This is a genomic window from Methylobacterium sp. AC433 (assembly GCF_979253015.1).
In genome coordinates this window covers 113,094-225,161 of the sequence record NZ_CEEDBN010000006.1, presented here as the reverse complement: position 1 = coordinate 225,161, position 112,068 = coordinate 113,094, and the positions used below count along the sequence as shown (strand labels likewise).

General features: G+C 69.9%; 105 protein-coding genes (2 of these 105 running past the window's edge). 38 read left to right on the top strand and 67 right to left on the bottom strand.

Annotation, left to right across the window (positions count from 1 at the left end; genetic code table 11):
• From larC to AC0IWM_RS11950, 3 genes are all read right to left on the bottom strand, one after another.
• Window positions 1–155: the start of a nickel pincer cofactor biosynthesis protein LarC gene (gene larC, locus AC0IWM_RS11960; RefSeq protein WP_471755198.1), read on the bottom strand. 1,144 nt of this gene lie to the left of the window's left edge; the window shows 155 of its 1,299 coding nt (coding positions 1–155); it begins with the start codon at window positions 153–155; the stop codon falls past the left edge of the window.
• Between the two features lie 110 nt (window positions 156–265).
• A complete protein-coding gene (locus tag AC0IWM_RS11955) occupies window positions 266–718 on the bottom strand; it encodes a response regulator (protein ID WP_471755196.1) in 453 nt (150 codons plus the stop codon).
• Window positions 715–1,806 (bottom strand): sensor histidine kinase, encoded by a 1,092-nt coding sequence (locus AC0IWM_RS11950; protein WP_471755194.1) that lies wholly within the window; start codon window positions 1,804–1,806, stop codon window positions 715–717. Before AC0IWM_RS11950 ends, AC0IWM_RS11955 begins: the two co-directional genes overlap by 4 nt.
• Window positions 1,807–2,118: 312 nt before the next feature.
• Between AC0IWM_RS11950 and AC0IWM_RS11945 the strand changes: the two genes are divergently transcribed.
• Together AC0IWM_RS11945 and AC0IWM_RS11940 are read left to right on the top strand one after the other, a co-directional pair.
• Complete coding sequence (locus AC0IWM_RS11945; RefSeq protein WP_471755192.1) at window positions 2,119–4,542, top strand: hybrid sensor histidine kinase/response regulator; 2,424 nt, start codon at window positions 2,119–2,121, stop codon at window positions 4,540–4,542.
• A 155-nt stretch (window positions 4,543–4,697) separates the two neighbouring features.
• Entirely contained in the window at window positions 4,698–4,901 is a 204-nt protein-coding gene (locus AC0IWM_RS11940; protein ID WP_471755190.1) for a ribosome modulation factor, read from the top strand.
• A gap of 42 nt (window positions 4,902–4,943) precedes the next feature.
• Here the strand turns inward: AC0IWM_RS11940 and AC0IWM_RS11935 are convergent, their stop codons facing one another.
• A complete protein-coding gene (locus tag AC0IWM_RS11935) occupies window positions 4,944–5,732 on the bottom strand; it encodes a Crp/Fnr family transcriptional regulator (RefSeq protein WP_471755188.1) in 789 nt (262 codons plus the stop codon).
• 1,052 nt (window positions 5,733–6,784) lie between these two features.
• Between AC0IWM_RS11935 and AC0IWM_RS11930 the strand changes: the two genes are divergently transcribed.
• A complete protein-coding gene (locus AC0IWM_RS11930) occupies window positions 6,785–7,261 on the top strand; it encodes a cupin domain-containing protein (protein WP_471755186.1) in 477 nt (158 codons plus the stop codon).
• Between the two features lie 10 nt (window positions 7,262–7,271).
• On the opposite strand, the gene AC0IWM_RS11925 is transcribed toward AC0IWM_RS11930, so the two are convergent.
• From AC0IWM_RS11925 to AC0IWM_RS11910, 4 genes are all read right to left on the bottom strand, one after another.
• Window positions 7,272–10,727: an SbcC/MukB-like Walker B domain-containing protein gene (locus tag AC0IWM_RS11925; protein WP_471755184.1), complete on the bottom strand. Its 3,456-nt coding sequence runs from the start codon at window positions 10,725–10,727 to the stop codon at window positions 7,272–7,274.
• Between the two features lie 201 nt (window positions 10,728–10,928).
• The gene (locus AC0IWM_RS11920) at window positions 10,929–11,564 is read right to left on the bottom strand and encodes a DUF4194 domain-containing protein (protein ID WP_471755182.1); all 636 of its coding nucleotides are present in this window, start codon (window positions 11,562–11,564) and stop codon (window positions 10,929–10,931) included.
• A 100-nt stretch (window positions 11,565–11,664) separates the two neighbouring features.
• A complete protein-coding gene (locus AC0IWM_RS11915) occupies window positions 11,665–11,934 on the bottom strand; it encodes a hypothetical protein (RefSeq protein WP_056467786.1) in 270 nt (89 codons plus the stop codon).
• Window positions 11,935–12,121: 187 nt separating this feature from the next.
• Window positions 12,122–13,510, bottom strand: a complete 1,389-nt coding sequence (locus AC0IWM_RS11910) for a Wadjet anti-phage system protein JetA family protein (RefSeq protein ID WP_471755180.1) — start codon at window positions 13,508–13,510, stop codon at window positions 12,122–12,124.
• Window positions 13,511–13,662: 152 nt separating this feature from the next.
• Between AC0IWM_RS11910 and AC0IWM_RS11905 the strand changes: the two genes are divergently transcribed.
• Window positions 13,663–14,307 (top strand): PRC-barrel domain-containing protein, encoded by a 645-nt coding sequence (locus tag AC0IWM_RS11905; RefSeq protein ID WP_471755178.1) that lies wholly within the window; start codon window positions 13,663–13,665, stop codon window positions 14,305–14,307.
• Window positions 14,308–14,330: 23 nt separating this feature from the next.
• Window positions 14,331–14,570, top strand: a complete 240-nt coding sequence (locus AC0IWM_RS11900) for a hypothetical protein (RefSeq protein WP_471755176.1) — start codon at window positions 14,331–14,333, stop codon at window positions 14,568–14,570.
• 60 nt (window positions 14,571–14,630) lie between these two features.
• On the opposite strand, the gene AC0IWM_RS11895 is transcribed toward AC0IWM_RS11900, so the two are convergent.
• Genes AC0IWM_RS11895 through AC0IWM_RS11885 form a run of 3 tightly spaced genes read right to left on the bottom strand, consistent with a single transcriptional unit; the run spans window position 14,631 to window position 16,844 of the window.
• A complete protein-coding gene (locus tag AC0IWM_RS11895) occupies window positions 14,631–15,455 on the bottom strand; it encodes an ABC transporter substrate-binding protein (RefSeq protein WP_471755174.1) in 825 nt (274 codons plus the stop codon).
• Window positions 15,428–16,144: an ATP-binding cassette domain-containing protein gene (locus AC0IWM_RS11890; RefSeq protein WP_471755172.1), complete on the bottom strand. Its 717-nt coding sequence runs from the start codon at window positions 16,142–16,144 to the stop codon at window positions 15,428–15,430. Before AC0IWM_RS11890 ends, AC0IWM_RS11895 begins: the two co-directional genes overlap by 28 nt.
• Before the next feature lie 4 nt (window positions 16,145–16,148).
• Entirely contained in the window at window positions 16,149–16,844 is a 696-nt protein-coding gene (locus AC0IWM_RS11885) for an ABC transporter permease (RefSeq protein WP_471755170.1), read from the bottom strand.
• A gap of 73 nt (window positions 16,845–16,917) precedes the next feature.
• Here AC0IWM_RS11885 and AC0IWM_RS11880 point away from each other — a divergent pair, with 73 nt between their 5' ends.
• Complete coding sequence (locus tag AC0IWM_RS11880) at window positions 16,918–17,910, top strand: substrate-binding domain-containing protein (protein WP_471755168.1); 993 nt, start codon at window positions 16,918–16,920, stop codon at window positions 17,908–17,910.
• On the opposite strand, the gene AC0IWM_RS11875 is transcribed toward AC0IWM_RS11880, so the two are convergent.
• Genes AC0IWM_RS11875 through AC0IWM_RS11860 form a run of 4 tightly spaced genes read right to left on the bottom strand, consistent with a single transcriptional unit; the run spans window position 17,886 to window position 22,820 of the window.
• Window positions 17,886–19,142 (bottom strand): molybdopterin molybdotransferase MoeA, encoded by a 1,257-nt coding sequence (locus AC0IWM_RS11875; RefSeq protein WP_471755166.1) that lies wholly within the window; start codon window positions 19,140–19,142, stop codon window positions 17,886–17,888. The two genes, AC0IWM_RS11880 and AC0IWM_RS11875, sit on opposite strands and share 25 nt — an antisense overlap.
• A complete protein-coding gene (mobB, locus tag AC0IWM_RS11870; protein WP_471755164.1) occupies window positions 19,130–19,675 on the bottom strand; it encodes a molybdopterin-guanine dinucleotide biosynthesis protein B in 546 nt (181 codons plus the stop codon). The genes AC0IWM_RS11875 and mobB overlap by 13 nt, the downstream gene beginning before the upstream one ends.
• Window positions 19,672–21,654, bottom strand: a complete 1,983-nt coding sequence (locus AC0IWM_RS11865) for a molybdopterin biosynthesis protein (protein ID WP_471755162.1) — start codon at window positions 21,652–21,654, stop codon at window positions 19,672–19,674. The genes mobB and AC0IWM_RS11865 overlap by 4 nt, the downstream gene beginning before the upstream one ends.
• Before the next feature lie 8 nt (window positions 21,655–21,662).
• Complete coding sequence (locus tag AC0IWM_RS11860) at window positions 21,663–22,820, bottom strand: molybdopterin-binding protein (RefSeq protein ID WP_471755160.1); 1,158 nt, start codon at window positions 22,818–22,820, stop codon at window positions 21,663–21,665.
• A gap of 209 nt (window positions 22,821–23,029) precedes the next feature.
• On the opposite strand from AC0IWM_RS11860, the gene AC0IWM_RS11855 reads away from it, so the two are divergent.
• Window positions 23,030–24,325 carry a c-type cytochrome gene (locus AC0IWM_RS11855; RefSeq protein WP_471755158.1) on the top strand — a complete coding sequence of 432 codons (1,296 nt, stop codon included), beginning with the start codon at window positions 23,030–23,032 and terminating at the stop codon, window positions 24,323–24,325.
• Window positions 24,326–24,332: 7 nt separating this feature from the next.
• Here AC0IWM_RS11855 and AC0IWM_RS11850 read toward each other — a convergent pair whose 3' ends face one another.
• Together AC0IWM_RS11850 and AC0IWM_RS11845 are read right to left on the bottom strand one after the other, a co-directional pair.
• Window positions 24,333–24,812 carry a GNAT family N-acetyltransferase gene (locus AC0IWM_RS11850; protein ID WP_471755156.1) on the bottom strand — a complete coding sequence of 160 codons (480 nt, stop codon included), beginning with the start codon at window positions 24,810–24,812 and terminating at the stop codon, window positions 24,333–24,335.
• A 41-nt stretch (window positions 24,813–24,853) separates the two neighbouring features.
• Window positions 24,854–26,851 carry a 4Fe-4S binding protein gene (locus AC0IWM_RS11845; protein ID WP_471755154.1) on the bottom strand — a complete coding sequence of 666 codons (1,998 nt, stop codon included), beginning with the start codon at window positions 26,849–26,851 and terminating at the stop codon, window positions 24,854–24,856.
• Between the two features lie 286 nt (window positions 26,852–27,137).
• Here AC0IWM_RS11845 and AC0IWM_RS11840 point away from each other — a divergent pair, with 286 nt between their 5' ends.
• The 13 genes from AC0IWM_RS11840 (at window position 27,138) to AC0IWM_RS11780 (ending at window position 38,272) form a co-directional block, all read left to right on the top strand.
• Window positions 27,138–27,878, top strand: a complete 741-nt coding sequence (locus AC0IWM_RS11840) for a biotin/lipoate--protein ligase family protein (protein ID WP_471755262.1) — start codon at window positions 27,138–27,140, stop codon at window positions 27,876–27,878.
• Window positions 27,875–28,450: a DUF6505 family protein gene (locus AC0IWM_RS11835; protein ID WP_471755152.1), complete on the top strand. Its 576-nt coding sequence runs from the start codon at window positions 27,875–27,877 to the stop codon at window positions 28,448–28,450. The genes AC0IWM_RS11840 and AC0IWM_RS11835 overlap by 4 nt, the downstream gene beginning before the upstream one ends.
• Before the next feature lie 35 nt (window positions 28,451–28,485).
• The gene (locus AC0IWM_RS11830) at window positions 28,486–29,496 is read left to right on the top strand and encodes a DUF6352 family protein (RefSeq protein WP_471755150.1); all 1,011 of its coding nucleotides are present in this window, start codon (window positions 28,486–28,488) and stop codon (window positions 29,494–29,496) included.
• 74 nt (window positions 29,497–29,570) lie between these two features.
• The gene (locus tag AC0IWM_RS11825) at window positions 29,571–30,071 is read left to right on the top strand and encodes a DUF3305 domain-containing protein (protein ID WP_471755148.1); all 501 of its coding nucleotides are present in this window, start codon (window positions 29,571–29,573) and stop codon (window positions 30,069–30,071) included.
• Window positions 30,068–30,742 carry a DUF3306 domain-containing protein gene (locus AC0IWM_RS11820; protein WP_471755146.1) on the top strand — a complete coding sequence of 225 codons (675 nt, stop codon included), beginning with the start codon at window positions 30,068–30,070 and terminating at the stop codon, window positions 30,740–30,742. Before AC0IWM_RS11825 ends, AC0IWM_RS11820 begins: the two co-directional genes overlap by 4 nt.
• Window positions 30,743–30,848: 106 nt before the next feature.
• Window positions 30,849–31,514, top strand: coding sequence for a TorD/DmsD family molecular chaperone (locus AC0IWM_RS11815; protein WP_471755144.1), 666 nt, complete (start codon window positions 30,849–30,851; stop codon window positions 31,512–31,514).
• A 67-nt stretch (window positions 31,515–31,581) separates the two neighbouring features.
• Window positions 31,582–31,821: a formate dehydrogenase gene (locus tag AC0IWM_RS11810; protein WP_055955978.1), complete on the top strand. Its 240-nt coding sequence runs from the start codon at window positions 31,582–31,584 to the stop codon at window positions 31,819–31,821.
• Between the two features lie 7 nt (window positions 31,822–31,828).
• Entirely contained in the window at window positions 31,829–34,771 is a 2,943-nt protein-coding gene (locus AC0IWM_RS11805; protein ID WP_471755142.1) for a formate dehydrogenase subunit alpha, read from the top strand.
• 16 nt (window positions 34,772–34,787) lie between these two features.
• Window positions 34,788–35,384 carry a formate dehydrogenase FDH3 subunit beta gene (gene fdh3B / locus AC0IWM_RS11800; RefSeq protein WP_055955987.1) on the top strand — a complete coding sequence of 199 codons (597 nt, stop codon included), beginning with the start codon at window positions 34,788–34,790 and terminating at the stop codon, window positions 35,382–35,384.
• 71 nt (window positions 35,385–35,455) lie between these two features.
• Window positions 35,456–36,496 (top strand): formate dehydrogenase subunit gamma, encoded by a 1,041-nt coding sequence (locus AC0IWM_RS11795; protein WP_471755140.1) that lies wholly within the window; start codon window positions 35,456–35,458, stop codon window positions 36,494–36,496.
• A gap of 48 nt (window positions 36,497–36,544) precedes the next feature.
• Entirely contained in the window at window positions 36,545–36,784 is a 240-nt protein-coding gene (locus AC0IWM_RS11790) for a hypothetical protein (protein ID WP_056467730.1), read from the top strand.
• 52 nt (window positions 36,785–36,836) lie between these two features.
• Window positions 36,837–37,415 carry a hypothetical protein gene (locus AC0IWM_RS11785; RefSeq protein WP_471755138.1) on the top strand — a complete coding sequence of 193 codons (579 nt, stop codon included), beginning with the start codon at window positions 36,837–36,839 and terminating at the stop codon, window positions 37,413–37,415.
• A 2-nt stretch (window positions 37,416–37,417) separates the two neighbouring features.
• Window positions 37,418–38,272, top strand: coding sequence for a shikimate 5-dehydrogenase (locus AC0IWM_RS11780; protein ID WP_471755260.1), 855 nt, complete (start codon window positions 37,418–37,420; stop codon window positions 38,270–38,272).
• 21 nt (window positions 38,273–38,293) lie between these two features.
• Here AC0IWM_RS11780 and AC0IWM_RS11775 read toward each other — a convergent pair whose 3' ends face one another.
• The 5 genes from AC0IWM_RS11775 to AC0IWM_RS11755 all read right to left on the bottom strand — a co-directional run bounded on the left by AC0IWM_RS11775 (window position 38,294) and on the right by AC0IWM_RS11755 (window position 43,790).
• The gene (locus AC0IWM_RS11775; RefSeq protein ID WP_471755136.1) at window positions 38,294–39,178 is read right to left on the bottom strand and encodes a 2-hydroxy-3-oxopropionate reductase; all 885 of its coding nucleotides are present in this window, start codon (window positions 39,176–39,178) and stop codon (window positions 38,294–38,296) included.
• Between the two features lie 22 nt (window positions 39,179–39,200).
• Complete coding sequence (locus tag AC0IWM_RS11770) at window positions 39,201–39,965, bottom strand: HpcH/HpaI aldolase family protein (RefSeq protein ID WP_471755134.1); 765 nt, start codon at window positions 39,963–39,965, stop codon at window positions 39,201–39,203.
• Window positions 39,966–40,008: 43 nt separating this feature from the next.
• A complete protein-coding gene (gudD, locus tag AC0IWM_RS11765) occupies window positions 40,009–41,370 on the bottom strand; it encodes a glucarate dehydratase (protein WP_471755132.1) in 1,362 nt (453 codons plus the stop codon).
• Window positions 41,371–41,505: 135 nt separating this feature from the next.
• Window positions 41,506–42,390: a LysR family transcriptional regulator gene (locus AC0IWM_RS11760; RefSeq protein ID WP_471755130.1), complete on the bottom strand. Its 885-nt coding sequence runs from the start codon at window positions 42,388–42,390 to the stop codon at window positions 41,506–41,508.
• A 77-nt stretch (window positions 42,391–42,467) separates the two neighbouring features.
• A complete protein-coding gene (locus AC0IWM_RS11755; protein ID WP_471755128.1) occupies window positions 42,468–43,790 on the bottom strand; it encodes an MFS transporter in 1,323 nt (440 codons plus the stop codon).
• A gap of 640 nt (window positions 43,791–44,430) precedes the next feature.
• Here AC0IWM_RS11755 and AC0IWM_RS11750 point away from each other — a divergent pair.
• Window positions 44,431–44,790: a c-type cytochrome gene (locus AC0IWM_RS11750; protein WP_447676386.1), complete on the top strand. Its 360-nt coding sequence runs from the start codon at window positions 44,431–44,433 to the stop codon at window positions 44,788–44,790.
• A gap of 106 nt (window positions 44,791–44,896) precedes the next feature.
• On the opposite strand, the gene pufC is transcribed toward AC0IWM_RS11750, so the two are convergent.
• From pufC to AC0IWM_RS11690, 12 genes are all read right to left on the bottom strand, one after another.
• Window positions 44,897–46,006, bottom strand: a complete 1,110-nt coding sequence (pufC, locus tag AC0IWM_RS11745) for a photosynthetic reaction center cytochrome PufC (protein ID WP_471755126.1) — start codon at window positions 46,004–46,006, stop codon at window positions 44,897–44,899.
• Window positions 46,003–46,995 (bottom strand): photosynthetic reaction center subunit M, encoded by a 993-nt coding sequence (gene pufM, locus AC0IWM_RS11740; RefSeq protein ID WP_471755124.1) that lies wholly within the window; start codon window positions 46,993–46,995, stop codon window positions 46,003–46,005. Before pufM ends, pufC begins: the two co-directional genes overlap by 4 nt.
• 27 nt (window positions 46,996–47,022) lie before the next feature.
• Entirely contained in the window at window positions 47,023–47,847 is an 825-nt protein-coding gene (gene pufL, locus AC0IWM_RS11735) for a photosynthetic reaction center subunit L (protein WP_471755122.1), read from the bottom strand.
• A gap of 111 nt (window positions 47,848–47,958) precedes the next feature.
• Window positions 47,959–48,147 (bottom strand): light-harvesting antenna LH1, alpha subunit, encoded by a 189-nt coding sequence (gene pufA / locus AC0IWM_RS11730; protein ID WP_018043293.1) that lies wholly within the window; start codon window positions 48,145–48,147, stop codon window positions 47,959–47,961.
• Window positions 48,148–48,161: 14 nt separating this feature from the next.
• On the bottom strand, window positions 48,162–48,383 hold the full coding sequence (gene pufB, locus AC0IWM_RS11725; RefSeq protein WP_055956020.1) for a light-harvesting antenna LH1, beta subunit: 222 nt from the start codon (window positions 48,381–48,383) through the stop codon (window positions 48,162–48,164).
• Window positions 48,384–48,584: 201 nt separating this feature from the next.
• Window positions 48,585–48,800, bottom strand: a complete 216-nt coding sequence (locus AC0IWM_RS11720; protein ID WP_056467693.1) for a hypothetical protein — start codon at window positions 48,798–48,800, stop codon at window positions 48,585–48,587.
• A 134-nt stretch (window positions 48,801–48,934) separates the two neighbouring features.
• Window positions 48,935–50,401, bottom strand: a complete 1,467-nt coding sequence (gene bchZ, locus AC0IWM_RS11715) for a chlorophyllide a reductase subunit Z (protein WP_471755120.1) — start codon at window positions 50,399–50,401, stop codon at window positions 48,935–48,937.
• A complete protein-coding gene (bchY, locus tag AC0IWM_RS11710; protein ID WP_471755118.1) occupies window positions 50,401–51,981 on the bottom strand; it encodes a chlorophyllide a reductase subunit Y in 1,581 nt (526 codons plus the stop codon). Before bchY ends, bchZ begins: the two co-directional genes overlap by 1 nt.
• Before the next feature lie 6 nt (window positions 51,982–51,987).
• Window positions 51,988–52,989: a chlorophyllide a reductase iron protein subunit X gene (locus tag AC0IWM_RS11705; protein WP_471755116.1), complete on the bottom strand. Its 1,002-nt coding sequence runs from the start codon at window positions 52,987–52,989 to the stop codon at window positions 51,988–51,990.
• The gene (gene bchC / locus AC0IWM_RS11700) at window positions 52,986–53,921 is read right to left on the bottom strand and encodes a chlorophyll synthesis pathway protein BchC (protein ID WP_471755114.1); all 936 of its coding nucleotides are present in this window, start codon (window positions 53,919–53,921) and stop codon (window positions 52,986–52,988) included. The genes AC0IWM_RS11705 and bchC overlap by 4 nt, the downstream gene beginning before the upstream one ends.
• Before the next feature lie 112 nt (window positions 53,922–54,033).
• The gene (locus tag AC0IWM_RS11695; protein ID WP_471755258.1) at window positions 54,034–55,155 is read right to left on the bottom strand and encodes a methyltransferase; all 1,122 of its coding nucleotides are present in this window, start codon (window positions 55,153–55,155) and stop codon (window positions 54,034–54,036) included.
• A gap of 31 nt (window positions 55,156–55,186) precedes the next feature.
• On the bottom strand, window positions 55,187–56,056 hold the full coding sequence (locus tag AC0IWM_RS11690; protein ID WP_471755112.1) for a polyprenyl synthetase family protein: 870 nt from the start codon (window positions 56,054–56,056) through the stop codon (window positions 55,187–55,189).
• A 94-nt stretch (window positions 56,057–56,150) separates the two neighbouring features.
• Between AC0IWM_RS11690 and crtD the strand changes: the two genes are divergently transcribed.
• Window positions 56,151–57,674 (top strand): 1-hydroxycarotenoid 3,4-desaturase CrtD, encoded by a 1,524-nt coding sequence (gene crtD / locus AC0IWM_RS11685; RefSeq protein WP_471755110.1) that lies wholly within the window; start codon window positions 56,151–56,153, stop codon window positions 57,672–57,674.
• On the top strand, window positions 57,632–58,531 hold the full coding sequence (locus tag AC0IWM_RS11680; RefSeq protein WP_471755108.1) for a carotenoid 1,2-hydratase: 900 nt from the start codon (window positions 57,632–57,634) through the stop codon (window positions 58,529–58,531). The genes crtD and AC0IWM_RS11680 overlap by 43 nt, the downstream gene beginning before the upstream one ends.
• 6 nt (window positions 58,532–58,537) lie before the next feature.
• Here AC0IWM_RS11680 and AC0IWM_RS11675 read toward each other — a convergent pair whose 3' ends face one another.
• The 3 genes from AC0IWM_RS11675 to AC0IWM_RS11665 are packed head-to-tail and all read right to left on the bottom strand — an operon-like array spanning window position 58,538 to window position 61,339.
• The gene (locus AC0IWM_RS11675; RefSeq protein WP_181259591.1) at window positions 58,538–58,699 is read right to left on the bottom strand and encodes a hypothetical protein; all 162 of its coding nucleotides are present in this window, start codon (window positions 58,697–58,699) and stop codon (window positions 58,538–58,540) included.
• Window positions 58,696–59,832: a phytoene/squalene synthase family protein gene (locus AC0IWM_RS11670; protein WP_471755106.1), complete on the bottom strand. Its 1,137-nt coding sequence runs from the start codon at window positions 59,830–59,832 to the stop codon at window positions 58,696–58,698. Before AC0IWM_RS11670 ends, AC0IWM_RS11675 begins: the two co-directional genes overlap by 4 nt.
• Complete coding sequence (locus AC0IWM_RS11665; RefSeq protein ID WP_471755104.1) at window positions 59,813–61,339, bottom strand: phytoene desaturase; 1,527 nt, start codon at window positions 61,337–61,339, stop codon at window positions 59,813–59,815. The genes AC0IWM_RS11670 and AC0IWM_RS11665 overlap by 20 nt, the downstream gene beginning before the upstream one ends.
• A gap of 289 nt (window positions 61,340–61,628) precedes the next feature.
• Between AC0IWM_RS11665 and AC0IWM_RS11660 the strand changes: the two genes are divergently transcribed.
• Complete coding sequence (locus tag AC0IWM_RS11660) at window positions 61,629–62,336, top strand: hypothetical protein (RefSeq protein WP_471755102.1); 708 nt, start codon at window positions 61,629–61,631, stop codon at window positions 62,334–62,336.
• 126 nt (window positions 62,337–62,462) lie between these two features.
• On the opposite strand, the gene AC0IWM_RS11655 is transcribed toward AC0IWM_RS11660, so the two are convergent.
• The gene (locus tag AC0IWM_RS11655) at window positions 62,463–63,095 is read right to left on the bottom strand and encodes a LysE family translocator (protein ID WP_471755100.1); all 633 of its coding nucleotides are present in this window, start codon (window positions 63,093–63,095) and stop codon (window positions 62,463–62,465) included.
• A gap of 211 nt (window positions 63,096–63,306) precedes the next feature.
• Here AC0IWM_RS11655 and AC0IWM_RS11650 point away from each other — a divergent pair, with 211 nt between their 5' ends.
• Complete coding sequence (locus AC0IWM_RS11650) at window positions 63,307–63,429, top strand: hypothetical protein (RefSeq protein ID WP_471755098.1); 123 nt, start codon at window positions 63,307–63,309, stop codon at window positions 63,427–63,429.
• Here the strand turns inward: AC0IWM_RS11650 and AC0IWM_RS11645 are convergent.
• From AC0IWM_RS11645 to bchF, 18 genes are all read right to left on the bottom strand, one after another.
• Window positions 63,426–64,016, bottom strand: coding sequence for a GNAT family N-acetyltransferase (locus AC0IWM_RS11645; RefSeq protein WP_471755096.1), 591 nt, complete (start codon window positions 64,014–64,016; stop codon window positions 63,426–63,428). The genes AC0IWM_RS11650 and AC0IWM_RS11645 overlap by 4 nt on opposite strands.
• A 98-nt stretch (window positions 64,017–64,114) precedes the next feature.
• Complete coding sequence (bchO, locus tag AC0IWM_RS11640; RefSeq protein WP_471755094.1) at window positions 64,115–65,023, bottom strand: alpha/beta fold hydrolase BchO; 909 nt, start codon at window positions 65,021–65,023, stop codon at window positions 64,115–64,117.
• Between the two features lie 10 nt (window positions 65,024–65,033).
• Complete coding sequence (locus tag AC0IWM_RS11635; protein ID WP_471755092.1) at window positions 65,034–66,731, bottom strand: magnesium chelatase subunit D; 1,698 nt, start codon at window positions 66,729–66,731, stop codon at window positions 65,034–65,036.
• Window positions 66,728–67,699, bottom strand: a complete 972-nt coding sequence (bchI, locus tag AC0IWM_RS11630; RefSeq protein WP_471755256.1) for a magnesium chelatase ATPase subunit I — start codon at window positions 67,697–67,699, stop codon at window positions 66,728–66,730. Before bchI ends, AC0IWM_RS11635 begins: the two co-directional genes overlap by 4 nt.
• A gap of 363 nt (window positions 67,700–68,062) precedes the next feature.
• Complete coding sequence (gene hemA, locus AC0IWM_RS11625; protein WP_471755090.1) at window positions 68,063–69,280, bottom strand: 5-aminolevulinate synthase; 1,218 nt, start codon at window positions 69,278–69,280, stop codon at window positions 68,063–68,065.
• A gap of 104 nt (window positions 69,281–69,384) precedes the next feature.
• Complete coding sequence (gene puhE / locus AC0IWM_RS11620; protein ID WP_471755088.1) at window positions 69,385–70,236, bottom strand: putative photosynthetic complex assembly protein PuhE; 852 nt, start codon at window positions 70,234–70,236, stop codon at window positions 69,385–69,387.
• A gap of 1 nt (window position 70,237) precedes the next feature.
• The gene (gene acsF / locus AC0IWM_RS11615; RefSeq protein WP_471755254.1) at window positions 70,238–71,293 is read right to left on the bottom strand and encodes a magnesium-protoporphyrin IX monomethyl ester (oxidative) cyclase; all 1,056 of its coding nucleotides are present in this window, start codon (window positions 71,291–71,293) and stop codon (window positions 70,238–70,240) included.
• A 29-nt stretch (window positions 71,294–71,322) separates the two neighbouring features.
• The gene (locus AC0IWM_RS11610; RefSeq protein WP_056467648.1) at window positions 71,323–71,622 is read right to left on the bottom strand and encodes a hypothetical protein; all 300 of its coding nucleotides are present in this window, start codon (window positions 71,620–71,622) and stop codon (window positions 71,323–71,325) included.
• Window positions 71,622–72,206: a photosynthetic complex assembly protein PuhC gene (gene puhC, locus AC0IWM_RS11605; RefSeq protein ID WP_471755086.1), complete on the bottom strand. Its 585-nt coding sequence runs from the start codon at window positions 72,204–72,206 to the stop codon at window positions 71,622–71,624. Before puhC ends, AC0IWM_RS11610 begins: the two co-directional genes overlap by 1 nt.
• Window positions 72,207–72,210: 4 nt before the next feature.
• On the bottom strand, window positions 72,211–72,897 hold the full coding sequence (gene puhB, locus AC0IWM_RS11600; RefSeq protein WP_471755084.1) for a photosynthetic complex putative assembly protein PuhB: 687 nt from the start codon (window positions 72,895–72,897) through the stop codon (window positions 72,211–72,213).
• Entirely contained in the window at window positions 72,894–73,670 is a 777-nt protein-coding gene (gene puhA / locus AC0IWM_RS11595) for a photosynthetic reaction center subunit H (protein WP_471755082.1), read from the bottom strand. Before puhA ends, puhB begins: the two co-directional genes overlap by 4 nt.
• 12 nt (window positions 73,671–73,682) lie before the next feature.
• Window positions 73,683–75,101: an MFS transporter gene (locus AC0IWM_RS11590; RefSeq protein ID WP_471755080.1), complete on the bottom strand. Its 1,419-nt coding sequence runs from the start codon at window positions 75,099–75,101 to the stop codon at window positions 73,683–73,685.
• Window positions 75,098–75,799 (bottom strand): magnesium protoporphyrin IX methyltransferase, encoded by a 702-nt coding sequence (gene bchM / locus AC0IWM_RS11585; protein WP_471755078.1) that lies wholly within the window; start codon window positions 75,797–75,799, stop codon window positions 75,098–75,100. Before bchM ends, AC0IWM_RS11590 begins: the two co-directional genes overlap by 4 nt.
• 14 nt (window positions 75,800–75,813) lie before the next feature.
• Window positions 75,814–76,707, bottom strand: coding sequence for a ferredoxin:protochlorophyllide reductase (ATP-dependent) iron-sulfur ATP-binding protein (gene bchL, locus AC0IWM_RS11580; protein WP_471755076.1), 894 nt, complete (start codon window positions 76,705–76,707; stop codon window positions 75,814–75,816).
• A complete protein-coding gene (locus AC0IWM_RS11575; protein WP_471755074.1) occupies window positions 76,704–80,414 on the bottom strand; it encodes a magnesium chelatase subunit H in 3,711 nt (1,236 codons plus the stop codon). The genes bchL and AC0IWM_RS11575 overlap by 4 nt, the downstream gene beginning before the upstream one ends.
• Window positions 80,389–81,966, bottom strand: coding sequence for a ferredoxin:protochlorophyllide reductase (ATP-dependent) subunit B (bchB, locus tag AC0IWM_RS11570; RefSeq protein ID WP_471755072.1), 1,578 nt, complete (start codon window positions 81,964–81,966; stop codon window positions 80,389–80,391). Before bchB ends, AC0IWM_RS11575 begins: the two co-directional genes overlap by 26 nt.
• 4 nt (window positions 81,967–81,970) lie before the next feature.
• Window positions 81,971–83,263: a ferredoxin:protochlorophyllide reductase (ATP-dependent) subunit N gene (locus AC0IWM_RS11565; protein WP_471755070.1), complete on the bottom strand. Its 1,293-nt coding sequence runs from the start codon at window positions 83,261–83,263 to the stop codon at window positions 81,971–81,973.
• Window positions 83,260–83,763 (bottom strand): 2-vinyl bacteriochlorophyllide hydratase, encoded by a 504-nt coding sequence (gene bchF, locus AC0IWM_RS11560; protein WP_471755068.1) that lies wholly within the window; start codon window positions 83,761–83,763, stop codon window positions 83,260–83,262. Before bchF ends, AC0IWM_RS11565 begins: the two co-directional genes overlap by 4 nt.
• A 428-nt stretch (window positions 83,764–84,191) precedes the next feature.
• On the opposite strand from bchF, the gene AC0IWM_RS11555 reads away from it, so the two are divergent.
• The 9 genes from AC0IWM_RS11555 (at window position 84,192) to AC0IWM_RS11515 (ending at window position 93,679) form a co-directional block, all read left to right on the top strand.
• Window positions 84,192–84,956, top strand: a complete 765-nt coding sequence (locus tag AC0IWM_RS11555; protein WP_471755066.1) for a cobalamin B12-binding domain-containing protein — start codon at window positions 84,192–84,194, stop codon at window positions 84,954–84,956.
• Between the two features lie 71 nt (window positions 84,957–85,027).
• Window positions 85,028–86,473 (top strand): transcriptional regulator PpsR, encoded by a 1,446-nt coding sequence (gene ppsR, locus AC0IWM_RS11550; protein WP_471755064.1) that lies wholly within the window; start codon window positions 85,028–85,030, stop codon window positions 86,471–86,473.
• A gap of 134 nt (window positions 86,474–86,607) precedes the next feature.
• On the top strand, window positions 86,608–87,492 hold the full coding sequence (chlG, locus tag AC0IWM_RS11545; RefSeq protein ID WP_471755062.1) for a chlorophyll synthase ChlG: 885 nt from the start codon (window positions 86,608–86,610) through the stop codon (window positions 87,490–87,492).
• Complete coding sequence (locus AC0IWM_RS11540; RefSeq protein ID WP_471755060.1) at window positions 87,492–88,835, top strand: BCD family MFS transporter; 1,344 nt, start codon at window positions 87,492–87,494, stop codon at window positions 88,833–88,835. Before chlG ends, AC0IWM_RS11540 begins: the two co-directional genes overlap by 1 nt.
• Before the next feature lie 4 nt (window positions 88,836–88,839).
• Window positions 88,840–90,036, top strand: a complete 1,197-nt coding sequence (locus tag AC0IWM_RS11535) for a geranylgeranyl diphosphate reductase (RefSeq protein WP_471755058.1) — start codon at window positions 88,840–88,842, stop codon at window positions 90,034–90,036.
• A complete protein-coding gene (locus tag AC0IWM_RS11530) occupies window positions 90,033–90,530 on the top strand; it encodes a TspO/MBR family protein (protein ID WP_471755057.1) in 498 nt (165 codons plus the stop codon). Before AC0IWM_RS11535 ends, AC0IWM_RS11530 begins: the two co-directional genes overlap by 4 nt.
• Before the next feature lie 3 nt (window positions 90,531–90,533).
• Window positions 90,534–90,851, top strand: a complete 318-nt coding sequence (locus tag AC0IWM_RS11525) for a hypothetical protein (protein WP_471755055.1) — start codon at window positions 90,534–90,536, stop codon at window positions 90,849–90,851.
• A gap of 33 nt (window positions 90,852–90,884) precedes the next feature.
• On the top strand, window positions 90,885–92,465 hold the full coding sequence (locus AC0IWM_RS11520; RefSeq protein WP_471755053.1) for a c-type cytochrome: 1,581 nt from the start codon (window positions 90,885–90,887) through the stop codon (window positions 92,463–92,465).
• Window positions 92,466–92,803: 338 nt separating this feature from the next.
• Window positions 92,804–93,679, top strand: a complete 876-nt coding sequence (locus AC0IWM_RS11515; RefSeq protein ID WP_471755051.1) for a heparin lyase I family protein — start codon at window positions 92,804–92,806, stop codon at window positions 93,677–93,679.
• A gap of 70 nt (window positions 93,680–93,749) precedes the next feature.
• Here AC0IWM_RS11515 and map read toward each other — a convergent pair whose 3' ends face one another.
• Entirely contained in the window at window positions 93,750–94,499 is a 750-nt protein-coding gene (gene map / locus AC0IWM_RS11510) for a type I methionyl aminopeptidase (RefSeq protein ID WP_471755049.1), read from the bottom strand.
• A gap of 159 nt (window positions 94,500–94,658) precedes the next feature.
• On the opposite strand from map, the gene hrpB reads away from it, so the two are divergent.
• Window positions 94,659–97,160, top strand: coding sequence for an ATP-dependent helicase HrpB (hrpB, locus tag AC0IWM_RS11505; RefSeq protein WP_471755252.1), 2,502 nt, complete (start codon window positions 94,659–94,661; stop codon window positions 97,158–97,160).
• Window positions 97,157–97,600: a DUF805 domain-containing protein gene (locus tag AC0IWM_RS11500; RefSeq protein WP_471755047.1), complete on the top strand. Its 444-nt coding sequence runs from the start codon at window positions 97,157–97,159 to the stop codon at window positions 97,598–97,600. The genes hrpB and AC0IWM_RS11500 overlap by 4 nt, the downstream gene beginning before the upstream one ends.
• A 4-nt stretch (window positions 97,601–97,604) precedes the next feature.
• Here AC0IWM_RS11500 and lpxB read toward each other — a convergent pair whose 3' ends face one another.
• From lpxB to fabZ, 4 genes are read right to left on the bottom strand one after another with little or no spacing between them, the layout of a single operon-like run.
• Window positions 97,605–98,777 carry a lipid-A-disaccharide synthase gene (gene lpxB, locus AC0IWM_RS11495; protein ID WP_471755045.1) on the bottom strand — a complete coding sequence of 391 codons (1,173 nt, stop codon included), beginning with the start codon at window positions 98,775–98,777 and terminating at the stop codon, window positions 97,605–97,607.
• Window positions 98,774–99,688, bottom strand: coding sequence for an LpxI family protein (locus AC0IWM_RS11490; protein ID WP_471755043.1), 915 nt, complete (start codon window positions 99,686–99,688; stop codon window positions 98,774–98,776). The genes lpxB and AC0IWM_RS11490 overlap by 4 nt, the downstream gene beginning before the upstream one ends.
• The gene (lpxA, locus tag AC0IWM_RS11485; RefSeq protein WP_471755041.1) at window positions 99,685–100,497 is read right to left on the bottom strand and encodes an acyl-ACP--UDP-N-acetylglucosamine O-acyltransferase; all 813 of its coding nucleotides are present in this window, start codon (window positions 100,495–100,497) and stop codon (window positions 99,685–99,687) included. Before lpxA ends, AC0IWM_RS11490 begins: the two co-directional genes overlap by 4 nt.
• On the bottom strand, window positions 100,494–100,949 hold the full coding sequence (gene fabZ, locus AC0IWM_RS11480; protein ID WP_431739876.1) for a 3-hydroxyacyl-ACP dehydratase FabZ: 456 nt from the start codon (window positions 100,947–100,949) through the stop codon (window positions 100,494–100,496). The genes lpxA and fabZ overlap by 4 nt, the downstream gene beginning before the upstream one ends.
• Window positions 100,950–101,275: 326 nt before the next feature.
• Here fabZ and AC0IWM_RS11475 point away from each other — a divergent pair, with 326 nt between their 5' ends.
• A complete protein-coding gene (locus tag AC0IWM_RS11475; protein ID WP_471755039.1) occupies window positions 101,276–102,685 on the top strand; it encodes a helix-turn-helix domain-containing protein in 1,410 nt (469 codons plus the stop codon).
• A 3-nt stretch (window positions 102,686–102,688) separates the two neighbouring features.
• Here AC0IWM_RS11475 and lpxD read toward each other — a convergent pair whose 3' ends face one another.
• From lpxD to AC0IWM_RS11450, 5 genes are all read right to left on the bottom strand, one after another.
• On the bottom strand, window positions 102,689–103,747 hold the full coding sequence (gene lpxD, locus AC0IWM_RS11470) for a UDP-3-O-(3-hydroxymyristoyl)glucosamine N-acyltransferase (protein ID WP_471755037.1): 1,059 nt from the start codon (window positions 103,745–103,747) through the stop codon (window positions 102,689–102,691).
• 45 nt (window positions 103,748–103,792) lie between these two features.
• Window positions 103,793–106,354 carry an outer membrane protein assembly factor BamA gene (gene bamA, locus AC0IWM_RS11465; RefSeq protein WP_471755035.1) on the bottom strand — a complete coding sequence of 854 codons (2,562 nt, stop codon included), beginning with the start codon at window positions 106,352–106,354 and terminating at the stop codon, window positions 103,793–103,795.
• Window positions 106,355–106,677: 323 nt separating this feature from the next.
• Window positions 106,678–107,838: an RIP metalloprotease RseP gene (rseP, locus tag AC0IWM_RS11460; RefSeq protein ID WP_471755033.1), complete on the bottom strand. Its 1,161-nt coding sequence runs from the start codon at window positions 107,836–107,838 to the stop codon at window positions 106,678–106,680.
• Window positions 107,839–108,022: 184 nt separating this feature from the next.
• Window positions 108,023–109,603: a DHA2 family efflux MFS transporter permease subunit gene (locus tag AC0IWM_RS11455; protein ID WP_471755031.1), complete on the bottom strand. Its 1,581-nt coding sequence runs from the start codon at window positions 109,601–109,603 to the stop codon at window positions 108,023–108,025.
• Window positions 109,604–109,618: 15 nt separating this feature from the next.
• Window positions 109,619–110,854, bottom strand: a complete 1,236-nt coding sequence (locus tag AC0IWM_RS11450; RefSeq protein ID WP_471755029.1) for an HlyD family secretion protein — start codon at window positions 110,852–110,854, stop codon at window positions 109,619–109,621.
• Between the two features lie 127 nt (window positions 110,855–110,981).
• On the opposite strand from AC0IWM_RS11450, the gene AC0IWM_RS11445 reads away from it, so the two are divergent.
• Window positions 110,982–111,626: a TetR/AcrR family transcriptional regulator gene (locus tag AC0IWM_RS11445; RefSeq protein ID WP_471755027.1), complete on the top strand. Its 645-nt coding sequence runs from the start codon at window positions 110,982–110,984 to the stop codon at window positions 111,624–111,626.
• Between the two features lie 41 nt (window positions 111,627–111,667).
• Here the strand turns inward: AC0IWM_RS11445 and dxr are convergent, their stop codons facing one another.
• Window positions 111,668–112,068, bottom strand: partial view of a 1-deoxy-D-xylulose-5-phosphate reductoisomerase gene (gene dxr, locus AC0IWM_RS11440; protein ID WP_471755025.1) — the end only. The gene runs 763 nt beyond the window's last position; only the last 401 of its 1,164 coding nucleotides appear in the window; the start codon falls outside the window, past its right edge; its stop codon occupies window positions 111,668–111,670.

Here is a 112,068-nt window from a genome sequence, read left to right as displayed (position 1 = left end):
CCGTCGTTGTGGCGGACGAGCTCGCAGGACACCTCCGGCAGGGCGGCGCGGATGCTGTCCAGCACCCCGGCTTCCCGATCGGGAAAGGCATCGAGGAGCGCGGCGGCGAACATGTCGCCGGCGATGCCGCCGAGGGCGTCGAGGTGGATCTGCATGCGCGTTCGCGTTCGTCGTCCCGTCACCGCAGAGGGCGAACGCGACATCGTCCGGAAAGGTCCGGCGGCAAGCGCCCGGGCGTGGGGACCGAAGGCCGCAGCGGCCGCGCTCAGTCCGCCCGCATCTGCTGCGGGCCGCCGGTCTTGGCTCCGGGCGAGCAGCCGCAGGCCAGGGGCCGGCCGCCGGCCTTGGTCGGCAGGGTCTCGCAGCTGACGAGGTGCCGGAGCAGCCGCTCCATCTGGGCGATCTGGTAGGGCTTCTGCATCACCGGCACGGCACCATAGGCCGGCTCGATGCCGGCGAGACCGTAGCCGGTGGCGAAGATGAACGGGATCCTGCGCTCGAAGAGCACGTCGGCCACGGGGTAGCTGCAGGTCTCGCCGAGGTTCACGTCGAGGATCGCCATGTCGATGTCGGCACAGCGCGCCAGGGCCACCGCCTTGTCGAGCCGCATGGCGATCTCGACCTCGCAGCCGAGGTCGAGCAGCATGTCCTCGCCGAGCATGGCGACCAGGCTCTCGTCCTCGACCAGCAGAACGCGTCGTCCCCCGAGGTCGATCATCGTGCGGCCCGCCCCGTCACCAAGTCCTGGCCGTGCCAGCCGAGGGCCGTCAGCGGGACGCACAGGTGGCAGGTCACGCCGGTCGGCGCGAAGGCGAGGGTCGCGGTGCCGTCGAACTCCATCGGCAGCTGCCGCTCGATCAGGCGGCTGCCGAAACCCTTCCGCGTCGGCTCGGCGACGGGCGGGCCACCTTTCTCCGTCCAGACGAGGTCGAGCCGCTCGCCCGCACCGGTCGGCTCCAGGGTCCAGGACACGCCGACCCGTCCCTCGGGGACCGAGAGCGCGCCGTACTTGGCCGCGTTCGTCATGAGTTCGTGCAACGCCATCGCCAGGGTCACGGCGACCTTCGGGTGCAGGCGCGTATCGGGGCCGACGAGATCGAAGCGGCCGGTATCCACCTCCGCCAGGGCATGCGGCGCCAGGGCCCCCTCGATCACGCTGCGCAGGTTCGCGCTCTCCCAGTTCTGCGCGGTCAGGACGTTGTGGGTGTTCGACAGGGCGACCATGCGGGCGTCGAAGGTCTGGCGCGCCACCGTGTCGGTCTTGCCCCGGAACGTCTGCGCCGCGATCGACTGGACCGTGGCCAGGGTGTTCTTGACCCGGTGGTTCAGCTCGTTGGTGAGCAGGCGCTGGCGCTCGGCCGCCGCCCTCTCCTCGGTGATGTCGCGGACCTCGATGATCGTACCGATGATCCGGGCCTCGTCGTCGCGGATCGGGCTGGCCGTGAAGCCGACCGGATAGAAATGCCCGTCCTTGTGGACGAACACCTCCTCGCCGCGCTCCTGATTGTTCTCCGGGAAGGCCCGGTCGATCGCGCATTCGGCCAGCGGAAAGGGCCGCCCGTCCGGATAGGTGTGGTGGACGATGTCGTGCAGCGGGCAGTCGCGGGCGAGCACCTCGCTCAGGCTGAAACCGGTGAGGAGTTCCGCCGCCCGGTTCATGTAGACGCAGTGCTGGCGGTCATCCATCAGGAAGATCGCCACCGAGGCGTTGTTCAGGACCGCGTTGAGCCGTCGTTCGGTCTCGTGAAGCTGCGAGCCGCGTCGCAGGGTGGGCAGGGTGGTGGTGGTCGTATCGAACGTCTGCATCGGTCCAAGGCTCGGCACGAACGATCGTTTCTCGGAAATGGACAGCGCGGGAGCTGGCCGTGAGCGGTTCAGCGGCGGTGCGTGTCGCGGACCGCAGGGCGGGGACCTCACCCTGCAGGCATAGGTCAACGGTCAGCGCCTACCGCAATCCACGGTTTGGGCATTGGTTCCGATTCCGCCGCGATCGTCCCGGACGGTGCGTCATCGACGGGCTGCCGGGTGTCGGCTAGGGAGGCGTCAGGCACCGCGAATCGTGTCGGGGAGCGGTGGTCCCCGGCTCGAACGGCTCCGCTCTGGGTGAAACGGGGGCTCATGGACGACGCGCTCGAACGGCTTCGTCTGAAGGAACAGGCACTCGAAGCGGAGATCGCGGCATTGCGGGCGCAGCGCGCCGCCATGGTCCGCTCACCCGAGCCGGGCCAACGAACCTCGGCCGCGAGCGCCGACCTCCTGTTCACGGCGGCGGAGAAGACCCGCATGCCGATGATCATCACCGACCCGAACCTGCCCGATAACCCGATCGTCTTCGCCAACCGGGCGTTTCAGGACCTGTGCGGCTACGGGGCCGAGGAGCTGCTCGGGCGCAACTGCCGCTTCCTCCAGGGCAGCGGCACCGATCCGGCCGAGGTCGCGCGGGTCCGCGACGCCATCGCGGCGCGGCGCGACGTGGTGGTGGAGATCGTCAATTATCACCGTGACGGTGGCGCGTTCCGCAACGAGCTCCACGTCAGCCCGGTCCACGACCCGGACGGGCGGCTGATCTACTTCTTCGGCAGCCAGCTCGACGTCACCCGGTTCCGCACCGAGGAGGGCAAGCTCGCCGAGAGCGAGGCGCGCTACCGGACGCTGTTCGACGCCATCGATGCCGGGTTCTGCATCGTCGAGATGCGGTTCGATGCCGGTGGCCGTCCGGTCGACTACCGCTTCCTGGAGGTGAACCCGGCCTTCGAGCGCCAGGCGGGCCTCGGCGACGTGGTGGGCTGCTGGGTCAGCCAGGTCATCCCGGACCTCGAGCCGCGCTGGCTCGAGACCTACGGCGAGGTCGCCCTCACGGGTCGCCCGGCGCGGTTCGAGAGCGGCGCGGTCGCCCTCGGGCGCTGGTTCGACGTCCACGCCCTGCGGGTCGGCGAGCCGGTCCAGCACCGCGTGGCGATCCTGTTCAACGACATCACCGACCGGCGCGAGGCCGAGACGCTGCTGCGGACGACGGCGCGGGACCGGACGGCCGAGCGCGACCTCGTCTGGCGTGCCAGCCGCGACCTTCTGGTGGTCTGCGGGTTCGACGGCATCTACCGGGCCGTGAACCCGGCCTGGTCCGAGATGCTGGGCTGGCCGACGGACCTCCTCGCCGGATCGCGCTTCGACGACTACCTCCACCCGGACGACGTTCCGGCCGCGACCGCCGCGTTCACGCGCCTGACCGAGGGCGGCGTCCTCGACAACCTGGACGTCCGCATGCGGACGGCGGACGGGGACCTGCGCTGGGTGTCGTGGAACGCGATTCCGCAGGGCGACCACTTCTATGCCGCCGGGCGCGACGTCACCGAGCGCAAGGCCCTGGAGGAGCAGCTGCGCCAATCGCAGAAGCTCGAGGCGGTGGGCCAGCTCACTGGCGGCGTCGCCCACGACTTCAACAATCTCCTCACGGTCATCAAGTCGTCCACCGACCTTCTCAAGCGGCCCGACCTGCCGGAGGAACGCCGCCAACGCTACATCGGGGCGATCTCCGACACGGTCTCGCGCGCCGCCAAGCTCACCGGCCAGCTCCTCGCCTTCGCGCGCCGACAGGCCCTGAGCCCGGAGGTCTTCGACGCGGCGCGCGGCGTCGCCTCGGTGGCGGACATGGTCGGCACCCTCACGGGCGCCCGGATCCGGGTGGAGACCGAGGTCGATCCGGGGCTCGCCGCCGACGGCACGCCGCTGACCTGCCTCGTCGATGCCGATCCGAGCCAGTTCGACACCGCCCTCGTCAACATGGTCGTGAATGCGCGTGATGCCATGGACGGCGAGGGCCGCCTCCGGATCCGGGTGAGCCGGGCGCTCGCGATCCCGGCCGTGCGGGCGCATCCGCGGGTGCGCGGCGATTTCGTCGCGGTCTCGGTCTCGGACACGGGGTCGGGCATCCCACCCGAGGTCATGGAGCGGATCTTCGAGCCGTTCTTCACCACCAAGGGCGTCGGCCAGGGCACCGGCCTCGGCCTGTCCCAGGTCTTCGGCTTCGCCAAGCAGTCCGGCGGCGAGGTCGTGGTGGAGAGCGCCGTGGGACACGGCACGACCTTCACCCTGTTCCTGCCCCGCGTCCGGGGCGCGGTGCCGTCGCAGGCGGTCCTGCCGGAGCCGGCCTCCCTGGCCGATGGCCACGGGACCCGGGTGCTGGTGGTCGAGGACAATCTCGAGGTCGGCGCCTTCGCAACCCAGGCGCTTCAGGAACTCGGCTACGTCACCCGCTGGGTCACCGATGCCGAGCAGGCCCTTCAGGTGCTGGAACCGGCGGAGCGCGCCTTCGACGTGGTGTTCTCGGACGTGGTGATGCCGGGCATGAACGGGATCGATCTCGGACAGGCGATCCGGAGCCGCCATCCCGGGCTGCCGGTGGTCCTCGCTTCCGGCTACAGCCACGTCATCGCCGAGCGGGGCACGCACGGGTTCGAGCTGCTGCGCAAGCCCTACTCGGTGGAGGACCTCTCCCGCGTCCTGCGCCGGGCGGTGGCCCAGGGCCAGCGCGGCGACGCTTGAGGGCGCCGGCCGGATCGCGGCCCTGCGACCCCGCCGGGATGAACCCGGGCGCCGGGATGAACCCGGGCGCCGGCCTCCGGGTTGACCCGCGACACGGCGGCGTGACGGACCGGTCCTCGGCCCCGTGGCGCCGCGCAACCATCGGGACACCAGACATGAGCGACGGCGCCACCGCGAGCGACAGCCCCTTCATCAAGGGCCGGAATGCCCGCCTCTACGGCAAGCAGCGCGAGAGCTGCCCCTATGCCGAGGGAAGCGAGGACCGCGCGGCCTGGATCCAGGCCTTCGACGAAGCGTCGGATGACCGCCCGGAAACCGAGACCGGGACCATCGACCCCCAGGCCGCCGCGAAGCCCTGACCCGCTTCGACGGGCCGGGGCGGCCACGTGCCCCGGCTCGAATCAGCCGTTGAGGATGCGCCGCTCGGCCTGGAGGTAGCTCGGGCTGAATTCCGCCAGTTCGCTGAGGCGCTGCCAGTCGAGGATGGTCAGCCGCCTGCCGGAGAGCGCGATGAGGCGCTGCTTCCGCAGGGCCTGAAGCGACCGGTTGACGTGCACGTTCGACAATCCGACCGTCACGGCGATGTCGGTCTGCGTCACCGGCAGGTCGTAGGTCATGCCCCGCACCAGTCCGACACTGCTGAGGCGCAGGTGCAGTTCGCAGAACAGGTGCGCGATGCGCTCGATCGCCGTCCGGCAGCCGATGTTGACGATCCACTCGCGCAGGGTCGCCTCGTTGATCAGGATGCACATCCGAAGCGCCTGGCGGACGGCCGGATGTTGCCGCACGACCGCCTGCAGCGCTTCCGAGGGCACCCGTGCGACCCGGCAGGGCGAGAGCGTGCTGATAGTGTGATCCATCCGGTTGATCAGCCCGGTCTCCAGCCTGCAGTGATCGCCCGGCAGGAGATAGGCGGTGATCTGGCGCGCCCCGTTCTGACGGAACTGGTTGTGGCAGGCGAACCCCCTGAGGACGATCAGGACCCCGTCCGCCGCCTCGCCCACGCGCAGGATGTCGGTGTGGGCGGGGTAATCCTTGGCGCTCGCCACGAGGCGCGAGACCGCCTTGCGCGCCTCCGCCGAGAGGTCCTGGAAGGCTTCGAGCTTCTGCAGCAGGGCCGAGGCCGGCACTTCCGCCGCCGGGAAGACGGGGCGATCCCCGGCCGCCGGATTTCTGAGGGCCTGCACCATCTCACCAATTCCGGATCGCGGTTTCGTCGAAGGCGCTGACGATCTCCGCGGGCCTCGCGGATTTCGCCGGCCCCGGGGCGCCGGAGGCCCTTTGCCTCACGGGGCCGTCCCGCCGGTCCGACGCGTGAATCACGAAGGAAACTCTGCGGCGGCGCAGGCTGCGCGTCGCCCGCGCGCGGCCGGCGTCCCTGAGCCGCGCTTCGAGTCCGGCGCGTTCGCCCGACCCTGGCGGCGTTTCATCCGAATCGGCGGCGACGGCCTCGTCGGCCGGCAAGACCGGCCCGCGTGGCGGTCCATCCCTATCCATGAAACGCCTCCCCGATGTCAGAAATCGACCAATTCCAGAGATATCGAACTCCAGATAAGACCCGAAACATCAATCGACGCAAGTGCAGCTTTCGATTCCGATTTGTACGAATTCACGCCTTGACCTGATGTTCGATTCCCGACAATTCATCTTCGAACCCGATTGGCGAGCGCGTCCCAACCTAGACTTGTCGATCGCTCGCTCGCCTGGCGGGCTGGCGCCACCGAGACCGCCCCACGTCGTTCGGCCCTCATCGATGGTGCCCGGCCGCGTCGGAGCGCGATCCTCCGTGACCACGGAAACGCCGGCCATGCGGTCTGGGAACCCGAAGCTTCCGCACGCCAGGCGGCGTCGCTCGCGCGCCGCCCTCTCCGCACCACGGGCTCGGTTCGCGGATTACCCAGACGGAAACCCGCGCACGCCCCGGCGGACGGTCTCGGCGACGGGCGGATTCGCTCATCGGAATCCGTCTCGCCCCGCCGGGCCTCGAAAAGGCCGTGACCTCGACACGTGCTCGTGGTCGACCGACGCGCAATCGGCCCCTCCGCAGCGGGCCTCCCGGCCTTCGGATCACCGGGCGGATAATCCGTCGACCGGCCGCGAAACGCGCACTTTGGTTTATAAAATTCCAATTCAAGAGATTGATAACCGTTCTATACAGATAATCCGACCTATCCGCGGCACAAACTTGCGATTTCCAGCCGTATCCGCGACCCTGATTCGAGCGTGATACCGAGGATTTGGAATGGAAATCGCCCGTTTACTTCACACCTTCGCGGGTCCGTTGATGGCCCTCGCGGGAACGATGCCGTCCTGGCGCCGACCTTCCGCGCCGCCGCCGCCGCTGCTCGCGGGCCCGGTGGAGCGGACGCATGATTTCCCGGCCGTCCAGCCGAAAGAATCGCCCTACTGGCCGGAGCGGTCTCACATCCTTTCGGGCAAGCCGGAACAGACCGCGACCTACATCTACAAAAGTCCCGACGGATTGTTCGCGGCTGGAATCTGGACCTCTCAGCCGGGCAAGTTCCGCATCGACTTCGGGCGGGCGGAGTTCATCCAAATCATCGAGGGCGTGGTCACGGTCACCGACGCGGAAGGCGTGTCGAAGACTTACCGGGCCGGCGACGCCTTCGTGACGCCCGCGGGCTTCTCCGGCACCTGGGACGTGGTCGAGCCGATCAAGAAGCACTTCACCTGGTACGGCCCCGAGCCGGTCTGGTAGCGCGGGCGCCCTACTCCGCGGCGTCGATGATCCGGAAGCCCTCGATGCCCTGGCGCTCGGGATTGATCGCCGCCAGCGCCCGCTTGGCGGCCTCCAGCGGGTGCTCCGCCTCGATCCTCACGGAGGTCAGGTCGGGACTCTTGTAGACGGTGACGATGGTGTCCATCACCTCGGTCAGCGTCGTGCGCTTGTCCTCCGGCGCCGCGATGAGGAGTTGCAGGCCCCACGCCTGGTAGAGATCCACCAGGGCCTGGCTGTTGCGCACGTCGAGCTTCGAGAACGCCTCGTCCAGTAGGCAGAGGCCCAGGCCCGGATTCTCGTCTCCAGGCCGATCGCCCGGATAGTAGGCCGAGGCGAGCGAGGCGGCGATGGCGACATAGAACGGCGCCTGCGCCTCGCCCCCGGACCCGCGCAGCGCGCGGTTCGACATCGTGGTGCGGTTGCCGGCCCGGTCGCGCATGCCGATCTCGTAGACGAAGTAGTTGCGGTAATCGGCGAGCCGCGCCGCGCTCTCCTCCCCGGCGATCAGGGCCGTGATCTCGTCGATGGCGGCGGAGAGCGGGCCGTCGGGGATCGCGCCGCCCTCGTCCGGCAGGATCGCCTGGGCGGCGTCTGGCGAGCGCGCGACCTCGGTCGCCAGGGCGTGGACGGCGGCGTAGCGACGGTCGACCTCCGCCTCGAAGGCGTAGGTCTGCCCGGTGAAGGTCTGGCTCGACAGGCGCTCGTTCAGGGCATCGAGGCGCGCGCGGACGCGTTCGAACTTGTCGGCGAGCCGGGTCAACAAGTCCTCGATCATCAGGCGGCGCATCTCATTCTCCGCCCGCCGCGCCTGGTCGCGGTAGCGGCGCAACTCGTGTCCCGCCACTTCGTCATGGGCACGCTGCGCCCAACCGTAGCCGAAGGAGGCCGGCGCATCGCCGGAACCGAGCGGATTCTCGATGCGCCACTGGACGCAGTACTCGGCGAGATCCCGCTCCGCGGCACGTCCCTGGGTCCGGGCCGTCTCCGCCGCCTCGCGAGCCCGCGCGCGGGCCGTGTTGGCGAGACTTACCAATGCCTTCGCATCGAGGTCCGACTGCTCGGCGCGCAACCCGGCCAGCGCCTGCGGGTCGAAGGCGCCCGGGCGGACGAGGCGGATGCGCATGCTGTCGCCGCCGGTCCAGCGCTGGTAAGCGGTCCGGCGCGCCTGCAGCGCCGCGCGGGCCGCCTCACGGCTCGATGCCACCTTGGCCTTCAGGCCTGCCTCCTCGCCGAGGAGCAGGTCGCGCTTCGGCTCCAGCACCTGGACGAGTTCGGTGAGGTAGGCCGAGCGCTCCTTGGCGAGCTCGACGAGTTCGGCTTCCAAGACGCCGGTCTCGGCGCGCTCGACGCTCTCCCGCTCGGTGGTCAGGCTGCGGCGCCGGCCCTCGATGGCGTCCGCCTCGGCGCGGAGTTCCGCGAGATCGAGGCTGGTCTCGGAGAGCCGGCGCGTCAGGGCGGCGGCGATCCGGGAGGCTTCGCGCAGGACGTCCGCTTCCGCCCGCGCCCGGCGCGCCTCGGCCGCCGCCTGTTCCCAATCCTGGCGGCTCTCCGCCGTGGGTCCGCGATGCCCGCGCGTCATCATCAGCTGGACGGGCCGAACCACCGAATAGGCCATCCCCGAAGTCGAGCGCCCGCTCGGGGCCACGGCGCGGCTCATATGAGCGAGCGCCGCATCGTTTGGAGCGAGGTCGTAGCCGCCGAGGCGTGCGCCGAGGAACGCCTGGGCATGGGGATCCGCCGTCTCTATCAGAGCGAGGGGACCCTCGTCGTCGCGCCCGCCGCGGCGCCGTGCCGTATCCGTCGTCTTCACGAGCAGGCAGCGATAGAACTGGCTCTTGCGCGCTTCGAGGTGAGCGAAGGCCTCGTTGAGCCGGTCGGGCTGCACCACCAGCGCCTCCCGTGCTCCGCCGAGGAGGCCTTCCAGGGCCTGACCCCACTTCGGATCGGTGATCTCGGCAAGTTCGCAGATCGGCATCGCGACGATGCCGCGGCCCGCCAGTTCCTCGCGAAACGCCGCTACGTCGGCGGACAGGCGTGGCGCCGAACTCCGACCTGCGCTGGGCGCCGGCGCGCGCGACTGCGCCTCGTTCTCCAGGGACCGGGCGCGCAGGGCCGCATCTTCCGCTGCCCGTTCGAGGGGCGTCGCGATCTGCGGCATTCCCGCAAGTCCGCCGATGAGCGCCGCGAGGGGACCGTCCGAGCGCAGGGTTTCTTCCGGATTGGCCTCCCGCCGCAGACCGGACCGGGCGCAGGCTTCCACCAGGCGGGCGGCCTCGGGCGAAACCTTGCGGATCTCGCCGATGATCACCGTAAGTTTGCCGGCGTCGAGAACGATGCCGACCAGTTCGCCGACCCGGGCGGCGAGGTCGCGTCGATCGCGGGCCAGCATCGCGAGACCGGCATTGGAGGCGGCGAGCCGGCCCTCGGCGGCGGTGCCCGCCAGGAGCGCCTTCTTGCCGGCGATCTCGCCGTCGATCTCACGGACGAAGCCCTGGCTCGTGGCGACGCTCTCCCGGGCGATCCGCAGGCGCTCGGCAACGTCCCTGAGGGCTTGGCGCGCGGTGACATTGTCGAGGATTCGACGCCGCAGGTCGGCATCTGCGGCGCGCAACTCGCCGAGGGCCGAGGCGAGGCTCGCCTCCGCCCAGGTTTCGTAGCGCCCCAGGATGCGGGCAAGCTGGGACAGGCGCCGCTCGAGCTCCTCGATGGTCTCGAGGAGGCGTCGCCAAGTTTCCACCGATTGGCGGATGCGCGCGACATCGAGGGGCTCGGGCTCGAGCACGAAGGAGCGGACGAAGGCCGAGGAGTCGAAGATCGGCTTGAAGGCGACCGCGTTGGAGAAGGTGCGCAGGAAATGGCGCGGCTCCGGCACCGCGGCCCCCTCGCGCAGCATGCCGAGCAGCTCGGCGGTGAAGCGCTCGCCCGACGCCCGGTACTCGTCGAAGGTCTCGCCGCGGGTCCGCAGATCCTTGGCGATCTCGGCCCAGGGCGCGACGAAGCTTCCGCCCGGCGCCTCGCGGACGTAGTCGGCGATCTCGAAGCGGTGTCCGACATGGACGAAGCGCGACAGCGTGGTCTCCCGGCTGTCCTCCGCTCGGGCCGCCAAGGCGAGCCCGGCCGAGACGACCCGGCCCGTGGTTTCGTTCTCGAAGACCAGGACGATCAGGGTCTCACAGGCCTCGCGAGTGGGACGCCCGCCCTCTGCTGGGTCGCTGATCCAGCCGAGGCAATAGTCCCGCACCGTGCGGGCGCTGCGCCCGGAGGCCGAGGCGTTCAGGGCAAGCCGACTCGCGTTGTTACCGGCGAGCACCGTGCCGACCGCGTCGAAGATCGTCGACTTGCCGGCGCCCGTGGGTCCCACCAGCGCAGCGGCACCCCGGATCCGGATCTGCTCGCGGCGGATCAAGTACCAGTTCGAGAGAACGATGTCGGTGAGGCGGTACACGGCCGGTGCTGGGGGTCCCGAAGCGAATGTAATCGCCTCGGAATGGACGCTGTGCGCCGCCGATGCAAGCCGCGGCCCGACCCGGCCTGGGGACGTATCACCCGAGTCTCCATGGGGTGGCGCAGTCCGGCGGCCACGGGCCGGTGCTGGCGACGGCAGTGGCTTTCCCCGGCACGTCCGCCCTGGAAGGGGCCTGATCCGTCAGGCCTCGGTGTCGCCGCGCGCGGCGCCCCAGGCCCGGACCTGATCCATCCAGGCATCCGGCGACAGCACCGCGATCCCCGGGAGCACCATCAGGGGCGTGATCTTCTCGACCTTGTCGCGTTCACCCAGGCGCAGGCCACCCTTGCGGGAGAACAGGCGCAGGATCTCGGTGAGGCGCGCCTCCTCCGGCGGATCGCTGCGCGTGGCGGTACGGATCGATTCGACGATGTCGTCCGTGGTGCATTCGACGACGCCGTCGGTTGTGACCCGATGGGCGCGCAGGCCCTCCTCGTAAGCGAGGCGGAGGGCGAGCAACACCAGCGTTTCGTCCTTGCGGAGGCGCTCCGCCTGGGCATCGTGGCGGACGCCTTCGGGTGGGACCCGCAGGCACACCATCTGGTCGCGGTGCATCACTTCGAAGCCGTAGCCGAGGCACGCGAAATAGGCCTGGAAGAAGGGTGCGTAGTGCCGGGCCAACTCGTAGGAACGCCCGATGCCCGGCGTTCCGCCATAGATGCACTGGCTCTTCAGCATCACCTGAAGGGCGCGCGTGAGTTCTTCTTCCGAAGGTGCACGCGCGCCGGGCGGTGGCGGCTCCTCGCCGTCGAGGATGGCGCGAAAGGCTTCGAGCATGACGGACTCCGCGGACACGGAAGGCGCCCGCGCCGGTCGGTGTCTCTAGCCCCTCCCCGCGTGTCGCGCCAAGGGCGGGACGCGCGTCCGTGTGCGCCGCTCAGGCAGCGACGGCCGGTGTCGCCCGGAACAGCGAGAGACAGGCTGTGTCGCGATGCATGCTGAGGATCGAGGCGCGGTCCAGGGAGGGGTTGGCCGCGAGGACGCGTTGCACCTCGGCCACGATGGTTTCGTACCGGGCTGAATCGTAGTTCGGCTCCAGCGGACTCACCGCGATGTAGGTCTCGACCACGAGAACCCGCTCGCAGCGCTCGCGACCGACTTCAGCAGCGATCCAGGCCGATTTGATGAGGCATTTGGCGGTGGTCATGGGCGAACGCTCCCGCAGACTTTCGTCTCTCCGGTTTCGCATCTTGCGCGCGAAATCCGGTGGAGCATGAACCCGTCCCGGAATTTTGCCAAGGGCCAGGATTAAAACACTCCGAGTCGTCGACACTTGAACGAAACCGAAGAAATTCGGAATCGAGCGCCCCCGGGCTCGACGGCGCAAGGCACCATCAACGCCGGAGCGAGGGTGCCCTTTCAAGCAGGAAATCCGGGCAGTCGAGCCAGCCGTTCGAGACCCGTCCCTCCACGCGGGAAAGCCGGTACCGGGCACGCAAGGTCCCATCGAACAGGACGTCGATCTCGCGCAGGCGCTGGAAGACGACAAAGTCGTCGACGTCGGCGATGTGGATCTGCGATCCGCGAATGGCACGCTCACGCCCGAGGTGGGTCTCGATGAAGGTGACGACGCGCTCCGGAGTCACGGCGACACGCTCGCGGAAGGCATCCTTGGCAGCGATGAAGGCTTCCACGATCGGGTCGAGGGCGATCTCCGGCAGGGGCTCGGATTCGATTGCCGCCCGGCGCAGGCGCGGAGCGTAGCAATGCAGCTCCCCGATCGGCGGCCGAAAGAGTGAGACCTGCGGGTCGGGAATCCCGTCGAGGTCATCGTCGGCGCCGGCTACCGCGCGCAGGGCCGCGGCGGTTCTCTCGATCCGGTCGGAATCGCGGTGGTCGAGGTAGCGCAAGGTGGCGGCGATCCGGCGCTCGAGCCGGGCGACGATGTCGGCGACGGCGTCGAGGTGACGGTCGAGCCCCTCGAAGATCGCCAGGATCTCGGCAAGGTCGCCCCGGACGGCCCGCTCGGCGCTCTCTCGGTCGGGCGCTCGCCCCTCGCGCAGGCCCGCATCGGTGAGCGCCCGCAGGGTCAGGGGATCGCGCAGGGCTCGGCCAGCCTCGCGCACGATGCCGGACCGGAAGCGAAACGGATTGAAGCGGGTGTGCAGCGTCCGGTAATCGCTGACGAGGTGCCGGGCCACGAACTCCTCGAAGTACAGGCGTAGGGCGGCTCCCTGATCCGCCTCGCGCAGGATGCGCTCCTCGCTCTTGCGCATCGACCCGGCGAGACTGCGCAGGTGGCTCAGGAAGGTCCGCGCCGACTTGGCGGCGTTGACCAGCGCCTCGGAACGCTCGGTCGGATTGGCAATGGCGCTTTCGAGGCTGCCCAGCACGTCGAGCACGGCACCGCCGTAAGAGCGCCGCTCACCTCTGTCGAGGCGCGCCAGTTCTTCGATCACCATCCGCGCTTCGGGGTCGAATTCGACGACCGGGACGTAGCGCTCGCGCCGCTCGACCAGCCAGCCGGCGTCGAGAAGGCGGCGATAGACCACCGAGCGTCGCTCGGCCGGCTCGACCGGCGCCGCGCCCTCGTCGTCGACCTCCCGGTCGACAAAATCGGCGGCGAAGTCGCCGATCGCGGTCAGGAGTTCGCTCTTGCGCAGGGGCTCGGCGGTATCCCCGAAGACGCGACCGTGCAGGTGTAGCAGCAGAGCTGCGTTGAAGGCCCGGCTCGGCGAGGCGAGCGGCTTGAAGATGTCGTCGGAGAGATGCGTGAACAGCATGATAGGCCCGGCAGAGATGAGCCTCGACCGGCGCGGAGAGTCAAATCGCTGGAGGAAGGACGCGTGCGTCTCCTTGAACTCGGGCCGCCGTCGCCGCGTTGATCAGTGGTCGTTCGCGTCCCGCGAAGCCGTCCGTTTTCGTGGAGTCTGCGATGCCAACCCACCACCGGAGCGCCCTGCTCCTTGCCTTGTCCGTCCTCGCGGCCCCTACCCTGTCCGGAGGCCGTGCGCACGCGCAGCCGGCCGCGGAACAGCCCGGGGCGGGCTTCCTGCAGGCACGTCCCGGAGCGATGCGCGGCTCGAAGATCATCGGCCTGCCGGTGGTCGGCATGGATCACGTACGGGTCGGCTCGATCGAGGACGTGCTGATCGGCGACGACGGCAAGGTTCAGGCGGTGGTGATCGGGGTCGGCGGCTTCCTCGGCATCGGCGAGAAGTTGGTGGCTGTTCCCTACGACGCCGTCGCCTGGAACATGAAGGATGTCCCGCTCACGGGCGGTCCGACCTCGGTGACGACGCCCGAGACGAAACCAGGCCCGCAGGCCGCCGCCGAGGTCAAGCCGGAGACCATGCCCGGGGCCGACACCACGCGCGAAGTGCTCGGCGCCGTGCAGGACAAGCATACCGATCGCGTCACGTCCGCTACCGGCACCATCGATGAAACCAAGAAGCCGGCGGCCGGTCGCGCCACGGCCCTGGCCGGCGGCGTGCCGTTAGAGGCGGAGATCCGCCTGACCAAGGCCCAGATCAACGCCGCGCCGGCCTTCCAATACGGCGCGGCCCGCAAGGCCGAGTAGTAGCACAGAGGGAGGCCTCACCGATGAACCGCGTCATGACGCCGAGTGCCTTCCTCTGGATGGCGACCCTCGGCACGGCCCTCGCACAAGCGACCAACCCGGCGCCACCGATCCCGGAACGCGGGCCGGCCGGCTCGAACTCCTCGGCCGCGAATGCGGCGGCTACGGATTTCAACTGGGTCTGGCTCAGCCTCGTGATCGCGGTGATTGCCCTCGCCCTCTTGTACGTCGCGCGTCGGCGGCAATCGGGAAACATCCGCTGAGAGCCGTCGGCGGCGGCGCGGTCTGGCATCCACGCGGCCGTCGGTTCGATGGGTGATTGCCTACTGGTCAGCGCTCGGGAAGAAGAGCTGCTTGCCCTCGATCTTGTAGCTCGCGATGGCTGCCTGGCCATCGCGGGAGACCAGCCAATCGATGAAGACTTGGCCCTCCTTTGCCTTCACGCTCGGGTGCTTGGCCGGGTTCACCAGCATCACGCCGTAGGGGTTGAAAAGGCGCTTGTCGCCTTCCACGAGGATGGTGAGATCGCCGCGATTCTTGAACGAGAGCCAGGTTCCGCGATCGGCCAGGAGGTAGGCTCCCAGAGCGGAGGCCGTGTTGAGGGCCGGGCCCATTCCCTGGCCGATGTCCCGGTACCAATCACCCTTGACCGCACCCAGATCGACGCCCGCCTCCTTCCAGGTCCGCAACTCTGCGCTATGGGTGCCGGAGCGGTCACCGCGCGAAACGAATGGAACCCGAGCGGTGGCGAGCTTGCCGAAGGCCGCGACCACGTCGCCGCCGCGTACGCCGGCCGGGTCGGATTTCGGGCCGATGAGGACGAAGTCGTTGTACATCACGTCCCAACGCTTGGTGGCGAAGCCCTCGGCCAGGAACTTCTCCTCGGCCGCGCGGTCATGGACCAGCACCGCGTCGGCATCACCCCGCCGGGCCGCATCGAGGGCCTGCCCAGTGCCGAGGGCAACGACCTTCACGGTGATACCCGACTTCGCTTCGAACAGCGGCAGCAGGTGCTTGAACAGGCCGGATTGCTCGGTCGACGTGGTGGAAGCGACGACGATCGAGGCCGGGTCAGCCTGGACGGCGGAGGCGGCGCCGAGCGCGAAGAGGAGGCCGAAGGTCAGGAGGCCGCGGCGAAGGATGTCCAAGGGAGTTCTCCGGTGATGTAGGCCCGCGTCTCGGGAGCCTGGGGCGAGGTGAGGAGGGCTCTGGTCGGACCCTGCTCGACGGCGCGTCCGCGCGCGAGCACGACGGCCTCGGCGGCGAGCCGCGTGACCTGACCGAGATTGTGGGAGACGAGTACGACCTTGGTACCCCGGCGCGCGATGTCGAGGATCAGGCCCTCGACCAGATCGGTCGCACCGGGATCGAGATTCGCCGTGGGCTCGTCGGCCAGCAGGAGATCGGGCTCGACTGCCCAGGCGCGCGCCAGCGCCAGGCGCTGCTGTTCACCGCCGGAGAGGCGCGTCGCTGGCGCTTCCGCACGATCGCCGAGGCCGACGCGGGCCAGGGCCGCACGGGCGCGGCCCGTTCGCTCGGAGCGCGACAGGCCGAGGGGTTCTAGCGCGATCGCGACGTTGGCGAGGGCGCTCGCGCGCAGCAGGGCCGGTCGCTGAAAGACGAAGGCGCGGCGAACGGGACCGTCGCCGACGATCCGCACGGACCCGGCATCGGGCCTGAGCAGGCCATCGATGACCCGCAGGGTCGCGCTCTTGCCGGCGCCGTTCGGGCCGATCAGTGCGGTGATGCCGGCCGCGGAGATGTCGGCGCTGAGTCCATCGAGGATGGTGGTGCCGTTGCGGGCGAGCGCGAGGTCGCTGAGTTCGATCGCGGGCATCCGGTCAGCCGTAGGCACGCGCGGCGTGCGAGCGCAGGAGCGCCGCCACCGCGTTGACCAGGATCACGAGGGCGATCAGCACCAAACCCAATGCGAGCGCGAGGCTCAGGTCACCCTTCTGGGTCTCCAGGGAAATCGCCGTCGTCATCGTGCGGGTGTGCCCGTCGATGTTTCCGCCGACGACGAGGACGGCACCGATCTCCGAGATCGCGCGTCCGAAGGCGGCGAGCGCCGTCGTCACCAGGGAGAAGCGGGTGTCGTGAATGAGCGCGAGCGCTCGGCGCGGCGCCGAGAGCCCGAGCGAGCGCAGCTGCTCGCCGAGATGCGCCTCGGAATCCGCCACCACCTGCCGCGTGAGGGCCGCGACGAGGGGCGTCGCCAGCACGACCTGAGCCGCCACCATGGCGCCCGGGGTGAACAGCAATCCGAGTGAGCCGAGTGGGCCGGAGCGCGACAGCATGAGGTAGAGCACGAGCCCGACGATGACCGGAGGCAGGCCCATGAAGGCGTTGAGGAGACCGACCAGCACCGGCCGGCCCGGAAAGTCGGCCACCGCCAGGAACGCGCCGACCGGAATCCCGATGCAGAGCCCAAACCCGACCGCCGTGAGGCTGACGCGCAGGGAGAGCCACGCGATCGCGAGGACATCGCGGTCGAGGGTCGCCAGACGCAAGATCGTTTCCTGGAAGGTCTGAAACATCGGGACCGGGCTGTGCGGAGCCTTGCGGGATGATACGGGGTCACCTGAAAGATCAATAGGAAAGTACTTGCCGATGCGCGCGTCGATGCTCCTGGCGCTGCAAGCCGACGGCGACTGGAACGGCCTCGCTCTGCGACCCACCTTCGCCCTGCTCGACGCCCTGGCCCGCTCGAACTCCCTGCTCGCCGCCGCGCGACGCGTGGGGATTTCCTATCGCTCAACCTGGAGTCGGGTCACCGCCCTGGAGACGGCGCTGGGACAGCGGGTGGCGGTCAAGACCAAGGGGCACGGCACCGTCCTCACTCCCTACGGCCGCGCCTTGCACGCCACCTTGGCAGAGATGTACGACCGGCTCGGCCCCGTCCTTGCCGCCGAAGCGGAGCGAACGGCCGAAGCGCTGCGGGGCCTGGACGTCCGGTCGACGGCGCCGTTGCGGCTCGCGGCGAGCCACGATCCGCTGCTCCTCCGCATCACCGACGCGAATCCCGGCATCGAACTTGCGATCGCCGGGAGCCTCGATGCCCTCGCGCATCTCCGCGCCGGGACGACGGAGGCCGCCGGCTTCCATTACGGTTCGGAAGGCCCGGCACCGCCGCCGTTCGATGCTCTCTTCCGCGACCCGGATCTGACCGTGAGGCCGCTGTTCCGGCGCCAGCAGGGGCTGATGCTGCCGCAGGGCAACCCGCACGGCGTGACCAGCGTCCAGGACATCGCCCGCCTCGGCCTGCGCTTCGTCAACCGCCAGCGCGGGGCCGGCACCCGCATCTGGTTCGAGCGGCTCTGCGCAGAGGCCGGCCTCGAGACGGGAGCCATCAGGGGCGCCCAGACCGAGGAATTCACCCACCAAGCCGTCGCGGCGCTGATCGCCACCGGCGCGGCGGATGTCGGGATGGGGACGCCCGCGGTCGCCGAGCGCTTCGGCCTCGCCTTCCACCCGTTGGGCTGGGAGACCTACTACCTCGCGGCCCGAACCACCGTGAACGAAACGGTGCTGGCGGGACTGGCGGAAGCCGCCGGCGACGCGGCTGGAGCCACCCTTGGCTACCAGAGCACGGCGTGCGGATAGAAGGTGAGGATGTCCCCCCGCGCCACGGCCGTCACCCCGTCGCCGAGTTCGACGAGCCCGTCGCTCTCCGTCAGCGACGAGAGCACGCCGGCGCCCTCGCGGGGATACTTCACCGCCTCCAGGACGGCATCGGAGCCGAGGGCGACGCTGACGCGAACGAATTCGCGCCGGCCCGCCTTCTTGCGATAGGCGAAGGCGGCTCGGACGGGCTGGCCGAGGGGCGCGACGTCCATGCCTCCTCCGAGGCGCGCGAGGAGCGGGCGCACCACGAAGAGCAGCGTGACGTAGACGGCGCCGGGATTGCCCGGCAGCCCGACGAACGGCGTCCCGTCGACGACGCCCATCGCCACCGGACGGCCGGGCTTGATCGCCAGACGCCAGAACATCAGGGCGCCGACCGCCTCGACCGCAGCCTTGACGTGGTCCTCCTCCCCGGTCGAAACGCCGCCCGAGGTCAGGATCAGGTCATGGTCGCGTGCGGCCTGCCGCAGACGCGCGGCCAGCGCGTCCGGCTCGTCGCGCAGGATCCCGAGATCCGCGACCTCGGCACCGAGGCGGGTGAGCAGCGTCGCGAGCATCACCCGGTTCGAATCGTGGATCGCACCGGAGGACAGCGGCGCACCGGGCTCGGCGAGTTCGTCGCCCGTTGAGAACAGGGCCACGCGCAGGCGCGTGCGCACGGCGATCCGGTCGTGCCCCGAGGCTGCCGCGAGGGCGAGGTCCTGCGGCCGCAGGCGCCGCCCGGCCGGGATCGCGCAGGCGCCGCGGGCAATGTCTTCGCCGGAATCCCGGGCATTGGCGCCGCGCTTCAGCCCGGGGGGCAGCGCGACCACGTCGCCTTCGCGGCGCACATCCTCCTGCATGAACACCGTGTCGGCCCCGGGTGGCATCGGAGCGCCGGTGAAGATCCGGATCGCCCCGCCATCGGTCGCGATCGCCCCGGCGGCGGCGGCGCCCGCCGGAAGCCGGCCTCGGACCGGAAGCCGCGTCTCGCCCTCGGGAACGAGATCGCGATGGCGGATCGCGTAGCCGTCGACGGCCGAATTCGGGAACGGGGGCACGTCATGCAGCGCCAGGACCGTTTCGGCAGCGATCCGCCCATCGGCCTGGACAAGGGGCAGCCATTCGGTGCCGGCGAGAACGGGCAGGCGCTCGCCGATCAGCGCCACGGCGTCCTCGACGCGCATCAGGGCACCGCCGAAGGCGAAGCAATCGTCGGTCAGCTGGGCCATGGCCCCTCCACATGCGCCAGCGCCGTGTCCAACGGCTCCGCCAGGGCGAGGACCAGATCGGCAATTTTCGCGACGGCGTCGAGTTCGACCACAGGTACGGCGGCATCCGCGAAGGCCCGGTCGCTCGCCACGGCGACGATGCGGGAGTCGTCGGGGTAGATGGGCGGCTTGCCGTTGGCGACGCGATGGACCTCCAGCTTGGCGTGGGCCTCGCGCTTGAAGCCCTCCACGATCACGAGGTCACAGGGCGAGAGCCGGCGAAGAAGGTCTCCGAGCCGCGCTTCCGGCGCGTCGCCGACCTCATGGATCTGAACCCAGCGCCGCGACGAGGACACGATGATTTCGGAGGCCCCCGCCTCGCGGTGAACGTAGGAATCCTTGCCCGGATGGTCCACGTCGAAGGCGTGGTGCGCGTGCTTGATCGTCGCCACCTTCACGCCGCGGGCGACCAGCAGCGGGATCAGACTGGACAGGAGCGTGGTCTTGCCTGCTCCACTCCACCCGGCGAGGCCGATGACCCGAGCGGGATTCACGATGCCTCCGCGGGCGAGAACCCGGCTTCGCTGAGGCCTGCGCGCGTCTCGGGCTCGCGCAGGCAGGCGAGGAAGGCGCCGAGGGCCGGCCGGTCACTGTGCTCGGCCCGATAGGCGAAATCGTAGCGCTCGTCGGCGAGGGGCAGGAAACCGAGGCCGTAGGCCCGCGCCACGGTGGCGATGGCGACGCCCCAGTCAGCCCGTCCCTGCGCCACCGCCGCCGCAACGGCGTTGTGGGAGCGCGGCTGGTTCCAGAAGCCTGGCGGGCGGGCACCCTTGAGGAGGCCGTCGACGAGGGCGCGGGTGCCCGAACCGGTGTTGCGGTTGACCAGGACGGTCTCGGGTTCCGCCAGGGCCGCCGCCACGGCCTCCTCCGCTGAGCGGCCCTCGAACAGGGGATGGCGGGACCGGAAGACGACACCCTGAAGGCGCCCCCATCCCTCGGCCAGCACCATGCCGGGCGACAGGAACGGGCGGTTGTAGATTCCCGTCTCGGGATCGAGCAGATGCATCGCCGCGAGGTCGCACTCGCCCCGGGCCAGGGCGGCGAGGCCACCGGCGGAGCCGACCCAGATGGGCCGCGCGCGAATGCCCCGCTCCGCCAGCCGACCGATCACCCGATCCAGGCCGACGCAGTGGCTGCCGATGATCGTGAGGTCCGGCGGCCGGACGCCGGCGCCGAGGCGGGTGACGGACACCGTCTCACCGGCCTCCATGCCGGCACGGGCGGCAGGGATCGCGAAGAAGCCGTCGGCCTGCGAGAAGGCCGTCACTGAGCCGGAGCCCTTGGGCAGCGGCAAGGCGCGCAGGCCCGCCTCCGTCTCCGCCAGGGCGGTCATCACGAATTCCGTGCGACCGCGCTCGGAGGGAACCCGCTGGGGCAGGATCGCCGCGACGCTGGTCTCCTCCCGCGGCGGCAGACCGGCCATCGCCCGCACCAGCGGCACCACGACATCGTGGAACGTGAACATCGCCGAGGTCGGAAAGCCCGGCAGCACGACGATCGGGGTTCCCTCCGCCACCGCGAGGCAGAGCGGCTTGCCGGGCTTGAGGGCGACGCCGTGCACGAGAATGCCAGGCTCACCGAGACGCTGGAGGATGCGGTGCGAGACGTCCCCGGCGCCCTTCGAGGTGCCGCCCGACAGGACGACGATGTCGCTCCCGGCGATGGCATCGCGAAGCGCGGCCTCGAGGGCCGGTTCCTGATCGCGAACGATGCCGAGCGGCCTCGCCGTGCCGCCGTTCTCGGTCACCGTGGCGGCCACGATCGGCCCATTGGAATCGTAGATCGCCCCCGCCATCAGCGCTTCGCCTGGAGCGACAAGTTCGTCGCCGGTGGAGAGCACCGCCACGCGCGGGCGGCGGACGACGTCGATGGCGGCGAGACCGCAGGCGGCCAGCATGCCGATCTCCCGCGCGGTGATCAGCATCCCCTTGCGCAGAACGGTCTCGCCCGCGGCCATGTCGGACCCGGCATAACCGATGAATTGGCCCGGCCGCGCTGGCTGAGCGAGGTCGATCGCGGGGCCGTCCGGCCGAAATTCGGTCTGCTCGACCATCACGACGGCGTCGGCGCCCCGCGGGACGACCCCGCCCGTGGCGATCGGCGTCGCGGTGCCGGGCGTAACGGCCAAGGCCGGCGCGACCCCGCAGGCGAGGATCTCGCGATTGAGGGTCAGGCGGCGCGGCTGCGCCTCTCCGGCGCCCTCGGTGTCGGCGGCGCGCAGCGCGAAGCCATCGACCAGAGCGCGGTCGAAGGGCGGCACGTCGATGGACGAGGCGACGTCGCGGGCCAGGACGCGTCCGAGGGCATCCGTGAGCGCGACGGTCTCAGCGGGCAGGGCTCGGTGCGGCACGGCCGCCCGGAAGCGCTCGACCGCCTCCTCACGACTGACGACGGTGAGGAACTGTTCCTGGCGGGCGGCTTGGGCCAGACGGTGGAGGAAGGCGCTCTCGTCAGAGGCGATGGCGGTGGGCATGGCGGCGCTCAAAGGGGCAGGCCCGAGACGATGCTGCCGGCCGGGTATCCTTCGGAATCCGGTCCGACGAGGATCGCCGCATCGGCCTGGATCAGGCTGGTGAGTGCCAAGTCGCTGCTGCCGAGCGGCAGCAGCCCGTCGGGCATCCTTCGGGCATAGACGACCTCGCTCAGTCCGATGGTGGAGACGACCTTGCGCAGGAGCGGCGCGGAGATGCCGGCGACCGGCACGGCTCCCGACAGCGTCGCGATCAGAGCGCGGCCGAGGGTCAGGAACGCGCTCAGCGCCGCATCGGGTCGCCCCGGCAGCAGCAGGACCGCCCGTCCTCCGACCTCGCCGAAGCCCGTGGTCTCTCCCGGCTTCAGCGCGATTCCGTGTGCCTTCAGGGTTCCGGCCAGCGATAGTCCGGCGGCAGCGTGATCATCTCGGCCGAACCCGGTCCCGCCGATTACCAGGACGGCGTCGCCGTCCTGCATCCGGAGCACGTCCGCGAGCGCCTCCGGGCTCCGAGCAGCCGCAATCTCGGCGACCGTCGCGCCCGCCTCGACGATGAGGTCTGCGAGAAGCGACGACAGGGTGTCATGCTCCGATCCTCCGGCGACGATCAAAGTCAGCCGCGGACGGCGCAGGGGCAGGCTTCCGATCCCGGCCGCCTGGACGGCCAGGCGATGCAGGGGCGTGATCCGCTGGCCGGTCGCCACGAGAAGGGCGCCGGAGGCGGCCTCCGCGCCGGCGGCACGGACACCCTCACCGACCGGCGCATCGGCCACGATGGACGCGCCCTCGATCGCCTCGGGCGGCAAGATCGTATCGGCGCCGTCCGGCAAGCGGTCCCCGGCCTCAATCCAGGGCGACTTAGGCTGAGCAAGGATCGGGGCATAGGGCGAGGCGCCGACGACATCGGCCCCACGCACGGCCCAGCCGTCCCGCAGGGCGATCGGGAAATCCGGCATGGCACGCGGCGCATGGCAATCGTCCGCACAGATCCCGCCGACGACCTCGCCGAGGGGAACCGCCTCGGGAGCGACCGGTGCCACCCGTTCCATCAGCGAACGGACGGCCTCCGCCAGAGGCATCAGGGCCGAGGACGCGGTACGATGTGGGCCGGTTTCCGGTGCGGGCGAGCCGGACTCCGTCTCGATGGCGCTGCGGGCGGGAGCGATCATGTCCCGAGCGATGCGCCATCGACGAGCGATGATCAAGCACCTCCCGAGCATCGAGCATACCGCGTCACCGGGTCCCGTCCTCGTGCAGGGACATCGACGAGGCGGATCGTCTAGATTCGGATGCCGGGCCGATCTGCCGGCGCGTCGTGGCGGGAATAGCGTTGCGGAAAATCATCAAAGCCTTGGTGTTGCGGATGCCTGCCCTGCGGATGCCTGCCCTGCGGACACTCGCCCTCTGCTCACTCGCCCTCGGCGTGTCCGGGTCTGCGGCTCATGCGCAGATGCGCGGGCATGGCGGCCCGGTCCGAGCCCTGGCCGTCGCTCCCGGGGGCGGCCTCGCGATTTCCGGCGGCTTCGATCAGGCCGCGATCCTCTGGGCAATCGACACGGGGACGGCGCTCACCGTCCTGCGTTTCCATGACGGAGCGGTCAACGCCGTCGCGGCTCTCGCCGATGGCGGGTTCGTCACGGCCTCGGAGGATGGCCGCATCGCCGTCTGGCGCGCCGGTCGGCCCGAGCCCGAGCGGATCTTCGCCGAGCATGCAGGGCCGGTGGCGGGCCTGGCCATCTCTCCCGACGGGATGCTGGTAGCCTCGGCCTCGTGGGATGGAACCGCGCGCATCCGGCCGATCGCCGGTGGTCCGGTGCGGGCGCTCGAAGGACACCAGGGCAACGTCAACGCGATCGCCTTCCTGCCGGACGGGCGGCCGGTCACCGCCGGCTACGACGCGACGCTGCGGATCTGGCCGTCTGCCGAAGATCGGCAGGGCGTTCCGGTGGTCCTCACGCTGCCCACCATTCTGAACGCCCTGGCGGTGACCCCGGACGGAGAGGTCGCCGTCGCCGGCGGAGACGCGATCGTACGCCTGCTTCGCTCGGACGGAACGGTCCGAGCGGCCGTCGAGGTCGGGCCGAACCCGGTGATCGCCCTCGCGCCCTCCCCCGACGGCACCCGGATCGCGGCGGCGACAGCCGGCGGCGCAGTCGCCGTCATCGATCGCGCGGCAGGCACGATCCTGCACCGCCTCGTCGGTCCGGGCCTCCCGGTCTGGTCCATCGCCTGGCGACCGGACGGACGCGAACTCCTCACCGGGGGCAGCGACCGGCTGGTTCGGCGGTGGAATGCACTGACCGGCGAGCCAATCGGCCCCCTGGCGATGCCACGCCCGGCCGATGCGCTGGCCGCGTATCACGGAGATCGCGGCGCCGAGGTGTTCCGGGCCTGCGTCGCCTGCCACGCCCTCACCCCCGAGGACGGGCCCCGAGCCGGTCCGACGCTCGCCGGCATCATAGGCCGGCGGATCGCGACCGCACCGGGCTACCGCTACTCCAACGCCCTGAAGGGCATGGACCTCGTCTGGGACGCGCGCACCATCGCGCAGCTCTTCGAGGTCGGCCCCGCCCGCTACACCCCCGGAACGCGCATGCCGGAACAGACGATCACCCGGGCGGAAGATCGCGAGGCGCTGGTCAAGTTCCTGGAGAGCGCCACGGCGACGCGCTGAGGCGGCCTCACAAATCCCGGATCATGTAACGCGCCTCGCTACCGTAGGTTGCGAGTTTCGCGGCCATCGCGGGGTCGGCCTCGCATATCTCGAAGCCCTGGCCCTGCCAGAACGGCACCGTCCGGTTGACCGCGACCAGAGCGAGGCGCCGGAGACCGGCCCCTCGTGCCCGCTCGACCAGCATCGCGAGGCCGGCGCGGGCATGTCCGGATCTGGAAAGGGCCGGCTCGATCCCGAAATCGTGCAGGTAGGCGCCCCCCTCCGCCATAGGCACCGGCGCCAACGATTCGTTCAAAGGCGGGATCTGTCCCGGTGGCCAGGGATACGCCACGGCGTAGCCCCCGACGTCTCCGGCCTGATGGCTGAGGATCAGGCAGAGGCCGGCGCCCAGCGCCAGCCGCTCGGCGAAATGCGCCGACTCCTCCGGATGGTCCGGGAACAAACGGTCGGCCAGGGCGACGACTCGATCGAGGTCGCGAGGCGCCATGCTTCGCCACGTCCAGGCGTTCACGGCCGCGATCCGCTCAGCTAGATCGCCTCGCCGCGAGCGGCTCGCTCACGCAGGTAGTCTTCCGTGGTGCGCGGACGATCGCGCTCCGGTCCGGCATGGGGATCGAAGCCCTGATTCACCGCGACCTCGACACGACAGTCTTCGCACATCATGAGCGCCTGAACGCGCGCTTCGCCCGCCTCGCCACGGAACATCCAGTGCCGGTCGCGCAACTTTTCCACCACCCGTTCGATGGTGCTGCGCGTGCCGAAGGGCTTGGCGCAGGCGAGGCAGGCGAAGGGCTCCTCCTCCTTCACCACCCGGCGCGGCGCCGCCCAAGCCTCGAAATCGACCCCGGGCTCCAGCGCGATGACGTTCTCGGGACAGGTATTGGCGCACAGGCCGCACTGGACGCAGAGACTCTCCTCGAAGGCGAGCAACGGCCGGTCGGCGCTGTCCGAGAGCGCATGAGTCGGGCAAGCACCGACGCAGGCGAGGCAGAGGGTGCAATCTTCGGTGCGGAAGTCCAGACCGCCGAACGGTGCTCCGGCGGCGAGCGCTATCCGCGCCACCGGCTCCGGCGCGGCCGCATGCATCTCGTTGAAAGCGAAGCGTAGAACCTCGCGCTTGCCGCCGATGGGCATGAACCGTGACGGCGCGCGGGCCGTCCGTCCGGCGGAGACCGCTGCCAGAGCAGCTCCCAGTATGTCGGGATCATCCGTCTCGATCAGCGAGACGACGGGATCGGCCGCAGCACCGCCGTAGCCGAGGCCGCGCCCCAGGGTGTCTCCGAGGGTCGCCGCCCGGCGCAGGCTGTGGAGATCGTGCTTTGGACGGTCGCGGGCGAGGATCCGGACGCCCGCAGCGCCATGGGCGAAGAGCGCCGCGAAGGATTCCGGGCCAAGCTGGGTGATTTCGTTCACCCGCACGGGCAGGACCCGGGCCGGCAGCCCGTCGCCATGGCGGGCCAGCGCATCGATCAGGGGTTCGCCATGCGCGCCATCGTGGAAGAGCACGACCGCGTCGCGTCCCCCAGCCGCCTCATAGGCCAGCATCAGCGCACGCAGGCGGCGCATCAGCGCATCGGCCGGCGGCAAGGCGTAGGCAGCGGCCCCGGTCGGGCAGACCGAGGCGCAGTTTCCACAGCCGGCGCAGATGTAGGGGTCGATCGTCACCGTATCCACGGCCGAGGTGATCGCCCCGGTGGGACAGACTTCGAGACAGCGGGTGCAGCCGGTGATGCGCGACCGCGAATGCGCGCAGAGCTCGGCGTGAAAATCCACGAAGCGGGTCTTGTCGAAGGTGCCAACGAGGTGTGACGCCTCCGTGATCAGGCGCTCGACCGCCGCAGGTTCGCGCGGATCGGCCCGCATGTAGCCGAGCCGGACCTCGTGGGCGGGAAACAGGGCGGTGCCTGCGCTCACGTCGATGACGATGTCGCAGGTCGACGTGGCGCCGTTGCGGCTCGGACCGAACAGGAGGTGCGACCGGGAGGACGGCGCCGGCAACGCATAGTCGTCGATCCGTAGCTCGAAGGCGCCGAGGCGGCCCTTGGCACCGGCGACGGTGCCCTGCACGATCGGAAAGTCGTTGCGCAGCGGCGGCTCGACGGACTCGGGCCGGGTCAGCAGAACCGTCACGTCGAGGTGCTCGGCGAGCCGGCGTCCGACCTCGATGGCGGTCGCGTCGCGACCGTAGATCAGCGCGACGCCGTGGCTCTCGATCGGCACCGTCACGGCATCCGGGACGGGCTCGGCGGAGGCTGCGAGCAGGGCCGCTATCTTGGGACCGGCCTCGCGTGCCTGCGACGACCAGCCTGCCGTCTCGCGAATCTTGGCATAGGCGACACGGTCTTCTGCGCCGAATTCGGACGCGACCTCTTCGAAGAGCGGAGACTGCAGCGTGCAGGACACCGTCACGGGCCCGCGCGCCTGCAGAGCATTGCGAAACAGGTCGAGCTCTCGGCCACAGAGTTGGTCGGCAAGCTTCAGGGAGCCAGCGCAACCGCGCGCGATCGCATCGGCATCGAGCGGCATCGTCTTCTCGCAGGAGCAGGCGAATACTATACGGTCTGACACGGACGGACCCTGGATCGAGCGAAAGGAGGATTGCGACGGCGGACGCGCGTGCGTGGCGTAGCCCCTTCGCGTCGTCGTTCGTATGCCATATACTCAAATGGTTCAAAACTACGATCCGGCATCACCGCGCAGCGACGTCGCGTCCCGCGCGCATCTTGCGACTTGTGACGCCGTCGTCGGCAGGACATGTCGTGGACGGGCGTCCGCGACCCAGAATCCAACGTCGAGCTCCGTCCGCCATCCGATGACAGTCCGCCACGCCACGACCGCGACAAACCTGATCCTGCCTCCGGCCTTCACCGCCCGGGTGGTTTCGTCGGCTGCCGGTGCGTTCCGTGAAGCGGTGACGCTGGCGAAGCACGATGGGACCGACGCTGCCGGGACACTCCTTCTCGCCGAGCGCGCGGACGTGCTCGACGTCGCAGTGATCCTGGCGCCGGAGGAACCGCTGTCCTCGGCTCGGCGCGCCTTCCTCGCGGCCATGACGGCGCTGGCCGATGCGGTCGGTGCCCACGGGCCACCCGAGATGCCGCTGACTTTCGGCTGGCCCGATGTCCTGATCTTCGACGGTGCGCGGCTCGGCGGCGGGCGTCTGGGCTGGCCCGAAGGCTGCAACGAGCATTCTGTCCCGGACTGGCTCGTCTTCTCCGCGATGCTGCTCCTCTCGAAGGCGGAGGTCGGCGATCCGGGGCTCACCCCGGCCTCGACCGCGCTCGACGAAGAAGGATTTCCGGCCGACATCCGCGACGCACTGGTGGAGAGTTTCGCGCGCAATCTCAGCCGCACGTTCTCAGTTTGGACCGAGGACGGCTTCGAGGGAATCGCGGCGCGCTACCTGGCGCACCTTCCCACCCCGGTGGGTGTGCCGGTGCGCATCGACAGGGCTGGCGACGTCGTCCTCGGCGAGTCCGAGCACTGGCCGTTGGCATCCCTGCTGCGCGAGTCCGCATGGCTCGATCCGGAGACGGGAACGGTTCGGCTATGACGGCACTCAAGCTGCCGCGTACCCTGCGGCTCGACCCTTCGGACACCTTCGTCTTCGCGCATCCGGCCGAGCCCGGCGAGTGGGCGGTGACGGGATCGTTCCTGTTCTGGGACCAGGACCTGACCGTGCTCGAAGGCAAGGCCCGCTCCGCCTTCCGCTCAGGGTTCGTCGGGGTCAGCTCCCTGGGCTTCTCGACCCTCGTAGTGGTGAGCGAGGCCACCGAGGCCGAGCGCGATGCAGCGGTAGAGGTCCTTGCCCACCACATCCACGAACGTCTCGGCGCACCGAACCGCGAAACCGCGCGGGCGGCGGCCCGCGAAGAAATCGATTTCGCCGCCTCGCTCTGCTTTGTGCCGGTCGGGAGCGTCGTGGCGATGCACCGGACGCAGAAAGCGGGCGAGATTTCGGAAGCGTTCCGGACGCTCCACCAGCGGACTGGCGGAACGCCGGGTGCCGATCGCCTGCACGCCCAGACCCGCGCCTTCCGCTTCGTGGAGACAGATGACGAGGAGCACGAGGAGCGGGCCGACCTCATCGGCCTCGCGCGGTCTCCGACAGCTTCGGGAGCCTGATCGATGGCCCATTTCGCAACCGGAGAGGCCCCGCGATGACCGAATTCTGGGTCTCCAGCGGCCACCACCTGACGCAGCGCACGGCGGGCGGCGGGCTGGCGGTCACCGATGAACTGATCCTCGCCTACCTCGCTCGTCCCGAGCTGGTGCCGCCGGAGGAGGCCTGCGCGGCGGAGCGCAGGCTCTACGCCGACCTGATCTCCGCCCCGCGCCGCGCGGTGCCGTCCGAGGCCGTGGCGGCCATCGCAGACTCGGATGCACGGGAGAACTGGGAGGTGCTCCTCGCCTTCCGCGACCGTCTGCTCGACGCACGCTCGATCGAGGCGGCCTATCTCGGGATGGTCCGCCAGGGCCTGCAGGGAATCCCCTCCCTGTTCCTCAATCAGCTCGTGCACCTGATCCTGCGCAACGCCCTCGACGGCTGCGACGACCCGTTCGTGCTGCGGGCCGCCGAGTTGATGTTCCGGCCCCAGCGGATCAGCCGTCTCGATGGGGCCGTTCTCTTGGCCGATGCCGAGGTGATCGAGGCGCGAGAAGGCGGTACGCCGCTCTCGCCGCTGGTTGCCATGCTGGGCAAGGACGCGGCGAACGAGCTCGACATCCTCAACGAGGACAACGCTTGGAGCTATTGGAGCCGGTCCGACGCCTTCTCGATGGCCCTGAACCTCGGTTCCAGCACGCGCAGCCGCGAAGGCCTCGCCCGGGTGATCGAGGTCTTCGTCGGGCACCTTCTGAACGTCGAGGTTCGGGTCGTGCCGCTCGACCGGATGGAGGATCCCGATTGGCGCTGGTTCGTCGGCCTCGACGCTGAGGCGACCCGGATCGGCAACGCCCTGTGGCGAGGCGAGACGGTCTCGGGCGATGACCAGGAGCGCGTGATCGCGATCTTCAGCCTGACCTTCGCGGACCGGAGCCGCCTGGACGACTCGATCGGTGACCGGCCCGTCTACCTGTTGCTGGCCGCGAACGAGGCGAAGCTCGTCGCGATGAAGCCGCAGAACCTGATCGTCGGACTCCCTTTCAGGAAGACCGAGGCGCCCTGCTGATGCCGAACGATTTATCATGCGTTGATGCAATGAACGCCGGGCAGGTGTCCCGCGGACCCATGCAGGATCGGGCCATGCCCCAGAAACACTTCGAGGTCGGCATCCTCGTGGCACGTCGGCGCCTGCGTGGCCCCTGGGCGACGCATGCTTGGCTTCCCGTCGCCGCGCTTCCAGCTGCGCCCCCTGTGGCGAACTGGACGACGCTATCGGAGACGGAGGAGGAAACGGTTTTCTATGCAGGCGCCTATGAGGTCCTGCTGCACCCTGCGGAAACGTCCCATTACCGCGACAATCTCGTCTCGGGTCGACCCTCTCTGTGGGTCGCCCTCCGGAAGCTCGGCGAAGACGCCTACGAGATCGCGACCGTGACGGCGGACCCCTACGAGGGTGAGGCGATGGCCGAGGGCATCGGTGAGATCGCGGAGACCGTGCCGATGCCGACGGAATGCCAGGGGATCCTGCTCGCCTTCTTCGAGGCCTTCCACGTCGAACGGAAATTCGAGAAGCGCAAGCGCGACCGCGCCGACCCGGAAGCGCTGGCACGCGGTGGTCAGGGCAAAGGGCGCGGCGAATGAGCGAAGGGATCCTGTCGCGCTGGGCGCGGCGCAAGCGAGAGGTTCGTCGCCAGGAACGCGTGCAGGCTGTGCCGGGGATGGTGACGCCCCATTCCCCGCCCGAACCTCAGGCGGCCATCGAAGCGCAGTCCACGCAGGAATCGACGACGCAGGCCGAAAGCCTGGCGGAAGCGATCGCCCGATTGCCCAGGATCGAGGATCTGACCGCGGAGACCGAACTCGCGCCCTTCCTCCGAGCCGGTATTCCGGCGGTTCTGCGAAAGGCCGCCCTTCGGAGGATGTGGTCGGTTGATCCGGCCATTCGCGACTTCGTCAGCGAAGCACGGGAATACGCCTATGACTGGAACACGCCCGGCGGCGTTCCTGGACTCGGTCCGATGCTGCCCACGGACGACATCAAGGCAATGGTCGAGCGCATCATGACCGGCCATCCCCCGCAGCCCGCCCCGGCCCCCCCCGCGAGCCCGGAGGATGATCGCGAAACGGAGCTCGTTGTCGCGCCGGTCGCGGAAGTGGATCCGAGCGCGCCTCAAGTGCTCGCGGTACAGGTCGAGCCAAACCCGCACGTTGTGGAGGATGGCTGTCATCCGTCCGAAAAAGCCACACGCGCATTTCAATCGCCACCGATTGTATCGCGCCTGCGACGCCATGGCGGCGCGATGCCAAGCTAATCCCGAGAAACGCGATTGCCGTTGCGCGAAACGCTTTTTATTATCAATCCAAACTGGGCTGTCTCTCAGGTAGAGCGGTGTGAGGCCGGAAGGGTCGAGGAGTCGAATGCGTTCCGGTGCGTCGTTTTCAGAGCCTTCGGCCGAAGCGGGTCTCGGCGTGGCGGACTGGATCGACCCGGCCGAGGCAACGAACTTGGCCGTGGATGAGGTCGATTACCTTCGCGCCCAGCAATATGATCTTCTCGCGGTCCTCCTCGGACGTTCTCCGACGTCACAGCTCCTCGATGCGCTGGCAGGTCTCGAGGGCGGGGATAGCGTGCTGGGACGGGAGGTAGGCGCTCTTGCCTCCGCGGCCAGAACGAATTCTGCGGATGTCATCGAGCGGGAATACTTTTCCCTGTTTGTCGGTGTCGGACGCGGAGAGCTTCTACCCTACGCTTCCTACTATCTGACCGGCTTCCTGAACGAGCGCCCCCTCGCCCGGGTTCGCGAGGATCTTTCAGCGCTTGGCATCGAGCGAGAGCCAGCGACGACCGAACCCGAGGATCACCTCGCGATTCTCTTCGATGTGATGGCGGGCCTCACGGCCGGACGGTTCGAGGCGGAGCCCGGCGCGGCGCGCGCGTTCTTCATCCGGCACATCGCGCAGTGGGGCGAGCGCTTCTTCGCCGATCTGGAGCACGCCAGGTCGGCACGCTTCTACCGTCCGGTGGGTGCGCTGGGACGCACCTTCCTCGAGATCGAGGCGGCGGCTTTCGCGATGGATGCCTGAAGCATCCATCCCTTTGAATCATCGCGTTCCGTCCATTCGGGCGAGAGTCGCTTGAGGAGTTTGAGCGATGGGACAGGATCAGAAGGACCAGCTAGGCCGTCGCCAGTTCTTCCGTGCGCTCGGCGGCGGCACGGTGGCGGCCGCGGCCGGCATGGCCTCACCGATCTCGGTCACCGAGGCGCAGGCCTATGACCCCGGCACGGACGAAACCCGGTCGCGCTACCGCCTCACGGACGAGGTGAAGGCGTTCTACCGGACGAACGGCTACGAGACCCTCCAGAACAGCACGAACGCCGGAAAGAAGTGAGCCTGCGATGCTGACCAAGCGCAAGAGCGGCGAGGCGAGCCGTACCAAGCATCAGGCCGTCGCCGCCGGCCTCGCGGCCGGAATGCTCGACCGGCGCGGCTTCCTGAAGAAGTCCGGCCTGACCGCCGGCGCCCTCGCGGCGGCCGGCACGATCCAACTGGGGTCGGTTCGTCAGGCGCGCGCGGCCGGGTCTTCGGCCACGTCGCCGGACGTGCAGATCAAGAAGAACGTCTGCACTCATTGCTCAGTCGGCTGTACCGTCACCGCCGAGGTGGTGAACGGCGTCTGGGTCGGTCAGGAGCCGTCCTACGCAAGCCCGATCAACCGCGGCACCCACTGCGCCAAGGGCGCGGCCATCCGTGAGCTGGTCTCGTCCGATCGCCGCCTCAAGTACCCGATGAAGCTCGTCGGCGGGCAGTGGCAGCGCGTCTCCTGGGAGCAGGCGATCGAGGAGATCGGCGACAAGCTCGGCGCCATCCGCGAGAAGAACGGCGCGGATTCGGTCTACTGGCTCGGCTCGGCCAAGTTCACCAACGAGGCGGCCTACCTGATGCGCAAGTTCGGTGCCTTCTGGGGCACCAACTCCGTCGATCACCAGGCGCGCATCTGCCACTCCACCACGGTGGCGGGCGTCGCCAACACCTGGGGTTATGGTGCCCAGACCAATTCCTACAACGACATCCGCAACGCCAAGACGATGATCATCCTGGGCGGCAACCCCGCCGAGGCACACCCGATCTCCATGCAGCACGTGCTGTCCGGCAAGGAGATCAACCGCGCGAACATGATCGTCATCGATCCGCGCTTCACCCGCACCGCCGCCCACGCCACCGAGTACGTGCGCATCCGCTCCGGCACCGACATCCCGGTGGTCTGGGGCATCCTCTGGCACGTCTTCCAGAATGGCTGGGAGGACAAGGAGTTCATCAGCCAGCGCGTCTACGCCATGGACGATGTCCGCAAGGAGGTCGCCAAATGGACGCCCGAGGAGGTCGAGCGCGTCTCCGGCGTGCCCGGCGAGCAGCTGCGCCGGGTGGCTGAGAAGTTCGCCAAGGAGAAGCCCGCGACCCTGATCTGGTGCATGGGCGCGACCCAGCACACGGTCGGCACCGCCAACGTGCGCGCCCTCTGCATCCTGTGTCTCGCCACCGGTAACGTGGGCAAGCCCGGCACCGGCGCGAACATCTTCCGCGGCCACACCAACGTGCAGGGCGCGACCGATCTCGGCCTCGATGTCACGTCGCTGCCGCTCTACTACGGTCTCGTCGAGGGTGGCTGGCGCCATTGGGCCCGCGTCTGGGAGGTGCCCTACGAGTGGCTGCAGTCCCGCTTCGACGAGGTTCCCGCCGCCGCCGGCCGCAAGGCCCGCTCGCGCAAGGAAAACATGGAGGCGCCCGGCATCACCTCGACGCGCTGGTTCGACGCCGTGAACCTGCCGCCGGAGCAGATCGACCAGCGCAGCCCGATCAAGGCGTTCATGGTCTTCGGCCACGGCGGCAACACGGTGACCCGCCTGCCCGAGGCGATAGAGGGCATGAACAAGCTCGAGCTGCTGGTGGTCGCCGACCCGCACCCGACCACCTTCGCCGCCCTCGATGCCCGGCAGGACAACACCTACCTGCTGCCGATTTGTACCTCCCTCGAGATGGACGGGTCCCGCACGGCCTCGAACCGCTCGCTGCAGTGGGGCGAGCAGATCGTGAAGCCGGCCTTCGAGTCGAAGAACGACTACGAGGTGCTCTACCTCCTGGCCAAGAAGCTCGGCTTCGCCGAGACGCTGTTCAAGAACATCAAGGTCGAGAACAACGTCCCGTCCGCCGAGGACCTGCTGCGGGAGATCAATCGTGGCGGCTGGTCGACCGGCTATTGCGGCCAGAGCCCCGAGCGGCTGAAGGCGCATATGCGCAACCAGCACAAGTTCGATCTGATCACCCTTCGGGCGCCTAAGGACGACCCGGAGGTGGGCGGCGACTATTACGGCCTGCCCTGGCCGTGCTGGGGCAAGCCCGAGTTGCGCCATCCCGGATCGGCGATCCTCTACAACACGTCGCTGCACGTGAAGGACGGCGGCAGCACCTTCCGGGCCCGCTTCGGCACCGAGCGTAACGGCCAGACGCTGCTGGCCGAGGACAGCTTCACCAAGGATTCGGACCTCACCGACGGCTACCCCGAATTCACCTTCGGGGTGTTCAAGAAGCTCGGCTGGGACAAGGACCTGACGGCGGACGAGCTCGCCACGATCTTGAAGATCGGCGGCGACAAACCCGACACCGTGAGCTGGGCCACCGACCTGTCGGGCGGTATCCAGCGGGTCTGCCTCGACCATGGCGTGATCCCGTTCGGCAATGGCAAGGCTCGGGCGAATGCCTGGAACCTGCCAGACCCGGTGCCGGTGCACCGCGAGCCGGTCTACTCGCCCCGTCCCGATCTCGTGGCCAAATACCCGACCCGGCCCGACGAGCGGCAGTTTCGCATGCCGAATATCGGCTTCTCGGTGCAGAAGGCGGCCGTCGAGCGCAACGTGGCGCGCGACTTCCCCATCATCCTCACCTCGGGCCGCCTGGTCGAATATGAGGGCGGTGGCGAGGAAACACGCTCGAACCCGTGGCTCGCCGAGTTGCAGCAGGACATGTTCGTCGAGATCAACACGGGCGATGCCGCCGAGCGCGGCATCAAGGACGGGTCCTGGGTCTGGGTCACGGGCGCCGAGAACAGCTCGAAGGCCAAGATGAAGGCGCTCGTGACCGACCGCGTCGGCAAGGGCGTCGCGTTCATGCCCTTCCACTTCTCGGGTTGGTACGAAGGCAAGGACATGCGCGACTACTACCCGAAGGGCACCGACCCGGTGGTGCTCGGCGAGAGCGTCAACTCGGTCACCACCTACGGCTTCGATCCTGTGACGGGCATGCAGGAGACGAAGTGTACCCTATGCCAGATCAAGGCCGCGTGAGAGGAGCGCATCGACCATGGCCCGCATGAAGTTCCTCTGTGACGCCGACCGTTGCATCGAGTGCAACGCCTGCGTCACCGCCTGCAAGAACGAACACGAGGTGCCTTGGGGCATCAATCGTCGCCGCGTGGTGACCCTCAACGACGGCAAGCCCGGCGAGCGCTCGGTCTCGATGGCGTGCATGCACTGCACCGACGCCCCCTGCGCCGCGGTCTGTCCGGTGAACTGCTTCTACACCACGGCCGATGCCGTGGTGCTGCATTCCAAGGACATCTGCATCGGCTGCGGCTACTGCTTCTATGCCTGCCCCTTCGGTGCACCCCAGTATCCGCGCGTCGGAAACTTCGGCTCGCGCGGCAAGATGGACAAGTGCACCTACTGTTCGGGCGGTCCTGAGCCGGACCTGTCGGTGGCCGAGTACGAGAAGTACGGTTCGAACCGCCTCGCCGAGGGCAAGCTGCCGCTCTGCGCCGAGATGTGCTCGACCAAGGCCCTGCTCGCCGGCGACGGCGAGATGATCGCCGAGATCTACAAGCAGCGCGTGATCAAGCGCGGCTACGGCTCCGGCGCCTGGGGCTGGAAGACGGCCTACCGCGAGACCGTGGCGATCTGATCGCCTCCTCGCCCCTGGAGCCGGCGGCCGTCCGGCGGCTCCAAGACGACACGCCATCGAAAGGAACGCCGATGCGGCGGGCAGTCACGCTCTTCAGCACCCTCTTCGTCGCGACGACGCTCCTGGCCGCGCCGGCAGCGTTCGAACCGGCGCAGGCCCAGAACCCGATGACGCAGGACGGGCAGAACCCCATGGGCGCCAAGCCCACGGCGGATTCGGTGAACGAAGAATTTCTCTTCAAGAACGCGGACAAGATCACCGGTCGGATCAGCATTCCGGACCGGAAGGCCGCCAACCTGATCCAGCCGCAGGGTCGCGAGTATCAGTCGTTCCGCGAGCATTACCTTCCGTGGATCGGTGCCGCCTTCATCCTCGGCATGATAGCCGCGCTGGGCGCGTTCTTCCTCTGGCGCGGGCGCATCCTCACGGAGCACAGCCAGGAATCCGGCCGGAAGATCCTGCGCTTCAACACCTTCGAGCGCTTCACCCACTGGATGACGGCCGTGTGCTTCATCGTCCTCTCGCTCTCGGGCCTGAACTACATCTTCGGCAAGCGTCTGCTGATGCCGCTGATCGGCCCCGAGGCATTCGGCGCCCTGGCGCAGTGGGCGAAGTACAGCCACGTCTATCTCGCCTGGCCGTTCATGTTCGGCGTGGTGATGATGTTCGTGGTCTGGATCAAGGACAACATCCCCAACCGGCTGGACTGGGCCTGGATCAAGGCCGGCGGCGGCTTCATCGGCAAGAAGCACCCTCATGCGGCCCGCTTCAACGCGGGTCAGAAGGGCGTCTTCTGGATGGTCGCCGGGTTCGGCGTCGCCATGAGCGTGACCGGCCTGATGATGCTGTTTCCCTTCGCTCTGCTGGACATCAACGGCATGCAGGTCATGCAGGTGATCCACTCGCTGATCGGCATTGCCTTCATCGCGGGCATCCTGGCCCACATCTACATCGGTACGCTCGGCATGAAGGGCGCCTACGATGCCATGGGCAGCGGCAAGGTGGACCTTGCCTGGGCGCGCGCGCATCACGATCTTTGGGTGGAGCAGGAGCAGGCGAAGACTGCGAGTGGGCCACAGCTGTCCGGGCGCCATCCCGCTGCTGCCGAGTGACCATTCCAGCTACCTGAGGATGCCGGGACGGCAACGAGGAACCCAATCATGAAAGCCTTCATCCTCGCCGTCATCGCGGCCATCGGGCTCGGCGTCGTCGCCATGTACGCGCTGACGAGCAATCAGAAGTTCGCCTACCAGGCCTTCGCGACATCCGGCGCCCGCGTGTCGGAGCCGGGCACGAACTTGGTCGGCGAGAAATGGAACGGCGATCCGCGGACCAACGACACCAGCGAGTCGGCTCACGGCAAGGCGACCGGCGAGCCGTCACATCCGAAGCGGTCCTGATCCTCCTACGATCTCGCACCGAACCAAGAGCCCGGACTTCAGGGGACCGCAGATGATCCGACACCTGCCCATCGCCGCGCTGCTGCTGTCGAGTTCCGTGCTGGCGCCCGCGGCCTACGCCCAGGACGCGGCGCCCGCGCAGGTTTCGCAGGGGCCGGCGAACCTGTGCAAAGAATTGGTCGCCTTCGTGCAGAAGCCCGAGGAGAAGAAGCAGGAGGCCGCGACGCCTCCGAAGCAGGCGACAGCCGTATCGAATGCCTCGGGCAAAAGCGACGGACAACCGTCGGCGGCCGGTGGTGATCCGCAGCAGAAATCCGGTCTGAGCGGACCGGCAAACGCCGATACGAAGGCTCCGACCAGTGACACACGGGCGCCCGTCAGCGACGGAAAGGCTGTCCTTGTGCAGGCCAATGCTGCCGCCAAGTCGCCGCCACCGCCGGGTGCCACCGCTCCGAGCCCTAAACCCGATCCGGCTGTCATGGCGCAACTCGATGCGGCGGCTGGAGCGAACGACCAAGTCGCTTGCCGCGCGGCGGCTCGTGCCATGCGGGTGGCCGGCGTCATTATGCCCCCGCCCCTCCTCGCCCTCGCGGCCCTGAACCCGAAATTCTTCGCGAAGCTCGAGCCCTGAGCGTGGTCGACGACGCGGATCGCAGGGTCGAAGCCCTCCCCCGGCGTCCGCCGATCGGACGCGACACAACCCTGTGTATGTCATTGTCGGCGCGACCGGGGCATTTCGGCTCCCGGTTCCACAATCGGCTCTACGCACTTCTCGGGCTCGACTACGTCTACAAGGCCTTTGCCACCAACGAGCTGCCGGGAGCGGTCGCCGGAATCCGCGCCCTCGGCATCCGCGGTTGCGCGGTCTCGATGCCGTTCAAGGAAGCGGTGATCCCCCTCCTCGACGCCCTTGATCCCTCCGCGCAGGCGATCGACAGCGTCAACACCATCGTGAACGATGGCGGCCAGCTCACCGGTTCGAACACCGACTACGTCGCCGTGCGTAGCCTGCTGGCGCAGCATGGCATCGATCCAGCGACGCGCTTCCTCCTGCGCGGGTCCGGCGGCATGGCCAAAGCGGTCGTGGCAGCCCTGCGCGACGCCGACTTTCGGGACGGGACGATCGTCGCGCGCAACCGCGCGGCGGGTGCTGCCCTGGCGGAACGATACGGATTCGCCCACGCGACCGAGCTTGGCGACCGGATGGCGCCGCTCCTCATCAACGTGACACCGCTCGGGATGGAAGGCCCGGATGCCGCGACTCTCGCATTCCCGGAACCGATGATCGTCGCCGCTTCGATCGCTTTCGATGTCGTCGCCCTACCCTCGCGGACACCGTTCCTGATCGCCGCGGAGCGTCTGGGAAAGTCCTGCATCACGGGGCACGCGGTGCTCGTGCGACAGGGCCTCGAGCAGTTCATCCGCTACACCGGCGTGACGCCGACGCCTGCGCAGGTGGCCGACGCGGCGGCCTTCGCCCGGACCTGACCGGGCGAAGGCTCAGGGTGGTCAGCACTCCGCCACCGGATGGTTGCCCATGATTTCGAGGGCGCGCACGAGGGCGGAATGGTCCTTGTCGCCGGCGCCGTTGGCGGCACAGACCGAGAAGAGCTGCTGGGCCAGCGCCGTTCCGGGCAAGGCGAGGCCGAGGGACTTGGCGCCTTCCAGGGCGAGGTTCAGATCCTTCTGATGCAGGGCGATGCGGAAGCCTGGATCGAAGGTCCGCTTGATCATGCGCTCGCCGTGCAGTTCGAGGATGCGCGAGGTGGCGAGGCCGCCGGTGATCGCCTGACGGACTTTGGCCGGATCGGCTCCGGCCTTCGAGGCGAAGAGCAGCCCCTCGGCCACCGCCTCGATCGTCAGCGCAACGATGATCTGGTTCGCGACCTTGGCGACCTGGCCCGCGCCGGTGTCGCCCACGTGCGTCACCGTCTTGCCCATCAGGTCGAAGAGCGGCTTCACCCGCTCGAAGGCGTCCGCCTTGCCTCCGACCATGATCGAGAGCGCGGCATTCTTCGCACCGACCTCGCCGCCCGAGACTGGCGCATCGAGGTATTCCACGCCTCTCTCGGCGAGGCGCGCCGCGAAGTCACGGGTCGCGATGGGCGAGATCGAGCTCATGTCGACCACCACCGCCCCGCGCTTGACGCCCTCGGCGACGCCGTCCCCGCCGAACAGCACGGCCTCGACGTCGGGTGTGTCGGGCAGCATCAGGATGACGACGTCAGAGCGCTCCGCGACCTCGGCGGCGGTCGCACAGGCGTTACCGCCGGCCGAGACCAAGGCCTCGGGTACCTGCCGGCGAGTCTTGAGGGCGAGGCTGTGTCCGCCAGCGATGAGGTGGCCGGCCATGGGCGCGCCCATGATCCCGAGGCCGATGAATCCGACGTTCATATCTGTCTCCCAGGTGCTTGCGTCAGCGGAAGCGTGTGGCGAGCGCTTCGGATGTGCGGGCGAGCAGACCCATATCCGAACCGACGGCGGTGAAGCGGGTGCCCGCCTCGATGTAGCGATGGGCGAGTTCCTCGTTGGCGGTGAGGATGCCGGCATGCTTGCCGCTGCCGCGGATGCGGGCGATGGTTTCCTGCACCACATTGACGACGTCGGCATGGTTCTGCTGGCCGAGGTAGCCGAGGCTGGTGGAGAGGTCGCCGGGTCCGATGAAGACACCGTCGACGCCCTCGACACCCGCGATCTCCTCCAGGTTGTCCAGGGCGCGGCGCGATTCGATCTGCACCGCGACGAAGATCTCCGCCTCGCAGCGAGCATGGTAATCGGGGATGCGGCCGAAGCGGGCGGCCCGGGGTGCCTGCGAGAAACCGCGCACGCCGCGCGGGGCATAGCGCGTCGCGGCGACGGCGCGGCGCGCCTGGTCGGCATCGTCGATGTTGGGGATCATCAGCGACTGCACGCCGGTGTCGAGAATGCGCTTGATGGTGATGGGCTCGTCGCTCGGCACCCGGACCATCGCGTGGGCCCGGCTCTCCATCATCGACTGCACCTGCGCATAGACGTCGCGCAGGTCGTTGGCCGAGTGCTCCATATCGAGGAGCAGCCAGTCGAACCCGGAACCGGCGACGACCTCGGTCGAGATCGGGCTGGCGAGGCTGCACCACAGGCCGATCTGCTGCTCTCCGGCGTTCAGGGCCGACTTGAACCGGTTGGTGAGGATGTCGGTCATCGTCGCGTCTCCAAGATTTTTGCGGTCCGCGTGGACGGAAGGATCATCTGACGAGGCAGGGGCGCTTGTTGTCGAAGGTCCAGTCGGGAATCAGGAACTGCATCGCCGCGGCGTCGTCGCGGGCGCCGAGGCCGTGGCGCTGGTAGAGCGCATGCGCGGCCTCCACCTCGGCCCAATCGAGTTCGATCCCGAGGCCTGGACGCGCGGGCACCTTCACGAGGCCGCCCTTGATCTGCAGGGGCTCCTTCGTCAGGCGCTGGCCGTCCTGCCAGATCCAGTGAGTGTCGATGGCGGTGACCCGGCCGGGCGCGGCGGCGGCCACGTGCGTGAACATCGCCAGCGACACGTCGAAGTGGTTGTTCGAATGCGACCCCCAGGTCAGCCCGTGGTCGCGGCATAGCTGGGCGACGCGGACCGATCCGGCGAGAGTCCAGAAATGCGGATCGGCCAGCGGAATGTCGACCGAGCCAAGTTGGATGGCGTGGTTCATCTGCCGCCAGTCGGTAGCGATCATATTCGTCGCGGTGGGCAGGCCGGTGGCACGCCGGAACTCGGCCATGATCTCGCGGCCGGAAAATCCATCCTCGGCGCCACAGGGGTCCTCCGCGTAGGCGAGCACGTCGCCTCGGCCCTTACACAACGCGATCGCCTCCCTCAGCGACCAGGCGCCGTTCGGATCGAGGGTGACGCGTGCTTTCGGAAAGCGCTCGTGGATCGCGGTCACCGCCGCGATCTCCTCTTCGCCGGACAGGACGCCGCCCTTCAGCTTGAAATCGTTGAAGCCGTAGATCTCGTAAGCGGCCTCCGCGAGGCGTGCCACCGCGTCGGGAGTCAGGGCCTCTTCGTCGCGCAGGCGGAACCAGCCATCGCGGTGCTCCGGCTCCCGGTAGGGAAGCTCGGTGCGGCGGCGGTCGCCGATGTAGAAAAGGTAGCCCAGCATCTCGACGGCGTCGCGCTGCTGGCCCTCACCGAGAAGGGCAGCCACCGGTACGTCGAGAAATTGCCCGAGCAGATCGAGGAAAGCGGATTCGACAGCCGTGACGGCGTGGATGGTCACGCGCAGATCGAAGGTCTGGAGACCCCGGCCACCGGCATCGCGATCGGCGAAACGCGTACGCATCGCGTTGAGCACCGCCTGCCAATCGCCGATCGGCCGGCCGATAATGAGGTCGCGGGCATCCTCGAGCGTCTGGCGAATGCGCTCGCCGCCGGGCACTTCGCCCAGGCCCGTGGCGCCGGTGGAATCGGAGAGAATGACGAGATTGCGCGTGAAGAACGGGCCGTGGGCGCCGCTCAGGTTGAGCAGCATGCTGTCGCGACCGGCGACCGGCACCACCTTCATGGCGGTCACGGTCGGAGGGCGGGAGGCGCCTTGCGGTGATGGGGCTGTCGAATCGAAGGCCATGAGCGTTCTCCCGAACCAACTGCCGCGGCGTCTGCGCACCGTCTGGCGTCCAGAGTTCTAGAAATCCCGACGATGCCGGTCCAAGCCAAAGGGTGGATCGATCGATGCCGACATCGCATCGATCGCCGGTCCGTCTCAGCTCAGCTCCCCCAGGAGCGCGCGCAGATGAGTCAGGAGCGGGACGTCGCTATCCCGCTTCCAGGCCAAGTGAAGCTCGGCCGGTCGGGGGACCGCAAGGGCGAGAGGCCGAAAGTCGATGCCCTCGAAGCGCAGGCGCTCGGCCGCCGCCGGGACCAGGGCGATCCCGATACCGGCGCGCACCAGGGCCAGGATCGAGTGGATCTGGGTGAGTTGCTGGACGACGTGCGGTTGCAGGCCGGCTCCGGCGAAGAGACCGATCAGCAGATCGTGGAAGTAACTCGCCTCATGTGGCGCGTAGCCCACGAGGGACTCGCTGCGAAGATCTTCGAGTCCGAGGGTCGTTCGGTCGGCCAGAGCATGATCCGCCGGCAGCGCGACGACCAGCGGCTCGGCAAGCGCCTGCTCGGCTTCGAGTTCGGGATGGTTGATGGGCGGGCGGATGAAGCCTGCATCGATCTGCCCCGAGAGGATCGCCTCGATCTGATCCTTGGTCACCATCTCGCGCAGTGAGAGGGTCACCTCCGGCATCGCGCTTCGGCAGGCGATGACGAGGCGCGGCAGGAAATCGTAGGCCGAGGCCGCGGTGAACCCGAGCTTGAGGACGCCTGCTCGTCCGGCAGCGACCTGACGCGTCACATAGGTCGCCGTTTCTGCGAGTCTCAGGATTCGCAGCGCTTCGGGCAGGAAGCTGCGTCCGGCGGCGGTGAGCCGTACCGAACGGCTTGTCCGATCGAGAAGCTGGACATCGAGAACCCGTTCCAGAACCTGGATCTGCCGCGACAGCGGCGGCTGGGTCATGTTCAACCGAGCGGCGGCCCGGCCGAAATGCAGCTCCTCCGCGACGGCGGCGAAGCAGCGGAGTTGGCCGAAATCGAGCATCACGCCTCGCAGCGACGATGCGGCCGCCGGGTTCCCCACGGCCGCGGTTCCATGCCGGTCCGAAGAAAAGGCGCCGTCTAGCGCAGTTCCACGCGTCTGATCTCACCGACGATGACGAGATAGCAGAACACCGCAACGAGTGCGTTCAGGCCGACGAAGACCAGGGCGCCGTTGAACGACCCGGTCTGCTGGACGATGTAGCCGATGGCGATCGGCGTGGTGATGCCGGCGGTGTTCCCGAAGGTGTTGAAGAGGCCACCGTTCAGACCGCCGGTGGAGCGTGGCGACGTGTCGGAGACCACCGCCCAGCCGAGAGCCCCGATGCCCTTGCCGAAGAAGGCCAGAGCCATCAGGCCGATCACCACCGCATCTGCCTGGACGTAGTTGCAGCCGATGATGCTCATCGAGAGCAGCATACCGCCGACGATCGGGATTTTCCGTGAGGCGGTCAGCGAGTAGCCGCGCTTGAGCAGCAAATCGGAGAGCCAGCCCCCCAGGATGCCGCCGATGAAGCCGCAGAGCGCCGGCAGCACCGCGGCGAAGCCGGCCTGCAGGATCGACAGGCCGCGTTCCTTCACGAGGTAGACCGGGAACCACGTGAGGAAGAAGTATGTCAGCGTGGTGATGCAGTACTGACCGATATAGATGCCCAAGAACATGCGGTTCGAGAGAAGCTGCTTGATCGTCCTGCCTGTATTCGCCTGCGCACCGGCCCCATGCCCGTCCATGTCGAGCAGGGCCCCACCCTCTTCGATGTAGTCGCGCTCGGCTTGGTTGATCGCCGGGTGCTCCTTCGGCCCATGGATCACCTGGGTCCAGAGCAGAGCGAAGGCGATGCCGAGGGCACCCATCAGCGTGAAGACATGGTGCCAGCCGTAATGGTGCACCACCCAGCCCATCAGGGGCGTGAACAGCACCGTCGCAAAGTATTGCGACGAGTTGAAGAAGGCCGAAGCGGTGCCGCGCTCGGAGGTGGGAAACCACGCCGCCGTGATGCGCGCGTTGGCCGGAAACACGGGGGCTTCGGCCAGGCCGACGAGAAAGCGCAGGCTGAACAGCACGGCGACCGCGGCGAAGCCGGTGAAGAAGCCCACTGCCCCCTGCATCAGGGTGAAGGTCGACCACAGGAAGATGGCGGCGGCATAGACCCACTTGGCGCCGTAGCGGTCGAGGAGCCATCCGCCGGGCAGCTGGGCGAGAACGTAGGACCAGGCGAAGGCCGAGAACACATAACCCATGGAGACGGCGTCGAGGCCGAGATCCTTGGCGAGCGACGGACCGGCAATCGAGAGCGTCGCGCGGTCGGCATAGTTGATGGTGGTGGCGATAAACAGCATCATGACGATGAGGAGCCGTACACGGCTCCGCTTCGCCGCGGTCATGACCAGACCGGCGCCCATGGCGTCTCTCCCTGAGAGCGGACCACCCGGTCTTCGCCTCGGTGGACATCGGTCATTCTCGTCGGCGCCCTGGCGGGACCTCGGCGACCGTTTGCAAGACGAAGGCTACGGCGCGTTTCTGCCGCCCGTCCAACTCAAAGACTGGATGGATCGATACCGGAACGGCATGGATGGCGTACGGTGCCGGCGCCGCTCTACGGGAGACCGGGTCCCGTGCCGTCGGGGTTTCGAAGCGCCGTCCGGTTCCTCCGCGAGGCCTTTCGGGCCCGCGGATCCTCGGTGAAGAATACCTCCAGCACGCGCTCCAGCTCGCGGTTCGGCCTCTTCATACCGGTGATGAAGCGCGAGATCCGCGGCTGATTGATGCCGAGTTCCCAGGCAAGGCGCGCTTGGCTCCATCCAGAGCGATCGAGAAACTGACAGACATCGGACGGCTGGATCGGCATCGCTCCACCCAATGCGATCGATTGCGCACTATTTGTTTAGGGTAGGGATCGAGCCCATCGGCGACCATACGAAGGTCCGAATTAATCCGATCCAATCTCATCACGTTGCCGTGAACGCCGTGTTCGTTCGGATTACTTTCGGGTGTCGCGCTTTACGTATGTCAGGTCACCAAAGTGATCTGAGAGGAAACTCCATGCGGTATACGATCTTCGGTGCCCTGTTCGCCGCCCTGCTCCCGATGGCAGCGCACGCAGAGGGCGATGCCGCAGCGGGCGAGAAGGCGTTCGCGCCCTGCAAGGCCTGCCATGCATTCGGCAAGAATGGTGTCGGGCCCAACCTGACGGGCGTCGTCGGGCGCAAGGCAGCCTCCGAGGAAGGCTACACCTATTCGGCCGCCCTCAAGGGGTCCGGAATCACCTGGGACGAGGCCAACCTGCACGAGTGGCTCAAGAACCCGAAGGCCAAGGTGCCTGGGACCAAAATGGTCTTCGCCGGCTATCCCGACGACAAGAAAATCGACGACGTGATCGCCTACCTGGCGACCAAGAAGTAAGACGGAAGAGGTCTTCGCCGACCTTCACCATCCTGAACGTCAGAATATCGAAACGCCGCTGGGTTGGTCCCAGCGGCGTTTCTCGCTCTATATGCAACGGCTCTGTCTATTGCGGTGCAGGCACCGGTTGCTGCATCGGAGCTATGGTTTCGGGCGCTTTGGGGTCAGCCGCACTCGCGGTTTCGGTGGATTTCGCGAGTTCCGGATAGGCATCGATCACGTGAGCCCCGTTCAGCGGCTTGCTGACACCGTTGTGGCAGGTGGTGCAATTGACCTTCGGAACGTCGCCGAGGGCGCCGAGGCGGTTCGGCGGGAAGGTCGACAGCAGCGGCTCGAGATAGTTGCCGTTGATGTCCCGCACCATCCGGATGCCATGCCAGGCGGTGGTCCGCTGCGGCGTGCTCTGCGACCAGTTCGAGATCGCCCGGGTGTTGTGGCAGAAGGTACAGTTCACCCCGAGGCCTTCCGACATATGGATCATCAATCCGTAGGTCTTCTCGGCATCCTGGATCGGCTTGCCCTTCGTCGTCGGCAGCGCCGTCGTCGCATTCACCCGGATCGCGTTGTTGTCGATGTTCTTGTCTGCGAGATACTCGGTGAGGGTATCGTAGGGCAACGAAGCCAGGCCGACCGAGGGTGCGGCCATGTTCTGCCCGTTGTTGCGGGCGATGAAGCCGCCGGGCCGGTTGGGACCCGGCTGGGTGAACCAGATGTTGGCCGGCACCGGCTGCCCGCGGTGACAGGTGTAGCAGGTGACACCGGCGCCGCCGACGTGGTTTTCCTTCCAGGAACTGTTGATGTGCTGCGTCATCTGCAGCATCCGGCGCGCGACCTTCTTCTGATAGAGACTGTCGTCGGCCATGTTCTCGGTGTTGTGGCAATAGGTACAACCCTGCTCGGGGCTGACCCATTCGGTCATCGAAGCCATCAGCCGATTGAATTCATTGACGCTGACGTTCTTGAGAACCTGGACGTTCTCGTAGGTCGTGCCGGCGAGTTCCTCGCCGGGCTCGGCCGGATCGGCGGGAGCCGGCGCGAGGTTGGCCGCCTTGGTTTCCTCGACGCCTTCGCGGGTATGGACCTGCGCCATCGCGGTGCCGCGAAAGCCGTTCTGATGGACCGCCAGCGGCGGTCGATCCCAGTCGGTCAACCCCACCATCGCCACCGTGAGGAAGAAGGCGATGGAGGCTCCGAGGACGGTGAAGAAGGTCTTCATGGAGCTCCCCCGGGAATGGTGGTGGGCGACACGCTCAACGGATCGATGACGGGCGGATAGACCTGCGGATAGGACGGGGCGACGCCGTGCTTGACCGCCCAGAGGTACCAGTTGTCGACGACGGTGCCGGTGAGCAGGATGCCGATGCCGCCGGTGAGCGTCGTCAGGACCGCGAACCACCAGGCCCAGCGGTGGACCGATTCCATGGTGGCGTTGAAGCCCATGGTCCAGCGCCAGAACAGGGCGGCGCGCTCGGTGGCGGTCCCGCGGTCGACGATCTGGTCGATCTCACGCTCGCCACCGAAGCGGCTCACCGCAAGGATGGTCCCGCCATGCATCGCGAAGAGCAGGGTCGACCCGTAGAGGAAGACGATCGAGAGCATGTGGAAGGGATTGTAGAACAGGTTGCCGTAGCGCAGTGAGAAGGCGGCGGTCCAGTCGAGGTGCGGGAAGATGCCGAAGGGCACTGCCTCGCTCCAGGACCCCATCAGCACCGGCCGGATGAAGCCGAGGACCAGGAACAGCCAGATCGCAGAGGCGAAGGCCCAGGGCACGTGATAGCCGAGGCCGAGCGCCTTGGCCCGGCGGAACAGGCGCAGCCACCAGAGCAGTACCGAGGCGGTGAGGAAGAAACCGGCGATCAGCCACCACCCGCCCTCGGCCAGGGGCGGCAGGACCCGCAGGCCGTATTGCGGTCGCGGCGGTTCGAGGGCCAGCCAGGGAAGCTGGCGCACGAACTGGATCGGATCCCAATTCACGCTCGCCCACATGTTGAGGCCGATGATCTCGAAGGCGATCAGGCCGCAGGCGAAGGAGAGTGCCCCGAGATAGCCGATATAGATCGGTCCGACCTGGGCGTTGCCGATGAGGCCGAACAGGTAGGAGTTGAACGGGGTGCCCCAGCGCCTGTTCGAGTCGACCGGGATGCCGAGGTCCGGCGAGATCGGGCGGACCTGAACTTCGGAGAAGATGTTCTGGTAGTAGGCCATGGTGTCACGAGCCTCCCATTTTCGAGATCAGCGCCAGACCGGGAGATTGAGCCACCAGCCCCACCACTCGGGCCAGCCACGGGTCCAGATCGGACCGCTGATGACGATGCAGACCGCACTCCAGAACCCGGCCGACAAGGCCAGGAACAGGCCGAGCCGGTGGATGCCCAAGGTTCCGATCGAGTAGCCGATGGTGTCGCGGAAGAAGGTGTCCTCGTGCTCGGGGGTCTTCACCACCTCGCCCTTGCCAGGATTGGTGGAGGACAGGATCAATGAGCCGTGGAGCGAGAGCGCCAGCGTTGTCGTGAAGAAGAACGTCACCGCCAGCATATGCGCTGGATTGTAGTGGAAGTGCAGATACTGGTAGCCGGTGTTCGAAACCCAATCGAGATGGGAGAGGATGCCGTAGGGAAAGCCGTGCCCCCAGGCACCCATCAGCAGCGGCCGGATCACCACCAGCGTGACATAGGCGAAGATCGCGACCGAGAAGGCGAAGGGCACGTGGTAGCCGATGCCCAGCTTACGACAGATCTCGACCTCCCGCAGGGCCCAGGAGGCGAAGGCGCCCACCGCACAGAAGGTGATGATCTGCCAGAGGCCGCCCTCCTGGAGAGGCGCCAGAGCGAGCCCGTATTTGAGGTCGGGGGGCGCGATGTTAATCTGCCAGATGTTCCAGGTCGGCCCGAGCGCCGCGCCGTAGATGATCAGGGCCGTGCCCAGCACCGAGAAGAATAGCGTCGTGACGCCGAAGAAGCCGACATAGAACGGCCCGACCCAGAAATCGAACAGATCTCCGCCGACCAGCGTGCCGCCGCGGACGCGGTATTTTCGTTCGAAACTCAGCATCGCCATCGCGACCTCCCAGGCCCATCACCAGACTTGTCGGCGATGGTCGACGGGTGGCTCGTGGCCAGCCCGCCGATCATCCGTTTTCGAGGTACTCTGCTTTCGATGCCGGCCTGATCAGGCGGGCATCGTCGGGAGAACCAGCGTCTGCGCATTGGCCGCGCGCGGCGCCTTGGGGCCTTCCAGCCAGTTGAACCGGTCGGTGCTGAGCAAGATGAAGTGGATCAGCAGCGCCAGAATGAACAGGAAGGTGAAGAGCGCCACCAGGGTGCGGCGCGGATCGAAGAGAAGCCAGACCTTGTGCATGATGAGGGTCCTTCTCAGGAGAGCAGGGAGACGACGCCCTGGGCCGCCGTCTCGAGGGCGGCGTAGCCCTTCGGTCCGGGCAGCCACGGGCGCCACAGCCACACGAGGATGTGGGCGACCACGGCGATCGCCGTGAAGATGATGAAGCTCGTCAAGAAGATCGCGTGGAACTCCTTGGCTTCCGGTTCCGTCAGCCCGGACAGGCTGCTCGGTTTCTCGACAATGCCATTGGCCATCGGTTCAAACCTCCGCTTTGACTAGCCGCGCCCGTGGGACGGGAGACGGCGGGGTGCGCCTGCGGCCGCGCGGCGCGGCTTCGGCGGTCCTTCCCGCCTGTTCGGACGGGAGGTCGATTGGGGGCGGGCATAGTGCCTCGACCCGAGGGCAAATCAGGTCAGGGGGGCGCCGCAGCGGAACTACGGATCCTCCCTGGGGGGTCACCCCATGAAGACGAAGGGGATCGCCGAGACGGCCATGGCCCGCGCCTCCGCGAAGACCGAGCGTCGCTGCTGCGGCAATGTGCTCTTGGCTTGCGGAATCACGCGCTGCGCGAGCGCGGCGACCAAGAAGAAGGGATAGGTGGAGGCCAGGATGATCCGAAACTGGACCTCGTCCTGATGCAGGCGCGACACCGGATTCAGCGAACGTTGCATGGGATGGGTCTCCTCCTGGCGTTCCGCGGCGGGACGCATCCGGTTCGGGACGCGCGGGGTCGGCATCGACCAGCTGGACGGCGCCGCGCCGTACCAGCCGGAAAGGGAATGGGGATTGAGGCCGGAAGGCGCGCTCATGCGGCGGCTCCCAGGCTGGCTTCGGCGCGGGCGCGCTCGACATGGCCGATGACGACACGCGTTCCGCCCTCGACCCGGGCGACGTGCTCGGCCGCGTCGCGCAGGCGCTTGGCCGCCGAGATCCGCACCAGCACGGGATGGGCCTCGACGAGCTCGTCGAGACGGGCGCGGGCGGCCTCGTCCCAGGGCAGCTCGCGGTGGAGGCGCGCCGGAGTCGCCTCGACCTTGTCCATGTCGCGCGCGAGCGGCAGGATGTGGAAGAGCATGTCGAAGAGCGCGTTGCAGACCTCCTGGACGAGGTAGGTCGCGCCGGCGAAGCCCATGAAGGGTGTGCCGGTGTGCCGCCGGATGATCGCTCCGGGGAAGGAGGCCGGCACGAACACGGCGCGGGCGCCCGCTTCGGCCGCGTACATCCGCTCGTTGAAGGACCCGAAAAGGACCAAGGGCGGATTCTTCGCGATCATCTCGCGAATGGCGGCGTTGTCGGTCTTCGCACCGGCCTTGCGAGACTCCGAAAAGTGGCAGGGCAGCCCCATCTCGTCCTCGAGAAAGTGCCGGACACCCCGCGCATAGGTCTCCGAGGCCACGATCCCGAAGCTCGCCGTCCCGAAGAAATCCTGCGTCACCGAGCGCCAGAGATCCCAGATCGGCTTGATCGTGGTGTGCTTCTCGCGCTCGATGAACGGCTCGGGATCGAGGCCGAGTGCCTCGCCGAGAGCACGCAGGAACCGCGTCGTCGAATGGATGCCGATGGGCGCCTGGAAGTAGGGACGCTCCAGGGCCTCGCAGAGCAGGCGGCCGAACTCGCGGTAGAGGCAGATGTTGGCGTCCGCGTTCACGAGGGCGGGCACGTCGGCGAGGTGCGAGCCGAGGGGGAAGACGAGGTTCACCTCGGCGCCGATGCCTTCCACCAGGCGGCGGATCTCGGCCAGATCCGAGGGCATGTTGAAGGTGCCGTAGGCGGGCCCGATCAGGTTCACCCGCGGCTTCACGCCTTCCTGGCGCTCCGGTCGGGCCGGAATGCCCTTCTTGGCGAAGCGCTTGGCGCCGTATTCCTGCCAGAGCCAGGACATGGCCCGGTCGGCGGTCTGCCACTGGTCCTCGTCGATGGTGCGCGGCAGGAAGCGCTGAAGGTTGGTGCCCTCCGGCGTCACGCCGCCGCCGATCATCTCGGCGATGGAGCCGGTGACGACCACGCTCGGCTGAGCCGGGTCGAGGGTGGCGTGTGCCCGCTTCATCGCGGCCTCGGTGCCGTGGCGGCCGAGTTCCTCCTCGGCGAGGCCCGTGACCACGATGGGCAGTTCGTGCGGCGGCAGCGCGTCGGTGTAGTGCAGCACCGAGGTCACCGGCAGGTTCTCGCAGCCCACCGGACCGTCGATGACGACCTGCAGCCCCTTGATGGCGGTGAAGACGTAGACGGCGCCCCAGTAGCCGCCCGCCCGGTCGTGATCGAGGACGAGCATCAGACCATCTCCCCGATCGGATCGTGGGCGGGCTTCGCTCGTACCGCGGAAGCGACGTTTCGACGGAGCTTCGGCACGTCTTCCCAAATGCCGGCGGCGTGGCCCTCGCCGACACCGTCGAAGAAATCCCGCATGGCATCAAAGCGCGCGCGGTTGCCCAGCGCGGCATTGATGACCTTGGCGAGGGAGCCGGCTCCTGCCACGCCCATGAGCGGACGGGCCGAGATCAGGTTGGTGAAGTAGAGAGCGGGAATACCGAGCGCCTTGGCCTTCTGCACCACCGGCGTCGTGCCGATGGCGAGGTCGGGTCGGACATCCATCAGGGCCGCGAGGTCGTCCTCGAGGGACGCCCGGTAGCGAACCGTGACGCCACGGGCCTCGAGCCAGTCCCGGTCGGCCTCCGAATGGGGGGTGCGTGGGCAGGCGGTGCCCACATAGGCGAGATCCGCACCACTCTCCACAAGGAGGCGGCCGACCAGCAGTTCGGAGCCTTCGTAGCCTGACAGCGTGATCCGCCCCCGAATGGGGTTGGCAGCGAGCGCACCCGTGATCATGGGCAGGATGCGGTTCTTAGCCGCCTCCACGGTGGCGCGCGGCACGGCGCAGGCCTCACCGATGCGATCGAGCCAGTCGGCGGTGCCGTCGTGCCCGACGGGTGCCGAGCCGACGATCGGCCGCCCGGCCGCGGCGAACTCGCGGAGCGAAGCGGTATAGAAGGGGTGGATCGCCGCCACGGCGGTGCAGTCGAGCGCCGCGTAGAGCTCGCGCCATTCCCGTGTGGGCACCACGGGACCGGCACTCAGGCCCAGCGGCTCCAGAAGTCCACCGATGACGACCGGATCGGCGGGGAACATCTCGCCGAGGAGGGCCACGGTCGGGCGCTCGGCCCGGCCGGTGCGGGGCGCCTGGACGGGTCCCTGCTCGGCCTCGGCGCGCGCGAACTTCAGCATCGCGCCGGCCAGGACGTCCTTGGCCTCGGCATGGGTGGGGACCCCGAAGCCGGGAACGTCGATCCCGATGATGCGGACTCCGTCGATCTCCTTCGGCAACAGGCGCAAGGGCACGCCAGAGGCCGTTGGCACGCAGAGGTTGATGACGACAACCGCGTCGTACTCGGTGGGCTTGGCCACCTGGAAAACCGCTTCGCGGATATCTTCGAACAGCTTTCCGGTAACGAGGGTCTCGGAGTTGAAGGGCACGTAGCCGACGCTCCGCTTGGCGCCATAGAAGTGCGAGGTGAAGGTCAGGCCGTAGACGCAGCACGCCGAGCCGGAGAGGATCGTCGCCGTGCGGCGCATCCGCAGGCCGACCCGGAGCGAGCCGAAGGCCGGGCACATGCTCTGGGGCTGATCGTGCGGGCCGGTCGGATAGTCCTTCCGGAGTTGCTCCAGGGTGTCGGACATGCCGGCGGCCTCGGCGGCCGCCCGCATCGTGTCCTTGCCGGAATGGCAGCCGAGGCCATCCCCCTTCACGGCCGCAAGGTTCACGACCTCGGCCGAAGCGGACGGCACCGGGGCCAGGCTCGAAGCCGGACGCTCCTTACGGGCGCGGAGATCGGCGATGTCGAGGGTGACGGCCATGATGCGTCAGACCTCGTCGTAGACGACTTCGAGGGATGGCTTCACGATCTGCGTCGTGCCGCACATGTCCTCGAAGGTGGCGGGTACCAGGGTGACGCCGCGGCCGACGGCCTCGCCCTTGAACAGGCCCAACAGCCCGTCCTGGCTGAGAGGCGTCGGATGGTTCGGGGCCGCCTCGTGGACGTTCTGCGCAAGATCGGCGAACAGCGAGCCCCAGGGGCTCTCGGGCCGGCCGATGATCTCGTAGTTCGCGCTCTTCTTGCGGATGTCGTCGTCGGCCGGGATCGAGGCCAGGACCGGGATGCCGACCGCTGCCGCGAAGGCCTGGGCCTCGCCGGTTCCGTCGTCCTTGTTGATGACGAGGCCGCCGACACCGACGTTGCCGCCGAGCTTGCGGAAGTATTCCACCGCCGAGCAGACGTTGTTGGCGACGTAGAGCGACTGCAGGTCGTTCGAACCGACGACGATGACCTTCTGGCACATGTCGCGGGCGATCGGGAGGCCGAAGCCTCCGCAGACCACGTCGCCGAGGAAGTCGAGGAGGACGTAGTCGAAGCCCCACTCGTGGAAGCCGAGCTTCTCCAGCAGCTCGAAGCCGTGGATGATGCCGCGTCCGCCGCAGCCACGCCCGACCTCGGGCCCGCCGAGTTCCATGGCGTAGACGCCATCGCGCTTGAAGCACACGTCGCCGATCGCGACCTGCTCGCCGGCGAGCTTCTTCCTGGTCGAGGTCTCAATGATCGTCGGGCAGGCGCGTCCGCCGAACAACAATGAGGTGGTGTCGCTCTTCGGGTCGCACCCGATGAGCAGGACCTTCTTGCCCTGCTGAGCCATCATGTAGCTGAGGTTGGCCAGCGTGAACGACTTGCCGATACCGCCCTTGCCGTAGATCGCGATGATCTGCGTCTCCTTGGTGGCCTTCACCGGTACGGGATCCGGTTCGATGCCGGCCTCCGCGCGGAGCGCCTCCGAGGCCTTCAGGGCTGCGCCGTTCAGCTGCATATTCATGCGGCTCTCCAATCCAGGATCATCTTCAGGCACTCGGGCTCGCCGAAGGCCGTGCGATAGGCGTGAGGAGCGTCTGTGGACGGGCGCCGATGAGTGACGAGGCCGTCGAGGGAGAGGCGGTCCGCAGCGATCAGCGCCAGGGTCGCCGTGAGGTCCTCCGGCCGCCACTGGGCAGCGACGCGGATGCGGGCCTCGCGCAGGAAGGCCGGAGCAAAATCGAATCCCAGCCGGCCCTCGTAGAATCCGGCGAGGACGATCTCGCCGCCCTGGGCGAGGCGCGCGACGGCTGTATCGAGGATCGCGGGATCGCCGCTGACATCGAGGATCGTCCCGTAGTCCCGCCGGGCATCCGCATCGGGAGCGACGACCGGATAGGCATCGCCGCTCGAGCGGCGGACGGGATTGGTTTCCCAAACCTGGGGGTTCCCGCCGAGTGCCCCTGCGATCCGAGCGACGAGACGCCCGAGGACGCCATGGCCAACGATCAAGAAGGGACGCTGTAGATCGATGCCTGCGAGGGCATGGCGTGCGGTGGCGGCCAGCGCGATCAGGGTTCCGCGCTCGCCCAACGCGTCGTCGATCGGAACCAGCCGGTCACCGGCACTGACGAGATGTGAGGCCGCCCCGCCGAACAACCCGCGCACCGGGCCAAAGCAGCGGGCGCCGGGGACGAACACCGTCTGTCCGACTCGAACTCCACTGTCGGCCCCGGCTTCCACGATTTCGCCGACGGATTCGTAGCCGGGCACCAATGGGTACCCCATGCCGGGAAACGGGGGCATCCGGCCCGTCCAGAGCAGGCGCTCGGTTCCGGTGCTGATTCCGCTCCACCGCACGGCGACCACGGCGTCGACCGCGGTGGGATCGTCGAGCACCAAGCTCTCGATGCTGAGCTTGCCGGGATCGTGGAGGACGACGGCGTTCGTCTGCATCGAGCCTGCCCTCCCCCTGATCCACCGACTCGGTTCGTTTCGCGTCGAACCTGTTATGTCATCCTAGATAGACACTTTTGAACGTCAAGCCAAACTTACATTACAGGATGTCTTATTGCGTGGACACCAGAAGTCGGGCCAGGAGCGGGCGCCGCGTGGAAATCTCGCGGGTCTGCCCGAATCCGGCCTCGCGAAGCAGCGCGGTCAGTTCTTCACGGGTGCGGCAATGCCCGCTGCCCATCGCCAGGAGGTAGAAGCCGAAATACGCATCGGTGATCTGTTCGGCGCCCGGCGTACCGCTCATCGGTTCGGCGAGAACCAGGCGGCCGCCCGGCGGCAGCGCGTCCCGGACGGCCCGAAGCAGGATCCGAACGGTCGCGTCGTCGTGATCGTGAACGATCCGCACCAGGGTGATGACGTCGGCGCCAGGCGGCAGGGGATCGGAGAGGAAGCTGCCGCCGAAGGTCTCGAAGCGGCCGTCGAAGCCGGCCCGGGTCAACTGTCCTTGCGCGCGTCGGGCGACCGCTGGCAGGTCGAACAATCGGAGCCGGAGGGCAGAGGCCGTGCGGCCGGCCGCAGCAAGGAAGGCGCCTTCGCCACCGCCGACATCCATCAGGCAGGCGTGGCGCCGCATCGGGTAGGCATCGAGAATATCCTCGGCAATCAAGGCCTGTGACGCCGACATCAGACCGCTGTAGGGCGCGACCGCGTCTGGCTGCAGGGCGGCCCCATCCTCACCCGCATAGGGCCAATAGCCCGCCAGACGCGTCCGCCCCGCTTCCCCGCGCAGGAGTGCAACGGGATCGCGCAGGTCGTCGTAGAGCAGGGCGTGGTGCTCGATCATTCGGCCAATCGACGGATTGCCCACCAAGGCCGCACCGAGATCCGCCAGAAGGTAGTGGCCATCCGGCAGACGCCGGATCAGGCGCAGCGAGGCCGCCGCCTTGAGGAGTCGCGCGGCAGCCTCGGAGGATAGCCCCATGCGGGCGGCCAGGGCTGGCTCGGACATGGGTCCACTCGAGAGCAGGCCGAAGAGGTCCAGGCGGACGCAGGCGAGGAGCGTCTGCGAGTAGGTGAATCCGGCGCAGAGATCGAACAGCGCTCGCGTATTCGAACGCGCGATGCGTCGCGTCAGCGGGAAGCCGGCGGCCCAGCGCTGGAACCGCGGGTCGGCCACGATGCGGGCCCGCAGGGCATACCATCGGGCGCGGAGCCTGCCGCTGCCGAGCGGCACCTGGGGATCGAGTGCGGCGCTACGCGCCACGTCAGGCCAGTTCCTGCGCAAGGCTCGTGGGAAGGAAGAGGCGTGTCTGCGCCACGATCTCGGCACGAAGGATCTCAGCGCCGGGACAGTCGGGAATCACCTCGACGGCCTCGCGCACGAGGCGCTTCAGGCGCGCCAGCGCTCCACCCATGCCGAGAAGTGCAGCGGCGTTCGGTCGGCCGAGCGTCGAGTCGCGACCGACGGGCTTGCCGACCTCTTCCTGGCGACAGGCGACATCGCGCAGGTCGTCGGCCACCTGATAGGCTTCCCCGAGGCATTCCCCCAGGAGCCGCCAGGGCAGCGACGGTGCGCCGGCCGCGGCCGCACCCGTCACCGTCGCAGCGGCGAACAGGGCCCCGGTCTTGGCCTGCTGGTATTCGGTGAGCGCGACGGTCGGTTCGGATTCCCAGGCTTGGCCCGCGGCAATTCCGGACGGCGAGCCGGCGGCCCGGGCGACAAGCCCGACCAATGCGGCCAGACGTTTGGGGCTGCGCGCCGCGCCGCGCGCGAGGGTCTCGAAGGCCGAGACGATCAGCGCATCCCCCGTCAGCACCGCCAGAGGCTCGCCGAACGCCGCATGGACCGAGGGTTGGCCGCGCCGGAGCGGCGCATCGTCGAAGCAGGGCAGATCGTCGTGCACCAGCGAAGCGCAGTGCAGCAGTTCGATCGCCGCGGCCGCCGCGTCCGAGGCTGACGGATCGTCGTCACCGCAGGCGCGAGCCACCGAGAGACAGAGACGCGGACGGATCCGGTGTCCACCTGGGAAGACAGCATAGCGGATCGATTCTGCGAGCCTTGGCGGAGCACCGGGCGCCTCGAGATGAGCGACGGCGGCGTCGAGGGCCTGCTCGATGCGACGGTTGGCGTCCATGGCCGTCTCTCCTGTGTCACTTGTACTTGCTACGACAAACTGTCAGTATTTATTGACAGTCGTCAAGACAGAACCGCATGACGGAGAAACCTGCGTGAAGGTCGTCATCATCGGCGCCGGAATCGGGGGGCTCGTGGCGGCCTTGAAGCTCGCCGCTGCTGGGCTCGACGTCACGGTGCTGGAGACCGGCCAGCGACCGGGGGGCAAGATGCGCCGCGTTCCGGTGGGCGATACCGCCGTCGATGCCGGGCCGACCGTCTTCACCATGCGCTGGGTCTTTGAGGAGATCTTCGCCGAGTGCGGCGCCGACCTCGCCGCCCATGTCGGGCTGGAGCCGGCCGCGATCCTGGCCCGTCATGCCTGGGGGCCCGGCGAGCGATTGGATCTCCACGCAGACCCGGAAGCCTCGGAGGCGGCGATCGCGGACTTCGCCGGGCCGCGTGAGCGCGACGGATACCGTCGCTTCCGTGCCCGGGCCGCCGAGGTCTACGCCACCCTGGAAGGGCCGTTCATCCGCGGCGAACGCCCGAGCCCGATCGACCTGACGCGCCGGGCGGGGCTGTCCGGGATGGGCGACCTCTGGCGGATCCAGCCTTTCACAACTCTCTGGCGCGCGCTCGGCGACTACTTCGCCGATCCGCGCCTCAGACAGCTCTTCGGCCGCTACGCGACCTATTGCGGCTCGTCGCCCTTCGCGGCGCCCGCGACCCTGATGCTGGTGGCGCATGTGGAGAGCCAGGGCGTCTGGCACGTGGCCGGCGGCCTCAGCCGGCTCGCCGGCGCGGTGGCCGAGCTGGCGGCGGAGCGCGGCGCGGGATTCCGCTACGGAACCGCGGCCCGTGGCATCGCCCTGCAGGGGGGCCGCGTCCTCGGCGTCGACCTCGACGACGGCGAGCGGTTGCCGGCCGATGCCGTCGTCTGCAACGCCGACGTGGCGGCCCTGGCCGACGGCCTGCTCGGACGCGACGCGGCCCGGGCAGCGGAATCCGTTCCGGCCGCCGACCGTTCGCTCTCGGCGGTCACGCTGTGCCTGCAGGCGCGTGCCGACGGCTTTCCGCTGTCACGGCACACGGTGTTCTTCTCCGGCGACTACGCGGACGAGTTCGCCCGCATCCGAGCCGGACACCTGCCGGACGATCCCACCGTCTATGTCTGCGCGCAGGACCGGAACGAGGCGCATGCGCCGTCGGGCCGGTCCGAGCGCCTGCTCTGCCTCGTCAACGCCCCGGCCCGGACCTTCAGCCCCTCGGAGATCGAGACATGCGTGACCACGATGCGGCGGCGCCTGAGCGCGAGCGGATTGACCTTCTCGGAGACCGCGGAGCCGGTGACGACGGGACCGGCGGAGTTCGCGCGCCTGTTCCCGGGATCGGCAGGAGCGCTCTACGGGCGGGCGTCCCACGGCTGGATGGCGTCGTTCAAGCGCCCGGGCGCCCGCACGCGGATCCCGGGCCTCTACCTCGCAGGGGGGAGCGTGCATCCGGGGCCGGGGGTGCCGATGGCGGCGCAGTCCGGGCGGATCGCGGCGGACAGCCTGCTGCGGGACCGGAGTGGCGCCCGCGCTTCGATACGCGGGTGGATCGCGACGGCTACGTCTGGTGGTACGTCGATGCCCTGAGCGAGGACGGACGCCAGGGCCTCACCATCATCGCCTTCATCGGAAGCGTCTTCTCGCCCTACTACGCCTGGGATCCGACCCGCGACCCCTTCAACCACTGCGCCGTCAATGTCGTGCTCTACGGGGAGCGGGCCAACCGCTTCTGCATGACCGAGCGCGGCCGCGCGAGCCTGAGCCGCGATGCCGACCACATCCAGATCGGGCCGAGCGGCCTGTCGTGGGACGGGACCACGCTGACGATCCGCCTCGACGAGGTGACGGCGCCGATCCCCTCGCGGGTTCGAGGAACGGTGAGGCTGCGGCCGCCCGGCTTCACGCCGGGACCGCATCACCTCGATGCGCAGGGCCAGCACCGCTGGTGGCCGATGGCGCCCTCGTCGCCCGTGGAGGTGGCCCTGGAGGAGCCCGGGATCGCCTGGAGCGGGACCGCCTACTTCGACACCAACCACGGGGACACCGCGCTCGAGGCGGCCTTTCGCGACTGGACCTGGTGCCGGGCCGACCTGCGCGACGGGGCGGCGATCCTCTACGACGTGAACCGGACGGACGGCACCCGGCAGGAGCTGACCCTGTGCTTCGCCGCCGACGGAACGCCCCGGGACATCGATCCGCCGCGGCGGGTCGCGCTGCCGCCGACGCGGTTCTGGCGCATGCCGCGCGACACGCGCAGCGACGACGAACGTGTCGAGGTCGCGCGGACTTTCGAGGATACGCCGTTCTACGCGCGCTCGTGTATTCGGTCGACCATACGCGGCGAGGCGGTCCGGCCGATGCACGAGAGTCTGTCACTCTCACGTTACACAAATCCGCTGGTGCGGCTGATGCTGCCGTTCCGGATGCCGCGCCGGACGCGCTGAGGCGGCTCAGGCCGGCGGGCCCTTCGCCCGCTCGGCCGCGGCGCGTTCGGCCTCCGCCCGGTCGCGCCGGATGCCGCGCTTCAGGACGACGAGTTGCCAGATCGCCAGCCCGAGGGCGAGGGCGAAGACCAGGCCGATGTCGAAGGCGGCGAAGAGCGGGTCGGTCACGGACCGACCGGCACGGCGCCCTCGCGCTCGCGCAGGGTCTCGATGAGGTCGAGGACACGGGCGACCTGACCGGGAACGTTCCACCAGGCCGGCGGCACCGGTACGGGCTGGGCGGCGACGGCCTCCACCAGGAAGGCGGTCTCGGCCAGGGCCGGCGCGGCATGGGCCGGCGCGGCGGCGAGCGGCAGCAGGGCGCGGGCCATCAGCGCGGCCTTGCGGCGGCCCGGAACGCGGGCGCGGGTGGAGACCGGGTCGAGCCCGCCGCGCTCGAGGTCGCGGCCGATCTCGGCGTAGATCAAGCGGGCGGCGCGGATGGCGGGCCGGCAATCCAGGGGCAGCCCGGGGATGCCGGCCTCCGCGCGGAGGTAGAGGGTTTCGGCGACGGCGAGGAGGCGCCCGACCACCGCCCGGAGTTCCGGGCCGGCGACGGGGTCCGCCAGGAAGGCGTCCGGGTCGAGGCCGGCCTCGCGCATCCAGGCGAGCGGCAGGTAGAGCCGTCCCGCCCGGGCGTCCTCGCCGACGTCGCGGGCGATGTTGGTGAACTGCATGGCGACGCCGAGGTCGCAGGCGCGGGCGAGGACGGCGCCGTCGCGCACGCCCATCAGCACGGTCATCATCGCGCCGACGCTGCCGGCGACCCGGGCCGCGTAGGCGGTGAGGTCGGACAGGGTCTCGTAGCGCCGCCCCTGGGCATCCCAGGCCAGGCCCTCAATGAGGGCGGCCGGCAGGGCCTGGGGCAGCTTGTGGGCGACGACGAGGTCGGCCATGGCCCGGTCGGCGGGCGCGTCGCAGGGGGCGTCGTCGTAGATGCGCGCGAGGCGCGTGGCGAGGCGGCCCAGGGCCGCCGGCCGGTCGCGGGCCAGCGCGTCGTCCACCGCGTCGTCGGACAGGCGGCAGAAGGCGTAGAGCCCGTAGGCCGGCCGCCGGATCCGGGCCGGCAGCAGGGCCGAGGCGGCGAAGAAGCTGCGCGAGCCGTCCCGGATCGCGGCCCGGCAGACGGCGTGGTCGGCGCCATCCGCGTGGGGCGTCGCCCAGAGCGGGGGCCGCTCCGGTCCGGGCCGGATCGCGTCGAGGAGGGTGCGTTCGGACCGGAGGGTTTCGGGCCGGACGTTTTCAAGCGAAGAGACGCGCATCCGGCACCACCGTGTCGAGGACCTTGGCCGAGGACAGGACGCCGGGCAGCCCGGCACCCGGATGGGTGCCCGCGCCGACGAGATAGAGATTGCGGAACGCCGAGGAGGCGTTGTGCGGCCGGAACCAGGCCGACTGCGTCAGCACGGGCTCCAGGCCGAAGCCGGAGCCGCGGAAGCTCAGGAAGTCGTCGGCGAAATCCGCCGGCGTGGTGACGCGGGAGGTGACGATCGACCCCGAAAGGCCCGGCATCACCGAGGCCTCCAGGCTGTCGGCGATGGCCTTCCGGTAGGGCTCGGCCAGCACCGACCAGTTCTGCCCGCCGGCGAGGTTCGGCACCGGCGCCAGCACGTAGAACGCGTCGCAGCCCGGCGGCGCCAGGAGCGGGTCGGTGGCGGTGGGGCGATGCAGGTAGAGGCTGAAATCCGGCGCCAGCACCTTCCGGACGAAGATGTCCTCGATGAGTTCGCGGTAGCGCGGTCCCATCAGGATGGTGTGGTGGGCGATGTCGGGAAATTGCCGGTTCGTGCCGAAGTACCAGACGAACAGGCCCATGGACGAGGACGAGGCCTTGAGCTTCGCCCGGTGCCAGGACCGGCCCTCCCCGCCCAGGAGGGTCAGGTAGGTCTCGGCGGAATCGGCGTTCGAGACGACGATGTCGGCGGCGATGCGGGTGCCGTCGGCCAGCGTCACCCCGGTGGCGCATCCCGCCGCCACGTCGATGCGGGCGACCTCCGCCCGGTAGCGCATGGCGCCGCCCTGTCCCTCGATCAGTCCGACGAGGCCGTCGACCAGGCGGCCGGTGCCGCCCATGGCGAAGTGCACGCCCCAGCGGCGCTCCAGATGGGCGATCAGGCAGTAGATGGCGCTGGCCCGGAAGGGCGAGCCGCCGATCAGCAGGGGGTGGAAGCTGAAGATGGTGCGCAGGCGCTCGTCGCGGATGTGGCGCGCCACGAGGTCGTAGACCGAGCGATGGCCGCCGAGGCGCAGCAGGGAGGGCGTGATCCGCAGCATGTCGCGGACCGACGAGAAGGCGACGTGCCCGAGTTCCTCGAACCCGACCCGGCAGATCGCGGCGCTGCGCTCCATGAAGCGCTCGTAGCCGGGGACGTCCTCAGGCGAGAACCGCGCCACCTCGGCCCGCATCGCCTGCGGATCGCCGCTGTAGTCGAAGGTGGCGCCGTCGGGGAAGCGGATGCGGTAGAAGGGCAGCATCGGCGCCAGGGTGACGTCGTCGGCCATGCGCCGTCCGCACAGGCTCCACAGTTCCTCGAACAGGAACGGCGCTGTCACGATGGTCGGTCCGGCATCGAAGGTGAAGCCGTCCTGCCGGTGGACCCGGGCCCGCCCGCCGGGCTGCTCCAGGCGCTCCAGCACCGTCACCCGGTAGCCGCGCGCGCCGAGGCGCACCGCCGCCGCCAGCCCGCCGAAGCCGCTGCCGATCACCACCGCGTGCGGGCGCGGAGACCGGGTCGTCGCGAGGCTCGGCGAGTCGGCGAGTGTCAACATAGAGTGACACTATTCGCGGGGAGGCGTCGGGCGCAAGCGCGGATTTAGTTCATCGACTCAGAGGTTGATCGTGTCCGATGCCGCGATCGGGACTGGGGCGACATCGGCGCTGCGCCGACCATGGCGTGCGAGCCGACGCCGCGGCGGAGAGGCGCCGGCCTATGGAATCCTGCGACGCCCCGAAACTTCGTTTTCGGGAATTCGCCCGCCGGCACAACCCTGCGTTTAACGGCGTGTTAGAATTGGCGGGCACATAATCGAAGCTCTGCACGAGTTGGCGAGCGTGACCATGACGACGATCACGGCGGCAGCGAGCCGCGCGACGCCACCCAGGCTTGCTCCCGATCCGCGGACCGGATCGAATGGGGGCGCCACGGCGGCCAGGACGGCGGTGCCCGCATTCGTGCTCGATCTCAGCGCGGCCGCGAAGGCCACGCTCGGAAGCCTTCCGGCGGGCGCGGAGACAGAAGCCGCCTCGCGGACGTTCACCGTCCGGTCTTTCGACGAGATCATCGAGGAACGCAGCGGCCAACTGGCCAGCACCTTGAGCGCAAAGTTGAAAGCCGTCGGCGTTCCCATCGACGAGCCGATCGACTTGAAACTCGACACGTTCGGGAAGGTCGTAACCGACAGCCCCTACAAGGAGAAGATCGAAAAACTCTTCAACGACGATCCCGCACTCGCGAAGGAATTCAAGGACGTGGCTGCGCTCAATGCGATGAAGGCGGCGCAGAAAGCCTTGGAAGCCCTCGCCACGGACCGAAAGGCTGCGCGCAACGAGGCGGAGCAGGACGCTGCCCAGGCGCTCTACGTGACGCGATCGATGACGTCTCAGGAGCTCTCGGGGACGATGACGCTGGAGAGCGGGAAACTCCGATCGTGGAGCCGTGAATTCATGGCCCGATCGACCGGCGAGACGCCGACGGTCGCGGCCGGTGAGACGGCTCGGGAGACCACGGCGTCGCGTATTCCCGCGGGGTTCGACCAGCGGATTTGATGAGCGACTGAGAAAGCGGGGTACGACGGGACGACCTGCCGGTTCACGCCACGCGTCTTGGAACCGACCCGACGGCGCAGGCGGCGCCGCCGAGTGACAGGGCACGGCCTCTGACGAGACAACCGTTCAGCGCCGGGACTCGGTCATCATCCGCACGGCGAGACCGGCCAGGACCGTCCCCATGATCCAGCGCTGGGCCACGGCGAAGGACGGGCGGCGGATCAGGAACACCGCGATCGACCCGGCCGAGATCGCGATCAGGGCGTTCACCAAGACGCTCAGCACGATCTGGATGGCTCCGAGGCTCAGCGCCTGGGCGAAGACGCTGCCATGCGCCGGATCGATGAATTGCGGCAGCAGCGACAGGTACATCACCGCGATCTTCGGATTGAGCAGGTTCGTCAGGAAGCCCATGAGGAACAGCTTCCGGGGACTGTCCTGCGGCAGGGTCTTCACCTCGAAGGGCGAGCGCCCGCCGGGCCGGACGGCCTGCCACGCGAGCCAGAGCAGGTAGACCGCGCCGACGATGCGGATCGCGTCGTAGGCATAGGGCACGGCCAGAACGAGGGCCGTGATGCCGAAGGCGGCGCAGAGCATGTAGACCACGAAGCCGAGGGCGACGCCGCCCAGCGAGATCAGGCCCGCCCGCGGACCCTGACAGATCGAGCGCGAGATCAGGTAGACCATGTTCGGCCCCGGCGTCAGGGCCATGCCGAGGGCGATCGCCGCGAAGGCGAGGAGGCTCGTGGTTCCGGGCACCGTGTGGTCCACCTGCGTGAGGGATCGGGGGCGGCCGGCGGCGGGATCCGCGTTCCGGACGGGCGGCTCGGCGGGCCGAGGCCCCGTCATCGGGGATCGGCGTCGGGGGTTCGCTGCAAATCGTGGGCCGGCGGCGCTGCCGATCGTCGGGGAACATTCGCGCGCGACGACGGGTCGATATCACGAAGCCGCCGAACGAAAGGACCCCGCCATGCCGCAGATGTTCGATTGGATCTTCTTCGCGATCGTCCTTCCCCTGCCGGCCTATCTTCTCTGGGACTGGTATCAGCATCGCTCCGATCCCCCGGCCGGGCGGCAGGCCGGGCCGCGCTAGCGCGGCTTCTCGAGCTGCCAGGTCAGGTGGGTCCGCACGGTCGGCCAGTCCGGCGCGACGATGCTGTAGACGCATGTGTCCCGCAGAGAGCCGTCCGCGAGGCGCTGGTTGTGGCGCAGGATGCCGTCGAGCCGCGCGCCCAGGCGCTCGATCGCCCGCCGGCTCGCCTGGTTCATCACGTGGGTGCGGAACTCGACGGCGAGGCAGCCGAGCCCGTCGAAGGCGTGGGCGAGCAGCAGGCGCTTGGCCTCGGTGTTGAGGGGGCCGCGCTGGACGCTGGCGGCGTACCAGGTCGAGCCGATCTCCACCCGCGGCCCGGCGGCGTCGATGTTCATGTAGGTGGTCATCCCGACGGGGCGTCCGCCGGGTCCGTCGAGGACGGTGAAGGGCAGCATCGTGCCCGCCGCCTGCAGGTCGAGCCGGCGCTCGATCTCGGCCGCCATCCGATCCGGGGCCGGAACGGCCGTGTACCAGAGGCGCCAGACTTCGCCGTCCTGCACCGCCTCGGACAGGGCCGCGGCATGGTCCTGCGCCAGCGGCACGAGTTCGACATGCCGGCCGGTGAGCGTGAGGGGCGTCAGGGCCATGGGGAGAAACCTCGCGGACCGGCGCCGGGCCGGCGCCGTCGTCGGACAGCCCGCAGCGGACATCCTGCGCCCGTCGGTGCGGCCGGGCCGCGTCCGCGTCAAGCCCCGGCAGAAGGATGCTCGGCGGCCTGATCCCGGTAGGCCGCGACGATCTCGTCGGCGATGCGATCCGGCGCCTCCTCGTGGGCGAGGTGCCCGAGGTTGCGGATGAGGCGGACCCGGGCGTCGGGCAGGCGGTCCTTCAGGGCGAAGGCGGTCTCGGGGGCGATGGCCTTGTCGTCCCCGCCGACGAGCAGCAGCGTCGGCACCGCGAGCCGGGCGATGTCCCGGTCGAGGGCGGCGAGGTTCCAGTTCGCCATCATGCCGAGGGCGCCGGCGACGTGGCCCGGGCGGCGGAAGAGGCGCCGATAGAGGTCGAGGCCGCGGGCATCGAGGCGCGAGCCGGTGCCGCGGATCAGGCGCTCCACCGCCGGGCGGTCGGCGGTCCAGGCGAAGATCCGCGGGGTGACGGGGTTCAGGAACAGCATCCGGGCGAGCCCGGGAAACAGCACCGAGGCGAGCCCGGGAAACGGCGTCAGCGCGCCGTTGAGGGCGACCAGCAGGCGGGGCTTCAGACCGTCGAGGCAGAGCCGCACCAGGATCGCCGCGCCGGCGGAATGCCCGACCACGAGATCGGGAGACAGGTCGAGGGTCCGCAGCAGGTCGCGGATCGCCGCGGCCATGCCGGGCAGGGACAGGCGCCCGGCGGGCAGCGGGTCGGTGAAGCCGTGGCCGGGCAGATCCGGGGCCACGACCCGGAAGTGCCCGGCGAGCAGGGGCGCGAGGCCGGCCCAGGAATGGGTGGCCGCGCCGGTGCCGTGCAGGAGCAGGACGACGGGGGCCTCGGGCGCCCCGAATTCCTGGACGTGCCAGGTCAGGTCGGAGGCGCGGACGAACCGGCTCGCGGCGCGGTTGGGCCAATCCGCGCCGTCGCGCTCCCATTGGGGCCGGTCGCTCGGCGCAGGCATCGCGGATCCTTCAGCGTGCCGAGCGGATCGCGGTGCTCATGGCCGCGGCATCGGCATAGGGAAGCGGGACATAGCGCGCGCCCATCGCTTCGGCGAGGCGCCGCGCGGCATCCTGCGGCCGCGCGGCGGTGTCGATGAGGATCGAACGGATGTCGGCGGCGCGCAGGAGGCCGGCGGCGTTCAGGGCCTCGGCGCCGGCCGCGGCCCGGCCGGGCGCACCGGAGCGGGCGATGTTGGCGCGCCCGTCGGTGAGCACCACCACCACCGGGGTGCCCCCGCCGCGCCGGACGGCGCGGGCGAGGTCGCCGGCCGCGTCGAGGCCGGCGGCGAGGGGCGTGCCCCCGCCCCCCGGCAGGGCCGAGAGGCCGCGCCGGGCGCGCGCCAGGGCGCGGGTCGGCGCCAGCACCACCTCGGCCCCGCTCCCCCGGAAGGCCACCAGGGCGACCCTGTCGCGCCGGACATAGGCCTCGGCCAGCAGCAGCTCGACGGCGCCCTTGGCCTCCGCCAGGCGTTCCAGGGCGGCGGAGCCGGAGGCGTCCACGGCGAAGATCGTGGTGGTCTCGCTGCGCTGCCGGAACCGGGTGATGCGGAAATCGGCGCTGCGCACCTCGATGAGGCGCGGGGCGCCTTGCGCGCCGGCCCGCAGGCGCTGCCAGGGCGCGGCCGCCCGCAGGGTGGGCAGGAGCGCGAGGCGGCCGGCGCGGGGCGAGCCGGGCCGGGTTCCGGCGGGACGCCCGCTGCGGGGCGCCTGCATGACCGCGCCGACGCGGCCCGCCTTCGGCGACGACGGCGCCGAGCCGGCCTGCGCCAGGCGGGCGAGGAGATCCGGCGGGATCGCCGCGCGGGCGGCCTCGACGAGGCTCTCCGCGCCCGGTTCGAGGCCGGCATCGGAAGGCGCGGACTCGTCCGGCGCGGGCGGCTCGGGTCGCTCCGGGGGCGCGGCCTGCGCCTCCTCCGGGCTCGGGGGCAGGCGCGTCGCGCGCGGGGCGAGGACGAGGCAGGCGGCCTCGCGCACGTGCTCCGCGCGGAGCTTCCCGCCCCCCGCCAGCAGGCGGGCGACCCGCAGCGCCAGCAGGGGTGCGCGCAGCGAGAGGATGCCGAGTTCGGCCGCGACCGCGCAGAGGTCGGCGACCGCACCGTCGGGATCGAGGTCCGGCGCGGCGGAGGCCGGCGCGGGTTCCGGCCGATCGCCGCGGGTGTCGCCCCAGGCGATGCCGGTCAGGTCGAGGCGGAAGGCCAGGCGGTCGGCCAGGGCCTCGGGAACCCGCGCGTCGTCGCCCTCCCCCTCGTCCAGGAGGATCAGGCCGATCCGCGCCGGTGCCCGCGCGGCCAGTCCGTCGCGCTCGGCGCGGATCTCGCCGGCATCCAGGGCGGCGGCGAGGCGGGCGGCGGTGCCGGGCGAGAGGCGCTCGGCCATCGGCACGACCACGCACCCGCCATCGGCCTCGGCGAGGAGGCCGGACTGGGCGACGGGCCGCCCCGCCGCCAGGGTCGCGGCGAGGTCGAGGCCGCCGAGAAGGCGATCGTCGGCGATCCCCGCCGGCATCCGGCGCAGGGGCCGGCCGGGTCCGAGGTCGCCGGCGAGGTGGTCGAGCCAGAGATCGCGCACGGGACCGGCCCCGGCCCGGACGAGGACGCCGCCGCAGCCATGCGGATCGGCGGCGGCGAGGCGCGCCACGCGCAGGGCGTCGGCCCAGGTCGGGCTCATCGGGCGAGGAGATCCTCCACGGCGCGGGCGACCCGCGCGGTGGAGCCGGATTCGTCGAGGGGGTTGCGGCGCAGGCGGTGGCGCAGGGCCGAGGGAGCGATCCGCGCCAGATGGTCGAGGTCCACCGTCTCGGCGCCCTCGTAGGCGGCGAGCGCCCGGGCCGTGCGCATCAGCGTGAGTTCGCCGCGCAGGCCGTCGGTGCCCAGCGCGAGGCAGAGGCGCGCGGCGGCCTCCAGGGTGGCGTCGGGAACGCTCAGGCCGGGGAGCCGGGCGCGGGCGGCGGTGAGCGCCTTCCGGATGGCGCGGTCGGCCTTGGCGTAGCCCGCGCAGAACGCGGCCGGATCGCGCTCGTAGGCGTCGCGGCGGCGGACCACGTCGATGCGGGTCGGCAGGTCGGTGGGCGTCGTCACCTCGACGGCGAGGCCGAAGCGGTCGAGGAGCTGGGGCCGCAGCTCGCCCTCCTCCGGATTGCCGCTGCCGACGAGGACGAACCGGGCGGGGTGGCGGATGCTCAGGCCCTCGCGCTCCACGGTGTTCACGCCGGAGGCGGCGACGTCGAGGAGGAGGTCGACGAGATGGTCCTCGAGGAGGTTGACCTCGTCGATGTAGAGGAAACCGCGATTGGCCCGCGCCAGCAGACCCGGCTCGAAGGCCTTCTCGCCGCGCGTCAGGGCCCGCTCCAGGTCGAGGGCGCCGACCACCCGGTCCTCCGTGGCGCCCAGGGGCAGGTCCACCACCGGGACCGGGACGGATTCGGCGCGCAGCACCGCCTGCTCGCGGCAATGGTGGCAGTGCTCGGCCGGCCGGCCGGGATCGCAGGCATAGGGACAGCCCACCACCGCCGCCATCGGCGGCAGCAGGGCGGCGAGGCCCCGGATGGCCGTGGACTTGCCGGTGCCGCGGTCGCCGAACACCAGGACGCCGCCGACCGACGGGTCGACCGCGGCGATGAGCAGCGCCCGGCGCATCTCGTCCTGGCCGACGATCGCCGAGAAGGGGAAGGTCGGTGCGGCAGCCGGGAGGCTGCGCGGTGCCTTGTCCGGCCCCGCGGCCCGAAGGATCGGCGGCTTCTCGCGCGAGGACGCGGTGGAGACCGGTTTCAGAGGCATCGCGCGGATCGATCCGTTCAGGTTCATGCGCTTGGTCTTTCCTGATCCCGGCGCCCGGTGTGCATCGCCATCTGCCCTCCCCGGGAGACCGCGGCCCGCGTCGGCGGGATCGATGAGGGGGGCACGGTACTCGGAAAGGCCGTCCCCTCTCGCGGGACGTCGTCCCGGCCCGCCCGCTCCACAGGCACCCTCCCCCGAACCGAGGGAGGGCTTTGGCGCGCCCTACTCGGCCGCGACCCGCTGCACGCCCATCCGGCTCCAGATTGCGCTCAAGGCGCCGACCAGGTGGTCGATGTCCTCGTCCGAGTGCAGCGGCGAGGGCGTGATGCGCAGGCGCTCGGTGCCGCGCGGCACGGTGGGATAGTTGATCGGCTGGACGTAGATGCCGAACTCTTCGAGCAGGGTGTCGCTGATCGCCTTGCACAGCACCGGATCGTAGACCATCACCGGCACGATGTGGCTCTCGTTGGACAGGTAGGGAATGCCGGCGGCGTCGAGGCGGGACCGCACCGTGGCCGCCCGCTCCTGATGCCGGGCGCGCTCGGCGCCGCTGGCCTTGAGGTGGCGGATGCTCGCCGCCGCACCCGCTGCGACGGCCGGCGGCAGCGAGGTGGTGAAGATGAAGCCCGAGGCGAAGCTGCGCACGAAGTCGCAGAGCCTGGTCGATCCCGTGATGTAGCCGCCATGGACCCCGAAGGCCTTGCCGAGGGTGCCCTCGATGACGTCGAGGCGATGGGCGAGGCCGTCGCGCTCCGAGATGCCGCCGCCGCGTTCCCCGTAGAGCCCAACCGCGTGGACCTCGTCGAGATAGGTCAGCGCGCCGTGCGCCTCGGCGACGTCGCAGATCTCCGCGATCGGGGCGATGTCGCCATCCATCGAGTAGACCGATTCGAAGGCCACGATCTTCGGGCGGGCCGGGTCGACCAGGCGCAGCTTGCGGTCGAGGTCCTCGGGATCATTGTGGCGGAAGATGTGGCGCTCGGCCCGGCTGGCCTTGATCCCCTCGATCATCGAGGCGTGGTTGCCGGCGTCCGAGAAGACGGCGCAACCGGGCATCTGCGACCCGAGGGTGCCGAGCGCGGCCCAGTTCGAGACGTAGCCGGAGGTGAAGAGGAGGGCCGCCTCCTTGCGGTGCAGGTCGGCGAGCTCGCCCTCCAGCAGCACGTGGTAGTGATTGGTGCCCGAGATGTTGCGGGTGCCGCCGGCTCCGGCGCCGCAGCGGTCCAGCGCCTCGTGCATGGCACCGAGGACGGCCGGGTTCTGGCCCATGCCGAGATAGTCGTTGGAGCACCAGACCGTCACGGGCCGCGTCCCGGCCGGGGTGTGGTGCGTCGCGTGCGGGAACCGGCCCGCCTGCCGTTCGAGGTCGGTGAAGACGCGGTAGCGCCCCTCGCGATGCAGGCCGGCCAAAGCAGAGCCGAAGATCTCTTCGTAGTTCATGCCCGTCCCCTTCCCTCGTTGCACGGCGGGTTCTGGCCCGCTCGCCTCTCCTGCCGCCGCGGCGGCGTCGATTGGGCCGGTCCGCCGGGGCGGTCCGGGTGACGTCAGTGGCTCTCCGCCTCGGCGAGGCGCGGCTCGCTCGCGCGGGCGCCCTCCCCGCGCGCGGCCGGGACCGGCGACGGCACCGGACCGGAGCGGGACACCTTCGGCAGGCTCCACTGCCAGAGGGCGGCCGAGGGCAGCGGCAGCATCAGGAAGCCGTGCTCCAGGGTGGCGAGCGCCATCAGGGTCGCCAGGATGCTGAAGCCCGCGACCTCGTGGGCCGTGATGCCCTCGGCCAGAGCCGCCAGAGCCAGGGCGGCGGTGGCGAGGCCGGCCGCCGTCACCGAGACCGGGAACAGCGGGTTCATGGCCCGCACCCGCAGGTAGCTGCCGAGATAGGCGAGGTGCTCGGGCAGGAACTCGGCGTTGAGGTTGCGCACCCCGAGGAACAGGTTGAGGCGGGCCGAGAGGTTCATCCCCCAGAGGACGAGGTAGGTCCACAGGGCGAAGTGGTTCGGCTGGCCCCAGGTCAGGGCGAGGATCGCGAGGCCGCCGGCGACGATGGCCGCCTCGTGCCAGAGGCTGGTGGCCGCCGCCGCCCGGAAGCGCGCCAGGCCCCGGGCGCCCGGCGGACAGCCGAGGGCGCGCGGGCCGGAGACGAAGCCCATGTAGTAGCTCATCTCCTGCCAGCCCCAGACCACCAGGGCCGCCGTGAAGGCGACGTACGCGCTTCCCGCGCTGGCGTCCCCGGCCGAGGCGCCGATGGCCCAGAGCGCCAGGGCGAGCACGCCCGTGCCCGCTACCATGCTGGCCGCGTGGGTGGCGCGCGGGCGATGGTCGAGGAGCAGGATGAGGCCGGTGGAGAACCACCAGACCAGCACCGCGTAGAGGGCGGGGAGCGCGTAGGCCGCCATCCTACCAGACCGGCTCGAGGCGGATCTCCGCCGGCATCGGGTTGTCGAGGGTCGGCAGGGCGTAGAGCCGGGCGAAGTTCACCGCCGAGGCGACGATCCAGGCGCCGTGCTTCAGCTTGCCCAGGAGCCCGCCCTGCGCCTTGGCGTCGGCGATCCCGATCGAGCAGGCCAGGAGCCGATCCAGCGCCTGCTTGAAGCGCGGGTTTTCGAGGTCGAGGGTGAGCGGGAAGGTCTGCTTCGAGATCTCGGAGGTTATCCGGAAGACCTGGAAGTCGTAGTCGCTCGGATCGACGCCGAGCGCCTCGTGGAAGGCGGGGCGGCAATGGTCGCGGACATACATGGTCGCGAAGACCGCGAGCAGGAAGAACTTGATCCAGTAGCGGTTGACGCCGGAGGTCAGCTTCGGGTTGGCGCGCATCAGCAACGCGAACGCCTCGCCGTGGCGGAACTCGTCGTTGCACCACTTCTCGAACCACTTGAAGATCGGGTGGAAGCGGCGGTCCGGGTTGCGCTCCAGTTCGCGGAAGATGGTGATGTAGCGGGCGTAGCCGATCTTCTCGGACAGGTAGGTGGCGTAGAAGATGAACTTCGGCCGGAAGAAGGTGTACTTCTTCGACTTGGTCAGGAAGCCCAGATCGACGCCGATGCCGAAATCCTTGAGCACGTCGTTGATGAAGCCGGCATGGCGCGCCTCGTCGCGGCTCATGAAGCCGAACAGCTCGCGGATGTCGGGATTCTTCGCGCGCTTGCGCATCTCGGCATAGAGCACGCAGCCCGAGAACTCGGCGGTGATCGACGAGACCAGGAAGTCCATGAACTCCTTGCGCAGGGCCGGGTCGAGCCCGGACATGTCGAGATCGAATTCTTCGTTACGGGTGAAGTGGCGCTTGTTCGGATCGGCGCGCAGCTCGGCGATGAGCTTGTTCCACTCGGCCCGGACGGGCTCCACGTCGGTGCGGTCGAGCTCCTCGAAATCGGTGGTGTAGAACCGCGGCGACAGGAAGGTCGTCTCCTGGGCGGCCTTGGTGCCCTCGTTCATGGGGAATTTGTGTGCGATTTTCGGGGTGGGCTGCTGGATCGCTGCGGTCACAGGCGCCTCCTCTCGGAAAAGCTGACTTCGTAGAGTTCGGTGAGTTCGAGATGGCCCGCGAGCTTCGTCCAGAGGCGTTCCAGGCGTCCGGCGCGGGTCACGGTGGCGGTGCGCCGGACGACGAGGCGCTCGCCGTAGGGGACGGAGGTCGGGGCGTCGTGCACCTGCACGGCGTCGCCGGGCTCGATCTCGAAATTGGCGTCGAGGACTACGTGGGCATGCAGACTTTCGGAGGTCTGCTCGATCTCGACGGTACAGGGGACGTCGACGGTGCGGCGTCCGTTCAGCCAAGCCATCATGGTGCGGCTCCCTTCGCACCCTTCGCCGAATTCCTTGACGGTTCGGCGTTCGCGGGCGCCCTGTCACAAGACCCCGGAATACCGCCCGATGGCAAGGCGGTCGGACACACATCTTGGGCGAGCCTGGGTTCGGCGGGCATCAGCCGGGCGAAGGCGGCGTAGTTCGAGGGACCGAAGGCGCCGAAATCCACGCTGCGGCCGGTGAGCGAATCGTCGAGGCGCAGCGACCCGTCGTCGAAGCGTGTCAGCCGGAACGGCACCGCGCGGGAGAGGCCGGCCCGCAGGCGGCCCTGCGCGAAGCCCCGCAGGGTGGCGCGGATGAAGTTGTCCTCCCCCGGCCGGACCGTGGCGACGAGGTCGCCCCGCTCCGCATCCCGCAGCGCGATCGAGCCGTCCGCCGCATCGTCCACCCGCAGGGCCAGGCTCTGAACCGGCCGGGCCGGCTCCATCCGGGTGAGGCCGACGCTCTCGACCCGGCCGACCGTGATGGCCAGGACCACGAAGGCGACGAGGAGGCCGACCCCGGCGACGAGACTCCGCGAGGTGCGGCCGGCGGTCCGTGCGAGGGGATGCGGGTTCATCGGATCAGCTCGCCGTCGCGAGGCGGGGACCGGGTGCCACGCGCGGCCGCAGCACGATGGGTCCGGCCACCTCCTCCGGCACTTCGCGGTGCGCCGCGAGGGCACGGGCCAGGATCTTGGCGACTTCGCCGCCCTGCGCGACCGTGCGCAGCATCGGCTCGGGCCGGTTCACGTGCCAGGGCCGGGCATGCGGCCAGAGGTGCAGGTAGGCGACGCGGTTGCCCGGGCGCAGGCGTAAGGGCAGGTCGGCGCTGCCGTCGCGATAGAGGTGGCAGCTGGCCGCCTCGACCAGGGAGAAGGGCAGGTTCAGGGTCATCGGCAGGGCGATGCCCACCCGCATGACCACGCGGCGGTTGGTGATGGTGTAGGTGGTGGTGCGGGCCGAGAGCCAGCCGAGGAGGGCCAGGAGCAGCACCGCACCGGTTCCGATCGCCAGGGTGGGCAGCGCCAGGGACGCGGCCTCCAGCGTCCGTCCGGACAGGGCCGCCGGGAGCGCCGCCCAGAGGGCGAGCCCGGCGAACCAGACACCGACGAGGGTGAGATGCAGCGCCCGGAAGGCGATGCCGAAGCCGCAGGGGCGGCCCTGCCAGAGGATATGCTCGCCGGCCGGCAGCGGGGCCGGCAGGCCGGGCGGTGCATCGAAGGCGTTGGCGGGGAGGTGCGGCGCGGGCCGCTCGCTGGACCGGCTCACAGGATGGCCTCCTGGCGGGTGGGGGTCGCGTAGAGGGTGCCGCCGCCGAAGAAGGCCATGATCCGCTCCTCCTCGTTGAGGGTGACCGAATCCGGATCCTTGGTGGTGGGGATGTCGGCGAACTGGTGCGCCAGCAGCGCCTCGGTCGTGACCTTCTGCGAGAAGCGTCCAGTCCGGCAGAAGGTGGCGGGCATCAGCACCCGCCGGCCGCCGGCCCCGAGCTCGACCTCGTAGTAGCGCACCATCGACTCGCCCCGGTCGACCCAGAGGTCGCTCACCGTGCCGGCCACCTGCCGGTCGGCCCCGAACACCGACATGCCGATGGGGTTCGGCCCGAGCTCGTGGACCACGAAGTGGTCGGCCACCCGCAGGGGAACGATGCGCTTCTCGCGGTCCCAGGTCTCGTCGTGGCTGTCCTCCCGGTCGGCGTAGGAGCCGGGGCCGATGGCGTCGTGCAGGCCGTCGGTGTCGGGCTCCAGGGGAGCGCCCGGCCAGACCTCGTGCTTGTGGCCGCGGTAGTTCCAGGGGGTGCGCTCGCCGGTCTGGGGCGCGTGCTTCACGTGGCCGTTGGAGAGGAGGAATTCCTTCGGCGACGGGATCAGGAACGGGTCCGGCGGCATCGCCCTGCCCCGGGCGGCCTCGGATTCGAGCGGGTAGCCCTCGCGGCGGTCCTCGCGGCGCAGGTAGAAGACGAGGCCGGCGAAGAAGATCCAGAACGCGTAGAGGACCACCTGCGCGACGTCGACGTAGCCCGTGATTTCACCTCTCGGCATGGCCGGTCTCCTTCAGGCTGAGCGGGGCAAGGATCGAGGAAGAGGCGTGCGGCTCTCGGCGCGGACGAGCGGGCCGATGGCCAGCAGCGTCGCGAACAGCAGCGCGATCTCGATGTGATAGACGATGAGGTATCCGGTGGAGGGCAGGTTCAGCGCCTCGCCGAGATGTCCGGATTCGGCCAGGTGCGCGCCGAGGTCGCGCAGGATGCCGCTGGCCGCGATGGCGAGGCCGGCCGCGCTCGCCTGGACGGCGCCCCAGGCGCCCAGCGCCAGGCCCGTATCCTCGGGGCCGGCCTTGGCCATGGAGGCCGTGAGCGTCCCGTGGGCGAACAGGCCGCCGCCGAGGCCGATCAGGGCGACGCCGACCGCGAACAGGCGGGCGGAATCCAGCGGCGCGGCGAAGACCACGGCCGAGAAGGCCGCGATGCCCACCCCCGCGCCGGAGGCCGCGACCCGGAAGGCGTCGCCGCCCCGGTCGAGCCAGCGGGCCGCGATCAGCAGGCCGAGGCCGCCGCCGGCGGCCAGCAGCGCGGTCAGCGCCGTGGTGGCGGCCACCGGCAGGTGCAGGATCTGCCCGCCATAGGGCTCCAGCAGGATGTCCTGCATCGAGAAGGCGGCGGTGCCGAGCCCGGTGGCGACGAGGCGGCGGCGCGCCCGGCCCTTGCCGGCATAGAGCGCCCAGGATTCCGAGAAGCCCGGCCGGGGCAGTTCGCGCGCCGTGCGGCTGGGCGAGCGCGGCTCCTGCTTCCACAGGGCGATGCCGTTGAGCACGACGGTGAGGAGCGCCGCGCCCTGGATCACCTTGATCAGGCGCAGGGCCGAGAAATCCGCCAGCAGCAGGCCGAAGGCGACGGCGCTCACCACCATGCCGGCCAGCAGCATGACGCACAGGAGCGCGACGACGCGGGGCCGGGCATGGGCCGGGGCGAGGTCGGTGGCCAGCGCCAGGCCCACGGTCTGAGTGGTGTGGAGGCCGGCCCCCACCATGACGAAGGCGAGCGCGGCGGCCACGTGGCCGGGCCAGGCCGGCCCGGTGGTGTCGCCCGACAGGATCAGCAGGGCGAAGGGCATGATGGCCAGCCCGCCGAACTGCAGCAGCGTGCCGAACCAGATGTAGGGCACCCGGCGCCAGCCCAGCACCGAGCGATGGGTGTCCGAGCGGAACCCGACGAGCGCGCGGAACGGCGCGAAGATCAGCGGCAGCGACAGCATCACGGCGACGATCCAGGCCGGGACCGCCAGCTCGACGATCATCACCCGGTTGAGCGTGCCGATGAGGAGCACGGCGGCCATGCCGACCGTGACCTGGAACAGGGCGAGCCGCAGCAGGCGCCCCATGGGCAACTCCGCCGTCGCCGCGTCGGCGAAGGGCAGGAAGCCGGGGCCGACGCGCTGGATCGCGCGGGCCATGGACGCGCCGAGGCGGGTCATGGCGCGCGCCGGAGTTCGAAGGCCTGGGACAGGTAGAACCCGCTGTTCACCCGGTGTGCGCGGCCGATCCGGATATCGGCCAGGGCCGGCTCCGCGGCCACGCGCCGGCGCAGATCCGCCTCGCCCACGGGGACGATGGCGGGCGCCCTGTCGCCGCGCGGGAAGGCCCGGCCGGCCATGTGCATCAGGGTGAGGAGCGGCGTGCGCGGCGCCACCGTGAACAGGATCCCGTCATCGGTCCGCGCCGCCAGGGCCGCCAGCGCCTGGACGATGTCGGGCGTGGCGTAGTGGATCAGCGAATCCATCGCGACGACGAAGTCGAAGCGGCCGAGGGCGGGGTCGAGCATGTCGCCGACCCGGAAGTCGATGCGCCCCGGACCCGAGAGGGTGGTGCGCTCCCGGGCGAGCCCGATCAGCGTCGGCGAGACGTCGATGGCGACGACCTCGGCGCCGCGGCGGGCGGCCTCCAGGCTGAGCGCTCCGGTGCCGCAGCCGGCATCGAGCAGGCGCCTGCCCGTGAGGTCGGCGGGAAGCCAGGACAGCAGGTTGGCCCGCATGGCGTCGCGCCCGGCCCGCACGGTGGCGCGGATCTTCGAGACCGGCGCGTCCGAGGTCAGGCGCGCCCAGGCCTCGACGGCGGTGCGGTCGAAGTAGGTGGTGAGCTGGGAGCGGCGGGCGGCGTAGCTGTGCGAGGTCATGGTGCGGCGCCCGCTCAATCGAAGCCGAGGAATTCGAACAGGTCGCGGTCCTTCATCGGGATCGCGTCGAGCGGCTTGCCGCCGGCCCAGAGATGCGCGGCGAGGCGCATGTACTCGGTGGTGACGGCCAGGAGTTCGGGCGTCTCCTCCATCTCGAACAGGGTCGCCTTCTTCAGGCGCGAGCGCCGGACCACGTCGAGATCGGGGAAGTGCGCGATGCGCTCCAGGCCGACGGCGGCGTTGAAGCGGTCGATCTCGTCGGTCTTGGCCGAGCGGTTGGCGATGACCCCGCCGAGCCGCACGGGGTAGTTCTTCGCCTTGGCGTGGATCGCCGCGACGATCCGGTTCATCGCGAAGATCGAATCGAAGTCGTTGGCCGTGACGATGAGGGCCTGGTCGGCGTGCTGGAGGGGCGACGCGAAGCCACCGCAGACCACGTCGCCGAGCACGTCGAAGATCACCACGTCGGTGTCTTCCAGGAGGTGGTGCTCCTTGAGGAGCTTCACCGTCTGTCCGACGACGTAGCCGCCGCAGCCGGTGCCCGCCGGGGGACCGCCGGCCTCGACGCACATGACGCCGTTGTAGCCCTCGGCGACGAAGTCCTCGATGCGCAGCTCCTCGGAGTGGAACTGCACGGCCTCCAGGGCATCGATCACCGTCGGCGCCAGGCGCTTCGTCAGCGTGAAGGTCGAATCGTGCTTGGGGTCGCATCCGATCTGCAGGACGCGCTTTCCGAGCTTGGAGAACGCCACCGACAGGTTCGACGAGGTGGTCGACTTGCCGATTCCGCCCTTGCCGTAGACCGCGAACACCTTGGCGGTGCCGATCTTGAGGTTCGGGTCGAGTTCCACCTGGACGCTGCCTTCGGGCTGGCGCGCGGCGACCGGATTGCGAATGGCGATGTTCATGCGGCGACCCCTGCGGTGATGCCTTCGACGCGGTCTTCCAGTTCCTCCTCGGCGCGGTCGAGCGCGTCGCGCGTCTCCGCGTCGGGGGTCCAGAAGCCGCGCTGGTGCGCCTCGATCAGCCGGTGAGCCACCTTGGCCGAAGCGGTCGGGTTGAGGGCCGCCATGCGCTCGCGCATGGCGGGGTCGAGGACGTAGGTCTCGGTGATGCGCTGGTAGACCCAGGGGGCGACCCCGTTGGTGGTGGCCGACCAGCCCAGGGTGTTGGTGAGGTGCGCCTCGATCTGGCGCACGCCCTCGTAGCCGTGGCCGAGCATGCCCTCGGTCCATTTCGGGTTGAGCATCCGGGTGCGGGTCTCCAGGGAGACCTGCTCGGTCAGCGAGCGCACCACGCCCTCGCCGCGGGTCTGGTCGCTGATGAAGATCGGCACGGCCTCGCCGCGGGCCTTGGCGACGGCGCGGCCCATGCCGCCGAGGCCGTCGAAGTAATGGTCCACCGAGGTCACGCCGACCTCGACCGAGTCGAGGTTCTGGTAGGCGAGGTCCACGGTGGCCAGCACGCTGCCCATCAGGGCGCGCTGGGCGCTGGGCACGCCGGTGCGGCCATAGGCGAAGGACTTGCGGCGCGCGAAGGTCTCGGAGATCTCGTCGGCATCTTCCCAGCGGCCGGATTCGACCAGCTGGTTGACGTTGGCGCCGTAGGTCCCCTCCGCGTTGGAGAAGACCCGGAGCGCGGCGGTCTCGAGGTCGATGCCGTGCTCGGCCTGGAGCGCCAGGGCGTGCTTGCGGACGAAGTTCCGCTCCGCCGGCTCGTCGGCGATGGCCGCGAGGTAGGAGGCCTCCGCCAGGAGCTTGGTCTGCAGGGGCAGAAGATCGCGGAAGATCCCCGACAGGGTGACGACCACGTCGATGCGCGGACGCCCGAGGGTCTCCAGCGGGATCAGCGTCGCGCCGCAGAGGCGGCCGTAGCCGTCGAAGCGCGGCGCCGCGCCGATCAGTGCGAGCGCCTGGGCGATGGGTCCGCCCTCGCTCTTCAGGTTGTCGGTGCCCCACAGGACGAGGGCGATGCTCTCGGGCAGCGCCACGCCCTCGTCGCCGTAGCGCGCCAGCAGGCGGGCCGCCTGGCGCGCGCCGTCGGTGAGCGCGAAGGCGGAGGGCAGCCGGTAGGGATCGAAGCCGTGCAGGTTGCGCCCGGTAGGCAGGATGTCGGGGTTCCGCAGGAGGTCGCCGCCGGCCACGGGGGTGATGAAGCGACCGTCGAGGGCCGCGAGCAGTCCCCGGATCTCATGATCCTGTGACAACAGGAGATCGGTCTCGCGCAGGGCGGCGAAGGCCGCGCGGTGCGCCTCGGTGAGATCGAGGCCGGCCTGCGCCAGGGCGGAGTCGATGGCCTCGCCGTCGACCAGGGCGCGGATGCCGGCACGGCTCGGCATCAGGCCGTGGCTGGCCTCCGCGAGGGCGAGCAGGATGTCGACCCGCTCCTCGGGCGGGGTGGCCGCGCCGGTCACGTGAAGACCGTGCGGGATCAGGGTGTGCTCCAGCTCGTGCAGGGCGACCGCCAGGCGGTGGACGTGACCGGCGAGGTCGGCATTCCAGGCCGGCTCAGCGGCCACGAGGTCGAGGCCGGCGCCCTGGGCCTGGATCAGCTCGGCGAGGTCTCGGCGCTCGCCCACGGCCTCGGGCTCCAGGGCGCGCCAACGCTCGATGGACGCCTTGAGGTCGATGAGGCCGCGATAGAGCCCGGCCTGGGCGAGGCTCGGGGTCAGGTAGCTGACGAGGGTCGCGGCGGAGCGGCGCTTGGCGAGAAGGCCCTCGGAGGGGTTGTTGGCGGCGTAGAGGTAGATGTGCGGCAGCGCGCCGATCAGGCGTTCCGGCCAGCAGGCGCCCGAGAGGCCGGTCTGCTTGCCGGGCATGAACTCCAGTGCCCCGTGGGTGCCGAAATGCAGCACCGCATCGGCGCGGAAATCCTCGCGCAGGTAGCGATAGAAGGCCGAGAAGGCGTGGGTGGGCGCGAAACCGCGCTCGAAGAGCAGCCGCATCGGGTCGCCCTCGTAGCCGAAGCCTGGCTGGACGCCGACGAAGACGTTTCCGAACTGGGCCCCGAGCACGAAGATCTGCGCGCCGTTGCTGTTCTGGCGCCCGGGCGCCGGACCCCACTGGGCCTCGATCTCGGCCAGGTGCCGCTCGCGCCGGACGTGCTCGTCGGCGGGAATGCGGTGATGGACGTTGGCGGGCGTTCCGAACCGGGCGGCGTTTCCGGCGAGCACCGCCTCGCGCAGGGCGTCGACGCTCTCGGGCACCTCGACCGCGTAGCCCTCGGCCTTCATGGCGGCGAGGGTGTTGTGGAGCGAATGGTAGACCGACAGGAAGGCGGCGGTGCCGATGCTGCCGGCATTGGGCGGGAAGCCGAACAGGACCACGGCGACCCGGCGCTCGGCCCGCGCCTTGCGGCGGAGGGCGACGAGGCGCTCGATGCGGGCGGCGAGCATGTCGGCGCGCTCGGGATGCACGACCATGTCGCGGGCGCTGGCGCCCAGCGAGCGGCTGGAGCGTCCGCCGAACACCATCGGGGCCGTGGCGCCGTCGAGCTCGGGGATCGCCACCATCATGGTGGCCTCGACCGGCGAGAGGCCCCGGTCGGACGCCTCCCACTGCTCCAGGGTCTGGAACTCCAGGGCGTGGGCCGCGAGGTAGGGGACGTCGAGCTCGGAGAGCAGCGCCTGTGCCCCGGCGGCATCGTTGTAGGCGGGGCCGCCCACCAGGGAGAATCCGGTCAGCGAGACCAGGGCATCGATGGTCGGGCGCCCGTTGGCGCGGAAGAACGCGTCGACGGCGGGGCGGTTGTCGAGGCCGCTGGCGAAGGCCGGCACGACGGCGAGGCCCCGCGCCTCCAAGGCCGCGACGACGCCGTCGTAATGGGCGGTGTTCCCGGCCAGCACGTAGGAACGCATGACGAGGAGGCCGACGCGGCCCTTCAGGGGGCCGGTGGGCGCCGGCACCTTCGTGACGTCCTCGCCGATCCGGCCGGCCATGCGGGGATGGTACAGGCCGGTCTCCGGGTAGCTCAGGGGTGCCGGCGCGGCGGCGATCCGGCGCCAGCCCTCGCGCGGGCCGGCGGCGTAGCGGCCGACCAGGAAGCGCACGAGGTTGGCGATGTTCTCGTCCGAGCCCGAGAGCCAGTATTGCAGGGTGAGGAAGTAGGCCCGCACGTCCTGGGCCGAGCCCGGGATGAAGCGCAGGATCTTGGGCAATTTCCGGATCATCGCCATCTGGCGGGCGCCGTTGCCCTGGGCGCCGGGCTTGCCACGGAGCTTCTTCAGGAAGTCCAGGGCGCCGCCCTTGGTGCCGTCCATGTCGAAGCGGTTCAGCCGGGTGGTCTTCACCACTTCGCTGGCCGAGAGGCAGCCGACCATGGCGTCGCAATGCGGACGCCGCGCGAGGAGCGCCGGCAGGATCGCCCGGACGTGCTCGTCCATGAACAGCATCGTGGAAATGATGATGTCGGCGCGCGCGATGTCGGCCTTGCAGGCCTCCAGGGACGCGGGGTCCGTGTCCCAGGCGGCGGCGGCGTGGAAATCGAGGACGAGGCCGGGCAGGTCGCGGGTCAGGCGCTGGCGTGCGCGCTCCAGCGCGCTCGCCACGTGATTGTCCATCGTCACGAGGACGACCCGGAGCGCCGGGCGCTCAGCGTCCGAAATGCGCTTTGGCATCGTACAGGGTCTCGAGAGTGATGAGCGGCAGGGCGCGTTCCCGCGCGAAGCGCTCGGTGTTCGCGCGGGCTTTGCCCCGCACGAAGAACGGGATCTTCCTGAGTTCCTTCTCGGCCTCCGTGGCCCAGGTGAGGATGATCGGCCCGGCCGGTGCGGAAAGGGCATCGGCGGTGACGGATGGTTCAGCCGGACCGGGCGCCTCCTCGGCGACCGCGACCGACTCGGTGCCGTGCCGGGGCAGGTGCGAGGGCGCGGCCGCGCCGTGGAACTCGACGTCCTCGCGGAACATGCCGAGCAAGTGCTCCTCCAGCCCCATCATCAGGGGATGGACCCAGGTGTCGAACAGGACGTTGGCGCCCTCGAAACCCATCTGCGGCGAGTGCCGGGCGGGAAAATCCTGGACGTGGATCGGGGACGAGATCACCGCGCAGGGCAGCCCCAGGCGCTTGGCGATGTGGCGTTCCATCTGCGTGCCGAGCACCAGTTCCGGCTGGGCGGCCTGGATGGCGGCTTCCACGTCGAGGTAATCGTCCGTGATCGTGGCCTCGATGCCGTGGAGCGCGGCCTCGGCCCGGACTTCGCGGGCGAATTCCCGGGTGTAGGTGCCGAGGCCCACCACCCGGAAGCCGAGCTCGGTGGCGGCGATCCGGGCGGCGGCCAGCGCGTGGGTGGCGTCGCCGAAGATGAAGACGCGCTTGTCGGTGAGGTAGGTCGAATCGACCGAGCGCGAGTACCAGGGCAGGCGCGAGGGCGCGCCGTCCAGCACCGGCGCCGGGTCGACGCCGGCGGCGGCGGCCACCTCTTCGACGAAGCGGATGGTGGCCTGGACGCCGATCGGTACGGTCTCGACCATCGGCTGTCCGAAGGTCTTCTGGAGGTGCAGACCGGCGGCGCGGGCGATCTCCGGATAGAGCACGACGTTGAAGTCGGCCGCGCCGAGGCGTCCGAGATCGGCCGGGGTCGCGCCGAGCGGGGCGATCACGTTCACGTCGATGCCGAGGGCCCCGAGGATCTTGGTGATCTCGACGAGGTCGTCGCGGTGGCGGAAGCCCAGCGCCGTCGGGCCGAGGACGTTGCAGAGGGGGCGGCGCTCCGCGCGGGGCGTCGGCGTGCCGCCGGCGAGCGCCCGGACCAGGCGGTAGAAGGTCTCCGAGGCGCCCCAGTTCTCCTTCTTCTGGTAGGCCGGGAGCTCCAGGGGAATCACCGGGATCGGCAGGTCGAGGGCGCGGGCGAGGCCGCCCGGATCGTCCTGGATCAGCTCGGCGGTGCAGGAGGCGCCGACGATCATCGCGTCCGGGCGGAAGCGCTCGTAGGCCTGCGCCACGGCATCCTGGAAGATAGCGGCGGTGTCGGCGCCGAGGTCGCGGGCCTGGAAGGTGGTGTAGGTCACCGGCGGACGGGCGTCGCGCCGCTCGATCATGGTGAAGAGCAGGTCGGCGTAGGTGTCGCCCTGCGGGGCGTGCAGCACGTAGTGCAGGCCCTTCATCGCGGTGGCGATCCGCATGGCCCCGATATGCGGCGGCCCCTCGTAGGTCCAGAGCGTGAGCTGCATCGCGTCAGACCTCCAGCCGGGTGCGGCGCTTCAGCGGGCGCGCGAAGAGCTCGGCGAGGTCCCCGGCCTGGTCGTAGCCCTGGATCGGGGTGAACAGCAGCTCGATCGACCACTTGGTCGCGAGACCCTCGGCTTCCAGCGGATTGGCGAGGCCGAGGCCGCAGATCGTGAGGTCGGGCTTCTCCGCCCGGCAGCGGTCCATCTGCGCATCGAGGTTCTGGCCCTCCACCACCCGGGTGCCGGCGGGCAGAAGCCCGAGCTCGGGCGCATGGTGCTGGCGGTGCAGGTAGGGCGTGCCGACCTCGATCAGTTGGGCGCCCATCTCGCGCGAGAGGAAGCGGGCGAGCGGCAGTTCGAGCTGCGAATCGGGGAAGAAGAACAGCCGCTTGCCGGCGAGCCGCTCCCGATAGAGGTCGAGGGCGACCGCGGCCCGGGCGCGGCCCGGAGCCGTGACCCGCGCGAAGCGCTCCGTCGGCACGTCGAAGGCCTCGGCGGCGGCGGCGAGCCAGCCGGTGGTGCCCTCGGAGCCGAGGGGGAAGGGCGCGGCGATCCGCTGGGCGCCGCGCGCCTCGAGGGCGCGGGCCGTGTCGGCCAGGAACGGCTGGGCGAGGAGGATCCGGGTGTTGGGTCCGACCGCCGGCAGGGACCCGGCGCGGCGCGCCGGCAGGAAGGCCACCTCGGCGAGGCCGAGATCGGCGAACAGGCGGGCGAACTGGTCTTCGACCACGTCGGCCAGCGCCCCGACCACGAGGAGCGCGGGGGCGGCGGTCTCGGGCGCGCGCGGCATTTCGGGGACGAGGGCGGCGAGGCAGGCATCCTCGCCCTGCGTGAAGGTGGTCTCGATGCCGCTGCCCGAGTAGCTCAGCACCCGCACGTCGGGATGGAAGCTCTGCGACAGGCGCTGGGCCGCGCGCGACAGGTCGAGCTTGATCACCTCTGAGGGGCAGGAGCCCACGAGGAACAGGAGACGGATATCGGGGCGACGCTCGATGAGGCGGCGCACCACCCGGTCGAGCTCCTCGTTGGCGTCGACCAGGCCGGCGAGGTCGCGCTCGTCGAGGATCGCGGTGGCGAAGCGCGGCTCGGCGAAGATCATCACGCCGGCGGCCGACTGGATCAGGTGGGCGCAGGTGCGCGAGCCGACCACGAGGAAGAAGGCGTCCTGGATCTTGCGGTGCAGCCAGACGATGCCGGTGAGACCGCAGAACACCGCGCGCTGGCCGCGCTCCTGGCGGATGTCGCAGCCCGTCTCGAGACCGGGGGCGGCAAGATCGGGAATCGGCGCGTGGGCGTTCATCGCGCGGCCTCCGCGACGAAACCGGCCGGCATCGCCTGGAGCCGGGCGGCCCTGAGCTTCAGCACGAACTGCGCGGCGTTGACGGCGTAGGAGGCGTAGGCGGCCAGCGCCAGGAGCATCAGCCCACCGGTGTCGAGGGCGCCCGTCGCCAGCGCCACGAGATAGGCGCTGTGCAGGGCCAGGACCAGCATGCTGACCATGTCCTCCCAGTAGAAGGCCGGCGCGAACAGGTAGCGGCCGAACACGGCCTTCTCCCAGATCGAGCCCGTGACCATGATCGCGTAGAGGAGGAGGGTCTTGACCACGACGGAGGCGTTGGCCGCCGTCGCGCCCTCACCTGTCCACAGGGTGCGCAGGACGAGCCCGAGACTCACGGCGAACACGAGGAATTGAAGCGGGGCGAGAACACCCTGGACGAGCGTCCAGCGGGTCGCGTCACGGCGGGCGCGCTGCTCGGAGTCGTAGAGAGGTCGTCTGGGCCTGTCCGCTCTCCGGATCATGCTGTCCGCCCCCCTTTCGGAGCCCCTTGCGACCAGGTCGCCGGGTCTCGTTGAAGGGAGGTTAGGAAGACGGTCCACGAGTGTCAAGCCAGCTTTACGTCAAAAGCTGATGACAGATTGAATGCAAAATAGTTATAGTCGTCGTATTGATAAAGTGAATTTGGAGCGTATCGTGCAGCTTCATCGCAGGGACCGGCAAAGCTGTCCCTCCCCGGCGCCGGGGTACTGAGGCGTGTGCTCAGACGTCCCGGAATTCGACGCGCAAGATCGAACCGACACGAAGCCGTCAGCCACATTGGGAGGGACCAATGGATGATGTGAGGCAATTCGGTGATCGATTGCGGTACGAACCATCCAGCCGGGATGTCGCAGACCTGTGCGAGGCTGGGATCAGTGCGCAGCTCGCGGTGTTCGGACAGGCGATCCGCTTGCAGCGGGACCTCGCGCGCGTCGTCGAATCCGAGATCATTCCGCGTCTGATGCTGGCCCACCGGATCGAACCGGCTCCCGAACCCACGGACGTGCTGCCGAGCGAGGAGCAGATCGCGGCCTTCACGGCGCTGATGCTCGATCCGGCCGGCGACGACCTGGAGAGCCGGCTCGCCGATCTCATGGCGAGCGGCCTCGGGACCGACAGCCTCCTCCTCGATCTCCTCGCGCCGACGGCCCGCCATCTCGGCACGCTGTGGGAGGAGGACCTCTGCGACTTCGTCGAGGTCACCCGCGCCATGGGCCGGCTTCAGCGGATCATGCGGGAGGTCACCAGCCGTTTTCGCAACGAGCCGGAAGCGCCGCCCGTCAACCGGAAGATCCTGCTGCTGCCCTGCCCCGGAGATTCCCACAGGTTTGGCCTGACCGTCGTGGAGCAGTTCTTCCGCGAGGCGGGCTGGTCCGTGACCTGCACGGTCTCATGGCCGGAGGAGGACAGCCTCCGGTGCGTCCGCGAGGAATGGTTCGACATCGTCGGCCTGTCCCTCGCCTGCGAGACCCTGTTCCCGACCATGACCGAGACCGTGGCGGCGCTACGCCGAAATTCCCGGAACGATGCGCTTCGGGTGATGGTTGGAGGTCCAGCCTTCGCCGCGAATCCCGACAGCTTCCGGCGCGTCGGCGCCGATGCGAGCGCCGGCGACGCCCGCTCGGCCCTGTCCGTCGCGGAATGTCTGCTTGATCTGCCCGTCAGACCCTGCTGAAAGACGTACCCGATCGCATTAGCCTGCCTTCCCGATCCACCCTGCCCGACCACATCCAGACGTGGTGACCCGTGACCAGCCTGGCGCTTCCTGCCACGAGCCATGCGCTCGCGGCGCTTCAAAAGTCACTCGGCCCCCTCGACGCGCAAGCGGCGGGATTGCTGGTGGCTGCCGCGACGGACCTGTCCCTGGTCATCGACGGCGAAGGCGTGATCCGGGAAGCGACCTTCGGCAGCGCCGACCTGACGGATGAGGGCTGCGATTCCTGGCTGGGTCGTCCCTGGGTCGACACGGTGACGGTCGAGAGCCGCCCGAAGATCGCCGCCCTCCTCAAGGATGCCGCCCCCAACGCGGTCACGCGCTGGCGCCAGGTCAACCACGTCTCACCGACCGGCACCGACCTGCCCGTCCGCTACGCCGCGATGCGGCTGGCGAAGGACGGGAAGATCCTCGTCCTCGGCCGAAACCTGCGCGCGATGGCGTCGCTGCAGCGGACCCTGGCCGAGACGCAGCAGGCGCTGGAACGCGATTACCTGCGCATGCGCGGGGCCGAGACCCGCTACCGCCTGTTGTTCCAGCTCGGATCGGAGCCGGTCCTCGTGGTCGACGCCGCGACGCGGCGGGTCACCGAGGTGAACCCGGCCGCCGCCCGCCTCATCGGCCGCGCCGAGAAGCGGATCGTCGGTCAGGACGCCGTCGACCTGTTCGACGCGGTCGGCGCCCGCGACCTCGAATCGCTGTTCGCGGGCCTCCGGGTGACCGGGCAGGCCGCCGACCTCGAAGCCAAGCTCGGGCACGGGCGCGGCGCGGTGCGGGTCTCCGCCTCGCTGTTCCGTCAGGAGAACGCCACCAGCATCCTCCTGCGCCTCGCCTCGCCGGAGCCGGTGGAGACCGGTGCGGCCCGCACCGGTGCGGGCGCCCTCGATGTCCTGCGGAACCTGCCGGAGGGCTTCGTCGTCACCGACCAGTCCCGGCGCGTCCTCATGGCCAACCCGGCCTTCCTCGATCTGGTGCAGCTCGCCACCGAGGAGCAGGTTCGCGGCCAGCCGCTCGACAACTGGATCGGGCGAGAGGAATCGGAGGCCGCGGCGCTGTTCGCGACGCTGGTCCAGCACGGCTCCGTCCGCCACTTCCCGACCCATATCCGTGGGGCCTACGGCAACATCGAGGACGTGGAGGTGGCCGCCGTCTCGGTGACGGGCGGCAGCCAGCCCTGCATCGGCTTCACCCTTCGCGCCACCCCCCGGCGGGCGGCGGCCGTCTCCGGCGGTCGCGAGTTGCCGCGCTCGGTCGAGCAGATGACCGAGCTCGTCGGGCGCGTCTCGATGAAGAACCTCGTGCGCGAATCGACCGATCTCATCGAGCGCCTCTGCATCGAGGCCGCCCTGCGGATCACCCGCGACAACCGCGCCTCGGCCGCCGAGATGCTCGGCCTGAGCCGGCAGGGCCTCTACGCTAAGATGCATCGCTACGGCATCGGCGACCTCGACGCACGGGACGTCACCGACGAGGCGTGATGCTTCGCGGGTGCGTGCGCGACGCGCCGCCCCCCCTTACCGATCGGCAATATTGTTCCCAGCCCGTCGCGGCTCACGACAATGTTGTAAATCAAACTTGACACTCGTGGGTGTGAAAATCTAGCGTCGTCTCCATGGCAACGCCTGCACCCAGCGCCCTCGTCGAGCTTCTGAAGCCGATCACATGGTTCGCGCCGATGTGGGCCTTCACCTGCGGCGTCGTCTCCTCCGGGGCCTCGCCCTCCGGGCAGTGGCCGGTCATCGCCGCCGGCGTGATCCTGGCCGGTCCCCTGGTCTGCGCCACCTCGCAGGCGGTCAACGACTGGTACGATCGCCACGTCGACGCGATCAACGAGCCGCACCGGCCGATCCCCTCCGGCCGCATGCCGGGGCGATGGGGCCTCTACGTCGCCTTCGGCTGGACGTTTCTGTCGCTCCTCGTCGCCGCGGCCCTGGGGCCGTGGATCCTCGGCGCCGCCCTCTTCGGCCTGGTCCTGGCCTGGATCTACAGTGCGCCGCCGCTGCGCCTGAAGCGCAACGGCTGGTGGGGCAACACGGCGGTCGCGCTCTGCTACGAGGGCCTGCCCTGGTTCACCGGAGCCGCCGTGATGGCGGCCGCCGTTCCGGACTGGCGGGTGCTCCTCGTGGCGCTGCTCTACTCGGTCGGTGCCCACGGCATCATGACCCTCAACGACTTCAAGTCGGTTGAGGGCGACGGCCGCACCGGCATCCGCTCCCTGCCCGTGCAGCTCGGCACCCTGGGCGCCGCCCGCCTCGCCTGCCTCGTCATGGCGGTGCCGCAGCTCGCCGTGATCCTCGGCCTGTTCGCCTGGAACCGCCCCTGGCACGGCACGGTGATCGGGGTCCTGCTGCTCGGGCAGTTCGTCCTGATGCGCCGCCTCCTGGCCGCGCCCCGCGAGCGGGCCGCCTGGTACAACGGCACCGGCACCACCCTCTACGTGCTCGGCATGCTGGTGGCGGCCTTCGCCCTGCGGCCCCTCGTCCAGGGAGGTCCGTGATGCCGAACCCGTCCTTCGGCTGGCTCGCCATCGTCCGTCTCGGCCTCGTGCAGACCGCGCTCGGCGCCGTCGTGGTCCTCATGACCTCGACCATCAACCGCGTGATGGTGGTGGAGCTCGCCCTGCCGGCGATCGTGCCGGGTGGACTCATCGCCCTGCACTACGCGGTGCAGGTCCTGCGCCCGCGCTGGGGCTACGGCTCCGACCGCACCGGCCGGCGCACACCCTGGATCATCGGCGGCATGGCGGCCCTGGCGCTGGGGGGCTTCGGCGCAGCCGTGGCCACCGCCCTCGCCGAGACGCACCAGAGTGCGGGCCTTGCCCTGGCGGTGCTCTCGTTTCTCACCGTCGGCATGGGCGCCGGCGCCGCCGGAACCTCGCTCCTCGTGCTGCTCGCCACCGGCGTCGACGCGCGCCGCCGCGGGGCCGCCGCCACCGTGGTCTGGGTGATGATGATCGCGGGCTTCGCCATCACCGCGCCCCTGGCCGGGCACTTCCTCGATCCCTTCTCGGGCGCACGGCTGGTCGCGGTCTCCGGCACGGTCTCCCTCGTCGCGTTCACGCTGGCCGCCCTCGCGCTGCGCGGCGTCGAGCCGGCATCGCGCCCGTCGGCCGGTACCGACGCGGCCGAGAAGCGTCCCTTCCGCGAGGTGCTGGCGCGGGTCTGGGCCGAGCCGGAATCCCGGCGCTTCACGATCTTCATCTTCATGGCGATGCTGGCCTACAGCGCGCAGGAACTGATCCTCGAACCCTTCGCCGGCCTCGTCTTCGCGATGACGCCGGGGGTGACCACCAAGCTCGCGGGCCTGCAGCACGGCGGCGTGCTCGCCGGCATGCTCACGGTCGCGGGCGTCACCATGGGCATCGGCGGTCCGGTGCTCGGCTCCCTCAAGGTCTGGACCACGCTGGGCTGCGTCGGCTCGGCCCTCGCGCTCCTCGCCATCGCCGGCGGTGGCCTCGCGGGCGCCGACTTCCCCTTGCGGGTGCCGGTCTTCGCCCTCGGCCTGTTCAACGGCATCTTCGCGGTGGCGGCCATCGGCTCGATGATGGCGCTGGCCGGGGCCGGCGGCGAGGCCGAGCGCGGCACCCGGATGGGTGTCTGGGGCGCGGCCCAGGGCGTGGCCTTCGGGGCCGGCGGCTTCCTCGGCACGGTCGCGGTGGACCTCGCCCGCCTCGTCACGCCCCGGGTCGTCGACGCCTATGCCAGCGTGTTCGCCGCCGAGGCGCTGCTCTTCGTGCTCGCCGCCGCCCTCGCCCTGCGCATCGCCCACGCTCCGGCGACGCAGGTGCCGCGGGGCCTGCGCCGCCCTTCGTCGTTCGAGGCATCGCTTTCCACGAGGTGAGATCATGGCTGCCGTCCGGGACACCGACCTCGAGACCTACGACGTAGTGGTGGTGGGCGGCGGCCCGGCGGGCGCGACGGCGGCCACCGACCTCGCGCGGAGCGGACGGCGCGTCCTGCTCCTCGACAAGCCCGGACGGATCAAGCCCTGCGGCGGCGCGATCCCGCCCCGCCTGATCCGCGACTTCGCCATCCCCGACCATCTCCTCGTCGCCCGCATCCGCTCGGCCCGCATGGTCTCGCCCAAGGACAAGCGGGTGGACATGCCGATCGGCGACGGCTTCGTCGGCATGGTCGACCGGGCCGATTTCGACCCGTGGCTGCGGGAGCGTGCGGCCGCGGCCGGCGCGGTGCTCCGGCCCGCCACCTTCCGCCACATCGAGCGCGACGCGGAGGGCGCCTGCGTGCACTACCTCGAGGACGGCTTTCCCCGCGCGGCGCGGGCACGCCTCGTCATCGGCGCCGACGGGGCGAGTTCCCCCGTCGGCCGGGCGGAGATCCCCGGCCACGCCACCATGCGGCAGGTCTTCGCCTATCACGAGATCGTCCGGCTGCCGAAGACGGGCCCCCACGACGTCGAGGCGACCCGCTGCGACGTCTACTACCAGGGCAAGCTCTCGCCCGACTTCTACGCCTGGGTCTTCCCGCACGGGGACACGGTGAGCATCGGCACCGGCAGCGCCCGCAAGGGCTTCTCCCTGCGCGGCGCGATCCGGGCGCTGCGCGCCTCCACCGGCCTCGAAGGCGGCGAGACCGTCCGGCGCGAGGGTGCCCCCCTCCCCCTGAAGCCCCTGCGCCGCTGGGACAACGGCCGCGACGTCCTCCTGACCGGGGACGCCGCCGGCATCGTGGCCCCGGCCTCGGGCGAAGGCATCTACTACGCCATGCTCGGCGGCCGCCTCGCCGCGGAGGCGGCCCAGACCTTCCTCGCGACGGGGCAGGCCCGGGCGCTCGCCGGGGCGCGGCGCAACTTCATGCGCCTGCACGGGCGGGTCTTCCTGATCCTGCGGATCATGCAGGCGGTCTGGTACCGCAACGACGGCCTGCGCGAGCGCTTCGTCTCGATCTGCCGGGACCGCGACGTGCAGCAGCTGACCTGGGATTCGTACATGAACAAGGAGCTGGTCCGGGCCAAGCCCGCGGCCCATGCGCGGATCTTCTTCAAGGATCTCGCGCACCTGTTCCGCTGGGTCTCGCCATGACCCTCGACGGAGCGGGGGGCTGGGGACCGGCCGCCGTCGCGGCCGTCACGGCGATCCTCGTGGCGCTGGCGGGCGGGCTCCTGACCACCACCGGGCCCTGGTATCAGGCCCTGCGGCGCCCCGCCTGGAAGCCGCCGGACTGGGCCTTCGGCCCGGTCTGGACCACGATCTTCACACTGACGGCGGTCTCGGCCGTGCTCGCCTGGAACGCCGATGCGAGCGCGTCGGCCCGCACCGCCCTGGTGATCGCCTACGCGGTCAACGCCGTCCTCAACATCGCCTGGAGCGGCCTGTTCTTCCGCCTGCGCCGTCCCGACTGGGCCTTCGTCGAGGTGCTGTTCCTCTGGCTCTCGATCGGGGTGCTCATCATTGTCACAGGGCGCGTGCACGGGATGGCTGCCCTTCTCCTGCTGCCCTACCTCGTTTGGGTCGGGGTCGCCGCCTGCCTGAACCGGGCGATCGTCCGCCTCAATGGCCCGTTCCGGAGCGCGTGAGCGATGGAGGCACTGATTGCCAGCGGTCACTTGGTCGATGGCATCCTGCTCCTCGTCGCGATCGAGGCGCTGGGCCTGATCCTCTGGAGCCGTCGGAGCCGGGGCACCTGGCCGCTCGCGCTCCTGTGCAACCTGACCTCCGGCGCGGCCCTGATGCTGGCGCTGCGCTGTGCCCTGACCGGCGCCGGCTGGACCGTGATCGCCGGATGCCTCGCCCTGGCCGGGCTGGCCCACGTCACCGAGATGGCCCTGCGCCTCGGCCGCCCTGCCTTTCCCGCCTCGTCCGTCCGCCTTCGCGAACCCCACGACACGCGCGCCTGACCGCCCCCGACCCCACAGACCCGGAGAGACGCCATGGAATACCGCCGTACCGCTCTCCGTCTGGGGGCCGGCCTCGTTCTCGGATTGAGCGCCCACGGCGTCTTGGCACAGGGCGTCTCGGCACAGGACGCCGACCTGATCAAGCGCGGCGAGTACCTCGCGACCGCCGGTGACTGCGTCGCCTGCCACACCGCGCCGGACGGCAAGCCCTTCGCCGGCAACTACGTGCTCAACACGCCGATCGGGAAGATCCGCACGCCGAACCTGACCCCGGACCCGGAGACCGGCCTCGGCAAGTGGAGCGCCGACGACTTCTACCGGGCCTTCCACGAGGGCATCACCAAGGACGGCTCCTACCTCTACCCGGCCTTCCCCTTCGCCTGGTACACCAAGGTCACGCGCGCCGATTCCGACGCGATCTTCGCCTACCTCAAGTCGCTGCCGGCGGTGCACGAGCCGCGCAAGCCCTCCGAGATCCCGTTCCCCTTCAACATCCGCACCGCGCTCATCACCTGGCGGACCGCCTTCTTCACGGCCGGCGAGTTCCAGCCCGACCCGCAGGCGAGCGCCGAGGTCAACCGCGGCGGCTACCTCGTCGAGGGACTCGGCCATTGCGGCATGTGCCACAACGCCAACAAGATCGTCGGCAACAGCGGCCTGGCCGGGAAGCTCGGCGGCGGCGTCATCGACGGCTGGTACGCGCCCAACATCACGCCCGACGATCACACCGGCATCGGCGGCTGGAGCGACGAGCAGGTCGTGACCTACCTGAAGACCGGCGCCGCCCCCGGGAACCAGCCGGGCGTCGCGGCCGGCCCGATGCGCCAGACCATTGAGGAATCGCTGTCGAAGATGACCGACGCGGACCTGAAGGCGATGGTGGCCTACCTGCGCACGCAGAAGGCCAAGGAGAGCTACAAGGTCAAGGACATCCAGGCCTTCAACCAGGCGGACGCGCCGGGCGCCGCGACCTATCTCAGCTACTGCTCCTCCTGCCACAAGCCGGACGGCAAGGGCGTCGAGGGCGCGATCCCGGCGCTCGCCGGCAACACCTCGGTGCAGGCGCAGGGACCCGAGACGGTGATCCGGGTGATCCTCGGCGGCCTCTCGGCCCAGAACGGCTACGCACCGATGCCGGCCATCGGCGCCGGCATGACGGACCAAGAGGTGGCCGACGTCACCGACTACGTCCGAAACGCCTGGGGCAACGCCGCCCCGGTGATCAGCGAGCGCGGCATCGTCGCCACCGCGCGCAAGGCGACCGAGACCATGCTAGCCGGCACCGCGCCCTGTGCCGAGATCGCTCAGCCGGACATCGCCAAGGCGGTGGCGGATTCGGGCGCGGCGCAGAGCCTCGCCGGACTCGATCCCGAGAACTTCATCCCGACGGTCAACGCGCTGCTGCCGAAGATCAAGGCGGCCGTTCCGGACGCCAAGGGCGACGACATCGTCAACGGGCTGACCACGGCCTTCTGCAAGGCCGGCCGGAACGATGCGCGCTACGACAAGGCCGGCTGGCACGCCGTGATCGGCAGCTTCGCCAGCATCACCTATGCGCAGCTGAAGAATCCCGAGCGCAAAGCCGCCGGCATGGGCACGACGCCGACGCCGTGATCGAATCGCGCGGACCGTCGCCCGCGGTTTCGGCCCGGCCGTCGCCGGGTCTCGGACGAAAGCCGGCGTTCGCATGGCGGCGGCAGACGCGACACGTTTCGCAGAGAGACGCGCCGCGACCCGAGAGGCCGGACACCGGAGCGGATCGGTCCGCAGGACGGCGACGGCCCGTCCCCATCGCTTCATCGTGGCGGATCGCAGCCGCCGGACCGAGGCCACGCCCCGCGACGGCCGGAGGATTTTTCAAAGTTCGGACAATGTCTCGCATCAGGAAGGAGGAACGCACGGAGAAACCCGGTCATCTCGCCGGGTTCCCGGACTTGAGCGGGGACGTCGGCATGACCTTGAGCAGGAGAGACGTTCTCGCCGCAGCATCGACGCTGATCGGCATCACGGACGCCGTGGCAGCTTCGGGAAAGGCCGTCGGCCCGGCCGAACCGGCGGCGCGGGCGACAGCGGCGAACGGGCCGTCCTCGAGCGGGTACCGGGCGGTCGACAACAACGCCTTCGTCACCCTGGCGGGCCAGAAATGGCAGGCCCAGACCGGCGCGCCCGGTGGGGTTTCGGTGAGCGACGCCGACATGGTGCGGTTCGCCGCCAGGACCGGCGAGCGGGCGAGTTTCGATCCGCCCCGGAAGATCCGTGCGGAACTCTGCGGCCAGCAGCGCTACGCCAAGGGCGAACCCATCCGGTTCTCCGGAGCGGTCACGGTCGACCGGGCCAGCCGGATCACCGGGACGGATTGGTGCTCGTTCCTCCAGATCCACCAGGCCGACCCGGTCCGGTCCAACGGCCAATTCGCGATGGCCTCGCCCCTGTTCGCGGTCGACCTGAGCCTGGATCGATCGGGCAAGCCGGTCCTGCGGGCGCGCGGCGAGACCGGGAAGGGCGAGCAGCGGACGTTCTCGCCGATGCGGATCTTCGGATCGGCGCCGTTCGCCTTCGGCGTCGAGCACAGCTTCTCGCTGGAGGCGACCGACGGTCACGGTGACGCGGGACGGATCCGGTTCCTGCTCGATGGACGGCCGGTCGGCGACTTCAGCGGACCGACGGGATACGAGTACGTGGATCTCCTGAAGGACGCGCTCCCTGGGCGGCAGCAGCTGACCGGCTCCTATCTCAAGATGGGCATCTATGCCGGCAAGTTCAGCGGCAACACGCCGCCGCCCGACGTGTTCGTGGCCTATACGTTCCGGCGCCTGAAGACCGGTTGATCGGTCGCGTCGGCGCACGATCTCGCTCGCCACGGCCTGCCCGCCGCATTCCGGGATGCGCGACGCCGGGTCACCCGGCCATGGTGATGATGAGCGGGCCGTTTCGGGTGGCCACCACCGTGTGCTCGTACTGGACCGTGAGCGCGTTCGGCCGGCTGTAGAGGGTCCAGGGATCGTCGCCGTCCTCGGCGAATTCGGCGCCGAGGGAGAGGAAGGGCTCCACGGTGAAGACCAGGCCCTCCGTCGCGATCCGCCGCTCGGAGGCGTCGGGCCAGGTGGCGATCTCCGTCGGCTCCTCGTGGAGGGAATGGCCGACGCCGTGGCTGGCGAGGTTGCGCACCAGGGTGTAGCCGTTCCGGCGCGCGAAGGCGCCGACCGCCTGGCCGATGGCGGCGATCGGCTTGCCGGTGCCGACCTGGCGCAGGCCGGTCCACATGGCCCGCCGTCCGTCCTTGCACAGGCGCTCGACCGCCCGGGTCACCGGCGGCACGGGGAAGGAGGCGCCGGTATCGGCGAAGTAGCCGTCCTTCTCCGCGGAGACGTCGATGTTGACGAGGTCGCCCGGGTTGATCCGGCGCGGGCCCGGGATGCCGTGCGCGATCTCCTCGTTGACGCTGATGCAGGTGGCGCCGGGAAAGCCGTAGGCCAGTTCCGGCGCCGGACGGGCGCCGGAGGCTTCCAGGAGCCGGCGCCCGATCGCATCGAGCTCCAGCGTGGTCATCCCGGGCTCGATCGCCCCGCCCATTGCCTCCAGCGTGGTGGCGACGATGCGCCCGATCCGCTTCAGTGCCGCCAGATCGTCGTCGCCCGCTACCGTCATGTCGCTGTCCCTCAAGGGCCGCCCGGAGAGGCCGGCCGCTCGCGCGTTCGCTTCCGTCGGACAACCCATAGCCGACCTGGTGCACCTGGACGAAGCCGCGTCCCCACGGGGCAGCGCCGCGGCTTGCGGATCGCGCCGGATCGCGTCACCAGCAACGTGATGGCCCATCCCGCCCCCGTCGCCGTATCCGATCTGCCCATCGAGGCCGCCCTTCCGGCCCTGCGCGCGGCTCTCGCGGCCGGCCCCGCCGCCGTGCTCGTCGCCCCCCCGGGCGCCGGCAAGACCACCCGTGTGCCCCTCGCCCTCCTCGACGCGCCCTGGCTGCGGCCGTCCGACAAGATCGTCCTGCTGGAGCCGCGCCGCCTCGCCGCCCGCGGGGCGGCCGAGCGCATGGCCGCCACCCTCGGCGAGCGGGTCGGCGACACCATCGGCCTGCGGGTCCGCCTCGGCTCGAAGGTCTCGGGCCGCACCCGGATCGAGGTTATCACCGAGGGCGTGTTCACCCGGATGATCCTCGACGATCCGGAGCTGACCGGCATCGGCGCGGTCCTCTTCGACGAATTCCACGAGCGCTCCCTCGACGCGGATCTCGGCCTCGCCCTCGCCCTCGACGCACAGGGCGCCCTGCGCGAGGACCTGCGCCTCCTCGTGATGTCGGCGACCCTCGACGGCGCCCGGGTCGCCGGCCTCCTCGGCGCGGCCCCGGTGATCGAGTCGGAGGGCCGCGCCTACCCGGTCGAGACGCGGTACTGGGACCGCGACCCGAACCGGCGGATCGAGGACGTGATGGCGGAGGCCATCCTGCGGGCCCTGCGCGCCGATCCCGGCTCGGTGCTCGGTTTCCTGCCGGGCCAGAGCGAGATCCGCCGGGTCGCGGCGCTGCTGGCGGACCGGGTCGACGAGGCCACCGAGATCGCGCCGCTCTACGGCGCGCTGACACCCGCCGAGCAGGACCGCTCCGTCGCCCCCGCGCCGGCGGGTCGCCGTAAAGTCGTGCTCGCCACCAGCATCGCCGAGACCTCGCTGACCATCCAGGGCGTGCGCATCGTCGTCGATTCCGGCCTGTCGCGCGTGCCCGTCTACGAGCCCGGCCTCGGCCTGACCCGCCTCGTCACCGCGCGGGCCTCGCGCGCCTCCGTCGACCAGCGCCGCGGCCGTGCCGGCCGCACCGAGCCGGGCATCTGCCACCGCCTCTGGGCGGAGGCGGCCACCAACGCCCTCGAGCCCTTCACCCGCCCGGAGATCCTGGCCGCCGACCTCTCGGGCCTGGTCCTCGACTGCGCCGCCTGGGGCGTCTCCGATCCCGCGACGCTCGCCTTCCTCGACGCGCCCCCCGCCCCCGCTCTGGCCGAAGCGCGGGCGATGCTGCGCGACCTCGGCGCGATCGAGGCGGATGGCCGCCTGACCGAGACCGGCCGCGCCCTGCGCGCACTGCCCCTGCCGCCGCGCCTCGCCCGCATGGTCGTCGGCGCGGCGGGATACGGCACGGCCCGCGCAGCGGCCGATCTCGCGGCGGTGCTGGTCGAGCGCGGACTCGGCGGAGACGACACCGACGTCGCCCAGCGGGCCGAGCGCTTCGCCCGCGACCGCGCCCAGCGGGCCGCGGACATGCGCCGCCTCGCCCAGGGCTGGGCACGGCAGGCGGAGGGTTTCGCGGCACGGCGCGCGGGCGCGCCCGCCGGCCTCGACATGAGCGAGGCCGGGCCTCTCCTCGCCCTGGCCTATCCCGACCGCGTCGCGCGGGCCCGGGGCCGCGACGGCGAGTTCGTGATGGCCAACGGGCGGGCCGGGCGGGTCGACGCGGCCTCGGCCCTGGCCCGCGAGCCGTTCCTCGTGGTCGCGGACATCACCGGCACCGCCGCCCAGGGACGCATCCTCGCGGCGGCCCCGATCAGACTGGAGGCGATCGAGGCCCTGTTCGGACAAACGATCGAGGCGACGACGCAGGTCGCCTTCGACCGGACCGCGCGCGCCCTGCGTGCCCGGTCCCTGCGGCGCCTCGGGTCCCTGACCCTGGGAGAGCGTACCCTGCCGGTGCCGGCGGACCTCGCCTCGGCGGAGATCCTGGCGCGGGGCGTCGCCGAGATCGGCCTCCAGGTTCTGCCGTGGACACCGGCCCTGACCCAGTGGCGCGCCCGCCTGCGCTTCCTGCGCGAGGCCGATCCCGAGACCTGGCCGGACCTCTCCGACGCCCGGCTCCTGAGCACGATCGAGGCGTGGCTGGCGCCCGAGATCGTCGGACGCACCAGCCTCGACGCGATCAACGCCGACGACCTAGCGCGCGCCCTCCAGGCGCTTCTGCCCTGGACCCTGCGCGCCCGGCTCGACACGGAGGCGCCGACCCATGTCGAGGTGCCCACCGGGTCGCGGATCGCCCTCGACTACGATGCCGAGGGGGGGCCGGTGCTCGCCGTGCGGGTGCAGGAGCTGTTCGGGCTCGAACGCCACCCGAGCATCGCCGCCGGGCGCATCCCCCTGGTGCTGCACCTGCTCTCACCGGCCTCGCGGCCGATCCAGATCACCCGCGACCTGCCGGGCTTCTGGCGCGGATCGTGGAGCGCCGTGCGCTCGGAGATGCGCGGGCGCTACCCGCGCCATCCCTGGCCGGAGGATCCGGTCGCCGAACCGCCGACCCGGCGGGTGAAGCCGAGGGGCCCGTGACGCCGCGCCTCCGTGCCACCCTCGCCCTCTACGATCCGCGCGGGCGGCTCGCCGCACCGGCCTATCGGCAGCGCCTGATCCGGACGCTCCTCCTCGGCTTCGGGCTGCTCTGCCTCGGCATCTGGCTCGCGAGCCTCGGCCTGCGCTGGGCGGGATTTCTCGCGGTGGCCGGCATCCTGCCGGTCCTGGCCGCGCTCGCGATCCAGACGATCCGGCGCCTGCACGACCGGAACCGCAGCGGCGTCTGGCTCGCGGTCTATGCCGTCGCGGAGGCCGTGAGCGTGCTGCCCCTGGAGCGGGCCGTGGACACCCATCCCCTCCCCGTCATCGCCCTGGTGCTGGCCATGCTCGGCTTCTTCGTGTGGTTCTTCGTCGAGACGGTCGTCCGGTCCGGGAGCCCGGGCGCAAACCGCTACGGCCCGGACCCCCGCGCGCCGTGAGCGATCAGGCCGCGCGGCGGGCGGCGAGGACGATGCGGGCGGCGCTGCGGCTCGGCAGGTCGTCGTCGGGCAGGCGCATCAGGCTGTCGATGCGGGCGAGTGCGGCCACCTGCGCCTCTCGCGCCGCCTCGCCCGCGAGCAGGGGTGCGACGGCGTCGGCGAGGCGCGGAGCGGTGCACTCGGCCTGGATGAACTCGGGCATGGCGTTCTGGCCGAGGATCAGGTTCGGCAGGACGATCGTGGGAACCTGGATGAGGCGGCGGGCCACCGCCTCCTCGATCCGCGAGACCTTGTAGGCGACGACCATCGGCACGCCGGCCAGGGCCAGTTCCAGCGTGACGGTGCCGGAGGCCGCGAGCGCCGCCCGCGCCCGGCGGAAGGTGGCGTACTTGGCCGCCTCGCCATGGACGAGGGTGACCGGGCCGTCCCAGGCGAGGGCGAGGCGCTCGATCAGGGCCCTGTGCCGGGTGACGGCCGGCAGGACCGCCTCGATCGGTCCGAAGCGCGCCGTGAGCCGCGCCAGGGCCGCGCCGAAGACCGGCATCAGGCGCTCGATCTCGGAGCGGCGCGAACCGGGCAGGATCACCAGCACCGGGCGCCCGGTCATGCGGGCCTCGGCCTCGGCGCCGCTCGGCCGCAGCTCGGCGAGCCGCTCGATCAGCGGGTGGCCGACATAGGTGCAGGCCGGGCCGTTCAGACGACGGTGCGCCTCCGGCTCGAACGGGAGCAGGGCGAGCACGTGATCGATGAAGGGCCGCATCTTCGCCGCCCGCCAGGGACGCCAGGCCCAGACGCTCGGCGAGACGTAGTCGACGATGGGCAGATCCGGCATCCGCTTGCGCACCCGGGAGGCGACCGCGTGGGTGAAGCCGGGACTGTCGATGATGACGAGGACGTCCGGCCGGGCCTCGACGACGTCGCGCACGGTCTGGCGGATGCGCCGCAGCAGGGTGCGCAGGCGGGCGGCCACCGGCAGGTAGCCCATCACCGCCACGTCATCGATGGGAAACAGGGAAGCGAACCCCTCCGCCGCCATGGCCTCGCCGCCGACCCCGCCGAAGCGGATCGGCCGATCGGAGAGCTCGCGCAGGCCGCGCATCAGCTTGGCGCCGAGCTGATCCCCGGAATCCTCGCCCGCCACCAGCCAGACCGTCCGCTCGCTGCGCGGTTCGCTCATGGATCCGATCCCGTGCTGGCCTCCGGCCCGCCCGCTTCGGCGCTCAGGCCGAGGAGGAACAGGCCCGCCCGGTCCGCGGCCGCGATCGTGGCCGGACGGTCGATGATCAGGGTGAAGCCCGCCTGGACCGCCAGGCCGGCACAGCCCGCCGCCGCCGCGTTGGCGACCGTGCGCGGGCCGATCGCCGGCAGGTCGACGCGCAGGTCCTGGCCGGCCTTGGCGCATTTCACCAGAACGGTGCCGGCCTGGGCGCTGCCGTAGCCGAAGGGTCGGCGACCGAGCATCCGGGCGCGCGCCAGCATCCGGTCGGTCCCCTCCGGCCCCTCGACCGCCAGAGCCCGCTGTCCGACGACGACGGTGGCCTGGCCGACGTCGAAATCCGACAGGGCCGCCAGCAGGGACCGCCCCGTGGCGATGGACTCGCGCGCCGTAGCGTCGGGCGCGTGCCGGCCGAGCAGGCCCTCCGGACTGAGGAGATCGGGCGCGACGTCGTGCACGCCGATCACGCCGTGACCATGGTCCTCCAGGAGCGCCAGCGCGCCGCGCAGGAGGCGGTCGTCGCCTCCGCCCGAGATGGCCTTCAGGGCATCGCGGTTTCGCAGGGCCGCGGCGGCGTTGAGGATGGCGGCCGGGTTCGGCCGGGACACGCCGCCGGCCGGGACCACGCTCACCGGTCCCCAGGCCTTGAGGATCGCCAGGATGCCGGCGATGTCGAGGAGGTCGACGGTGGCCTCCGCGCGGGCGCGCATCGCCCGTTCGGCGAAGCCGCGGATCGCGAGCACCCGGAAGGGGCGTCCCGCCCGATCGAGGGAGGCGGCCACGAGCTCGGGCAGGCGGCCGGCGCCCGCCACCAGGACCAGCGCCGCCGGGGCGGGCGCGATGCGCGCGGCCGGCGCCGGATTCGCGCTCAAGCCGCGCTCGGCGTCTCGCGCGGGGTGCAGAGCGAACGCTTGCCGCCCGCGCGGATGAAGGCGACGATCTCGGCCACGGCCGCGTGGGTCTCGAACTCCGCGGCGACGTCCTCCAGGCGCTCCATCAGCGTGCCCTCGTTGGCGAAGAGCAGGCGATAGGCCCGGCGCAAGGTGTGGATGTCCTCCCGGGCGAAACCACGCCGCTGCAGGCCGATGATGTTCAGGCCCGACAGGTAGGCACGATTGCCGAGTGCCATCCCGTAGGGGATGCAGTCGTTCTCCAGGCCGGACAGGCCGCCGACGAAGGCGTGGGCGCCGACGCGCGCGAACTGGATCACCGCGGCGCCGCCGCCGAGGATCGCGTAATCGCCGACGCTGCAATGGCCGGCGAGCATGACGTTGTTGGAGAACACGACGCCGTCCCCGACGCGGCAATCATGCCCGACATGGGAATTGGCGAGGAAGGTGCAGTTGTCGCCGACCGTGGTCTCGAGCCCGCCCCCGGCCGTGCCGGGATTCATGGTCACGCCCTCGCGGATCAGGCAATCGGCGCCGACCGTGAGGGTCGAGGCCTCACCCTTGAACTTCAGGTCCTGCGGCGGATGGCCGATGGAGGCGAAGGGATAGAGCCGGGTCCGGGGACCGATCGTGGTCTGGCCAGCCACCACCACGTGGCTGACCAGCTCGCAGCCTGCCCCGAGGGCGACGGCCGGGCCGACATGGCAGAACGGACCGATCCGGACGCCCTCGCCCAGGGTCGCGCCGTCCTCGATCACCGCGCTCGGGTGGATCTGCGCGGCGGTGCTCACTCGGTCACCAGCATCGCGCCGATCTCGGCCTCGGCGACCAGGGTGCCATCGACCCGCGCCTCGCCGCGGAACCACCACATGGTGCGCCGGTGATTCATCTTCGTCATGTGGTAGCGGACGGTATCGCCGGGCACGACGGGCTTGCGGAACTTGCACTTGTCGATCGTCATGAAGAACACCTGCTTGGCGCGCAGGTCGTCGCCCATGATGTGCCGGCAGCATATGGCGCCGGCGGTCTGGGCCATGCCCTCGATCAGCAGGACGCCGGGGAACACCGGCAGGCCGGGAAAGTGTCCGGTGAATTGAGGCTCGTTGATCGTGACGTTCTTGATCCCGACACAGCTCCGGTCGCCGTCGATCTCGATGATCCGGTCGATCATCAGGAAGGGATAGCGGTGCGGCAGGAGTTCCAGAACCTTCTGGATGTCAGCCGAGCCGAGTTCACGCGGCATGTCGTTCATCGCTTGCATTACCCTACTGCGCGTCGGCGCCCCCGCCGCCCCGCCTCGTTCCCGTTCGCCGTCAGACCTGGAGGATGCGCCTTCATTCGGCAGAAGGACCGCGGATGCAAGCCCCCAGGCAGGAATGCTCCGCCGCCGGGCCGTCGCGGCGAGCGAACCGGAGTGACCGATCGCCACGTTTTCGACGCTCTGCGCAGGCTATCGCGTCAGTAGAATCGCGTCGATCTTGACGTTGCCGCGGCTCGCCCCAGAATGCAATCGAGCCGACGCAGCGACCGCATTCGTCCGACGACTTCCCTTGCCGAGAACAAGACCTGATGGTTTCGTCTGATATGGATCGGCTCGCCCGCAGCGGAACCGTGGGATCAGAAAACAGCCGCGTCTCGACGGGCAACAACGTTCAGGCACTTCGTCACGGCGATGTCATCATCTCCGATCGTCTCGCCGAACGCCCGGCCAAGGCGATGGATGTCGGCGCCATGGCGGAGGCTCTCGCCAAGATCGCGACCCGTCTGGTACCGGACCCGGAGGCGGCCGGGCGAACCCTCGTCGATGCGGTCCTCCGGCTCTGCGGATGCGGCTCGGCCGGTCTCAGCCTCGTCGAGCCGGATTCCGAGGCGCTGGTCTGGAGCCGCGTCGCCGGCCTTCTCGCGGACCAGGCCGGCCTGCGCCTTCCCCCCGATCTCGATGCGGGCCGCAGCTGTATCGCGGCGGGCACCACGATTCTCGTGAGCCGGCCCTTCGCCGGGCTCACGGACGATGCGCGCGCGCCGCTGCTGGAAGGCCTGTTCACGCCCCTGCGCGACAGCGCCGGACAGGCCCTCGGCGTGCTGTGGGGCATCCACCACGACGTGACCGCCCGTTTCGACGGGGAGGATGCGCGGATCCTGGAGCAATTCGCCGGACTGCTCGTCCTCGCCCTCAAGGCCCCGGGCGGGTCCCGGTCCCCTCCGGTGGCGAAGGCCGCCCGTGCGGCGCGCCCATCCGCCAGGGCGGAGGCTGCGGCCAATCCGTTCATCCGCAAGCTGCACGGCTTCGTACCGCTCTCCGCCGCCGATCGCGAACACCTGCAACAGCTCACCGAGAATGCGGTCGCGGTGCCGGCCCGGACGGACCTCATCCGCGAGGGCGACCGTCCCGGCGGGGTGTTCCTGATGATGGAGGGGGTGGCCTGCCGCTATCGACGGATCGGCGCGGCGCGGCGGCAGGTGACCGCCTACCTGCTGCCGGGCGATTTCTGCGACCTCGACGTCGCCCTGCTCAGCCGGATGGATCACACCATCATGACCCTGACGGAGGGGCGGATCGCGCAACTCGACCGTTCGACCGTTCTCGACCTGACCCGCAACCATCCCAACATCGCGGCGGCGCTGCGCAAGACCACCCTGGTCGACGAGGCGACCCTGCGCGAATGGCTGGTCGGACTCGGGTCGCGCGGGCCGATCGAGCGGATCGCCCATCTCTTCTGCGAGCTGCAGGCGCGGTTCGAGGTCGTCGGGCTGGCAGGTCCGCAGGGCTTCCCGCTGCCCCTGTCGCAATCGAACCTGGCGGACGCGACCGGCCTCTCCGGCGTGCACGTGACCCGGGCGATCCAGGACCTCACCGGGCGCGGTCTCGTCGCGCAGGCCGACGGGATGCTCGTCATCCGCGATCCCGGCGGCCTGAAGGCGCTCGCCGGCTTCGGCGGCGACTACCTTCACCTGGAGGACCGGCACCCGCGCGGCTGAGGTTCAGGCCTTGGGCTCGTCCCCGCCGGTGGAACGCTCGGCCAGTCGGGCGAGCGTGGTCAATTCGCGGAACCAGGCCCGAACCGGCTTGGCCGGGGTTCCGCCCCAGCGGCTGCCCGGGGGAACGTCCCGGTTCACGTTCGACGACCCGGCGATCTGCGAGCCCATGCCGATGCGCAGGTGGCCGACGACGCCGACCTGGCCGCCGAGGACGACGTAATCCTCCAGCGTGGTCGAGCCGGAGATCCCGACGCCCGAGACGATGACGCAGTGGCGTCCGATGACGACGTTGTGGGCGATCTGCACCAGATTATCGATCTTGGTCCCCTCGCCGATCACCGTGTCGCGGCTGGCGCCGCGATCGATGGTCGTGTTGGCGCCGATCTCGACATCGTCCTGAACGATGACCCGGCCGATCTGCGGCACCTTCAGGTGCCCGCCCGCGCCCATGGCGAAGCCGAACCCGTCCTGACCGAGGCGCGCGCCCGGATGGACGATGACGCGGTTGCCGAGGAGGGCGTGGGTCAGGGTGGCGCCGGCGCCGATGCTGCAGTCGCGTCCGACCCGGACCTGCGGGCCGATGCTGGCATTCGGGCCGATCACGGTCCCGGAGCCGATCTCCGCTCCGGGACCGATGACGGCGCCGGGATCGACCTGCACACCGGGCTCGAGGCGGGCCTCCGGATGGATATGCGCCCCCGGCGCGACGCCGGCGGCCCCGAAGAGCGAGCCCGGCCGCATCGCCTCCGGATGAAGGCGCGCCAGCAGGCCCGCATAGATCCGGTAGGGATCGCGCAGGACCAGGGCCACGGTCTCGGACGGAACCCGCAGGGCGAAGCGCGGCGAGACGAGGCAGATCCCGGCCCGCGTCGCGGCGAGCGCGTCGCCGTACCGGGCATTGTCCATGTAGGCGACGTCCTGCGGCGTGGCGGATTCCAGCGGCGCGGCGCCGGTGATCACGCCCGCCGGGTTCGCGCCTTCGGGAAGCGGAACGCCAGCAGCCTCGGCGATGGCGCCGAGGCTGAAGGTGGTGGTCGCGGGGAAGAAGATCGGATCTGACATGCCGTCACAACGCGCTGCCTCCCCGAAAGGAGGCAGCGCTCCGGGTCAGAACCGCGAGCCGCCGGAGAACCGGAAGGCCTGCAGCTGATCCTTGCCGACGCGGCCGAGATAGTTGCCGGTCGCATCGTAGGCCTTCACGCCTTCGTCCTTCGAGAGGGCGTAGGCGTAGTCGAAGCGGATCGGGCCGAGCGGCGAGTTCCACAGGATCGAAGCACCGACCGAGGAGCGGATCGTCATCTTGTCGCGAACGTTCACGCACTCGGGTTCGACGCCGATGGTGTTCTGGTTGAAGTTACAGGCTCCACCCGGTGCGATGCCGTTGATGAAGGCATCGCCGTTCACGTTGAACTGCGTGCGGCCGTTATAGCCGAACAGCGTACCCGCATCGGCGAACACCGCACCCTTCAGGCCGAGGTCCCGCGGCACGCCGGGGAGCGGGAACTGAACTTCGACGGTGCCGCCGAAGTAGGTCGAGCCGCCGATGGCGTTCGAACGGCTGTCGCTGATGCCGACGTCGCGCGGGCCGATGCCGTTGGGCGCGAAGCCGCGGACCAGCGACGGGCCGAGGAAGAACTGGTCGGTGATGCGCAGCGGCTGGTCATTCAGCGCCGTGATGTGACCGCCCTGGAAGCGGACGAAGCCGACCACGTCCTCGTAGAGCTCCTTGTAGTACCGGGCGTCGCCGGTCACGCGGAAGAACTTCGAGTCGCCGCCGAGGCCCGCGATATCGGGCTTCAGCTCGGCGTAGAGACCGTTGCGGGGCGAACCCAGGTTGTCGAGGGTCGAGTAGGCGAGCGTCAGGCCGGCGAGCGAGGTCAGCGTGCTGCCCTGCGAACCCTTGAGCGCGATCGAGGCTTCGCCGTCGAAGGCACAGGACGGATAAGCGGCCTGTTCGCCCGCCGCACCCGTCGCGCGTGTGCCGTTCGTCAGCAGCGTGTAACCGGGGATCGGGTTCGAACAGTCGTTGTACGGCCGCTTGACCGTGTTCGGGACCTTGAGCTCGGTGTTGTAGAGCGAGTACCGCATCGTGATGCCGAACTCTTCCGTGATCGGCAGGCCGACGCGGAGCTGGCCGCCATAGACGGTGGTCTCGTAGCGCGAGTAGCGGGTCTGGTCGCTGTACTTGTAGAAGGCGTCGAAGCCGGCGGCGAGGCGGTAGCCGAGGAAGTACGGCTCGGTGAACGAGAAGTCGAAGCCGCGCGAGTACTGACCGCCGGTGCCCGCCACGCGAACGTACTGGCCGCGACCGAGGAAGTTCGACTCCGAGATCGAGACCTCGCCGATGATGCCGTCCTGGGTGGAGTAGCCGCCCGCCACCGAGAACGAGCCCGTGGGCTGATCCTCGACGTCGATGTTGATGATCACGCGGTCGGCCGAGGAGCCCGGCTCGTTGGAGAAGCGCACCTTCTTGAAGAAGCCGAGGCCGTTCAGGCGACGCTCGGCCCGGTCGGTCAGCACGCGGTTGTAGGCATCGCCCTCGGTGATATCGAGCTCGCGCCGGATGACGTAGTCGCGGGTGCGGGTGTTGCCGCGGATGTTGATGCGCTCGACGTAGACGCGCGGGCCGTCCTCGACCACGAAGCCGAGGGCCACGGTGTGGGTGGCGCGGTCGCGCTGGCCGGTGGGACGCACCTGGGCGAAGGGGTAGCCCTGGCGGCCGACCTGGTTGGTCACGCCGTTGAGCGTGCGCTCCACGTCCTCGGCGTTGTAGACGTCGCCGACCTGGGAGCGGATCTCGCCGTCGAGGACCTGGGTGTCGAGGCCCGGCAGGCGGGAATCGATCGCCACCGCGCCGACGCGGTACTGCTCGCCTTCCTCGACGGTGACGGTGACGACCCAGCCGGCGTCACCTTCGCCCTCGACGTAGCGGGCATCGGCATTGATGACACGGAAGTCGGCGTAGCCGTTCTTGAGGTAGTAGCGCCGGACGATGTCGAGGTCGTTGGTGATGCGGTCGGGATCGTAGACGTCCGAAGTCTTGATGAAGCTGAGGAAGTTCATCTCCGACGAGGACATCAGCTCGCGCAGCTTGGACGCCGAGTAGGCGTTGTTGCCCACGAAGTTGATCGCCTTGATGCCGGTCTTGTCGCCTTCCTCGATGACGTAGATCACGTCGAGGCGGCCGTTCGGCAGGTCCACCGTCCGGAAGGTCACCTTCGCGGTGCCGCGGCCGGCCCGGCGGTAGACTTCCTTGATGCGCTGGATGTCGGCCTGGACCACGGCCTCGCTGAAGGCGCCGCGCGCCTTGGCCTCGACCTCGCCCTCGAGGGTGGCCTTCTCGATCTTCTTGTTGCCCTCGAACACCACCCGGTTGATGAGGTTGTTCTCGCGGACGCTGACGACGGTGCTGGCGCCGCTGCGCGAGACCTTCACGTCGGAGAACATGCCGCTCGCCAGCAGGTTGCGGCGGGCTTCCTCGGGCGATCCGGAGGCGGTCCCGGTCACGTAGGACCGGATGGTGTCGGCATCGACACGCTTGTTCCCCTGGACGACGATCTGCTGCGCCTGGGCGGTTCCACCGAGAACGAGGCCAGCGGCCGCCGCGGCGACTAGGACGATGGTCTGTTCCGCCGACTTACGCCGGCGCTTCCCCGTCATCGACATCATGTAATCGCCCGTCTCTTTATATCTTCAGCGCGAGTTTGCACCCGCAGCCAGGCGCCCGTTTTCCGGGCGTCCTGACACCTGGTCCCAAGCTCAGCTTCTATCGGGATTCCCCCGTTAAGCAAACGCCGGGGGGTCCCGCTCACTGGGGATTTTGGGGAGACGTGGCCTTCCGGTCACTTAACGCCCCGGACCGATCGTCGAACAGGGTCAACAAACGGTTGCGCGCGAAACCCGGGGGTTCCGCGCGCGAGGCCGATTGTGGTTAAGATCGAGGCCTTTGCGTGTCCCGAAGCGGGACCGCCCCCGGAATCCCCAGGCGCCGCTCAGGTCCCGCGCGCACCCCAGGAGGCACCCAGATTGAGGATGTCGTTCCAGGCCGCGAACAGCATGAGGAACAGGACCAGGGCGAGGCCGATCCGGAAACCGATCTCCTGGGCCCGCTCGCTGAGCGGACGGCCGCGCACCGCCTCGAAGGCGTAGAACAGCAGGTGCCCGCCATCGAGCAGGGGGACGGGGAAGAGGTTGAGCAGGCCGATCGAGACCGAGAGCAGCGCGATAAGCCCGATCAGGCCACCGAGACCGCCGCTCTGGGCGACGGCACCGGAGACCCGGGCGATCCCGATCGGTCCGGAAAGCTGGTCGGGTGATTCCCGCCCGGTGACCAGCTTGCCGATGTAGTCGATGGTCCGGTCGACCACGAAGTAGGTCTCGTAGGTGCCGAGGCCGAGGGATTGCAGCGGGCCGTAATGGACGAGCTTGGCCTCGTTGGCCTTCGGCCCCTGGATGCCGAGGCGGCCGAAGCGATGGCGGCCGAAGGGCGTCACGTCCTCCTTGCGCTCCGGAACGGCCACGAGTTCGCGCGTCTCGCCGGCGCGCTCGACCGTGAAGGTGAGGCTGGAGCCGGCCGCGCCCGAGACCGTGCGCTGCATGTCGGTGAAGCTGTCGACCCGCGATCCGCCGATGGCGCGGATCACGTCGCCGGGCTGGAAGCCGGCGCGGGCGGCGGCGCTGTCGGACATCACCGCCTCGACGCGGGCCGGCGTCTCGTAGCGGCCGCCGAAGTAGATGGCGCCGGAGAAGAGCGCGATGGCGAGGATGAAGTTTGCGATCGGCCCGGCGGCCACGATGGCGGCGCGCTTGGGCAGGGATTGCGTCGGGAAGCTCGTCGCCCGCTCCTGCGGGGTCATGCGCGCCACGGCCTCCGGGTCGGGGACGCTGGCGCCATTGGCATCGCCGTGAAACTTGACGTAGCCGCCGAGGGGAATCGCCGAGAGCTTCCAGCGCGTCCCGTGGCGGTCGTTGAAGCCGAACAGTTCCGGTCCGAAGCCGAGGGAGAAGGCGTGGACGCCGACGCCGCACCAGCGGCCGACCAGGAAATGTCCCATCTCGTGCACGAAGACGACGATGCTCAGCACGATCAGGAAGGGGATCACGGCGCCGAAGAAACCGCTCGCCGTGCCGCCCATGGCGTTCAGGAAGTCCATTGGTCGATCCTCTCGGCCTCCCCCGGGGCCGTTGCTCCGCTGTAGCAGATCGGATGCGGTGGACGCGAACGCAAACCGTCCGCGCCGGATTTGCGGCCGCAGGGGCGCCGTGCGCAGGCCCGTCCCCGCTTTCCCGGCGACAGGATAAAGAGCCGGGCACGCTTCGGCTGGCGGATTGCGCCCGTCAGTGGCCGCCGCCCGCGCCGGCTGCCGCGCGGGGCCGCCGGATGAAGGGCACGGCGCAGGCCATCGCCACGAACAGGAAGGTCAGCACCAGGAACACGTCGGTGAAGCTCATCACCAGCCCCTGGAGGCGCACGGTGTTCATCATCGCCTTCAGCGCCATCGCGTCGGCATTGCCGCCGAGCCCATCGAATTGCCGGCGCGTCATCTCCAGCCGCTCGAGGACAGCCGTGTTGGTCCAGGTGAAGCGCTCGTGCAGCCGGGCGAGGTGGAGGTCCCAGCGGTCGTTCAACACGGTGTTGATGAGCGCGAGGCCGACCGCGCCGCCGAGGTTGCGGGTGAGGTTGTAGAGACCGGAGGCGTTCTTCATCCGGGCCGGCGGCAGGGTGCCCAGCGCGATGTTGTTGATCGGGATCATGCACAGCATCAGCGAGCAGCCGCGCAGGATCTGCGGCACCAAGAGTTCCCAGAAATCCCAGTCCTTGGTCAGGCCGGTGACCATCCAGGTGCCGGTGGCGAATCCCAGGAAGCCGAGCCCCATCATCAGGCGCGGGTCGACCTTGCCCGAGAGGCGTCCGGCGATCGGCGCGGTGGCGAACATGCAGAGGCCCGAGACGAACATCGTCTCGCCGATCTGCAGCGCCGAGTAGCCGCGCACCCGGCCGAGATAGACCGGGTAGAGATAGGTGAGCCCATAGAGGCCGATGCCGAGGACGAAGCTGAAGATGCAGCCGGCCGCGAAGTTGCGGTCGGAGAAGGCGCGCAGGTCGACGATCGGCTCGGCGGCCGTGAAGGCGCGGTAGAAGAAGGCCGGGCCGGCGGTCAGGCAGACGACCGCGCAGGCGAACACCGCCTCGTCGGCGAGCCAGTCGTGGTTCGGCCCCTCCTCCAGCACGTATTCGAGGCAGCCGAGCATGAGCGCCATGAAGACGAGGCCGAACCAGTCGAAGCGCTTGAACAGGGCCAGATTGGGCTCGTCGAAGTCGACCAACAGGTAGGTCGACACCGTGACGAAGATCCCCGGCACGACGTTGACGAGGAACAGCCAGTGCCAGTCGAACAGGTCGGTGAGGTAGCCGCCCACCGTCGGCCCGATGGTGGGGGCCAAGGTCGCCACGAGGCCGATCATCGGCGAGACGATGGAGCGCTTCGAGGGCGGGAAGATCGTGAAAGCGGACGCGAATACCGTCGGGATCATGCCGCCGCCGATGAAGCCCTGCGCGGCGCGCCAGATGATCATCTCGTTGATCGAGGTCGAGGTGGCGCACATCAGGCTCATCAGCGTGAAGCCGCCGGCCGAGATCACGAACATCCAGCGCGTGGAGACCACCCGCGACAGGAAGCCGGAGAGCGGGATCGAGATCACCTCGGCGATGAGATAGCTGGTCTGGACCCAGGGGATCTCGTCGCCCGAGGCCGAGAGGCCGGCCTGGATCTCGGCCAGCGACGCCGAGACGATCTGGATGTCCAGGATCGCCATGAACATCCCGAAGACCATGCAGACGAACGCCACCATGCGGCGGCGGTCGAGCGGCGGCTCGATGGCCGGTGCGGCCGGTCCGAGGGCGGCTGTGGCGGCCATCTGCGGATCCTGGTCCTAGTGCCGGGCGGCCGTGCGGACGCGATCGTCCCCGGCCGCCTCCGAGCCCTCGCGGGTATCGACCCGGACCGTCACGGAGAGGCCGGGACGCAGGATGCCCTCGCGGGCGACGTCCGCCGGCACGTGGACCCGCACCGGCAGGCGCTGGACGATCTTGGTGAAGTTGCCGGTCGCGTTGTCGGGCGGCAGCAGGCTGAAGACCGAGCCGGAGGCGGGCGACAGCGACTCGACCTCGCCGACGATGTCGCGGTCCGGATAGGCGTCGACCGCGATGTGGACACGCTGGCCCGGACGCATGCGCTCGACCTGCGTCTCCTTGAAGTTGGCGTCGATCCGGACGCTCTCCAGGGGCACCAGGGCCGCGACGCGCGAGCCCGGCGAGACGTAGGCCCCGGCCTCCACGGCCTTGTTGCCGATCACCCCGTCGAAGGGCGCCCGGATCGTCGTGAAGTCGAGGTCCCGCTCGGCCCGCGCTTCGGCCGTCCGCAGCTCGGCGGCCAAGCCCTCCGCCTCCTTGCCCTGCGCCCGCAGCACCTCGACATTCGCCCGCATGGCGACGAGGGAAGCTTCCGCCCCCTTCACCGCGGCCTCGGTGCGATCGCGGTCGGCCCGCGCCTGCTCGATGCGCGCCTTGGCGACGAAGTCGACCTTCTCGAGCTGCTGCTGGCGCGCATAATCGGCCGCGGCGCGCACCGCGTCGGCCTTGTTGGCGTCGATCTGGGCCGAGGCCTGGAGCATCTGCGCCTGGGCGGCCTCGACCTGCCGGGCGATGCGGGCGATGGCCGCCTGCTGCGTCGCCAGCTTGTCGTGCGCGGCCTGCGCGGCCAAGCGATAATCGCCATCGTCGAGCCGGGCGATCACGTCGCCCTTGTGCATCAACTGCCCGTTCACGACCGGCACGGCGGCGAGGTACCCTGGGACCTTCGCGGCCAGGACCGAGATGTCGGCCTGCACGTAGGCGTCGTCGGTGCTGACGAAGAAGCGCCCGACCGTCCACCAGTCATGGGCCTTGTAGGCGCCGCCACCGAGGGCCGCGAGAAGCAGCGTCGCCAGGACGAGCTTGCGCGTCCGCCGTGGCTTGGGCGAAGCTTCGGCCGGTGCCGCCGCGATGAGCGCGGGCGTTCTCGGCGCGGTCGTCACGGCCGCCTGGGGTGGGGACGTCGATCCGCTCGGCGCAGCCTCATCGGCCAGGGCCGGCTCGGCCCGAAATCCGTCGTCCTCGCGCAAACTCATGGCGTCGATCCGGCTCTCGCAAGGGATTGACCGAACCGTTCGGTCATTTTCCGAGCCGCAAACTCTGGCGCGGCCCGGCACACTCAGATATTATGACCGAACCGTTCGGTCAATCAGGATCAGGACCATGTCGACCGCCGAAGCCACCCGCGATGCGCGGGAGCGCACATCACCCGACACCGACAAGCGTCGCCAGATCCTCGAAGGTGCGCGCGCGGTCTTCATGGCATCGGGGTTCGATGGCGCCAGCATGGGCGAGATCGCCAAGGCGGCGGGGGTCTCGAAGGGGACCCTCTACGTCTACTTCGACAGCAAGGAAGCCCTCTTCGAGGCCCTCACGCTCGCGGAGAAGCGCGGACTCGCCGAGGTGCTGTTCCGGCTCGATGCCGACGATCCCGATGTGCGGGGCGTGCTCACGCGCCTGGGACGCAGCTACCTCGCCGAGATGATCCGGCCCGAGCACGTCACGTTGATCCGGATGGTCATCGGCGCCTGCGAGAAGTTCCCGCGCCTCGGCCAGGCCTTCTTCGAGGCGGGCCCGGTGCAGGGGTCGACGCGGCTCGCCGCCTATCTCGACGCCCAGGTCGCGGCGGGGCGTCTGCGCCCGGCCGACACCAACCTTGCCGCGCGCCAGTTCCTGCAGATCTGCCAGGCCGGACTCCTGACCCGGCTGCTGTTCAATGCCGGCGACGGCGTCGCGCAGAGCGAGATCGAGCACAATGTCGGCGAGGCCGTGCGCGTGTTCCTGGCGGGCTACAGCCCGGACCCCTGACGGGCGGCTCCGGGCGCCGCGGCGATACCTGACGAGTCGGCTCAGGCCGCCGCGACGGCCTGGCTGCTCCAGCGGCGGACTTCGGCATCGATGGCCAGGGCCTCGTCGACGTCCTCGGGCGCGGTCCGATACTGGCCGGCGAAGTGCTCGCAGGCGCGCTCGACGAGGTCGGCGATGCCGTAGAAGCCGATCGCCCCCTCGATGAAGGCCGCCACCGCGATCTCGTTGGCCGCGTTCATCACGGTCGGAGCGGCCCCGCCGGCGGCCAGCGCCGCCCGGGCGATGCGCAGGCACGGGAAGCGCGCCTCGTCGGCCGCCTCGAAGGTCAGGCTGCCGGCGGCGGCGAGGTCGAGATGACGACCGCGGGCGATCGTCAGGCGCTCGCCGAGCCCCAGGCAATGGGCGATCGGCACCCGCATGTCCGGCATGGCGAGGCCCGCCG

Bases quoted from the DNA above. Each gene is read 5' to 3' on its own strand.
- AC0IWM_RS11670 (WP_471755106.1), bottom strand. From the start codon at position 59,832: ATGCGCGTCTCTTCGCTTGAAAACGTCCGGCCCGAAACCCTCCGGTCC.
- bchF (WP_471755068.1), bottom strand. From the start codon at position 83,763: ATGATCCGGAGAGCGGACAGGCCCAGACGACCTCTCTACGACTCCGAG.
- pufM (WP_471755124.1), bottom strand. From the start codon at position 46,995: ATGGCCTACTACCAGAACATCTTCTCCGAAGTTCAGGTCCGCCCGATC.
- AC0IWM_RS11880 (WP_471755168.1), top strand. From the start codon at position 16,918: ATGCGCGCGTCGATGCTCCTGGCGCTGCAAGCCGACGGCGACTGGAAC.
- AC0IWM_RS11905 (WP_471755178.1), top strand. From the start codon at position 13,663: ATGCCAACCCACCACCGGAGCGCCCTGCTCCTTGCCTTGTCCGTCCTC.
- AC0IWM_RS11755 (WP_471755128.1), bottom strand. From the start codon at position 43,790: ATGGGCGCCGGTCTGGTCATGACCGCGGCGAAGCGGAGCCGTGTACGG.
- AC0IWM_RS11900 (WP_471755176.1), top strand. From the start codon at position 14,331: ATGAACCGCGTCATGACGCCGAGTGCCTTCCTCTGGATGGCGACCCTC.
- bamA (WP_471755035.1), bottom strand. From the start codon at position 106,354: ATGATGTCGATGACGGGGAAGCGCCGGCGTAAGTCGGCGGAACAGACC.
- map (WP_471755049.1), bottom strand. From the start codon at position 94,499: ATGACGGTAGCGGGCGACGACGATCTGGCGGCACTGAAGCGGATCGGG.
- AC0IWM_RS11535 (WP_471755058.1), top strand. From the start codon at position 88,840: ATGGCTGCCGTCCGGGACACCGACCTCGAGACCTACGACGTAGTGGTG.
- AC0IWM_RS11890 (WP_471755172.1), bottom strand. From the start codon at position 16,144: ATGCCCGCGATCGAACTCAGCGACCTCGCGCTCGCCCGCAACGGCACC.
- AC0IWM_RS11540 (WP_471755060.1), top strand. From the start codon at position 87,492: ATGCCGAACCCGTCCTTCGGCTGGCTCGCCATCGTCCGTCTCGGCCTC.
- puhC (WP_471755086.1), bottom strand. From the start codon at position 72,206: ATGAACCCGCATCCCCTCGCACGGACCGCCGGCCGCACCTCGCGGAGT.
- hemA (WP_471755090.1), bottom strand. From the start codon at position 69,280: ATGAACTACGAAGAGATCTTCGGCTCTGCTTTGGCCGGCCTGCATCGC.
- chlG (WP_471755062.1), top strand. From the start codon at position 86,608: ATGGCAACGCCTGCACCCAGCGCCCTCGTCGAGCTTCTGAAGCCGATC.
- bchB (WP_471755072.1), bottom strand. From the start codon at position 81,966: ATGCAGCTCACGCTCTGGACCTACGAGGGGCCGCCGCATATCGGGGCC.
- puhE (WP_471755088.1), bottom strand. From the start codon at position 70,236: ATGGCGGCCTACGCGCTCCCCGCCCTCTACGCGGTGCTGGTCTGGTGG.
- AC0IWM_RS11660 (WP_471755102.1), top strand. From the start codon at position 61,629: ATGACGACGATCACGGCGGCAGCGAGCCGCGCGACGCCACCCAGGCTT.
- bchY (WP_471755118.1), bottom strand. From the start codon at position 51,981: ATGGCCGTCACCCTCGACATCGCCGATCTCCGCGCCCGTAAGGAGCGT.
- puhA (WP_471755082.1), bottom strand. From the start codon at position 73,670: ATGCCGAGAGGTGAAATCACGGGCTACGTCGACGTCGCGCAGGTGGTC.
- AC0IWM_RS11790 (WP_056467730.1), top strand. From the start codon at position 36,545: ATGAAAGCCTTCATCCTCGCCGTCATCGCGGCCATCGGGCTCGGCGTC.
- AC0IWM_RS11885 (WP_471755170.1), bottom strand. From the start codon at position 16,844: ATGTTTCAGACCTTCCAGGAAACGATCTTGCGTCTGGCGACCCTCGAC.
- AC0IWM_RS11565 (WP_471755070.1), bottom strand. From the start codon at position 83,263: ATGAACGCCCACGCGCCGATTCCCGATCTTGCCGCCCCCGGTCTCGAG.
- AC0IWM_RS11855 (WP_471755158.1), top strand. From the start codon at position 23,030: ATGCCTGCCCTGCGGACACTCGCCCTCTGCTCACTCGCCCTCGGCGTG.
- AC0IWM_RS11810 (WP_055955978.1), top strand. From the start codon at position 31,582: ATGGGACAGGATCAGAAGGACCAGCTAGGCCGTCGCCAGTTCTTCCGT.
- pufC (WP_471755126.1), bottom strand. From the start codon at position 46,006: ATGAAGACCTTCTTCACCGTCCTCGGAGCCTCCATCGCCTTCTTCCTC.
- AC0IWM_RS11520 (WP_471755053.1), top strand. From the start codon at position 90,885: ATGGAATACCGCCGTACCGCTCTCCGTCTGGGGGCCGGCCTCGTTCTC.
- AC0IWM_RS11955 (WP_471755196.1), bottom strand. From the start codon at position 718: ATGATCGACCTCGGGGGACGACGCGTTCTGCTGGTCGAGGACGAGAGC.
- bchC (WP_471755114.1), bottom strand. From the start codon at position 53,921: ATGCAGACGAACGCCGTCGTCCTCCACGATCCCGGCAAGCTCAGCATC.
- bchZ (WP_471755120.1), bottom strand. From the start codon at position 50,401: ATGCTCGTCCTCGATCACGACCGGGCGGGCGGCTACTGGGGCGCCGTC.
- AC0IWM_RS11665 (WP_471755104.1), bottom strand. From the start codon at position 61,339: ATGTTGACACTCGCCGACTCGCCGAGCCTCGCGACGACCCGGTCTCCG.
- AC0IWM_RS11930 (WP_471755186.1), top strand. From the start codon at position 6,785: ATGGAAATCGCCCGTTTACTTCACACCTTCGCGGGTCCGTTGATGGCC.
- AC0IWM_RS11915 (WP_056467786.1), bottom strand. From the start codon at position 11,934: ATGACCACCGCCAAATGCCTCATCAAATCGGCCTGGATCGCTGCTGAA.
- AC0IWM_RS11865 (WP_471755162.1), bottom strand. From the start codon at position 21,654: ATGCCCACCGCCATCGCCTCTGACGAGAGCGCCTTCCTCCACCGTCTG.
- AC0IWM_RS11645 (WP_471755096.1), bottom strand. From the start codon at position 64,016: ATGGCCCTGACGCCCCTCACGCTCACCGGCCGGCATGTCGAACTCGTG.
- AC0IWM_RS11830 (WP_471755150.1), top strand. From the start codon at position 28,486: ATGACCGAATTCTGGGTCTCCAGCGGCCACCACCTGACGCAGCGCACG.
- AC0IWM_RS11525 (WP_471755055.1), top strand. From the start codon at position 90,534: ATGGAGGCACTGATTGCCAGCGGTCACTTGGTCGATGGCATCCTGCTC.
- AC0IWM_RS11825 (WP_471755148.1), top strand. From the start codon at position 29,571: ATGCCCCAGAAACACTTCGAGGTCGGCATCCTCGTGGCACGTCGGCGC.
- AC0IWM_RS11805 (WP_471755142.1), top strand. From the start codon at position 31,829: ATGCTGACCAAGCGCAAGAGCGGCGAGGCGAGCCGTACCAAGCATCAG.
- AC0IWM_RS11720 (WP_056467693.1), bottom strand. From the start codon at position 48,800: ATGCAACGTTCGCTGAATCCGGTGTCGCGCCTGCATCAGGACGAGGTC.
- bchI (WP_471755256.1), bottom strand. From the start codon at position 67,699: ATGCGCCGGGCGCTGCTCATCGCCGCGGTCGACCCGTCGGTCGGCGGC.
- AC0IWM_RS11690 (WP_471755112.1), bottom strand. From the start codon at position 56,056: ATGGACGCCAACCGTCGCATCGAGCAGGCCCTCGACGCCGCCGTCGCT.
- AC0IWM_RS11815 (WP_471755144.1), top strand. From the start codon at position 30,849: ATGCGTTCCGGTGCGTCGTTTTCAGAGCCTTCGGCCGAAGCGGGTCTC.
- AC0IWM_RS11650 (WP_471755098.1), top strand. From the start codon at position 63,307: ATGCCGCAGATGTTCGATTGGATCTTCTTCGCGATCGTCCTTCCCCTG.
- AC0IWM_RS11450 (WP_471755029.1), bottom strand. From the start codon at position 110,854: ATGAGTTTGCGCGAGGACGACGGATTTCGGGCCGAGCCGGCCCTGGCC.
- AC0IWM_RS11750 (WP_447676386.1), top strand. From the start codon at position 44,431: ATGCGGTATACGATCTTCGGTGCCCTGTTCGCCGCCCTGCTCCCGATG.
- AC0IWM_RS11610 (WP_056467648.1), bottom strand. From the start codon at position 71,622: ATGGCTTGGCTGAACGGACGCCGCACCGTCGACGTCCCCTGTACCGTC.
- AC0IWM_RS11795 (WP_471755140.1), top strand. From the start codon at position 35,456: ATGCGGCGGGCAGTCACGCTCTTCAGCACCCTCTTCGTCGCGACGACG.
- bchM (WP_471755078.1), bottom strand. From the start codon at position 75,799: ATGACCTCGCACAGCTACGCCGCCCGCCGCTCCCAGCTCACCACCTAC.
- AC0IWM_RS11935 (WP_471755188.1), bottom strand. From the start codon at position 5,732: ATGGTGCAGGCCCTCAGAAATCCGGCGGCCGGGGATCGCCCCGTCTTC.
- AC0IWM_RS11875 (WP_471755166.1), bottom strand. From the start codon at position 19,142: ATGGCCCAGCTGACCGACGATTGCTTCGCCTTCGGCGGTGCCCTGATG.
- AC0IWM_RS11850 (WP_471755156.1), bottom strand. From the start codon at position 24,812: ATGGCGCCTCGCGACCTCGATCGAGTCGTCGCCCTGGCCGACCGTTTG.
- fdh3B (WP_055955987.1), top strand. From the start codon at position 34,788: ATGGCCCGCATGAAGTTCCTCTGTGACGCCGACCGTTGCATCGAGTGC.
- AC0IWM_RS11590 (WP_471755080.1), bottom strand. From the start codon at position 75,101: ATGACCCGCCTCGGCGCGTCCATGGCCCGCGCGATCCAGCGCGTCGGC.
- AC0IWM_RS11910 (WP_471755180.1), bottom strand. From the start codon at position 13,510: ATGCTGTTCACGCATCTCTCCGACGACATCTTCAAGCCGCTCGCCTCG.
- hrpB (WP_471755252.1), top strand. From the start codon at position 94,659: ATGGCCCATCCCGCCCCCGTCGCCGTATCCGATCTGCCCATCGAGGCC.
- lpxD (WP_471755037.1), bottom strand. From the start codon at position 103,747: ATGTCAGATCCGATCTTCTTCCCCGCGACCACCACCTTCAGCCTCGGC.
- AC0IWM_RS11785 (WP_471755138.1), top strand. From the start codon at position 36,837: ATGATCCGACACCTGCCCATCGCCGCGCTGCTGCTGTCGAGTTCCGTG.
- rseP (WP_471755033.1), bottom strand. From the start codon at position 107,838: ATGGACTTCCTGAACGCCATGGGCGGCACGGCGAGCGGTTTCTTCGGC.
- fabZ (WP_431739876.1), bottom strand. From the start codon at position 100,949: ATGCCGCGTGAACTCGGCTCGGCTGACATCCAGAAGGTTCTGGAACTC.
- AC0IWM_RS11705 (WP_471755116.1), bottom strand. From the start codon at position 52,989: ATGAATATGCAGCTGAACGGCGCAGCCCTGAAGGCCTCGGAGGCGCTC.
- AC0IWM_RS11475 (WP_471755039.1), top strand. From the start codon at position 101,276: ATGGTTTCGTCTGATATGGATCGGCTCGCCCGCAGCGGAACCGTGGGA.
- pufA (WP_018043293.1), bottom strand. From the start codon at position 48,147: ATGCACAAGGTCTGGCTTCTCTTCGATCCGCGCCGCACCCTGGTGGCG.
- pufL (WP_471755122.1), bottom strand. From the start codon at position 47,847: ATGGCGATGCTGAGTTTCGAACGAAAATACCGCGTCCGCGGCGGCACG.
- AC0IWM_RS11455 (WP_471755031.1), bottom strand. From the start codon at position 109,603: ATGGCCGCCACAGCCGCCCTCGGACCGGCCGCACCGGCCATCGAGCCG.
- AC0IWM_RS11860 (WP_471755160.1), bottom strand. From the start codon at position 22,820: ATGATCGCTCCCGCCCGCAGCGCCATCGAGACGGAGTCCGGCTCGCCC.
- AC0IWM_RS11940 (WP_471755190.1), top strand. From the start codon at position 4,698: ATGAGCGACGGCGCCACCGCGAGCGACAGCCCCTTCATCAAGGGCCGG.
- AC0IWM_RS11920 (WP_471755182.1), bottom strand. From the start codon at position 11,564: ATGCTCGAAGCCTTTCGCGCCATCCTCGACGGCGAGGAGCCGCCACCG.
- AC0IWM_RS11760 (WP_471755130.1), bottom strand. From the start codon at position 42,390: ATGCTCGATTTCGGCCAACTCCGCTGCTTCGCCGCCGTCGCGGAGGAG.
- AC0IWM_RS11845 (WP_471755154.1), bottom strand. From the start codon at position 26,851: ATGCCGCTCGATGCCGATGCGATCGCGCGCGGTTGCGCTGGCTCCCTG.
- AC0IWM_RS11835 (WP_471755152.1), top strand. From the start codon at position 27,875: ATGACGGCACTCAAGCTGCCGCGTACCCTGCGGCTCGACCCTTCGGAC.
- pufB (WP_055956020.1), bottom strand. From the start codon at position 48,383: ATGGCCAATGGCATTGTCGAGAAACCGAGCAGCCTGTCCGGGCTGACG.
- gudD (WP_471755132.1), bottom strand. From the start codon at position 41,370: ATGGCCTTCGATTCGACAGCCCCATCACCGCAAGGCGCCTCCCGCCCT.
- bchO (WP_471755094.1), bottom strand. From the start codon at position 65,023: ATGCCTGCGCCGAGCGACCGGCCCCAATGGGAGCGCGACGGCGCGGAT.
- bchL (WP_471755076.1), bottom strand. From the start codon at position 76,707: ATGAACATCGCCATTCGCAATCCGGTCGCCGCGCGCCAGCCCGAAGGC.
- AC0IWM_RS11950 (WP_471755194.1), bottom strand. From the start codon at position 1,806: ATGCAGACGTTCGATACGACCACCACCACCCTGCCCACCCTGCGACGC.
- lpxB (WP_471755045.1), bottom strand. From the start codon at position 98,777: ATGAGCGAACCGCGCAGCGAGCGGACGGTCTGGCTGGTGGCGGGCGAG.
- AC0IWM_RS11945 (WP_471755192.1), top strand. From the start codon at position 2,119: ATGGACGACGCGCTCGAACGGCTTCGTCTGAAGGAACAGGCACTCGAA.
- AC0IWM_RS11635 (WP_471755092.1), bottom strand. From the start codon at position 66,731: ATGAGCCCGACCTGGGCCGACGCCCTGCGCGTGGCGCGCCTCGCCGCC.
- AC0IWM_RS11770 (WP_471755134.1), bottom strand. From the start codon at position 39,965: ATGACCGACATCCTCACCAACCGGTTCAAGTCGGCCCTGAACGCCGGA.
- AC0IWM_RS11445 (WP_471755027.1), top strand. From the start codon at position 110,982: ATGTCGACCGCCGAAGCCACCCGCGATGCGCGGGAGCGCACATCACCC.
- AC0IWM_RS11820 (WP_471755146.1), top strand. From the start codon at position 30,068: ATGAGCGAAGGGATCCTGTCGCGCTGGGCGCGGCGCAAGCGAGAGGTT.
- AC0IWM_RS11775 (WP_471755136.1), bottom strand. From the start codon at position 39,178: ATGAACGTCGGATTCATCGGCCTCGGGATCATGGGCGCGCCCATGGCC.
- AC0IWM_RS11515 (WP_471755051.1), top strand. From the start codon at position 92,804: ATGACCTTGAGCAGGAGAGACGTTCTCGCCGCAGCATCGACGCTGATC.
- AC0IWM_RS11840 (WP_471755262.1), top strand. From the start codon at position 27,138: ATGACAGTCCGCCACGCCACGACCGCGACAAACCTGATCCTGCCTCCG.
- AC0IWM_RS11530 (WP_471755057.1), top strand. From the start codon at position 90,033: ATGACCCTCGACGGAGCGGGGGGCTGGGGACCGGCCGCCGTCGCGGCC.
- AC0IWM_RS11575 (WP_471755074.1), bottom strand. From the start codon at position 80,414: ATGCCAAAGCGCATTTCGGACGCTGAGCGCCCGGCGCTCCGGGTCGTC.